At 39.6% G+C, this 115,343-nt stretch carries 98 protein-coding genes and 1 pseudogene (2 of these 99 cut by a window edge); 39 read left to right on the forward strand and 60 right to left on the reverse strand.

Annotation, left to right across the window (positions count from 1 at the left end; genetic code table 11):
- The 5 genes from CWB62_RS02630 to thrS all read right to left on the reverse strand — a co-directional run.
- Positions 1 to 236 carry the 5' portion of a M14 family metallopeptidase gene (locus CWB62_RS02630; protein ID WP_138530138.1) on the reverse strand. 1,582 nt of this gene lie to the left of the window's left edge, so 236 of the gene's 1,818 nt are visible here — the first part of the coding sequence; the start codon lies at positions 234 to 236; the stop codon falls past the left edge of the window.
- Between the two features lie 296 nt (positions 237 to 532).
- Positions 533 to 892, reverse strand: a complete 360-nt coding sequence (gene rplT, locus CWB62_RS02635; protein WP_002960711.1) for a 50S ribosomal protein L20 — start codon at positions 890 to 892, stop codon at positions 533 to 535.
- Between the two features lie 15 nt (positions 893 to 907).
- Positions 908 to 1,108, reverse strand: coding sequence for a 50S ribosomal protein L35 (gene rpmI / locus CWB62_RS02640; protein WP_002960713.1), 201 nt, complete (start codon positions 1,106 to 1,108; stop codon positions 908 to 910).
- A gap of 212 nt (positions 1,109 to 1,320) precedes the next feature.
- Complete coding sequence (infC, locus tag CWB62_RS02645) at positions 1,321 to 1,881, reverse strand: translation initiation factor IF-3 (RefSeq protein WP_006794470.1); 561 nt, start codon at positions 1,879 to 1,881, stop codon at positions 1,321 to 1,323.
- A 59-nt stretch (positions 1,882 to 1,940) separates the two neighbouring features.
- On the reverse strand, positions 1,941 to 3,851 hold the full coding sequence (gene thrS / locus CWB62_RS02650) for a threonine--tRNA ligase (protein WP_138530136.1): 1,911 nt from the start codon (positions 3,849 to 3,851) through the stop codon (positions 1,941 to 1,943).
- A gap of 358 nt (positions 3,852 to 4,209) precedes the next feature.
- On the opposite strand from thrS, the gene CWB62_RS02655 reads away from it, so the two are divergent.
- Positions 4,210 to 4,656 (forward strand): DUF3010 family protein, encoded by a 447-nt coding sequence (locus tag CWB62_RS02655; protein WP_058403926.1) that lies wholly within the window; start codon positions 4,210 to 4,212, stop codon positions 4,654 to 4,656.
- A 76-nt stretch (positions 4,657 to 4,732) separates the two neighbouring features.
- Here the strand turns inward: CWB62_RS02655 and CWB62_RS02660 are convergent, their stop codons facing one another.
- The 5 genes from CWB62_RS02660 to CWB62_RS02680 form a co-directional block, all read right to left on the reverse strand.
- Positions 4,733 to 5,662: an alpha-E domain-containing protein gene (locus tag CWB62_RS02660; RefSeq protein WP_058403925.1), complete on the reverse strand. Its 930-nt coding sequence runs from the start codon at positions 5,660 to 5,662 to the stop codon at positions 4,733 to 4,735.
- 1 nt (position 5,663) lies between these two features.
- Positions 5,664 to 7,118, reverse strand: coding sequence for a circularly permuted type 2 ATP-grasp protein (locus tag CWB62_RS02665; RefSeq protein ID WP_058403924.1), 1,455 nt, complete (start codon positions 7,116 to 7,118; stop codon positions 5,664 to 5,666).
- Between the two features lie 42 nt (positions 7,119 to 7,160).
- Positions 7,161 to 8,039 carry a transglutaminase family protein gene (locus CWB62_RS02670; RefSeq protein ID WP_058403923.1) on the reverse strand — a complete coding sequence of 293 codons (879 nt, stop codon included), beginning with the start codon at positions 8,037 to 8,039 and terminating at the stop codon, positions 7,161 to 7,163.
- Positions 8,036 to 10,555 carry a circularly permuted type 2 ATP-grasp protein gene (locus CWB62_RS02675; RefSeq protein WP_138530134.1) on the reverse strand — a complete coding sequence of 840 codons (2,520 nt, stop codon included), beginning with the start codon at positions 10,553 to 10,555 and terminating at the stop codon, positions 8,036 to 8,038. Before CWB62_RS02675 ends, CWB62_RS02670 begins: the two co-directional genes overlap by 4 nt.
- A 118-nt stretch (positions 10,556 to 10,673) precedes the next feature.
- Positions 10,674 to 13,985, reverse strand: coding sequence for a transglutaminase family protein (locus CWB62_RS02680; RefSeq protein WP_138530132.1), 3,312 nt, complete (start codon positions 13,983 to 13,985; stop codon positions 10,674 to 10,676).
- Positions 13,986 to 14,580: 595 nt separating this feature from the next.
- On the opposite strand from CWB62_RS02680, the gene CWB62_RS02685 reads away from it, so the two are divergent.
- The 3 genes from CWB62_RS02685 to CWB62_RS02695 all read left to right on the forward strand — a co-directional run bounded on the left by CWB62_RS02685 (position 14,581) and on the right by CWB62_RS02695 (position 18,560).
- Positions 14,581 to 15,399, forward strand: a complete 819-nt coding sequence (locus tag CWB62_RS02685; protein ID WP_138530130.1) for an SHOCT domain-containing protein — start codon at positions 14,581 to 14,583, stop codon at positions 15,397 to 15,399.
- A 75-nt stretch (positions 15,400 to 15,474) separates the two neighbouring features.
- Positions 15,475 to 16,647 (forward strand): zinc-binding metallopeptidase family protein, encoded by a 1,173-nt coding sequence (locus CWB62_RS02690; RefSeq protein ID WP_138530128.1) that lies wholly within the window; start codon positions 15,475 to 15,477, stop codon positions 16,645 to 16,647.
- A 179-nt stretch (positions 16,648 to 16,826) separates the two neighbouring features.
- A complete protein-coding gene (locus tag CWB62_RS02695; RefSeq protein WP_138530126.1) occupies positions 16,827 to 18,560 on the forward strand; it encodes an AMP-binding protein in 1,734 nt (577 codons plus the stop codon).
- Between the two features lie 43 nt (positions 18,561 to 18,603).
- On the opposite strand, the gene CWB62_RS02700 is transcribed toward CWB62_RS02695, so the two are convergent.
- The 6 genes from CWB62_RS02700 to CWB62_RS02725 all read right to left on the reverse strand — a co-directional run bounded on the left by CWB62_RS02700 (position 18,604) and on the right by CWB62_RS02725 (position 24,638).
- Positions 18,604 to 19,689: a GGDEF domain-containing protein gene (locus CWB62_RS02700; RefSeq protein ID WP_138530124.1), complete on the reverse strand. Its 1,086-nt coding sequence runs from the start codon at positions 19,687 to 19,689 to the stop codon at positions 18,604 to 18,606.
- Between the two features lie 228 nt (positions 19,690 to 19,917).
- Positions 19,918 to 20,379: a YehS family protein gene (locus tag CWB62_RS02705; RefSeq protein WP_058551885.1), complete on the reverse strand. Its 462-nt coding sequence runs from the start codon at positions 20,377 to 20,379 to the stop codon at positions 19,918 to 19,920.
- A gap of 106 nt (positions 20,380 to 20,485) precedes the next feature.
- Positions 20,486 to 21,730, reverse strand: coding sequence for a lipoprotein-releasing ABC transporter permease subunit (locus tag CWB62_RS02710; RefSeq protein ID WP_058403918.1), 1,245 nt, complete (start codon positions 21,728 to 21,730; stop codon positions 20,486 to 20,488).
- Complete coding sequence (gene lolD / locus CWB62_RS02715; RefSeq protein WP_058403917.1) at positions 21,720 to 22,418, reverse strand: lipoprotein-releasing ABC transporter ATP-binding protein LolD; 699 nt, start codon at positions 22,416 to 22,418, stop codon at positions 21,720 to 21,722. Before lolD ends, CWB62_RS02710 begins: the two co-directional genes overlap by 11 nt.
- A complete protein-coding gene (locus CWB62_RS02720; RefSeq protein WP_058403916.1) occupies positions 22,411 to 23,628 on the reverse strand; it encodes a lipoprotein-releasing ABC transporter permease subunit in 1,218 nt (405 codons plus the stop codon). The genes lolD and CWB62_RS02720 overlap by 8 nt, the downstream gene beginning before the upstream one ends.
- A gap of 137 nt (positions 23,629 to 23,765) precedes the next feature.
- Complete coding sequence (locus CWB62_RS02725; RefSeq protein ID WP_171034616.1) at positions 23,766 to 24,638, reverse strand: LysR family transcriptional regulator; 873 nt, start codon at positions 24,636 to 24,638, stop codon at positions 23,766 to 23,768.
- A 131-nt stretch (positions 24,639 to 24,769) separates the two neighbouring features.
- On the opposite strand from CWB62_RS02725, the gene CWB62_RS02730 reads away from it, so the two are divergent.
- On the forward strand, positions 24,770 to 25,891 hold the full coding sequence (locus CWB62_RS02730; protein WP_138530120.1) for an S-(hydroxymethyl)glutathione dehydrogenase/class III alcohol dehydrogenase: 1,122 nt from the start codon (positions 24,770 to 24,772) through the stop codon (positions 25,889 to 25,891).
- Between the two features lie 68 nt (positions 25,892 to 25,959).
- Positions 25,960 to 26,802, forward strand: coding sequence for an S-formylglutathione hydrolase (fghA, locus tag CWB62_RS02735; protein ID WP_138530118.1), 843 nt, complete (start codon positions 25,960 to 25,962; stop codon positions 26,800 to 26,802).
- Here the strand turns inward: fghA and CWB62_RS02740 are convergent.
- Positions 26,756 to 27,133 carry a hypothetical protein gene (locus tag CWB62_RS02740; protein ID WP_138530116.1) on the reverse strand — a complete coding sequence of 126 codons (378 nt, stop codon included), beginning with the start codon at positions 27,131 to 27,133 and terminating at the stop codon, positions 26,756 to 26,758. The genes fghA and CWB62_RS02740 overlap by 47 nt on opposite strands.
- A 244-nt stretch (positions 27,134 to 27,377) precedes the next feature.
- On the opposite strand from CWB62_RS02740, the gene CWB62_RS02745 reads away from it, so the two are divergent.
- Positions 27,378 to 27,794 (forward strand): MgtC/SapB family protein, encoded by a 417-nt coding sequence (locus CWB62_RS02745; protein ID WP_006794759.1) that lies wholly within the window; start codon positions 27,378 to 27,380, stop codon positions 27,792 to 27,794.
- Positions 27,795 to 27,857: 63 nt separating this feature from the next.
- On the opposite strand, the gene CWB62_RS02750 is transcribed toward CWB62_RS02745, so the two are convergent.
- From CWB62_RS02750 to CWB62_RS02755, 3 genes are all read right to left on the reverse strand, one after another.
- Positions 27,858 to 28,715 carry an energy transducer TonB gene (locus CWB62_RS02750; protein WP_249310788.1) on the reverse strand — a complete coding sequence of 286 codons (858 nt, stop codon included), beginning with the start codon at positions 28,713 to 28,715 and terminating at the stop codon, positions 27,858 to 27,860.
- Positions 28,716 to 28,732: 17 nt separating this feature from the next.
- Positions 28,733 to 28,876 (reverse strand): hypothetical protein, encoded by a 144-nt coding sequence (locus tag CWB62_RS18820; RefSeq protein WP_235591416.1) that lies wholly within the window; start codon positions 28,874 to 28,876, stop codon positions 28,733 to 28,735.
- A 163-nt stretch (positions 28,877 to 29,039) separates the two neighbouring features.
- Complete coding sequence (locus CWB62_RS02755; protein ID WP_138530114.1) at positions 29,040 to 30,947, reverse strand: beta-ketoacyl synthase; 1,908 nt, start codon at positions 30,945 to 30,947, stop codon at positions 29,040 to 29,042.
- Positions 30,948 to 31,071: 124 nt separating this feature from the next.
- On the opposite strand from CWB62_RS02755, the gene CWB62_RS02760 reads away from it, so the two are divergent.
- Complete coding sequence (locus CWB62_RS02760) at positions 31,072 to 32,082, forward strand: GlxA family transcriptional regulator (protein ID WP_138530112.1); 1,011 nt, start codon at positions 31,072 to 31,074, stop codon at positions 32,080 to 32,082.
- An 18-nt stretch (positions 32,083 to 32,100) separates the two neighbouring features.
- Here the strand turns inward: CWB62_RS02760 and CWB62_RS02765 are convergent, their stop codons facing one another.
- Genes CWB62_RS02765 through CWB62_RS02775 form a run of 3 tightly spaced genes read right to left on the reverse strand, consistent with a single transcriptional unit; the run spans position 32,101 to position 35,139 of the window.
- A complete protein-coding gene (locus CWB62_RS02765; protein ID WP_058403909.1) occupies positions 32,101 to 32,613 on the reverse strand; it encodes an MgtC/SapB family protein in 513 nt (170 codons plus the stop codon).
- A gap of 17 nt (positions 32,614 to 32,630) precedes the next feature.
- The gene (locus tag CWB62_RS02770) at positions 32,631 to 33,740 is read right to left on the reverse strand and encodes a GNAT family N-acetyltransferase/peptidase C39 family protein (protein ID WP_058403969.1); all 1,110 of its coding nucleotides are present in this window, start codon (positions 33,738 to 33,740) and stop codon (positions 32,631 to 32,633) included.
- Between the two features lie 4 nt (positions 33,741 to 33,744).
- Positions 33,745 to 35,139: a RimK family ATP-grasp domain-containing protein gene (locus CWB62_RS02775; protein ID WP_058403908.1), complete on the reverse strand. Its 1,395-nt coding sequence runs from the start codon at positions 35,137 to 35,139 to the stop codon at positions 33,745 to 33,747.
- Positions 35,140 to 35,456: 317 nt separating this feature from the next.
- On the opposite strand from CWB62_RS02775, the gene CWB62_RS02780 reads away from it, so the two are divergent.
- Complete coding sequence (locus CWB62_RS02780; RefSeq protein WP_138530110.1) at positions 35,457 to 35,795, forward strand: zinc ribbon domain-containing protein YjdM; 339 nt, start codon at positions 35,457 to 35,459, stop codon at positions 35,793 to 35,795.
- Between the two features lie 67 nt (positions 35,796 to 35,862).
- Here CWB62_RS02780 and CWB62_RS02785 read toward each other — a convergent pair whose 3' ends face one another.
- The 6 genes from CWB62_RS02785 to CWB62_RS02815 form a co-directional block, all read right to left on the reverse strand.
- Positions 35,863 to 36,303 (reverse strand): hypothetical protein, encoded by a 441-nt coding sequence (locus CWB62_RS02785; protein WP_058403968.1) that lies wholly within the window; start codon positions 36,301 to 36,303, stop codon positions 35,863 to 35,865.
- A 195-nt stretch (positions 36,304 to 36,498) separates the two neighbouring features.
- On the reverse strand, positions 36,499 to 36,774 hold the full coding sequence (locus tag CWB62_RS02790) for a hypothetical protein (RefSeq protein WP_138530108.1): 276 nt from the start codon (positions 36,772 to 36,774) through the stop codon (positions 36,499 to 36,501).
- A 233-nt stretch (positions 36,775 to 37,007) separates the two neighbouring features.
- Positions 37,008 to 37,484, reverse strand: a complete 477-nt coding sequence (locus tag CWB62_RS02800; RefSeq protein WP_138530106.1) for a GreA/GreB family elongation factor — start codon at positions 37,482 to 37,484, stop codon at positions 37,008 to 37,010.
- Between the two features lie 114 nt (positions 37,485 to 37,598).
- Positions 37,599 to 38,531, reverse strand: a complete 933-nt coding sequence (secF, locus tag CWB62_RS02805; RefSeq protein WP_138530104.1) for a protein translocase subunit SecF — start codon at positions 38,529 to 38,531, stop codon at positions 37,599 to 37,601.
- Positions 38,524 to 40,362: a protein translocase subunit SecD gene (secD, locus tag CWB62_RS02810; RefSeq protein ID WP_138530102.1), complete on the reverse strand. Its 1,839-nt coding sequence runs from the start codon at positions 40,360 to 40,362 to the stop codon at positions 38,524 to 38,526. Before secD ends, secF begins: the two co-directional genes overlap by 8 nt.
- Positions 40,363 to 40,472: 110 nt before the next feature.
- The gene (locus CWB62_RS02815; RefSeq protein WP_138530100.1) at positions 40,473 to 40,934 is read right to left on the reverse strand and encodes a hypothetical protein; all 462 of its coding nucleotides are present in this window, start codon (positions 40,932 to 40,934) and stop codon (positions 40,473 to 40,475) included.
- 94 nt (positions 40,935 to 41,028) lie between these two features.
- Between CWB62_RS02815 and CWB62_RS02820 the strand changes: the two genes are divergently transcribed.
- The 4 genes from CWB62_RS02820 (at position 41,029) to CWB62_RS02835 (ending at position 47,337) form a co-directional block, all read left to right on the forward strand.
- Positions 41,029 to 42,807 carry an ABCB family ABC transporter ATP-binding protein/permease gene (locus CWB62_RS02820; protein ID WP_138530098.1) on the forward strand — a complete coding sequence of 593 codons (1,779 nt, stop codon included), beginning with the start codon at positions 41,029 to 41,031 and terminating at the stop codon, positions 42,805 to 42,807.
- A gap of 174 nt (positions 42,808 to 42,981) precedes the next feature.
- On the forward strand, positions 42,982 to 45,060 hold the full coding sequence (locus CWB62_RS02825; protein ID WP_138530096.1) for a M13 family metallopeptidase: 2,079 nt from the start codon (positions 42,982 to 42,984) through the stop codon (positions 45,058 to 45,060).
- 198 nt (positions 45,061 to 45,258) lie between these two features.
- Entirely contained in the window at positions 45,259 to 45,972 is a 714-nt protein-coding gene (locus tag CWB62_RS02830; RefSeq protein ID WP_058404460.1) for a YebC/PmpR family DNA-binding transcriptional regulator, read from the forward strand.
- Positions 45,973 to 46,005: 33 nt separating this feature from the next.
- A complete protein-coding gene (locus CWB62_RS02835) occupies positions 46,006 to 47,337 on the forward strand; it encodes a leucine-rich repeat domain-containing protein (RefSeq protein ID WP_138530094.1) in 1,332 nt (443 codons plus the stop codon).
- 70 nt (positions 47,338 to 47,407) lie between these two features.
- Here CWB62_RS02835 and gap read toward each other — a convergent pair whose 3' ends face one another.
- The 5 genes from gap to glk form a co-directional block, all read right to left on the reverse strand.
- Positions 47,408 to 48,412, reverse strand: a complete 1,005-nt coding sequence (gap, locus tag CWB62_RS02840; protein ID WP_138530092.1) for a type I glyceraldehyde-3-phosphate dehydrogenase — start codon at positions 48,410 to 48,412, stop codon at positions 47,408 to 47,410.
- A 9-nt stretch (positions 48,413 to 48,421) separates the two neighbouring features.
- Positions 48,422 to 49,042, reverse strand: a complete 621-nt coding sequence (eda, locus tag CWB62_RS02845; RefSeq protein ID WP_058404458.1) for a bifunctional 4-hydroxy-2-oxoglutarate aldolase/2-dehydro-3-deoxy-phosphogluconate aldolase — start codon at positions 49,040 to 49,042, stop codon at positions 48,422 to 48,424.
- Between the two features lie 33 nt (positions 49,043 to 49,075).
- Entirely contained in the window at positions 49,076 to 50,926 is a 1,851-nt protein-coding gene (gene edd / locus CWB62_RS02850; RefSeq protein WP_058404457.1) for a phosphogluconate dehydratase, read from the reverse strand.
- A 328-nt stretch (positions 50,927 to 51,254) separates the two neighbouring features.
- A complete protein-coding gene (locus CWB62_RS02855) occupies positions 51,255 to 52,271 on the reverse strand; it encodes a LacI family DNA-binding transcriptional regulator (protein WP_058404456.1) in 1,017 nt (338 codons plus the stop codon).
- A gap of 31 nt (positions 52,272 to 52,302) precedes the next feature.
- Positions 52,303 to 53,295 (reverse strand): glucokinase, encoded by a 993-nt coding sequence (gene glk, locus CWB62_RS02860; protein ID WP_058404455.1) that lies wholly within the window; start codon positions 53,293 to 53,295, stop codon positions 52,303 to 52,305.
- A gap of 292 nt (positions 53,296 to 53,587) precedes the next feature.
- Here glk and CWB62_RS02865 point away from each other — a divergent pair, with 292 nt between their 5' ends.
- Positions 53,588 to 54,604, forward strand: coding sequence for a LacI family DNA-binding transcriptional regulator (locus tag CWB62_RS02865; RefSeq protein ID WP_138530090.1), 1,017 nt, complete (start codon positions 53,588 to 53,590; stop codon positions 54,602 to 54,604).
- 296 nt (positions 54,605 to 54,900) lie between these two features.
- On the opposite strand, the gene CWB62_RS02870 is transcribed toward CWB62_RS02865, so the two are convergent.
- The 6 genes from CWB62_RS02870 to CWB62_RS02895 form a co-directional block, all read right to left on the reverse strand.
- Positions 54,901 to 57,312, reverse strand: coding sequence for a glycoside hydrolase family 15 protein (locus tag CWB62_RS02870; RefSeq protein WP_138530088.1), 2,412 nt, complete (start codon positions 57,310 to 57,312; stop codon positions 54,901 to 54,903).
- 9 nt (positions 57,313 to 57,321) lie between these two features.
- Complete coding sequence (locus tag CWB62_RS02875; protein WP_138530086.1) at positions 57,322 to 58,821, reverse strand: MFS transporter; 1,500 nt, start codon at positions 58,819 to 58,821, stop codon at positions 57,322 to 57,324.
- Positions 58,814 to 60,673 (reverse strand): alpha-amylase family glycosyl hydrolase, encoded by a 1,860-nt coding sequence (locus CWB62_RS02880; protein ID WP_138530084.1) that lies wholly within the window; start codon positions 60,671 to 60,673, stop codon positions 58,814 to 58,816. Before CWB62_RS02880 ends, CWB62_RS02875 begins: the two co-directional genes overlap by 8 nt.
- Positions 60,674 to 60,757: 84 nt before the next feature.
- A complete protein-coding gene (locus tag CWB62_RS02885; protein WP_502704950.1) occupies positions 60,758 to 62,611 on the reverse strand; it encodes a glycoside hydrolase family 13 protein in 1,854 nt (617 codons plus the stop codon).
- Positions 62,612 to 62,613: 2 nt separating this feature from the next.
- Positions 62,614 to 64,107: a tryptophan halogenase family protein gene (locus CWB62_RS02890; protein ID WP_138530080.1), complete on the reverse strand. Its 1,494-nt coding sequence runs from the start codon at positions 64,105 to 64,107 to the stop codon at positions 62,614 to 62,616.
- A gap of 144 nt (positions 64,108 to 64,251) precedes the next feature.
- On the reverse strand, positions 64,252 to 67,044 hold the full coding sequence (locus CWB62_RS02895; RefSeq protein WP_058404449.1) for a TonB-dependent receptor: 2,793 nt from the start codon (positions 67,042 to 67,044) through the stop codon (positions 64,252 to 64,254).
- 660 nt (positions 67,045 to 67,704) lie between these two features.
- Between CWB62_RS02895 and CWB62_RS02900 the strand changes: the two genes are divergently transcribed.
- Positions 67,705 to 69,327: an alpha-glucosidase family protein gene (locus CWB62_RS02900; RefSeq protein ID WP_058404448.1), complete on the forward strand. Its 1,623-nt coding sequence runs from the start codon at positions 67,705 to 67,707 to the stop codon at positions 69,325 to 69,327.
- A 68-nt stretch (positions 69,328 to 69,395) separates the two neighbouring features.
- Here CWB62_RS02900 and CWB62_RS02905 read toward each other — a convergent pair whose 3' ends face one another.
- Positions 69,396 to 69,950, reverse strand: a complete 555-nt coding sequence (locus tag CWB62_RS02905) for a TIGR00645 family protein (RefSeq protein WP_058404447.1) — start codon at positions 69,948 to 69,950, stop codon at positions 69,396 to 69,398.
- A gap of 228 nt (positions 69,951 to 70,178) precedes the next feature.
- Between CWB62_RS02905 and CWB62_RS02910 the strand changes: the two genes are divergently transcribed.
- The gene (locus CWB62_RS02910) at positions 70,179 to 70,421 is read left to right on the forward strand and encodes a hypothetical protein (RefSeq protein ID WP_138530078.1); all 243 of its coding nucleotides are present in this window, start codon (positions 70,179 to 70,181) and stop codon (positions 70,419 to 70,421) included.
- A gap of 158 nt (positions 70,422 to 70,579) precedes the next feature.
- Here CWB62_RS02910 and topA read toward each other — a convergent pair whose 3' ends face one another.
- A complete protein-coding gene (gene topA / locus CWB62_RS02915; protein ID WP_138530076.1) occupies positions 70,580 to 73,282 on the reverse strand; it encodes a type I DNA topoisomerase in 2,703 nt (900 codons plus the stop codon).
- A 245-nt stretch (positions 73,283 to 73,527) separates the two neighbouring features.
- Positions 73,528 to 76,878 (reverse strand): autotransporter outer membrane beta-barrel domain-containing protein, encoded by a 3,351-nt coding sequence (locus tag CWB62_RS02920; RefSeq protein ID WP_138530074.1) that lies wholly within the window; start codon positions 76,876 to 76,878, stop codon positions 73,528 to 73,530.
- 192 nt (positions 76,879 to 77,070) lie between these two features.
- On the opposite strand from CWB62_RS02920, the gene CWB62_RS02925 reads away from it, so the two are divergent.
- Positions 77,071 to 78,402: a dicarboxylate/amino acid:cation symporter gene (locus tag CWB62_RS02925; protein ID WP_010557477.1), complete on the forward strand. Its 1,332-nt coding sequence runs from the start codon at positions 77,071 to 77,073 to the stop codon at positions 78,400 to 78,402.
- Positions 78,403 to 78,479: 77 nt separating this feature from the next.
- On the opposite strand, the gene sohB is transcribed toward CWB62_RS02925, so the two are convergent.
- Complete coding sequence (gene sohB / locus CWB62_RS02930) at positions 78,480 to 79,496, reverse strand: protease SohB (RefSeq protein WP_138530072.1); 1,017 nt, start codon at positions 79,494 to 79,496, stop codon at positions 78,480 to 78,482.
- A gap of 102 nt (positions 79,497 to 79,598) precedes the next feature.
- A complete protein-coding gene (locus tag CWB62_RS02935; RefSeq protein WP_058404442.1) occupies positions 79,599 to 82,028 on the reverse strand; it encodes a VolA/Pla-1 family phospholipase in 2,430 nt (809 codons plus the stop codon).
- A gap of 206 nt (positions 82,029 to 82,234) precedes the next feature.
- Here CWB62_RS02935 and CWB62_RS02940 point away from each other — a divergent pair, with 206 nt between their 5' ends.
- Positions 82,235 to 82,975 carry a YciK family oxidoreductase gene (locus CWB62_RS02940; RefSeq protein ID WP_138530070.1) on the forward strand — a complete coding sequence of 247 codons (741 nt, stop codon included), beginning with the start codon at positions 82,235 to 82,237 and terminating at the stop codon, positions 82,973 to 82,975.
- Positions 82,976 to 83,052: 77 nt separating this feature from the next.
- Here CWB62_RS02940 and rluB read toward each other — a convergent pair whose 3' ends face one another.
- The 4 genes from rluB to CWB62_RS02960 all read right to left on the reverse strand — a co-directional run bounded on the left by rluB (position 83,053) and on the right by CWB62_RS02960 (position 86,032).
- A complete protein-coding gene (gene rluB / locus CWB62_RS02945) occupies positions 83,053 to 83,922 on the reverse strand; it encodes a 23S rRNA pseudouridine(2605) synthase RluB (RefSeq protein WP_138530068.1) in 870 nt (289 codons plus the stop codon).
- Entirely contained in the window at positions 83,919 to 84,509 is a 591-nt protein-coding gene (scpB, locus tag CWB62_RS02950) for an SMC-Scp complex subunit ScpB (RefSeq protein ID WP_138530066.1), read from the reverse strand. Before scpB ends, rluB begins: the two co-directional genes overlap by 4 nt.
- Positions 84,510 to 84,859: 350 nt before the next feature.
- Positions 84,860 to 85,381, reverse strand: coding sequence for an EF-hand domain-containing protein (locus tag CWB62_RS02955; RefSeq protein ID WP_138530064.1), 522 nt, complete (start codon positions 85,379 to 85,381; stop codon positions 84,860 to 84,862).
- A gap of 219 nt (positions 85,382 to 85,600) precedes the next feature.
- Positions 85,601 to 86,032 (reverse strand): hypothetical protein, encoded by a 432-nt coding sequence (locus tag CWB62_RS02960; protein WP_058404437.1) that lies wholly within the window; start codon positions 86,030 to 86,032, stop codon positions 85,601 to 85,603.
- 240 nt (positions 86,033 to 86,272) lie between these two features.
- Between CWB62_RS02960 and xthA the strand changes: the two genes are divergently transcribed.
- Genes xthA through CWB62_RS02975 form a run of 3 tightly spaced genes read left to right on the forward strand, consistent with a single transcriptional unit; the run spans position 86,273 to position 88,526 of the window.
- Positions 86,273 to 87,079 carry an exodeoxyribonuclease III gene (xthA, locus tag CWB62_RS02965; RefSeq protein ID WP_058404436.1) on the forward strand — a complete coding sequence of 269 codons (807 nt, stop codon included), beginning with the start codon at positions 86,273 to 86,275 and terminating at the stop codon, positions 87,077 to 87,079.
- Between the two features lie 5 nt (positions 87,080 to 87,084).
- Positions 87,085 to 87,732, forward strand: a complete 648-nt coding sequence (locus tag CWB62_RS02970) for an energy-coupling factor ABC transporter permease (RefSeq protein WP_058404435.1) — start codon at positions 87,085 to 87,087, stop codon at positions 87,730 to 87,732.
- Positions 87,729 to 88,526 carry a putative RNA methyltransferase gene (locus CWB62_RS02975; RefSeq protein ID WP_058404434.1) on the forward strand — a complete coding sequence of 266 codons (798 nt, stop codon included), beginning with the start codon at positions 87,729 to 87,731 and terminating at the stop codon, positions 88,524 to 88,526. The genes CWB62_RS02970 and CWB62_RS02975 overlap by 4 nt, the downstream gene beginning before the upstream one ends.
- A gap of 16 nt (positions 88,527 to 88,542) precedes the next feature.
- Here CWB62_RS02975 and yfbV read toward each other — a convergent pair whose 3' ends face one another.
- Positions 88,543 to 88,989, reverse strand: coding sequence for a terminus macrodomain insulation protein YfbV (yfbV, locus tag CWB62_RS02980; RefSeq protein WP_058404433.1), 447 nt, complete (start codon positions 88,987 to 88,989; stop codon positions 88,543 to 88,545).
- A gap of 283 nt (positions 88,990 to 89,272) precedes the next feature.
- Between yfbV and CWB62_RS02985 the strand changes: the two genes are divergently transcribed.
- From CWB62_RS02985 to CWB62_RS03015, 7 genes are all read left to right on the forward strand, one after another.
- Positions 89,273 to 90,487 carry an acetate kinase gene (locus CWB62_RS02985; protein ID WP_138530062.1) on the forward strand — a complete coding sequence of 405 codons (1,215 nt, stop codon included), beginning with the start codon at positions 89,273 to 89,275 and terminating at the stop codon, positions 90,485 to 90,487.
- Position 90,488: 1 nt separating this feature from the next.
- Positions 90,489 to 92,642, forward strand: coding sequence for a phosphate acetyltransferase (pta, locus tag CWB62_RS02990; protein WP_006792172.1), 2,154 nt, complete (start codon positions 90,489 to 90,491; stop codon positions 92,640 to 92,642).
- A gap of 212 nt (positions 92,643 to 92,854) precedes the next feature.
- The gene (locus tag CWB62_RS02995; protein ID WP_138530060.1) at positions 92,855 to 93,241 is read left to right on the forward strand and encodes an ACT domain-containing protein; all 387 of its coding nucleotides are present in this window, start codon (positions 92,855 to 92,857) and stop codon (positions 93,239 to 93,241) included.
- 3 nt (positions 93,242 to 93,244) lie between these two features.
- Positions 93,245 to 93,742, forward strand: coding sequence for a PTS glucose transporter subunit IIA (locus CWB62_RS03000; protein WP_138530058.1), 498 nt, complete (start codon positions 93,245 to 93,247; stop codon positions 93,740 to 93,742).
- Positions 93,743 to 93,745: 3 nt separating this feature from the next.
- A complete protein-coding gene (locus CWB62_RS03005) occupies positions 93,746 to 94,090 on the forward strand; it encodes an ArsC family reductase (protein WP_138530056.1) in 345 nt (114 codons plus the stop codon).
- Positions 94,090 to 95,217, forward strand: coding sequence for a succinyl-diaminopimelate desuccinylase (gene dapE, locus CWB62_RS03010; RefSeq protein ID WP_257903529.1), 1,128 nt, complete (start codon positions 94,090 to 94,092; stop codon positions 95,215 to 95,217). Before CWB62_RS03005 ends, dapE begins: the two co-directional genes overlap by 1 nt.
- Complete coding sequence (locus tag CWB62_RS03015; protein ID WP_138530052.1) at positions 95,217 to 95,903, forward strand: M15 family metallopeptidase; 687 nt, start codon at positions 95,217 to 95,219, stop codon at positions 95,901 to 95,903. Before dapE ends, CWB62_RS03015 begins: the two co-directional genes overlap by 1 nt.
- 10 nt (positions 95,904 to 95,913) lie before the next feature.
- Here the strand turns inward: CWB62_RS03015 and CWB62_RS03020 are convergent, their stop codons facing one another.
- Positions 95,914 to 96,783: a DMT family transporter gene (locus CWB62_RS03020; RefSeq protein WP_138530050.1), complete on the reverse strand. Its 870-nt coding sequence runs from the start codon at positions 96,781 to 96,783 to the stop codon at positions 95,914 to 95,916.
- Between the two features lie 309 nt (positions 96,784 to 97,092).
- Here CWB62_RS03020 and CWB62_RS03025 point away from each other — a divergent pair, with 309 nt between their 5' ends.
- The 4 genes from CWB62_RS03025 to CWB62_RS03040 are packed head-to-tail and all read left to right on the forward strand — an operon-like array spanning position 97,093 to position 100,002.
- Positions 97,093 to 98,457, forward strand: a complete 1,365-nt coding sequence (locus CWB62_RS03025) for a COG3014 family protein (protein WP_138530048.1) — start codon at positions 97,093 to 97,095, stop codon at positions 98,455 to 98,457.
- Between the two features lie 8 nt (positions 98,458 to 98,465).
- Entirely contained in the window at positions 98,466 to 98,891 is a 426-nt protein-coding gene (locus CWB62_RS03030; protein ID WP_058551836.1) for a YcfL family putative periplasmic lipoprotein, read from the forward strand.
- 11 nt (positions 98,892 to 98,902) lie between these two features.
- Positions 98,903 to 99,517 (forward strand): penicillin-binding protein activator LpoB, encoded by a 615-nt coding sequence (lpoB, locus tag CWB62_RS03035; RefSeq protein ID WP_010557495.1) that lies wholly within the window; start codon positions 98,903 to 98,905, stop codon positions 99,515 to 99,517.
- Between the two features lie 17 nt (positions 99,518 to 99,534).
- On the forward strand, positions 99,535 to 100,002 hold the full coding sequence (locus tag CWB62_RS03040) for an outer membrane lipoprotein (protein WP_006792183.1): 468 nt from the start codon (positions 99,535 to 99,537) through the stop codon (positions 100,000 to 100,002).
- A 54-nt stretch (positions 100,003 to 100,056) separates the two neighbouring features.
- On the opposite strand, the gene CWB62_RS03045 is transcribed toward CWB62_RS03040, so the two are convergent.
- Together CWB62_RS03045 and CWB62_RS03050 are read right to left on the reverse strand one after the other, a co-directional pair.
- Complete coding sequence (locus CWB62_RS03045; protein ID WP_138530046.1) at positions 100,057 to 101,274, reverse strand: pyridoxal phosphate-dependent aminotransferase; 1,218 nt, start codon at positions 101,272 to 101,274, stop codon at positions 100,057 to 100,059.
- Between the two features lie 166 nt (positions 101,275 to 101,440).
- On the reverse strand, positions 101,441 to 101,785 hold the full coding sequence (locus tag CWB62_RS03050; protein WP_058404420.1) for an Hpt domain-containing protein: 345 nt from the start codon (positions 101,783 to 101,785) through the stop codon (positions 101,441 to 101,443).
- 134 nt (positions 101,786 to 101,919) lie between these two features.
- Here CWB62_RS03050 and CWB62_RS03055 point away from each other — a divergent pair, with 134 nt between their 5' ends.
- Positions 101,920 to 102,513 (forward strand): tRNA-uridine aminocarboxypropyltransferase, encoded by a 594-nt coding sequence (locus tag CWB62_RS03055; protein ID WP_058404478.1) that lies wholly within the window; start codon positions 101,920 to 101,922, stop codon positions 102,511 to 102,513.
- Between the two features lie 21 nt (positions 102,514 to 102,534).
- Positions 102,535 to 103,320 carry a CLCA_X family protein gene (locus CWB62_RS03060; protein WP_138530044.1) on the forward strand — a complete coding sequence of 262 codons (786 nt, stop codon included), beginning with the start codon at positions 102,535 to 102,537 and terminating at the stop codon, positions 103,318 to 103,320.
- 2 nt (positions 103,321 to 103,322) lie between these two features.
- Here CWB62_RS03060 and dcd read toward each other — a convergent pair whose 3' ends face one another.
- Both dcd and apbC read right to left on the reverse strand, forming a co-directional pair.
- The gene (gene dcd, locus CWB62_RS03065) at positions 103,323 to 103,910 is read right to left on the reverse strand and encodes a dCTP deaminase (RefSeq protein ID WP_058404418.1); all 588 of its coding nucleotides are present in this window, start codon (positions 103,908 to 103,910) and stop codon (positions 103,323 to 103,325) included.
- Positions 103,911 to 103,915: 5 nt separating this feature from the next.
- Complete coding sequence (apbC, locus tag CWB62_RS03070; protein ID WP_138530042.1) at positions 103,916 to 104,992, reverse strand: iron-sulfur cluster carrier protein ApbC; 1,077 nt, start codon at positions 104,990 to 104,992, stop codon at positions 103,916 to 103,918.
- Positions 104,993 to 105,179: 187 nt separating this feature from the next.
- On the opposite strand from apbC, the gene metG reads away from it, so the two are divergent.
- The gene (gene metG, locus CWB62_RS03075; RefSeq protein ID WP_138530040.1) at positions 105,180 to 107,201 is read left to right on the forward strand and encodes a methionine--tRNA ligase; all 2,022 of its coding nucleotides are present in this window, start codon (positions 105,180 to 105,182) and stop codon (positions 107,199 to 107,201) included.
- Between the two features lie 123 nt (positions 107,202 to 107,324).
- Positions 107,325 to 107,975, forward strand: a pseudogene (locus tag CWB62_RS03080) (bifunctional 4-hydroxy-2-oxoglutarate aldolase/2-dehydro-3-deoxy-phosphogluconate aldolase).
- 92 nt (positions 107,976 to 108,067) lie between these two features.
- On the opposite strand, the gene lepB reads toward CWB62_RS03080, so the two are convergent.
- On the reverse strand, positions 108,068 to 108,718 hold the full coding sequence (gene lepB, locus CWB62_RS03085; protein WP_138530038.1) for a signal peptidase I: 651 nt from the start codon (positions 108,716 to 108,718) through the stop codon (positions 108,068 to 108,070).
- Positions 108,719 to 108,887: 169 nt separating this feature from the next.
- Between lepB and CWB62_RS03090 the strand changes: the two genes are divergently transcribed.
- Positions 108,888 to 109,385, forward strand: coding sequence for a fasciclin domain-containing protein (locus CWB62_RS03090; RefSeq protein WP_138530036.1), 498 nt, complete (start codon positions 108,888 to 108,890; stop codon positions 109,383 to 109,385).
- A 71-nt stretch (positions 109,386 to 109,456) separates the two neighbouring features.
- Here the strand turns inward: CWB62_RS03090 and CWB62_RS03095 are convergent, their stop codons facing one another.
- The 3 genes from CWB62_RS03095 to aceK form a co-directional block, all read right to left on the reverse strand.
- The gene (locus CWB62_RS03095; RefSeq protein ID WP_138530034.1) at positions 109,457 to 109,711 is read right to left on the reverse strand and encodes a DUF2999 family protein; all 255 of its coding nucleotides are present in this window, start codon (positions 109,709 to 109,711) and stop codon (positions 109,457 to 109,459) included.
- Between the two features lie 69 nt (positions 109,712 to 109,780).
- Positions 109,781 to 110,743, reverse strand: a complete 963-nt coding sequence (locus tag CWB62_RS03100; RefSeq protein ID WP_138530032.1) for a zinc-binding dehydrogenase — start codon at positions 110,741 to 110,743, stop codon at positions 109,781 to 109,783.
- A 47-nt stretch (positions 110,744 to 110,790) separates the two neighbouring features.
- Positions 110,791 to 112,572, reverse strand: coding sequence for a bifunctional isocitrate dehydrogenase kinase/phosphatase (gene aceK, locus CWB62_RS03105; RefSeq protein WP_138530030.1), 1,782 nt, complete (start codon positions 112,570 to 112,572; stop codon positions 110,791 to 110,793).
- 117 nt (positions 112,573 to 112,689) lie between these two features.
- On the opposite strand from aceK, the gene CWB62_RS03110 reads away from it, so the two are divergent.
- Together CWB62_RS03110 and CWB62_RS03115 are read left to right on the forward strand one after the other, a co-directional pair.
- Positions 112,690 to 113,637, forward strand: coding sequence for a LysR family transcriptional regulator (locus CWB62_RS03110; RefSeq protein ID WP_138530028.1), 948 nt, complete (start codon positions 112,690 to 112,692; stop codon positions 113,635 to 113,637).
- A 586-nt stretch (positions 113,638 to 114,223) separates the two neighbouring features.
- The gene (locus CWB62_RS03115) at positions 114,224 to 114,661 is read left to right on the forward strand and encodes a hypothetical protein (protein WP_058404408.1); all 438 of its coding nucleotides are present in this window, start codon (positions 114,224 to 114,226) and stop codon (positions 114,659 to 114,661) included.
- A 12-nt stretch (positions 114,662 to 114,673) separates the two neighbouring features.
- On the opposite strand, the gene icd is transcribed toward CWB62_RS03115, so the two are convergent.
- Positions 114,674 to 115,343: the 3' portion of an NADP-dependent isocitrate dehydrogenase gene (gene icd, locus CWB62_RS03120; protein ID WP_138530027.1), read on the reverse strand. Its footprint extends 599 nt past the window's final position; only the last 670 of its 1,269 coding nucleotides appear in the window; its start codon lies off the right edge, out of view — the gene reads right to left on this strand; its stop codon occupies positions 114,674 to 114,676.

Consider the following 115,343-nt stretch of genomic DNA (forward strand, 5'->3'; position numbering starts at 1 on the left):
CTAAAACCTATTATTTGCGATTTAAATTGAGTCGGATTTGCAGCAACTAAACGCTCTACAAAAGCCATTGTGTTGTTGTAATCAGGAGATATATAACCATCTGAAAGCTCAAAATCCGTTGTCAGAGGCCCCGCCTGTTGTATCAGCGATAAACTTTCGCCTTCCCAAGGTAGCAAAGGGGGTAAATGGCTATCGTAAGTCATACTTGCAGTTAAAAAGAGTAAGCTGGCTAACATATTATTCTCAAAAAACGCTTTAATACCCAAATTATAACAACTTAACTGATCGTTACGAAAAAACTGCGGTAGTTCAACAAAAAACACAGCCTAAGGTAAGCTAATAATGTATCAGGAATGTTTTATTGAGAATAAAGCATAATTAGCATCCAATTAAATACAGCTGAGCCTTTAAATTAATAACGGATTATTTTGCTTGGGAAGTTAGAATAGCTCTTGTATGTTGGGGTTTTATGTCAAATTTTAGGCACAAAAAAAGGAGCCAATGGGCTCCTTTTCAGTTCTTATAAAAAAGCTTAAGCGGCTAGGCCTTCTTTAGCTTTTTCTACAAGCGCTGCGAATGCAACTTGGTCGTAAACAGCGATATCTGCAAGGATCTTACGATCGATTTCTACAGACGTCTTTTTAAGACCATTGATAAAACGGCTGTAAGACAGACCATTTTGACGTGAAGCAGCATTGATACGTGCAATCCATAATTGACGGAAAGTACGTTTCTTCGCACGACGGTCACGGTAAGCGTATTGACCCGCTTTAGTAACAGCCTGGAAAGCTACGCGGTAAACACGTGAACGTGCTCCGTAGTAACCTTTTGCTTGTTTTAAAACTTTTTTGTGACGTGCACGTGCGACAACGCCGCGTTTAACTCTTGCCATTTCTAAAAACCCCTATTAAGCGAACGGTAACATACGTGAAACTAGACCATGGTCATTTTTATGAACCATCATCTTAGGACGTAGGTGTAACTTACGCTTAGAAGTTTTCTTAGTCAGAATATGACGAAGATGCGCTTGTTTACGCTTGAAACCGCCAGAAGCAGTCTTTTTGAAACGCTTAGCAGCGCCACTGTGACTTTTTAGCTTATAAGCCATTGCAATAACTCCAATTGTATTGCTTTTAAATTAGTAAGCAGGCGTGAGATATATTTCTATAGCTCCACTTTTAGGCCTAACTTACTGCCATGTTCCGGTGAAAACCCAACATCAAATGCTGCAGCTTTACTTTAAAACCGGTTAACTCAGGTGAATATTTGCATATTGCTTGCAGACCTGAGCTAAATTCGGTGCGCATTATTACTTAAAAATTACTTTTTAGCAATAGGTGCCATCATCATAACCATTTGACGGCCTTCAACGCGATTTGGGAAAGACTCTACTACTGCTAAGTCTTCTAAATCGCCTTTAACGCGGTTTAATAGTTCGATACCAATTTCTTGGTGAGCCATTTCACGGCCACGGAAGCGGATGGTAATTTTAGCTTTATCGCCAGCTTCTAAGAACTTACGTAAGTTGCGAAGCTTAACCTGATAGTCACCTTCATCCGTACCAGGACGGAATTTGATTTCTTTAATCTGGATTTGCTTTTGCTTCTTCTTCTGCTCTTTCAGTTCTTTGCTTTTTTCAAAGATGAACTTACCGTAGTCCATAACCTTACAAACAGGCGGCTCAGCGTTAGGGCTAATCTCTACAAGATCAACACCCGCTGCATCAGCCATAGCTTGTGCGTCTTTTAATGACTGAATGCCAGCTTGTTCGCCGTCGATGTCGATTAAACGAACTTCTTGAGCTGTAATTTCTTCGTTAATACGATTTTTTTGAGCTGTTTGTTGCCCTTTCTTGCCGCCTCTAATGGTACGTTCCTCCAAGAATATCAATAATATAAGCGTGTAGATGGCTTTTAGTAATAGCCCTACACGCTCGATTTTTACTGTCGATTTTTAATCTCTTCGCTTATTTTAGCTACAAAGTCATCGACATTAAATTTACCCAGGTCTTCACCTGTTCGCGTACGAACCGCTACTTCTTGTTGTTCAACTTCTTTATCGCCAACAACTAGTAAGTAAGGTATACGCTTTAATGTATGTTCACGGATTTTAAAGCCAATCTTCTCATTTCTCAAGTCAGCAGCGGCTCTAATTCCAAGTTTATTTAATTTTTGTACAATTTCCTGCACATAATGTGCTTGTTTATCAGTGATATTCATAATCACTACTTGCTTTGGTGCAAGCCACGTAGGGAATAAACCAGCATACTCTTCAGTCAAAATTCCGATAAAGCGCTCAATTGAGCCCAAAATAGCACGATGTATCATAACGGGTGTGCGTCGTTCGTTATTTTCTGCTACATAAGTAGCACCTAAACGACCCGGTAATGCAAAATCTAGTTGCACTGTACCACACTGCCACGCTCTGTCTAAACAATCGTGCAAAGTAAATTCAATTTTAGGGCCATAAAACGCCCCTTCACCAGGAAGGTAATCAAATTCGATGTCGTTTGCTTTAAGTGCATCGGCTAATGCAACTTCAGCTTTGTCCCAAATTTCATCGTCGCCAATACGTTGTTCCGGGCGAGTTGAAAGCTTAACCACAATCTTTTCAAAACCGAATGTCTCATAAGTATCATAAACCATCTTAATACACGCTGACACTTCGTCCATTACCTGCTCTTCTGTACAGAAAACGTGAGCATCATCTTGTGTAAAGCCACGTACACGCATTAGTCCGTGTAAAGCACCTGATGGCTCATTTCGGTGACAACAGCCAAACTCGGCCATACGTAATGGTAAGTCGCGGTACGATTTTAAACCTTGGTTAAAAATTTGTACGTGACCTGGGCAGTTCATTGGCTTAATTGCATATTCACGCTTTTCAGATTCCGTAGTAAACATGGCGTCTGAATATTTTTCCCAGTGACCTGATTTTTCCCATAACGAACGGTCCATCATCATCGGACCTTTTACTTCTTCGTATTGGTACTCACGTAATTTTTCACGCACAAACTCTTCAAGCTCGCGGTAAATGCTCCAACCATCGTTATGCCAAAATACCATACCTGGCGCTTCTTCTTGCCAGTGCCATAAATCAAGTGCTTTACCAATACGACGGTGATCGCGCTTTTCAGCTTCTTCTAAACGCTTTAAATACGCTTTAAGTTGCTTTTTATCACCCCACGCTGTGCCGTAGATACGCTGTAACATTTTGTTTTCAGAGTCACCACGCCAGTATGCACCTGCTACTTTCATTATTTTGAAGTTTTGGCAGAATTTCATGTTTGGTACGTGAGGACCACGACACATGTCTACATATTCTTCGTGATGGTATAATCCTGGACGATCATCTTTTGCAATGTTCTCATCCAAAATTTCAATTTTGTATGTTTCGCCACGCGCTTCAAACGTATCGCGAGCTTCTTGCCAGCTTACTGTTTTTTTCACTACGTCGTAGTTTGTTTTTGCAAGTTGTAGCATACGCTTTTCAATGGCATCTAAGTCATCTTGTGACAAAGAATGTTCCATATCGATATCGTAGTAAAAACCGTTATCAATAGTTGGACCAATAGCCATTTTAGCTTCAGGGAAAAGTTGCTTAACTGCATGTCCAATCAAGTGAGCACAAGAGTGGCGAATAATTTCTAGGCCGTCGTCATCTTTAGCAGTAATGATTTCAAGGCGAGAATCATCACTAATTAGGTCACACGCATCAACACGATCACCATTAACACGACCTGCTATGGTTGCCTTAGCAAGACCAGGGCCAATATCATTTGCTACATCAAGAGTACTTACAGGGTTTTCGAAACTACGCTGACTGCCGTCAGGAAGAGTAATAACTGGCATTATAAATCCTTACATACAGTGGTGACACCTACAATGTATCACGTGTATTTTTAAATAAAATTAAATGAGAATGACTCGACAACGCTCTTACGAATAAGCATTGACTATTTTTCGCCAAACAGGCTGATGTAGATGCTGAGTCTGCTCAACTACAAAAATATATTGTCGCGTGAGCGAGAAACAATTACAAGTTTAAAGGCTCTGTTAAAGGTGTTATTTTACTTAAGTTTGTAAATTTAGATAAAAACAATGACAATTTTGAGAAATGCGTAATAAAATTTCGTCTTATTGCTTATTCTCGCAATTTAATAGATGTTGCGTATAATACACAACAATTAAGTTTTATTAGAGAACAGCAATGAGAACATGTGGTGTAGAAATTACCGGTAGTGACGTACTACTTTGTATTTTAAGTAAAGATAACGACGTTTTTGACATTCGCGATGTGCGCCAAACACGTTTTACCTTAGGTAATGGTAACGACACTGAAGTAATGCGCAAATTTCAATTTGATTTTGCAAAACTAATGCAAGATTACCAAATTGACTCTGTGGCTATTCGCGAACGCCAACCTAAAGGTAAATTTGCAGGCAGCGCTAAAGGTTTCAAAATGGAAACCGCTATTCAGTTAATTGAAAACCTAGATGTTCGCGTGTTCTCAACAACTGAAATTAAAGAACAAGTGAAACGTAACCCTATCCCTATTGCTTTTGAAGAAACCGGCCTTAAAAAATATCAAGAAAATGCGTTTGTTAATGCCTACGTATACATAATGAAAAAAACGTACCGTAGCGACGAAATGTAATTTAACAAGCTTTAAAGTAAAAACGCGCCTAAATGGCGCGTTTTTTATGCATAAAACCGAATGATTTTAATTGTAGTTACTCAGCTGGCTTTAAAAAATAAGTGTGTGCAAATTCATTATGAATACCCGCTAATTCAATTTGTATTTGGTCAATATATTTATGCAAAAAACCATTTTTTAATTGCCTTACTTCTTCTGATTTTAACTCTTTAATTGCAATCTCAATTAAATCGATAATACCTTTTGAATTCGGTAAAACACTTACCTGCTTTTTTAACTCCATTAAACAAAACATTATAGAGCGAGGAAACACTTTACTGTGCATTATAAATTCAAGCACATCTGAGCGCTGCACGCGTACACCCATCTCTTGTCGGTACATTTGGTACGCACTGAGTGAACGTAATAAACTTATCCATTGAATATTTTCAAATGGTTTTGCTTCATCGCTAGTAATAAGTGTTTCTGAGCGAATATCTAAAATTCGCGAGGTCATATCTGCGCGCTCTATTAATGAGCCAAAGCGTATAAAAGTAAATCCATGATCGTGGTTAATTGTCGCATCTAACGCACCAAAAATTAAATGAGCTGACTCAATGATTTGTTTTAAATAAGCAAATCGACCGCGCTTTGTTAACCCTTCTTTTTGGTTATCTTTTACATAATAATATAAAGAGTTAATTTCTTCCCATACATCACGCGGGATCACGTCACGAATGGTACGTGCGCTTTCGCGAGCACTAATAATCGAATTTAATATCGAGGAGTTATTATCACTACCTACCAATAAATAACACAGCGCTTTTTGCTCGCTATAGTCGGTATGGTTTTCTTGGTATGCTTTTCGCGCGCCAATAATATCTATTAACGGCTCCCACCCAGTACAAACACCTTTTGGTAAGTCCATCATTAGCATATTATTTACGTTGATTAAACGAGCCACATTTTCAGCACGTTCAACATAGCGAGCAACCCAATATAAAGTTTCACCTACTCTTGATAACATATTATTTAGCCTCCTCGTCCACAATCCATGTATCTTTGCTGCCACCGCCTTGTGATGAATTAACGACTAAAGAGCCTTTAACCATCGCAACTCGCGTTAAACCGCCTGTCGTTATTTGTGTGTCCTTACCTGATGATAAAATAAACGGCCTTAAATCAGCGTGGCGCCCATCTACCTGCGTTCCATCAAGCGTGGGGACAGTTGATAAATCAAGTGTTGGCTGTGCTACCCAGTTGCGCGGATCCGCTTTGATTTGAGCAATCGTTTCTTGTTGTTCTTTTTTAGTCGATTTAGGGCCAATTAATAATCCATAACCGCCAGACTCGTTAGCTGGCTTCACAACAAGCTTATCAATGTTTTGAATGACATGGTCACACTCTTTAGGATCGAGGCATTTAAAGGTCGGTACGTTTTCAAGCTTAGCTTCTTCACCCAAATAATACTTTATTATTTCAGGTACATATGCATAAACAACTTTATCATCGGCAACACCTGCACCAGGTGCATTCACAAGGGCTACGTTCCCTTTAGACCATGCACGCATCAAACCAGGGACACCTAATTGGGACTCAGGTAAAAATGCTTCTGGGTCTAAAAATAAGTCATCTATTCGACGGTAAATTACATCAACTCGTTGTAATCCAGTTATGGTTCGCATGTATACACAGTCGTCTTTTTCGACGACTAAATCTCTACCTTCCACCAGCTCACACCCCATCTCTTGAGCAAGGTAACAATGCTCGAAATATGCCGAGTTAAATACGCCAGGTGTTAGTACAACCACTTCGGGTTTATCTTGCTTACGTGGAGACATAGCCGCTAACATATCAAATAATTGCGATGGATAATCATCAACAGGTAAAATAGTAGTTTGTTCAAATAGTTCAGGAAAAACCCGCTTCATTACAGAGCGGTTTTCAAGCATGTAGGATACGCCAGAAGGCACACGCAGGTTATCCTCAAGTACATACATAGTGCCGTTGCCATCGCGCACTAAATCAGAGCCACAAATGTGTGCCCATATTTTATTAGGTGGGTTAATGCCTACACACTGAGACCTAAAGTTAACGGACTTTTCTAGGAGTCCTTTTGGGAAAATCCCATCTTTTATAATTTTTTGATCGTGATATAAATCATCAATAAATAAATTTAAAGCCTCAACGCGCTGTTTTAAACCAACCTCTACACTTTGCCATTCTTTTTTACCAATAGTGCGTGGGATAATATCAAACGGCCACGCTCTATCGATCATGTTACCTTCGTTGTAAACCGTAAAGGTAATACCCATTTCCTTAATCGCTAAATCAGCAACCGCTCTAGCTTTTATGAGTTCTTCTTCAGATAAACCAGCAAAAAATTGCGCAAGCTGTTTGCCATGCGATCGAATATTACCTTGTGCGTCTATTAATTCATCAAAAAAGCCATTCGTTTGGTACGTTTTCCAATCAATTTTCATACACCCTTCCGTCTTATCCATAATAACTATGAAGTTGTTAATTTATTCTAATCGAATCATATCTACAGCTACGTCAAGTAGTTGAGAACCCCCACCAAATACAACACCTTTAAGCGGTGTTACATCAGAAAAATCACGCCCTACTGCAAGTGTTATATGTTGCCCACTTGGTAAAATATTATTTGTTGGATCAAAGTCTACCCAACCAAAGTCAGGAACAAACAGTGCAAACCATGCATGGGTTGCATCTGCGCCTTCAAGCTTTTCTTCACCTTCAGGTGGTAGTGTTTCTATATAGCCGCTAACATACCTAGCAGCTAAGCCAATGCTGCGTAAACACGCGAGTGCAAAGTGTGCAAAGTCTTGGCAGACGCCCCTTTTTTGTGCAAAAACAACACTTAAAGGTGTGCTTATAGTTGTAAAACCGGGATCATAGTGAAACTCATGAAATATTCGTGCCATTAAATCCTTACAGGCATCTATCAAATTAGCATTAGGTAAGAACGACACTAACGCATAATCCTTATAGGCTTCTTCAATGGGTGTAAGCTGAGAGGGCAAAATAAATTCAGATATTTTTAATAATTGTGCTGTATTTGGTCTTGCTAAAAAATTACGCGCTTCTTCCCAGCTAATGACAGCAGTATTTAAGTTTTTATTTGCAGTCGTAATTAGTTCAACTTCACTTATCATAGTCACTGTTAGTTTTTTATGTTGCGTTACTATTTCAAACGTAGTGACTTTATTATCAAAGTAATCTATGAATTCTTGAACATAGTTAGCAATAGGCTCTATCTCTATGCGGCTACTATGACAAATTTGCCCACGATTAGTTTTAGGTGTTAAACGTGCTTGGTTTTGGCACAAACTTACAAAATCAGTATAGTTATAGGTTGTCGAGTGCTTAATTTTATATTTCACGATTGAGCTTGCTCAATATTGGTCCAATTCAATTTATTAGCCGTTTGTGTGTGAGAAAAATACTGCATTAATAATACATCACAAAAAGTATCTAGGTTTACTCTTATGTTATGGTTAAATTCAATTAAATGTTTGCGCTGTCCGCTTTCTGTTGTTTGTAGATAATCTTTTTCGGTTACATAACAACTCGTTTTGGAGAGTAAAATAGCTTTTTCATGAGCTGCAATTACGCCTTGCCTGCGTTTATTGGGTAAATGTTGGCAAAGCTGATTTATTTGCTCAAGTTGAAATAATAGTGAGCGAGGATACTCTGCATCTAATAATAGTAACTCAAGCCCCGTACCTATTGTTTGATACATTCTATAGCGGCGTTTATGAGTTACTAAACTCACTTGGCAGCTTAGTACGGCCTCTAATAAACCTAGCTCTTCAGGTTCATCTAGCTTTTGGGTGAGTAATGTATTTCCCAAAGAGATTATTTGAAGACTGCGCTCGATGCGCCTACCTATCTCAAGTAAAAACCAACCATTACTGTTTGGCATACAATCTGCCAGAGAGCCGTTAAAAGCCATAATAAGGCCAATCACTTTATCTAAAATACTTTGAATGGTGCGCGTAGATATATTGATATTAACGTGCTTAAGTATTTTTATTTGCTCGTTCATTTCATCAATAATACGACGACTATCATGTGATAACAGCTCTTGTACTTGTACCGATGCATTAGCTAAATATTTAAGCGTATTAATAATACTGCCAGCACATTGCTCATCTGCAAGTAACACAAAAGCACTTTGCTTAGCATCGCGGGTTTCAAATTCCTCATTTGTAATACTTTGCTCAATATACGGGTATACAATATGTTGCGACTTAATAGCAGTGAGTAACCTAGTAACAATATTACGCCTTATTAAATCGGGATATATAGCAAGTTCTGTATAGCGGTCGATAAAAATACGTAGGATCCTAATCGTATTTTCACAGCGTTCTAAGTAACGTCCAAGCCAAAATAAATGCTCAGCGGTCCTACTTGAAATAATTCCTTCTAGTAGGGTAACGTCCATTCTTTTACGAATAGGTACCGGTGCATTTTGTTCTTCTAATTCAATATTATCGACCGTGTTTACCCATGTATCTTTGAGGCCCCCTGATTTACCAGCTGAATTTCGTGCCTGTGTAGATAAACACAACGCCGAAGGCAGAACCTCTATACCTTGCTCTGTTGTTAACGCATAGCATCTAAAAATAACAGGTTTGGCTATTAGCTTACCGTCTTGCCAAAAGGGGGCACTACTAAATACAGGCTTTTCTTGAAAGTAGTACGCATCTGGATTTTGTTGAATATGTTGTTTAATTTTTTTTTCGTCTAATACACCATCGAGCTTAAAATCGGGGTTTTTGAAGCTTGTGAATTCAAGTGTGCTCCAATCTAAGTCATCAGCTTCAGTGGCTTTATAATACTTAGCCCCTGGAATTAATAATGGCTCACCTAAAAGCTGCTCACATAGCTTATTTAAGTTAAATTGAATAGCTGCAGATGACAATACACCACTACCAAACGGATTTAAAACTTTAACGGTGCCCTCGCGTACAGCTTGTAATAACCCTGCAATACCGTGTAATGAATATTCAGTTTGTTCCAATGAGTCAATACTATTGTCGGGGATCCAACGCAAAATCACGTTGATTTTTCCAAGCCCCTGCAATGACTTTAGCCACACTTCGCCGTTTCTTACCGTTAAGTCGGCGCTTTGTACTAAAGTATAGCCAAAGTAGGTTGATAAAAACGCATGCTCATTATAGTTTGGATCGTCTATACCTTGGGTTAAAATAACAATTCGAGGGTCATCCATATAATGAATATATTCATTAATACCCTCTTGAAATAGGTTTAAAAAGTCTTTTATTTGCTGCACATTGCATTCGGCAAATTCTTCAGCCATTACACGGCGCGCAATAATCCTACTTTTTAGTAATAACCCAAGCCCAAGTGGGCATTGGCAGTGATCTTTTAATACTTTAAATTCGCCAGAAGGCGTTCGATACACATCAAGTGCCGTAAAAAATAGTTTAAGCTCGTCTTTAGGTAAACTAAAGCCCTCACGCATAAAGTGACTGTCTTGATACAGGTTTTCGGCACTAATGTGCCCATTTAAAAGTAGCTTTTGCTCAGAATAAATATCATTTTGAACTTTGTTAAGTAGTGAGGTGCGTTGCTTGATCCCTTTTTCAAGGGCTTTCCAATCATTGCCGGAGAACATAAATGGCAGTGGATCTAAGTCCCATTGTTGATTGTTTTCACTTTTAATATTGCCATTTTGCAGAAGCTGACGAATTTCAATTGCTCGGCTGCTTAAGTCTTCGCTCGTTAAGGTTGATAAACGATTAAATAATGTATCCCAATGCTCAGGCCTCAAACCACTGTGATTTGCTAACTCGTCATGCCCGTGGCCTTTTTCAAGATACACAGACAACCACTGTGGTAACTCAGGCATTGCGTTATTATTTATATACAAATTAAAGTGCTCCATCTTAAAGTTATATCGTTAACTTTAAAGCTAGGATTGAATATAGGTTATCCCACTTTAATTAATTTAAAAGTGGAATAACATCATTATTAAGCTTATTTATGCTTTATTTGAATCGTGGTTGACGTCTTAAATCAAGCGTATTTGGGTAATCCATATTAACGTTTTCTTCATCAGGTACAATAAAGTCACTCACCGTTTCTGCGCTCGTAAACGTACGCGTTGCCGCTGAAGGGCTCCAACTTGGTTGATCGGATGCTAACAACGATGGCGTATGACCGTGTTCCCAAAAACGTGCAACTCTGCGCCCTTCAGCTTCAAATGCATTAACAGGTAAAGTTTCAGGGTTGCGTCCTCCAGCATGGCTTACATGATAAACAAATCCGCCTAGTGAGCGCCCTTCCCACGTATCAATTAAATCAAAGACTAAGGGGGCATGTACGCCAATAGTAGGATGTAGTGCTGTAGGTGGCTGCCAAGCTCGGTAGCGAATCCCCGCCACAAGTTCATCATGCCCTTTTCCTTTAACCCCTTTTAACGGCACTCTACGGCTATTACAAGTAACAATGTATCTATCGCTTATAGCGCCTTTTACTTTTATTTGTACACGCTCAAGGGATGAATCTACATAACGTGCAGTACCTGATGCACTAGCCTCTTCACCTAGAACATGCCAAGGCTCTATTGCGGTTCTTAATTCTAGGGTTACGTTATCGAGTTCGCGTGTGCCACAAACCGGAAACCTAAATTCAAAAAATGGATTAAGCCAGCTTAATTGAAACGCAAAACCTGCTTCTTGTAAGTCACGCGTTACTTCAGCTAAGTCGTCTTCGACATACTGAGGCAGTAAAAACTTATCATGAAGCTCTGTACCCCACCGTACCAATGGTTTGTGGTAAGGTTTTTTCCAAAACCAAGCAAGTAAGGTACGCAGTAATAACATTTGCACCAGGCTCATTCGCGAGTGCGGCGGCATTTCAAAACCTCTAAACTCGACAATACCTAAGCGCCCCGTTGGCGAATCAGGTGAATACAGTTTATCAATACAAAACTCTGCTCTGTGCGTATTACCTGTTAAATCGACCAATAGATTGCGTAGTAGTCGGTCCACTAGCCATGGCTCAGGCACTTCGCCCTCAGGCATATGCGAAAAGGCAATTTCAAGTTCATAAAGCAGCTCATCACGCGCTTCATCTACACGGGGTGCTTGGCTTGTAGGGCCTATAAATAAACCTGAAAATAAATAAGATAACCCCGGATGATGCTGCCAATAGGTAATAAAGCTTCTTAATATATCTGGACGGCGTAAAAATGGGCTTTGATCAGGCGTTTCGCCTCCAAGTGTTACATGATTACCACCACCAGTACCTGTATGGCGACCATCTGCCATAAACTTATCGGTACCTAAGCGCGTTTGTTTAGCAAGCTCATACAGTGTTGTTGTTCTATCAACTAGCTGCTTCCATGAGGTTGAAGGATGTATATTTACTTCAATAACACCTGGGTCAGGTGTGACTGCATATTTTTCTATACGGCTGTCTTTAGGTGGGCTGTAGCCTTCTATAACAACGGGTATTGAAAGCGCTTTAGCCGTGCTTTCTATTGCATTTAATAATGCGATGTAATGTTCAAAATGACTCGTTGGCGGCATAAAAATATATAAACGCCCTTCTCGCACTTCAAGTGCCATAGCCGTTTTGATCATTTCGCTACCAATAAAGCCTTTTTTAAGTTTTTTAGTTTTCTCAAAACTTGTTGGTATATCAAATGGGTCACGGTCAATTATATTGACGCTCCACTGTAAACTATCAAGTGGTAGTCGATAGCCCAGCGGTGATTCACCGGGTAGTAAAAAGCAGTGTTCACGTTTAAATTCCCACAGGCAGGATTGCCAGCAGTGTCTACCTTCATTAAATTGTAATGGCAGCACATAACCTACAGGGTTTTCTATTCCTTTTTCCATTTTTGCTAAAAAGCCTTTTCGGCTCATGGCATTTAACAACTCAGGTTCTTTTGGGCCGACCTCTTTAGGTAACGAAGCCTCTTGCCATAAATGATATAAAATATCCTCATAGGCAGTTGTAATTGCTTTTGTTTCTAAGCCTATTTGCTCGCAGAGCTTTTCGGTAAAGCGCTTAGTGTCTGTGTGATCTAATTTATAGTTTTTATTAGGATCAGCGAGTAAGTTTGTATCTTTCCAAAGCGCTTGTCCGTCTTTGCGCCAGTAACATGCATATTGCCAACGAGGTAATGGTTCGCCTGGGTACCACTTGCCTTGTCCGTAATGTGTAAAGCCGCCTTTTGTATATACCTTATTCATAGCAACAAATAAGTTTTGGGCAAGTACGCGCTTTTCTTTGCCGTCTGCTTCTGTATTCCATTGCGGGTGCTCCATATCGTCTATTGAAATAAACGTAGGTTCACCGCCCATTGTTAAATGGATCCCTTCTTGATTGTAAATATCATCAACTTGTAAACCTAAACGGTTTATAGCGCTCCACTGTGTTTCAGAGTATGGCTTAGTTACACGCGGGTCTTCATGAACACGCGTCACTTTATTATAAAAACTAAATTCAGATTCACATTCATCAATACCACCCGATACCGGTGCAGCAGAGCTTGGCTCAGGCGTGCACGCAAGCGGGATATGCCCTTCGCCTGCAAATAAGCCTGACGTTGGATCAAGCCCTATCCAACCAGCACCAGGAATGTAAACCTCGGTCCATGCGTGTAAGTCGGTAAAATCCTCTTCAGGGCCGCTTGGACCATCTAATGATTTTTGATCTGACGTTAGTTGAATTAAATAACCAGAAACAAAGCGAGCAGCTAAGCCTAAATGGCGAAAAAGTTGCACTAATAACCATGCAGAATCTCTACACGAACCAGTACCTTTAGTTAGTGTTTCATTTGCCGTTTGAACGCCAGGCTCTAAACGAATGCCATACCCTACCAAGTTATAAATAGCTTGGTTAACCGCTACTAAAAAATCAACACTTCTAATAGGCTTTTCAGGGCGTAAAGACTCAATTAAATCGACGAATTTAGGGCTTGGCTTTCGCTTTTTTAAATAAGGATTAAGCTCTGCTTTTGACGCTTTATCGTATTCAAAAGGGAACTCTTCTGCGTATTCTTCTAAAAAGAAATCAAAAGGGTTAATTACGGTCATTTCAGCAACAAGGTCGACCGTAAAGCTAAACTCCGTTGTAGGCTTATTAAACACAACCCTTGCTTGATAATTGCCAAAAGGGTCTTGTTGCCAATTTATATAGTGATCTTCAGGGACTATTTTAATCGAGTAGCTTTTTATTTTTGTGCGGCTATGCGGAGCAGGACGTAAACGAAAGATATGTGGCCCCATGTTTACCGCTCGGTCGTACTTGTATTGAGTATGGTGCGCTATACCAACAGTAATTGTCATTGATTAATTCCCCTTTAATAATGTATAGCCAGTTAGGTATCACAAAATATGACTTATCCTAAGCAATATTGTGCAATTTATATTCCATAAAATTTTTACTTATACGAGGCCTTAAAACTGCTAAAAAACACACATTGGCCATTCACATAGATATTAGTTTTCACAAATTTACGTAATTAAAAAAATTTTGCCTTTGTTTTGGTGCAAACGCTGCACCAAAAAAGACTAAAATTTAGTCTTTATTAAATTACAACAATTTAAAATATTGAATATTAACAAAGAAAAATATCCATTAATGTTTTACTAACTGTATTCTATAAAACCATTAATGGCTAAATAAAAAACAACTGATTTAAATTATTTCACTTTAAATAAGCACGCCGAGCATTAAAAAATAGTTCATACTAAATACTGCTATTTAAATTTATAAAGCTGTTATAGTGGAGCGATTTTTAACCATTTATGTTTTAAGAATTAGTCAAACTCAGATTAAAGCAAAACGATTAAAGTAATATTAATCTTCACGCTTTTATTATCATCAAATGCACCATGGAAATGTGCAAATGACACACCCTTAATTAAAGGACACCTATTTATGCAAACGCTAACTGATACTGGCGATAATTTAGTAAAAGATATATCTGCGCGTTATGGCCTTAGCTACGATGCCGTAGTGCATATGCTAATAGCAGTAAATCATGGTGGCGGCTCAATGGCTCAGTTTAATTGCCCTGAGCTTGGTGGTTCGGGTCAATGGATGCGAGGTGGTATGACCATGGTTGGTGATATGTTTAATAACGGGTTAAAAAATACCGTCGATAACTTATGTAATGAACTAGCTAACCTTTTAAGTGCTAATCAGGTATTTCCTGTAATACCAGCAGGTACACCAGGTAACGATCAATGGTGGCCAACTGATTTGGGAAGCCCTTTTAGTAGTGGCGGGCAAAATAATATCCGTTATGCGGTATTCCAAAACAGGTTAGCCATTGAGCTAAATGGCCAAATAACTATTTACGATACGCTTGATCACCAAATTATTGGTGTAAGCCAGCAACAAGGTAGCGATACTTCTCTTACGTTTAACAGCCAGTGGGGAAACATTAGCGTAAATAGTTTGCCATTAATTTCACAACCAACAAATACTATTATTCAACCTGAGCAACAAAATTTTGCACAAGCAACACAAGTCCCTATTGAGCAACCTGTAAATAACCCAGCAAGTGATCAACAAGCTCAGCAAACGCAACAAAAAGCGGTAAATAATATAATAAATTCACAAGGGAATGTTTTGCCATTTTCGGTAACTGAAACTCTCGAAATAATCGAAAAGCTTGCGCATTTAAAAGAGTTAGGTGCGCTAAGTGAAAGTGAGTTTAATACTAAAAAGACTGAATTATTACAACGCATATAATGCGTAACTTTGCGACTGTTCACGTGCATAACCCATTTTGTTGTTTATACCCTTTTTTGCTAGTTCGGTAAAAATATGAAAACCTTTAAATGTAACTGTAAAGATAACCACACCATTTTTTTTGAAAGTAGTCATTGTTTAGCCTGTGGTCGTACTTTAGGAATTGACGACAATTTTAACCTTGTTGAACCCTACGAATTTAACGAGAAAACAGGGTTATATTTCAAGACAGAGCAACCCACTGTGCCTTATCAAAAATGCGATAACAACGCACACTTTGGCACATGTAATGGCATGGTTAATTTAAATACGTTTGCCCCCCCCGTAGATAAAGACGAAACGCTCTGTTTTGCGTGTCGCTTTAATGAAACAGTTCCCGATTTAACTATAGACAAACATATTCCGCTTTGGCGCAATATGGAAACGGCTAAGCGCCGTGCTTTATATACTTTAAAGGCACTTTGTGTTCCGCTTAATAACTTAAACCAAGACCCTGTAAATGGTTTAAGTTTTGACTTTATAACAGACAGAAACGTAAACGATCACTTTGTTACAAAGCTCGCTGGTCATGAGGATGTTTTTACCGGACATAATTGTGGGCATATCACTATAAATTTAGCCGAAGCAGATGATATAGCGCGCTCACATACAAAACATGCAATGGGTGAGCGCTACCGTACGTTACTTGGTCATTTTCGACATGAATTAGGCCATTATTATTTTGATCAACTCATAGCCAACTCACCAGAAAAACACGCTTTATGTAAGCAATACTTTGGCGATGATGCGCTTGATTATCAAGCAGCGCTCGACTTACATTATAAAAATGGTGCACCCGCTAATTGGCATGAAAACTTTATTAGCGAGTATGCCACTATGCACCCATTTGAAGACTGGGCTGAAACATGGGCTCACTACATGCATATTATTGACACACTAGAGACTGCAAAAAACTTTTCAATTACAGGCTCTATTACCGGTAGTGAATACGAGATAGATGAAGCCAATGAGTTAAGACTGCCACAAAATACACACTATTTTTATGGGCAAACTTCAATAACATCAATTTTAGATAGTTGGATGGAGTTTTCGATTATATTAAATTCTCTTAACCGCAGCATGGGTTTAGCCGATGCCTATCCGTTTGTGTTAACGCAAGCAGTAAGAACAAAGCTTGAATTTATTCATCATGCAATTCATAACAGACTTAACTTAATGCCCAATTTAGTTAACACATCTACTGACTAACTTAGCGTATTTGGCATAAGGTTTTAAGAAACTTATGCCTCGCTTTAGATGCAGCCCTTATATACTACCTCACAATTATGACTAATACATTAGTCTAACCACCCTTCTCTTTGTCGACAATATATGTTTATTTAAACTTTAGTTTATGTACGTCACACACATCGACACGGAGAAAACAAATGCACACACAACATAAAGCGGTTAAAGAAGTAGAACTTATAAACACATTACCGTTGTCACAAAGCTATTTTAAAGGCTCACAAAATACACCTTTAACCAATAAAACCATTGGTGCCTACTTTGATTTTATTGTCGACAAAAAACCCAATTCGCTCGCGGTAGTAGTCAATCATCAAAACATCCGTTTAACCTATAGAGAGTTTCAAAAAGAAGTAAATCAACTCGCGATGGGGCTATTAGCCATAGGCGTTAAACCAGGTGAACGGGTAGGAATTTGGTCACCGAATAACATTCAGTGGTGCCTAACTCAAATTGCTACCGCAAAAATTGGTGCCATTATGGTATGTATAAACCCTGCATATCGCCCGAGCGAACTGACTTATGCGCTAAATAGCGTAGAATGTTCCACTTTAATTACTGCAAACAGTTTTAAAGGCAGTAATTATATAGAGATGCTAACTAGTTTAGCGCCAGAGTTTAACCAATCCGACCCAGGTAAGCTTGAGTCAAAAGTACTACCGAGCCTTAAAAACGTTATTAGTATTGGTGATGATCCCATCCCTGGTATGTTTTCGTTTTCACATATTATGCAGTTAGCTACACCCGCCCATCAGCTCGAATTACACGCTATAGCGGCTAATTTAAACGCCGATCAGGACATAAATATACAATTTACATCAGGCACAACGGGCAACCCCAAAGGCGCTACACTGACTCATAAAAATATTTTAAATAATGCGCTTTTTGTTGCCGACTCTATGCGGTTTACACATAAAGACAAACTTTGCATTCCTGTTCCTCTTTATCATTGCTTTGGTATGGTTTTGGGGAGCCTCTTGTGCATTACCAAAGGTGCTGCAGCTATTTATCCAAGTGATTCATTTGATGCAAAAACAACTCTTGATGTAGTTGAACAAGAAGGCTGTACAGCACTACACGGTGTTCCCACTATGTTTATTAGCCAACTTGAGCTCAGTAGTTTTAATAAATATGACTTAAGGTCACTTAGAACCGGTGTTATGGCAGGCTCTACTTGTCCTGAACAAGTCATGCGTAAAGTTCAAACCCAAATGAATATGCATCAGGTTTTAATTGCCTATGGGCAAACTGAATGTAGCCCTATAAATAATATTACTGAAACTGACTCATCAATAGAGCGTCAAGTAACCACTGTTGGGCGCGCCCTTGCTCATACTGAGGTTAAAATTATTGATGAACTGGGTAATATTCAAAAAATAGGTTTACCTGGTGAAGTATGTTCAAAAGGTGCAGGCATAATGCGCTGCTATTGGAATGACGAAGAAAAAACAAAAGCCACAATAGATAGTGACGGCTGGCTTCATTCAGGCGATTTAGGTGTTATGGATAGCGAAGGGTTTGTAAGTATTGTTGGGCGAATTAAAGACATGATTATTCGTGGTGGTGAAAACGTTTACCCTCGAGAAATTGAAGAGGTGCTTTATACATACCCCGGCGTACAAGACGCTGCTGTATTTGGTATTAGCGATGAAAAATATGGTGAAGAAGTGTGTGCGTGGATTCAGCCAAAAGAAAATACAACACTCGATGAACAGGCAATTCGTGCATTTTTAAAAGACAAGTTAGCTTACTTTAAAATGCCTCGGTATGTTCGTTTTGTAGAGAGTTACCCAATGACAGTCACAGGCAAACTACAAAAATTTAAAATGCGCGAGCAAATGCACGAAATATTATTAGGTAAATCATTTTCATAACATATACTTGCCCAACACCACGAAATACAGATGTTGGGCAACGCTATGATATATAATCTTTAATTACCTTATTCTTCCCTGTATTTTTTGCTGCGTACATCGCTTTGTCGGCAGATGCTAGTAATACTTTCATATCCGGACGAAGGGAGCAAAAATCAGCTACAACCACGCCAGCAGAAACTGTTATACGTTTAAATGTTGAGTATTCGTGGCTTATCGGACTTGAGGCAAAGCGAATAGGTAAGTCGTCAAGCCAGTCTAATTTGTTTTGGCCTAAAATTTTAACTAAGATGAACTCCTCGCCGCCAAACCTGACAACGATATCTGCCTCGCAATTTTGCAATCTGCTTGCAACATCAATAAGTATTTTATCTCCATCTAAATGACCGTAATTATCGTTGTACTTTTTAAAATCATCGATATCGATCATAGCAAGCGCTAGCGATTGCGATGGCTTAATTTGATTCATTAAGCGTTTACATTCTGAGTCAAAACTGTGTCTATTATGCAACCCTGTTAGCTGATCTATATTCGCTTTTTGTGTTTCCACGAGCTCTGCTTCATATTGTTTACGTAAAAGTATATCAAGTTGATATTGAATACACGCCATCACAATTACAATACTAATGTAAAAGTAAAGACTCCATATTATTGGCGTGGATGAAAACAAATGAACACTTAAAAGGCTTAGCCCCGTAATTGTCCATAAAATAAGTTTATGGCCTAAATGAAGCATGGGTATTGCAGAAAAGGAAGCCACTACAAGCATAGGCCCTCCCTCGTTTAAATAACCATATAACCCAACAAAGGACCAAAATAAATACCCAAATAAAACACAAAATAAAATACCATAAGCAAAACAACGATAATGTAAGTATTTTGCCTTTAATTTATTGTTTACATAAACCAATACAAACGACAAACAAACCATCGAAAGTCTAAGAATATTAATAACAGAGGATATAGATTGTTCATCGTTTAACCACGAAAGAATAACCAAAATCGTTAAAAATAAAGCAGCTAAATACAAGGCTATATTAGCAAAGTGAACGGTGCTTTTATTAAGTTGATGCTGGAAGTCTTTTTCTTTGTCAGGCGGAAAATAAAATGTTGCGGGTATTAATTGCATTTTAAATTCCTTTTATACTTTCGTTGGCTTGAAATAATGTGCTTAAAAGCCGCTATTTTTGTATTTATGTAAAGGTTGCTTTTTAAGCTATTTAAATTGGTCTAGTAAAGTTCGCCTTTAAATATTATCGCTATGTTTGATTAATTACAATATTAGTAAACACTTAACGATGACTGTCTAAAAAACGTTGGTTATTACAACGTTTTTGGACAAAATATTTATTAGTAATTACTCAGGGCGGTATTGCTGCTGAACGCCTGTTAAGAATAAACGCAGTATTTGATCGTTACACACTCGGTAATGCTTGTTGTCTACTTTACGAGAAAACGCACTTAATTCGTGTTTGCTTAAATCAAAATCAACCAATGCAAGCGTGGCTATTACATCTTCTGCCTTCATGTTTAAAGCAATGCGTAACTTCATAAAGATAATATTGTTATTTAACTTACTCTCTGGTATTGGTTGTTCGCCGTCACGCTTACCACGTTTAGTGTTGATAAAACCGTTTAAAAACGATGCAAACTCAGTGTCTGAAATTTCAACAAACCCTTGCTCGCCCTCTTTTATTAACCATGCAATGACTTGATCTGTGGTTACTGTGGCCTCTGCTGCAGCAAAAATATCAACCATGGCAGTATCTGTTAAATTAAAAGTGTAGCGAAGGCGGCGTAAAATATCGTTATTTGTCAAAGTAATTTCCTGAGTAAGGGATTGTAAAGCTAAGCAATAGCGCTCAACATTATATAAACGCGTAGTTTAGCAGCTTTACAAACCCGACCCTATTATTTTAATGAGGTTAATTACCAAGCACCTTTGCGGGATCGACTCGTGTAGCTTGCCAGGCAGGGTAAATAGTCGCAAAAACTGCGAGTATAAAGGTCGCTATTACTGTAATTCCTATGTCCTCGAGTACAAGTTTACTAGGTAAAAACTCAATAAAGTAAACGCCCTCAAGAGGATTAGCCCCCATTAACTGGCTTAGCCAAGCAAATAATTCACTTATATTTAATGCCAATACAACACCTATAAAAGTACCGAGCAATACCCCTACAAACGCTTGCGTTAACCCTTGCATTACGAAGGTGGCTAAAATAGTGCTGTCTTTCGCGCCCATGGTTTTTAAAATGGCGATATTGCCTTCTTTTTCACGCACTTCCATGACTAGCGACGACACAATATTAAAACTCGCAACAGCAATTATTAAAAACACAACAATATACACAATGGTACGAACCATTTGTATATCTTGGTATAAACTGCCTTGTGTTCTAAACCAACTAGAGATATACACATAATCGCTAATAGTTTGCCCTACATTAAGCGCTATCTGGTGCGCCGAGAACACGTCATCAACACTTAATCTTAAACCTGTTACTTGGGTTTCGTCGTAGCCAAGTGTTTGCTGTGCTTTTGTTAAATGTATAAACGCAGCCGTGCTATCAATGGGGCCACCCATTTCAATAACACCAGCAAGGCTCAATGTAACGCGTTTAGGTGCTAATAACTGCCCTCCCGTTTGCCCAACTTGAGGTATTAGCAAAGTAATATTATCACCCACTTTAGCATTAAGTTGCTTTACTATTTGCTGGCCTAAAATAACCTCTTCAGTGGATAGTTGGCTCACCAATTTGCCTGTTACAAACTGATTCACTGCAGAAACCTTACCCTCAAACAAAGGGCTAACACCCCGTATTTCAACCGCTTTTAATTGGCTTTTATACTGTGCCATACCATTCACCGCTATAAATGGAGCAGCCCCAGTGACATGCGGCTGACTTTCTAAATTAGCTATTTTTTGTTGCCAGTTAGCAATAGGACGGCTTGGCGCTACATATTCAACCTGTGGTACTACGCTTAATAAACGATGGACTAATTGTTGCTCAAAGCCATTAATTACTGAAAGTGCAACAATTAATACAGCTACCCCCAATAAAATACCGATAGTAGAAGCCTTAGCAATAAAACTAACAAAGCCGTTTTTTTCGTCTTTATGGCCAGAGTAAGCTCTAAACCGTTTACTTAAAAATGCACTAAGCAACATGGCTAGACTCTTTTACTGCTAATTTACCGTCATCTAAATACGCAATTTTACCTAGCTTATCAGCAAGCTCTAAGTCGTGAGTTACCACTACAAAACTGGTGTTTAAACTTTGGTTTAGCTCGTTTATTAAATCATAAATTTTAATTGCGTTTTGCTTGTCTAAATTACCGGTTGGCTCATCAGCAAGAACCAACGCAGGTTTGGTTACCAAAGCACGGGCAATAGCAACACGTTGGCGCTCTCCTCCTGAAAGTGCTGAAGGTTTATGCGCACTTCTATGCGCAAGGCCAACTTTTTCGAGCATGTCGAGCGCCTGTAATTTGGCTTCTTTTGCAGTTAAACCTTTTATTAATAGTGGCATTGCTACATTTTCAACAGCACTAAACTCCATCAATAAATGGTGAAACTGATAAATAAACCCTAGGTTGTTATTTCTAAATGCTGCTTGTTCAGTGCGAGATAACTTAGCCACTTCTTGATTTTTGATTTTAGCAATACCTGCAGTGGCAGTATCAAGTGTACCGAGTACATGCAAAAGCGTACTTTTGCCCGAGCCAGAGCTACCTACAATAGCCAGCATTTCACCTTGTTGAAGTGATAAGTCAACGCCTTTTAACACTTCTACTGGGTTATTACCGTCTTGGTATACTTTGCTTAAATTTTCACAACTAATTACTAAATCATTCATAACGCAACACCTCTGCTGGTTTAACTTTTGCGGCTTTGCGCGCAGGATATAAGGTAGCTAAAAAGCTCATAGCAATACTGGCAAACGCAATTATTGCTAAACTAATCACATCAAATTTCACAGGTAATTCAATGCCAGCAAGTAGATTCAAGCCAACTAATTCAAGTAGTTCATTAATGTATAAACTCAGTAGTACACCCACAAAAGCCCCAATTAATGTGCCAATAACTCCGTTATAAAGCCCTTGAACCATAAATACTTTTTGTACTTGCGATGGGGTAAGGCCAAGAGTTTGCAGTATCGCAACTTCCCCTTGTTTTTCACTCACCATCATTGTTAAGGCTGATACAATATTAAATACAGCCACCAGCACAATAAGTGCAAGTAGCATAGACATAATCCGCTTTTCCATTGCTACTGCGGCAAATAAAGTACCTTGGGTGCTTCGCCAGTCTGAATAGTTGTAACCCTTTAAAATAAGTTTGCTCGCGTCTGTAAATTCATCTAATTCGAAAGGTTCATAAAGTGACACGCTTAAATTTGGGGCAACATTTTTATTTAACTTTAAAACACGCTGAAGCGATGCCCCACTTGTAAAGGCAAGTGCCATGTCTATTTCAGAGCCTGTTTCGTATATTGCTGCAACTTTAAATAAACGCTGGCTAGGCACACGCCCCAAAGGCGTGTAAGTAGATGCATTTGGCATGATCACACGGAGTTTATCACCTAAACCAATGCCCAGTTTTCGACTTAAATAGCGGCTTATAGCAATGTTATAGTTTGTACTTAGTACTGTTTGCCAATTACCTTGCACTATTTTGTCAGTCACTTTGTATAACGCACCGTTATTGTCATATAAGCCTTGCAGCAATACGCCGTGAAGATCTTTATTGGTTTGTAAAATAGCTTCGCCATGGCGATATAAATTAACGTGTTCCACGTAAGGAGATTTAGCTAGATTTGATTTAAGAGCCGACATTTCATCTGGTTTATGCTTTCCAGATTCAACTTCAATATGAGGAATGAGGCCTAACATATTGGTTTTTAAACTGTGCTCAAAGCCGTTCATTACACTGCTTACAGTAAATAAAGCCATTAAACCAATAGCAATACCGGCAATAGAAAAAAAAGAAATAAACGATATAAACGCGTTCCCTTTAGAGGAGCGGCTGTATCTAAGTCCTATAAATAGGCTAACCGGTTGAAACATATTATTTAAAACATTTGTGTTAAAAGTGTTCGGCTATAGTAGCACGAAGTTAGCGCAATTGAATATGACCATAAATGTAAGAAATAATTTATAAATCTGAGACTTGGCTGATTTTTCAGCAATCTATTTAGCGCAATTTACGCTTTGAGGTCAGCAACTAAATAATCTAGCAATACACGTACATTAGTGGCTACAAACTGACGCGGCGGATAAACACCCCACACACCCTCTTGCTTAGGTTGGTATGACGTTAAAATAGGCACAAGCTCACCACTGTTAACCTCGCCTCCTATGTAGTAGTCAGGCAGTTGTACAATTCCTAAGCCTTTTTTAGCAGCATCAACAAGTGCCCACCCACTATTGCACTGTAGCCTACCAGCAATTTTAATGTGTTTTTCACGCTCATTTTCGTTTACACGCCAATAACTGCTATTACCTATTAAGCACTGGTGATTATTTAATTCACCCAAGGTATGCGGCTCACCAAAGCGCCTTAAATATGAAGGCGATGCACACATTATAAAGCGCCGAGCACTTAACCTTCGAGCTTTTAAACTTGAATCTTTTAAATGCCCTAACCGTATTGCTAAATCAAACCCTCCATCTAATAAATCTTCTTGTTCGTTACTTAAGGTGGCAATAACTTCTACTTCAGGGTGATCGTACATAAAATTGTGCACAATAGGCATAATAAATGTCTCCCCATACATGACAGGGGCCGTTAACTTAATTTTTCCTTTAGGCGTAGTTTGATGTGTTGCAAGGCCTTGCGTAGCATCGTCCATTGCATGCTGTAAGTGCTTTATTTGATGTAAAAAAATCTCACCCTCTTTGGTAAGAACCACTTTGCGGGTAGTACGCGTTAAAAGCTGGGTATTTAAACGTTGCTCAAGGGTGGTTACATGCCGGCTAATATGCGCAACCGAAAGCCCTAACGTTTTTGCCGCAGCAGTAAAGCTCCCCTCTTCACCGACTGCTATAAATTCATCAATCCCGTCCCAACGTGCCATTATTACCATACTGTAAAAGTGTTTTAATAAATCAGAGATTATCATTATATGAGAAACAAATACAATAGTCGCATCACCCAAACAAATTGGGTCTACAATTGATATTTAATACCACTACAAAGGATAAACACATGTCTGAATTTATTAAATCAAAAGCGGCGATTGCTTGGGGCCCAAACCAACCTTTAAGCGTTGAAGAAGTTGATGTGATGATGCCTAAAAAAGGCGAAGTAATGGTAAAAATTACTGCTACTGGTGTTTGTCATACCGATGCATTTACCTTATCAGGTGAAGATCCTGAAGGCATATTCCCAGCTATTTTAGGCCACGAAGGCGCAGGCGTTGTATACGCAGTTGGCGAAGGCGTAACAAGTGTTGAAGTGGGCGATCATGTTATTCCTTTATACACAGCGGAATGTGGCGTTTGTAAAATGTGTACATCTGGCAAAACTAACTTGTGTTCAGCAGTACGTGAAACCCAAGGAAAAGGCTTAATGCCAGACGGCACAACACGCTTTTTTAAAGACGGCCAGCCAATTTACCACTACATGGGTACGTCTACGTTTTCTGAGTACACAGTACTTCCAGAAATCTCATTAGCCAAAGTAAACAAAGAAGCTTCTTTAGAAGAAATTTGTTTATTAGGGTGTGGTGTAACAACCGGAATGGGTGCGGTAACTAACACAGCCAAAGTTAAAGAAGGCGATACCGTTGCTATATTTGGCCTGGGTGGTATTGGTTTATCTGCAATTATTGGTGCAAAAATGGCAGGCGCGAGTCGTATTATTGGTGTAGACATTAACACCAGTAAATTTGACCTTGCCACTAAACTTGGCGCAACTGATTTAATAAACCCTAAAGACTTCGACAAACCAATTCAAGAAGTAATTGTTGAAATGACTGACGGTGGTGTTGACTACTCGTTTGAATGTATTGGTAATGTTGATGTAATGCGCTCTGCACTTGAGTGTTGTCATAAAGGTTGGGGGGAATCTGTAATTATTGGTGTAGCCGGTGCTGGCCAAGAAATTTCTACACGTCCTTTCCAACTGGTAACTGGCCGAGTATGGCGTGGTAGCGCATTTGGTGGTGTTAAAGGCCGCTCGCAACTTCCTGAAATTGTTGAGCGCTACATGGCGGGTGAATTTGCGTTAAACGACTTTATTACCCACACAATGAGCCTTGAGGAAATTAACGACGCGTTTGATTTAATGCACGAAGGTAAAAGTATTCGTACCGTAATTCATTACTAATAAGCACTTAGTAAACGACTTAATAAAAAGCCATAAAACCAAAAAGTTTACGGCTTTTAAGGATTATTATGTTAGAGAATATATCAAGTACAAAAGTAGCCGGTGGTTGGCATAAGCAATATACCCATGCTGCAACAAGTACCCATTGCACTATGCGTTTTGCAGTATTTTTACCACCTGATGCAAGTGAAAAAAACAAAGTACCTGTGCTTTATTGGCTATCGGGTTTAACCTGCACCGACGAAAATTTTATGCAAAAAGCAGGCGCTTTTAAAAAAGCCGCCGAGCTGGGTTTTGCAATAGTGGCACCCGATACGAGTCCGCGTGGCGATAATGTACCCAACGATGATAATTACGACTTTGGGCAAGGTGCTGGCTTTTATGTTAATGCAACGCAAGCACCTTACAACACACATTTTAATATGTACGACTACGTGGTTAATGAGCTACCTGCGCTTATTGAACAGCATTTCCCAGTAACCAGCACAAAAGCCATTAGTGGTCATTCTATGGGTGGGCACGGTGCTTTAATGCTTGCACTTAAAAATCCAACAGCCTATGTAAGTGCCTCTGCGTTTAGCCCAATAGTTAACCCAATAAATTGCCCTTGGGGGATAAAAGCATTTACTGGTTATTTAGGTGACAATAAATCACTTTGGGAGCAATACGATACCTGCGAACTTATGAAACTAGCAACGCAAGCGGATTACCTACCTATGCTGGTATCTCAAGGGGGTGCCGATGGTTTTTTAGAAGAGCAACTCAAACCACAAAACCTAGTGGCAGTTGCTCACGATAAGGGTTACCCGTTAACGCTTGAAATGCAAGAAGGTTACGACCATAGTTACTTTTTCATCAGTAGCTTTATTGACCAACACTTATTATTTCATAGTCAGTTTTTAACTGCGTAGCCTCGTTAGTGTGTAGTTCTGGATTCTCTAGTTCTACGCACTCTTTTAAACTTTTACCTACCTTTCTACACACTTTGCGCTGTTGATTATTCTCCACACTGACAAAGTCGACTAATGCAGAATCAATTTTTAAACCTAGTTTTGTAAAAGAAAACCCTTCTCTATCTTTTGTAATGGGTTTAAAGGGATCTTTGTAAGGATCTGAACGAGCAGTGCTATTCATATTTTGATTTAATTTTTCGTTATTTTGGGCATGCCCATCTATTAAAACTCCTGCCACCGTGCAACCACTTAAAAACACACTTATTAAAATAGTTACTAATAATTTCATAATCCCCTCCTCTAAAATATTTATAAATACTAAACGATTATAAAATTAAGACTGTAAAAAGTTGTAAAACCAATTTAAATACACCTATAAACACATGAGGTAAAAGTGATAAACCAATGTGTACATTTTACTAAATATGCTCTCAACTAACCTGGCGTGAAAAGCAACTCATTGATTTTTAATGTTTTTATATTTGGCGCGGCACTTGCTTTTGTAACTTAAATTTATTTAATTGAGAATAGCAATGGAATTTGATTTACAGTGGAACGAAATCTTAGATAACTTAATTCACTTAGGCATTGCCTACGCTCTCGCATTGCCAATGGCATACGACAGAGAGCGAAGTAAAGATGGGGCTGGGCTAAGAACATTTCCTTTAGTCGCGGTTGCATCGTGCGGGTACGCACTTATAGCTATGTCGGTGTTAGACTCATCTGAAGCACAATCTAAAATGCTACAAGGAATTATAACCGGCATCGGATTTATTGGTGGTGGCGCAATTTTGAAGAATAACCAGTCAACATCAGGTACTGCAACCGCAGCGAGCATATGGAACATGGGTTTAATTGGTATTGCTGTGGCAAATAACCGATATGAAGTAGCCATTTTGCTGGCTATAATTAACTTTATAACGCTCAGGTATGTAAAAAAATTAAAGTAATATAGCTTAAGCATAAAAAACCCCAATTATTGGGGTTTTTATTAAGACTATTTTGTTAGCTATTTACAAAAAAGCATAACCACTTTGTTTTAAAGTGACCGTTTGTGCTTGCGCACTTTTAATTAATAGTCCACAGCGTAAATCGTCTTTAGAAATAGTAATTTTATCAATAGCGCTTGTGTTGTAATTTACCACTTTATTTTCACAGCGCAGTTGAACCTTGCTAAGTGGCATTGTTGATTCAAGCACAACTTCACTTTTAGACAATAAAGGCATAACGGCTTGTTCTGTTTCAATCATTATCTGCTGGTTTATATCGCCTGAGTTTTTATAAATATCATTAACTTGAGTTAACAACTGTTGTTTATTTTCATCTGTAAAAACAAAGGCTTTAATATTTCCTAGGGCATCAATTGCATCATAGGCACGCACATAGTCCTGTTTAGAAATAAACCATTGCAAAGCATTTTTTACCACTCGCACTTTTATCTGATCTGGTAAATTATCTCTGAACAAAAATGCATTGTTAATGTGTTTATCAAAGCCGTTCCAATCTTTCGTAAAATAGCTATGCTGACTTTTTAACCATGAAAGTAATACTATTTCAACTGTATTTTTAGCATGATCGCGTTCTAGCTCTATTATTTTACTTTGCGCTTCGTCTAGTTTTTTTTCATTAATTAAATTACTTGCCGCTTCATAATCATTAAAAAAGCCATGTGTTGCTTTGTCATTAGTGTACCCCAAGTGTAAATTTTGAGACATTACAGTAATAAGCTTTGCACTTGGCACTGATTTACCATCGACCTGAGCACTTTTGTAATTTAGTTTTGACACATACTCTACAACTTCTCTTTTGTATTTGCCTTGCCCGATAGATGCAACAATTTCAATATCACTAACTTGACCACTTTCATTCACAACATAACTACTTAAATTTAAGCCTTCAAAGCGTGACACACGAGAAGATGTATTTGTTTATTGTAGTTATCTTTAACAACTTCAGCTGGCACAAAATCTGCCATTACTGGCACACAAGTTAATGCAGGTATTATAGAAAGAGCTATAGAGAGTTTTTTCATTTGATTATCCATCCTAGAACGCAAAGTAGCTATTATAGAAACAAACATTATAAAAAGATGCAAGCTTATATTTATAACTAACCAAAATTTAACTATAGACTAATAAACTCATAAATATAAAAAAGGCGCTTAATAAAGCGCCTTGGGTTTCAAGTATGTGTGCTTAAAACATATCTTGATAGGAGTGGGTTGTACTAAACGAGATGGCTTTATCAAAACCTGGTAGTTCAATACCGTCTTCTCCAATTACAATGTCGTTATCGTCAATGGCGCCATCACCAAAACGATATACTAATTCGTACTTACCAAGGTCAGCTTGCGCTTTATAGGTATTTTGCGCAGCAACAACAGATGTATTTTTATCAGCGTAATCACTCATCGCTTTTTCACCATGGCGCTTAGCAAGCATTTGCATTGTTACTTTTGCGCTAAGTACAGTCGCTGTGGCGTTATTACCGCCAAAGCCTTTTGAGTTTATAAAGGCTATGTCCATATCGCCGCAATCGTAATGACTGTTTCGTATATCTAAGTGATCTGCATAAACATCGTCAGCAACTTTATCTATGGTAGTAATACCCGGCATAATATTATGGCTAAATACACCCAGCGCAATCGCTAACTGATCGCCACTGGCAGGAGCAATTGTATGCCCTACATAAGCTTTTGGCGCCGTTACTTTCCAGTTATCAATAGCAAAGGTTTGCGCTACTTTGTGATAAATAAGTGACTCAGTTACTCTGTTTTGCGGCGTACTTGAACCGTGCGCTAAAATAAAGCTGCGGTTTTGTAGCGCGTCTTTACCTAATAAGCTTGTTGCCAATGCCGCAGATTTAGCCATGGTAATGTAATTACCCGGGCCCGGTGAGGTGATTGATTTTTTAATACCATCGGCATTTACAAATACATCAGGTACTGAGCCCATAATGTCTGCACCAAGCTCTAGTGCTAATGCATCATCCATTAAAATAGTGACTTGTGCGCCTTCACCTAATGTAAAACCACAGTTTTCGCCAAATGGGCGGCTACTTTTACGGTAATCGGGCTCTTGTTCACTACTTAAGTTATCTAAACGGCGCAGGCCTTCAACATTTGCAAGGGCGCTCATATTACCAAACCCTTCAACTACTTCTGGCGTAATAGCGCATTCAACACTTGCAACAACCGCAACACGGGTGCGCCCAGCTTGAATATCGTTTACTGCAGCGCGTAAGTTATATAAAAAAGTGGCACATGCCCCCGAGGTAGAAAACGTAGTACCTACATTACCGGTAACGTATGCGTTTATGAAATCAGTCGACATTGTGTTTAAACCTAGTGCTAATTGCTTAGTACTAACGCGATCGCCCTGCTGACGCGCTTTAACTAAACCACCTAACCCTTTGTCGTCCATTTGGCCAATAACAGAGGCTGAATAGGTACCAATTTTATCTGGCTCTACGCTATTCATTATGCGTTGCCAGTCAAGGCCTGTTGATTTAATCGCGTCGTTTGCAGCAAAAATGGTGGCTTGCAAACCGCGAGGCTGATAACGGCTGTTATACATAATTGATGGGTCAAACCCAGTAGGAAGCTGCCCTGCCGATTTAATTGGGTTGTCACGGGTAGAATCAAGCTTTACGTCTAAGTCTGCGGCTATGGTTACTTTTACTTTTTTGCCGTCAAGCTCTTGCACATTCCAGCTTGCAGGCACAGGGGTTGGTAAATCACGTGCGCGAGTTTCAAATACAATTGCGTTTTCATCAGATGTCTTTAAGGTCATTTTTTGCTGCCAAGGCGTGGCATCTGCATCAAAATGTTCTTTTTCAATTTTACGAATAAGTGTGCCAGCAATAATTTGCTCACCAAAGCGTGCTTCTATGTCGCTTTGCTCAACATTATTACCATTTGAATCTTGAAGGTTACCATCAACAACGCTTACCAAGTTCATTAATGTGGCGAGGCCTAAAAATGTTTCACTACGATCTTGTGCGTTTAATGCATCTAATACGATACGGCGGTAACCTTGATGAAAAGAAGTTCGGCCTGCGGCGTTTATACCGCCCATGCCTACTATTACGGGTAATGCTGTCATTATTAACCTTTAATGCGTGTTATTGGAGAAGCAAACAGTTTAATTGGATTAATAACAACTCTTTATGCTTTAATAGCCAAATATTCTGCATAAAAGGCCAAAAAGTACTGGTCGGAGCATTGAAATGAATAAAAAATCGCTTAACCCCGCGCTAAACATTGCAATCACTGTGTACCCACACCTACTTATTACCAGTTTAACGCTCCCCATTGAAATGCTGAGAGCGGGCGAAGCCTATGCAAAAGGCCACTTAAACCCAGCTGACTTTAGACCACTTAGTATAAATTTAATTGCTAAAAATAATGAGCCAATACAAACCCGTACAGGCCTTGCTATAGTTCCCGACTTCACGACTGCCAACGCACCATATAACGATTTAATTATAGTCCCCGGCATTTGGCGAAACCCTCGCCCTGTCGTTCGTACTAATTTAGAAATTGTTGAATGGCTACAAGAAAGCTTTGAAACTGGCAGCCATATAATTGGTGTGGGCACTGGTAACTGCTTAATTGCAGAGGCAGGGTTACTTGATGGGCACCCTGCAACAACCCACTGGCATTATGCAAAACAATTTAGCCACGACTACCCATTAGTAAGCCTAAAACCTGACTTTTTTATAACCCAATCTGAGCGCATGTATACGGTGGCAAGCTTAAATGCCCTTGCCGATGTGATCGTACATATTATTAGCCAATATTACGGCAAAGCCGCTGCGCAGCACGTAGAACGTAACTTTTCGCACGAAGTACGTAAACCGTACGAAGATCAGCGCTACCTTGAAGGCGCGGTTGACCGCCACCCAGATGAACTCATAGCGCAAATTCAGTTTTGGCTTAAAACTAATTTAGCAAGCGAGTTAAACCTGCAAGAAGTAGCTACACAATTTAGTTTAAGCTACCGTACCTTCACACGGCGTTTTAAGCTTGCAACTAATCAAAGCCCTATAGAATATTGGCAGCAATTACGGGTTGAAGGTGCTAAAGAATTATTAGCGTCGTCTAATTTAACTATTCAAGAAGTGGCGCTTGAGGTTGGTTATAACGACCAAGGGCATTTAACTCGCGTGTTTAAAAAAGTGCTAAGCCAAACGCCAAGCGAGTACAGAAGAGTAGTAAGAAGAAAATTATTTGGCTAATGCAAAAACGCCACTAAATTAGTGGCGTTCTATGTCGTTAAAGTCTTTTCGGTAGTAACGCTTTTGATAGTTTTTTACTTTAGCGTGTACGCCTTTACTTAAACTTTTAAATTTAGCCTCAAGTACATCTACACCATATAAAATACCAACCACCAGCACTGAAAGTTTAATAGCAGCGCCTAAATTGTCGGTGGCTATCATTACGCCAATTGAGGCAAGCACCCAAATGGTTGCAGCTGAAGTAACCCCTACTACGGCGCCGTCTTTTGCAAGCATGACCCCAGCGCCTAAAAAGCCTATGCCTGTAATTATTTGCCCCACTACACGAGAATGATCAATCACATCGCCTTGTAAGTTAAACGCGGTCGATAAAAACAAATACGTGCCCAGCGTTATTAACGCTGAGGTACGAATACCCACAGGTTTACCTCGTAACTGGCGCTCTATACCAATTATGGCACCGCAAAAAGCGGCGGTGCCAATGGCTGCCCACGAATAAGGGGCTACATCAATTAAATCTAAAAAAGTCACTCTTTAATAAATACCTATTAATTATTAGCAATGGCCACTGCGGTTCTTAGCCGTTGGCCACCAAATGCTGACATTTTACTAAAATCACTGCGCGCTATAGGCACGTACTGGCAATCTATTGCGAGTTGTTTGTCGCTTCCTGGCTCGCAAAATGGGTCGTGAACATACACGCAGTGCTCATCAAGGTGGGTAACGCACACCCAATGCGGTGATTTTTTACCATCAAAACTGTATGTACTAATCAATAACAGTACGCTAAAGCCTTGGCTTAACCACTGTTCAATATGCTCAAGCTCTACATCTTTATGCATCAGCGGTATATTTGCCTGTGCAATGCCATCAACAAATTGTTCATGAACAGTAGCTAGTACCAATTTTTTGTTCTCATTGCGTACGCCATCTAAAAACAAAGGCTCTGTGGTATTAACCATTACTTCGCTTTTAAAGCCGCGTTTGTTAGCGGCAAGTGCTAGACCAAACGGATGGCAACCACCATGCCCTGAGGTCATAAAAATGGTGGTGCCTTCACGCCACAGTGCCAGCTCGTGTGATTGGCTAAGCTCCGTTGTTGGCTTAAGTGCCCCCATTGCCATTAATAACGCCGCAGGCCCACAGGTAAACTCGGTAGTTTGCTGATACCATGGCGTTAATCGCGCTACTTTTAGCTCACTCGTTTGGCGAATATTTTTTTGCATTCGCAGCGCATCACTGTGATCGTCATAATAATCGCTATATTGACCAAAGACTCTGTAACCCAAACTTTTATAAAGCCCAATTGCACTGTCGTTATTTACGGCCACTTCTAATCTCAAGTAAATACGCCCACGCTCACAGGTTTGTTTTTCAAGCGCAGCTAATAGCATTTTGGCAATGCCTTTACCTTGCATTGTGGGTTTTACAGCTAGCGAATATAAACGCGCTAAACGTGTACCTTTATGGCACCACACAAGCCCATAGCCGCATACTTGCTCGCCATTTTCTGCAATTAGCAAAATACCGTGTTTAGCACTTAACCAGCGCTTTAAACTGCGCGGGCTCAATTTATCGTTATTAAAGCACGCATTTTCAACGTCAATCAATGCGTTTAAATCTCTGCTAAGTGCTTTACGAATAACAAGGTTACTCATGTTGTTAACCACGGCCTCGGGCTTCTAAACGTTGTTTAAATTCGTCCATAATGATCATGTATAGCTCGTCGCCTAAATAGCCGTCTTCTACTTTGTGATCAATACTTGGATTGTCATTTACTTCAAGCACGTATGCTTTGCCTTGTTGCTCTTTAACATCTACGCCATATAATCCTTTACCCACTGTTTTACATGCTTTTAATGCGGCATCTAATACGGCTTTTGGTAACTCAAAGGTAGGTAGCGTTTCAAAGCCACCCGAGAAAAACCGCTTAGCGTCATGGTTATAAATTTGCCAATGGTTGCGCGCCATTAAATAGCGACACGCATATATAGCGCGGCCATTTAATACCCCTACTCGCCAATCGTATTCTGTATACATATATTCTTGCGCAAGTACCAATGCGCTATATTCAAACAGCTCAGTTAATTTAGCTTCAAGCTCACTGCGGTTTGCAACTTTAAACACCCCTTTTGAGAAAGACCCTTCAGGCATTTTTAACACAAGCGGATAGGTAAACGCCTCTTCTAATTGCTCAAGCGTTTGCGCTGATTGATCAGCCACTACAACCGTTTTTAAACTGGGCACTTTTTGATAATTAAACGCATCGTGTAAATACACTTTATTACAACAACGTAAAATAGACTCGGCGTCATCAATAACCACTAAACCTAGGCTTTGCGCTTTGCTTGCAAGGCGATACGTTGGGTGGTCAATCGCTGTAGTTTGGCGAATAAATAACGCATCAAACTGGGCAATGTTGTCAATTTCATCAAAACTGAGTGCTTGCGCATTAATACCATGTTTAGCTGCTGCTTTTATAAAACGGGCAATGGCGTCTTTATCACTCGGTGGTACTTTTTCGTTATGATCAACCAGTATTGCCATATCCCATCTAAAACGGCGCTGCACATTACCAATACGCCATTGAGTTTGGGTAAACATATTTAATTTAGCTACAAAATTGCTGTATTGCTCCTCGTTTAAAGAGCTAAGCGAACCTTGCTGTAACAAACCTTGCTCATCGACATATAAAATAGGCGCTGGGTATTGTTTAAATACCGATTTAGCCGCTTTACTTTGTAATTCGTTTAGCGCATTACCAAAGTAAATTTCACCATCAATTTGCCCCACATTTAACATAGGTGCTTGGCCACTTCGAAGCGCGTTTATTGTTTTTACACTTGGTAATACTTGGTGTTTGCGCGCCTCAGCAAGCAATGAGCAATAGTAACCCTTACTCAAGTATTGGCTTGAGTCGCATAAATTAATAATGCGGGTTTTAGGTTCATTATGTTTTGGGTAATCACGCAAGTAACTATTAAACGTAATTACATTTTCGAAATATTGAGCAAGTGTTTGCTCGTTGTTATCAACCACTATTAAGGTTTTAAACACGACTTTTCCTAGTTATACCAATCGGTAGTAAGCCAAATATAAATGCGTGCGATCTTTAAATTATCGCACTATAAATAGAAACACCCATCGTACTAAGTGTGCATTGCGCGTATCACTTAATCCGATGGGTGCTTTAACAAATACCTACTGTAAGTGTTAGCGCTTAAATTGCTTAAGCGACATCTGCTTTATATGCCCTTTTTAAAAACCACACAAACGAGATATTTTTAGCGTGAAGATAAAAAATATTGATTAACTATATTTTCCTATTAATGCAGATTAAAATACGCAAAATTACTATTTTATGAGCGTTATAAATGTCACATCCTGCCTGCCCACAGTGCCAATCTGAATATGTTTACGAAGACCAACAAATGCTTATTTGCCCTGAATGCGCCTATGAATGGAACCCAAATAGTACAAGCGATGAAGACGCAATTTCAGTTAAAGATGCCAACGGCACCCAACTTAATGATGGCGATAAAGTAACCGTAGCCAAAGATTTAAAAATAAAAGGCAGCTCGCAAGTTATTAAAATTGGCACCAAAGCGGTCGTAAGGCGTGTGCTTGATAAAAAAGATCACGAGCTAGATTGTAAAGTAGATGGCATTGGCGAAATGATGGTAACAGCGAAGTTTGTGAAAAAGGCTAACTAGTTGGGTAGGTCGGATAAGTGGCGAAGCCATCCTGCATGTCTCGCCCAAACACTCCAAATGATTAAGTTTATTGAGCTAAAGGTGAACATTCATTAACAACCGCTAAACCCAAGTCTATGTGAGCGACAATATAGCCATATTCCTTCTTTGACAGTTTGCCAGTTTTATACAGCTCTTTTGCCGACTTATGGTTCCAAGATTGACCACATTTTGGCTCTGGAATTTGAAGATCTAGGTTAAGTAGATATTCCTTTTCTTTATCTATGGAATACCCTTTTTTAACAGAGCTTTTTGCGCAAAGGCTTAGTGCATATTCAACCGCAAACTTGTCTACACTTGGTAAACCAACAAACTCCACATCACACCCTAAAACACGTTCGCCAGAAGCCTTCGTGTAATAAAGCTTTCCTGTTGTGCAAGCTGATAATAAAAAGAGCACTGCGAATATTGATAAAAATCTATAAATCAAAATACTTCCTTGTTTACTGCTGCCTAGCTCAGCGGGCATTTGAAACTTAGTGAAAATTGGTCCGAACAAACTATTTATTAGACTGACATCCATCTTAATTTCAAAATTTAGGTAGGTGTATAATTAGTTATTATCAGTTTCCAACCTGACTCCTAACGCCCTAATAATGGGCTAAAAATAGTTTGCTAAAATGTTGAGGAACGAAAACAGCAAACTGTTTTAAGTCCTTATTTATTAGCTTGTTATATGCACTTTAACCTTGTTTTTAATAATGTAAAGAGCATGCATAAACAACAGTGTAAGTGCCGCAACAATTACTGATTTAAATAATACACCAAATATAAAGATTGCATCTAGATCAGGTTGTTTAGCGGTGAACTCTGAGACAAATTCAATAACCAGCCACAGTACACCATTAGCAATAGAAAAGAGGCTCAAGTATTTCTTACTCCAGAAAAGCGGAGCAACAATTGAAATGCTAATTATTAATATAAGTATCGCAATCATCATGTGCATATAACAACTTATTGAACACCATTTTGGTGGTTTATAACACCCCAAAACGGCGTATATTACATAGCTCAATAATTCCACCAAACAACTCTAATGTAAACAATAAATTACGTATGTTATAAAATCTCTGTTGGTAAAATACACCAAAACGACTTTTGATAATGTTGTGAGATACATTAGCTTTGTCGGATGGCGCTTCGCTTATCCGACCTACATCTAAAACCAATGTTTTATAGAATTTCTACCACTTCATATTCATGGCTTTTGCCTGCAATAGTTAAACTTACTTCATCATCAAGCTGCTTGCCTAACAGTTGTTTGCCCAGCGGGGCTTCGGGTGTAACAACTTGAATAGTTTGCCCTTTTACTTCAACCGTTAAACCGCCTGCGGCTGAGCCTAAATAAAACCATTTTTGTGCGGTGTTTTCATCTTCCAAACAAACGAGTGAGCTTATAATCACTTTATGGTGAGCAGGCTCTTTAAAAATAGATTCAAATTGTTTAATGCTTTTGTAGCATTCGTTTACACGCTCGGCTTGGCCTTGTGCTAAATAAGCGGCTTCGAGCCCTAAGGTATCGTATTGCGTTTCTGCTACGCTTTCTTCGTGAGTTGCGGCGTCGTGCGCGGCTTTGGCAGCTTGTTTTGCGCTGTTTAATTGTGCTTCTAGTGCAAATTTAAGGTGTTCAATTACGTGGGTTTTGTTCATGAGGGAGCGCTAATAACCAATGCTGTAAACTATGTGGTTAATTTTAGCGTTATAAGGCGCTTAAAACCATTATTTTAAGCGCTGATATGTTTACTTAATTATGTAAACCCGCATTTATGGCATATCCATCAATGCTTGGGTTTTTACATCTAGTTTTTCTTCGTAGTTTTTAGCACTTAACCCTAAAAGCTCTGGCAAAGTGGCTGCAATACAAATAGACGAGAACGTCCCCACTACAATGCCGGTAAATAATGCAATAGCAAAGCCTTGCAGTGGTGCGCCTGCGAGTAACCAAACGCTGGCAACTGTCGCAAGTGTGGTACCCGATGTAATAAGTGTGCGTGTTAAAGTACTTTTTATCGCGCTATTTATAATACTTGCAGGGCTAAGTGTATTATTAGATTTAACACGTAAAAGCTCGCGTACTCTATCACCCACTATTATAGAGTCGTTAAGTGAGTAACCTATAATGGCGAGTAAACTGGCAAGCACGGTTAAATTAAACTCAATATTTAATAGCGAAAATAGCCCCAGTACGAGTAGTAAATCATGTACTAGCGCAACCACTGAGCCTACAGCTAAACGCCACTCAAACCGCACCGCTAAATAAAGCATTACTGCAACCATGGCTGAAAATAGCGCTAAACAACCTTGCTCAAATAATTCATCACCCACTTGTGAGCCAATATACGCTGACGATAATACCTCAGCGTTTATATCTGCGTTTTGAGTAATGGCAGATTGCCAATCGTTACTATTTGCTGTTGAATCGCCAGGCGCTTCGCGGAGTTGAAAATGGCTATTGCCTTGCGCTGTTAGCTCGAACTCGCCATTGTGATTTTTAGTAATAAATGATTGAAGCTCTTTTAACTCAACACCTTGGCTGGTAGTAAATTCTGTTAGGTAGCCACCGGTAAAGTCTAGGCCAAAATTAAGCCCTTTTTGACTAAGCGTAAACACCGATAGCAGCACAAGTATGGCGCTCAAAAGCATGCCTGAAAAACGCAGACGCGTGCCCGCCTCGCCCTTTAAAAAAGTGTTAAGCATGTGCATTTACTCCTGCTTTTTTAGCCAATTTTAAATATAACGTTTGGCTTAGTACTTTTGATACGTACACGCCAGTAAATACTGAAGTAATTAATCCAAGTGCCAATGTTATGGCAAAGCCTTTAACTGGCCCGTAACCTATGCCGTATAAAATAAGCGCGGTGATCATAGTGGTTATATTGGCATCAAATATTGTTTTGGCCGCCTGTTTATACCCTTCTTGAATTGCTTGGTATGGCGTACGCCCTTTACGGCGCTCTTCTTTAATTCGCTCAAATATAATAACGTTGGTATCTACCGCCATACCAATGGTGAGTACCAACCCGGCAATACCCGGAAGTGTTAATACAACCCCTGGTAATAAAGACATGAGGCCAACAAGCGACGTTAAATTTAATAACAGCGCTACGTTTGCAATAAGCCCTAAACGGCGATACCACAGCGCCATAAAGGCAAGTGTAATACCCATGCCCAGCATGAGTGCAGCTAAACCCTTACTAATGTTCTCGCTGCCAAGGCTTGGCCCTATTGTTTGTTCATGCACTATAGTTACAGGCGCGGTTAGTGAGCCTGCGCGTAATAACAGGGCTAAATCGGCCGCTGCTTGCTGGCTTTTCATATTGGTAATGCTAAAACGTGAGCTTAAATGCTGCGCAATATTAGCCACGTTTATAACTTCACTTTTTTTAACGGTTTCACCGCTTGCGTTTTGAGAGTACTCAGAGTAAACCGTGGCCATAGGCTTACCAATATTAGCTTTTGAAAACGCCGACATGGCATCGCCGCCTTGCCCATCAAGGCTAAGTTGCACAAGGGGTTTACCCCAATCGTCGCGGCCAATGTTGGCATTATTAATGTGATCGCCTGTAAAAATTGGCACAGGGTCAAGATTAACTGTTCCACCAGACTGCATATTAAATGTTTGGCCACCCACTTCTTTTAACTGATAAAACCCAAGTGATGCAGTCGCGCCAATAATGCGCTTTGCCTCGGTTGGGTCTTGCACACCAGGCAGCTCAATACGTATACGCTGCTTTCCTTGGCGCTGTGTTACGGCTTCGGTAATACCTAATTCTTCTATGCGCGAGCGAAGCGTAGTAAGCGTTTGGCTCATTACTTCTTTATCAAAGTCGCTGCGCCCTTGCTCTGAGTAGCTAAACTTGGCGTTTTTAACATTGCCATTATTGGTTGTTGTAACCGCTAAATTAGCAAAGCGACTTTGTAGCTCATCTATCACTGATGTAAGTTTTTGCACCGCGTTAGGCAATGCATTAATTTCAAAGCCATGCTTAGTTTGCTGCGCTTTAAGGCCGTGCGCTTTTTGCTTTATAATGATTGATTTAGCTTGTTGATACGCACTCACTAACTGCTCATCAACAGCTTTATCTAAATCTACGTCGAGTACAAATAGCACGCCGCCATTTAAATCAAGGCCAAGCTTTATTGGTGATAAACCAAAATTTTGTAACCATGGTGGGCTGGTTGCATGCTCTACAATTTTAACTTGCGTGTTTGGGTACTGCGCCTTTATAGCCGCTTGCGCTTGGGCGCTTTTAGTTGGCTCGTTTAATAAAATATTTATAGTGGATTGCTTATCAAGGCCTTGCTCGACTTTTAAGCCTTGGTTATTTAAAAAAGTAACGAGTGCTTTAGTGCTTGGCACGACTTGGATTTCGCTATGTGGCGCGCTATTTACATGCAACCACGATTTATTAGGGTATAAGTTAGGTAATGCACTAATAGCTAATAAAATCAGCACAATAAGCATGGCTATATAGCTTAATTTAAATTTAGCCATAAATGGCTTTTGATCTTTTTTTACACTTAACATGGTTTTTCCTTATCACCAGTAAATTACTGGCAACGTACTTATTAAAAGTACAATTAATCTCAAGGCTTAAACGAAAAACGTTAAAACCTAATAAAAATTAAATAAGAAAATTAAGCGTGGTAGGTAGTGACAGCGGTATAGAGTAAGTTTGCGTCTTTCCAGCCGCTGAGCCGCGACTTCTTGCTATGCGTTACAAGCGTATACCAAGGCTGAATAGCATTTACAGCTTGGGGGCGTAAAAATATTTGCCTTACAAGGTGCTGCGCAAAAAACTCAAAAACAACATCGTATTCTGGCTCACTTTGAACTGTGTGCAAAAAAAGTGACGCATTACTTGCTGTAAGCCTTGGCTGATGTGAGTCAAAATCGGTGTGTTGTGTTTTTTTATGCGCAGGGGCGTCTGCAGACTTTGTAGTAGGCTTTGTTTTAGTTATATCAATAGTGTCTGTAAATAAAAGCTGTGAATTGACAGCTGGATTTAAATGTTGTGTTACCTGCACAGCATTGCTCTGCACACTAAAAAGTGCAGCGAGTAGCAAAAAAGCAGTTATAAAAACACGAAATTTAAACATACTTAAATCAAACCAAAATAAAGGATGCCTAGTATATTAGGGCAACTATTTAAAATACAATGCTTAATAATTAAGTATTTAATCGAGAAAAATAATGCGCTCCAGACAAAACGTTGAAAAACGTGCAGACGCCATGAATTTAAAACAAAGCGTTAAAACATTGTGGCCTTACATTACAAAATTTAAAGGGCGTGTTTTAATTGCGCTTTTAGCGCTTATTGGTGCCAAAGGCGCCACTCTTTTAATGCCTTGGGCACTTAAAGAAATTATCGACTCGGTTGATAAGTCAATAAACCCAATATTGGTCGTTCCCGCCTTATTGTTACTTATGTACGGCAGCTTACGTTTCGCTAGCGTGTTTTTAGGCGAGGTACGCGATGCGGTGTTCTCGCGTGTAACAGAACATGCCATGCGCAATATTGGCTTAAAAGTATTTAAACATTTACATAGCCTAGAGCTTGCCTTTCACCTAGACAGACAAACTGGTGGAATAAGCCGTGACATAGAACGTGGCACCAGTGGGCTCAGCTTTTTAATGCGCTTTTTAATGTTTAACATTGTACCCACCCTTTTTGAAATACTCACCGTCGCGATTATTTTTGGGACGCTATTTTCTGTCTGGTTTGCTTTAATTACGCTCCTTGCTGTAGGTGTGTATATATTTTTCACTGTCACGGTCACTCAGTGGCGTAACCGTTTTATTCGTGAATCAAACGCGGCTGACAACCTCAGTAACACGCGCGCAATTGACAGCCTTCTAAACTACGAGACTGTAAAGTACTTTAACAACGAAGAGTTTGAAGCCAACACATACGACTCCTTTTTAGCAAATTGGGAAACCGCGCGCTTAAAAAATAGAATGTCTCTTTTAGCGCTAAACTCTGGGCAAGCGTTAATTATTGCCAGTGCCATTACCGCTTTAATGTGGTTAGGCTCAAGTGAGGTAGTGACAGGATCACTTAGCATTGGTGAATTAGTAATGATAAACGCATACATGATCCAACTATTCTTACCACTTAACTTTTTGGGGTTTGTGTACCGTGAAATACGTCGCGCCCTTACCGATTTAGAAAATATGCTGGGCTTACTTAATAAAAAACCACAGGTAACTAATTCTCCGCAGGCAAATACCCTTAATGTAAAAAAGGGGGAAATTGGCTTTAATAACGTCAGTTTTAGCTACAATGCAAACCGCCCTATTCTTGATAATATTAGCTTTAAGGTTAAAGCGGGTAGTAAAGTGGCGATTGTGGGCGCAAGTGGTGCCGGCAAAAGTTCATTAGCGCGCCTGCTCTATCGTTTTTACGATGTAACTTCGGGCAGTATTACCATTGATAACCAAGCAATTAGCTCTGTTACGCTGGACAGCCTTCGTAAAGCCATTGCTATCGTTCCGCAAGATACCGTTTTATTTAATACAACAATTCGTGAAAATATTGCCTATGGCCACCCTTCTGCAAGCGACAACGATATTGATAAAGCGATTGAAATGGCCCATCTAAAAGGTTTTATTAACACGTTGGCTGATGGCGATAAAACGCGAGTTGGCGAACGCGGTTTAAAAGTATCCGGTGGCGAAAAACAGCGCATTGCAATTGCGCGCGCAATTTTAAAACAATCCCCTATTTTAATATTTGACGAGGCCACATCGGCACTCGACTCTCAGGCCGAACAAGCAATATTAAAGGCCATGCATGAGGTAGCCAGCGAGCACACCAGTATTGTAATTGCGCATCGCTTATCAACCATTACCGATGCACACTCTATCATTGTGCTTAAATCAGGCCAAATTGTTGAACAAGGCAAACATAATGAGTTACTGGCCTTGGGCGGTGAATATGCAAATATGTGGGCATTACAACAACAAGATTAACCTGTTTATTAATTTATATTGGTCGCTTATTGCTTGCTGTTGTTTATTGGCTTTTATCGGGTCAGGCTGTGATTCACCTCAAAAGAATTGTGTGCCTGTCTTTTATACATAACAATCAAAAATGATATTTTTTATAACAAAAATTAACAAATTCATTATCCAGGGGGATAAACAATGAAAAAGAGTTTAATTGCAGCGGCTTTAGCTGCCACTTTTATAACGGGCTGTTCAGAGCCACAAACTACAAGCAGTGAAGTTCAAACTGCAAGCGCTGAAAGTACAGCCATTAACAATAAAGCTGAATTAGGTAGCTTTGGTGTAGATTTATCAGCGCGTAACGAAGCCGTTAAGCCTGGTGATGATTTTTTCATGTACGCCAGTGGCACATGGTACGACAACTACAATATGCCAGCTGACAAAACGCGTTATGGTGCGTTTTCAGCATTAGCAGAACGCAGTGAAGACCGTGTTAAAAAAATTATCGAAGACATAGCTGCACGTAAAGAGCTAAACGCTGAAGAGCAATTGGTTGCTGATTTTTATAATTCATACATGGATACAGACACACTTAATGAGCTGGGTGTTAAACCTATTCAACCGCTGTTAAATCAAATTAGTAATATGGAATCAACCGACGACTTAGCTTATGTATTTGGGCAATCGTGGTTATCGGGCCTTCGTACTCCTATTGGTGGTGGTATGTGGTTTAACCGTTTAGATCCAAATAAATACGAAATGTCTTTAGGCGCTGGTGGTTTAGGCTTACCTGACCGTTCTTACTATTTAGAAGATGCTGAGCGTTTTGTTAAAACTCGCGAAGCTTACGTGGCTCATATTGCCGACATGCTAAAATTTGCCAATGTTGATAACACAACAGAACGCGCAAAAGCCATACTAGAGCTTGAAACTAAAATAGCACAAGGGCATTGGCCACGCGAAAAACGACGTAACCGCGACCTGTCGTTAAATCAAATTAAACGTGAAGATTTAGCCGCTACTTACCCTGGTTTTAACTGGGATGTGTATTTTGAGCAAACAGGGTACAAAGTACCTCAGCTTAACGTATCTCAGCCTGAACCGGTTAAAGCCATGATTGAGCTTATTAATAATGAAGATATGGCGGTTTGGAAAGATTACCTAACTTACCATGCAATTAGCGGTAATGCGGGTTTACTTTCTGAAGATATTTTTAATACGCGTTTTGCATTTTATGGCAAAGAGCTAAACGGCCAACAAGAGCCGCGTCCTCGTTGGAAACGCGCTATTAACGAAATGTCGGGCACAAGCTCGCTAGGCTTTGCGATTGGTAAAATTTACGTTGACCAATACTTTCCTGAATCATCTAAACAACAAATGTCTGAACTGGTTGAAAACCTGCGTTCAGCGTTAGGTGAGCGTATTGATAACTTAGACTGGATGGGCGCTGAAACCAAAGTAAACGCACGTGCTAAGTTAGCTGCATTTGTTCCAAAAATTGGTTACCCGGATGTATGGCAGTCTTATGATGGTTTAACTATTAGCCAAAACGATTTAGTGGGTAACGTTAAAAACATGCGTGAGTTTTTCCGCGCTGAAAGCGTAGAAAAAGAACTACAAAAAACGGATCGCAACCGCTGGGGCATGACACCACAACGTGTAAATGCCTACTACAATAGCTCGTTTAACGAAATTGTGTTTCCTGCCGCCATATTACAACCTCCGTTTTTTGATCCAAACGCCGATCCAGCAGTTAACTATGGCGGCATTGGCGCTGTAATTGGTCACGAAATGGGCCATGGTTTTGATGATCAGGGTTCAAAATCTGATGCTAACGGTATTCAACGCAACTGGTGGACAGACGAAGACCTCGCTGCATTTGATGCAAAAGCAGACCAACTTGCCGCACAGTACAGTAAATACGAACCTATTGAAGGTAACTTTGTAAACGGCCGTAACAGCCTAGGTGAGAACATTGGTGATGTGGGTGGCTTAGCCATGGCTTACCACGCGTATAAACTAAGCCTAAATGGTAAAGAAGCGCCTGTAATAGATGGCGTAACAGGCGATCAACGTTTCTTTTTAGCTTGGGCACAAGTATGGAAAGAAAAACGTACTGAGCAAAGCATGTTAAACCAGTTACGCGGTGGAACACATGCTCCAGGTCGCTTTAGAGCGCAAGCACCACGTAACCACGATGCTTGGTACAAAGCGTTTGACGTAAAACCAGGTGATGCCTTGTATTTACCAGAAGAAGAACGCGTTCGTATTTGGTAATTGCCTTATAATATGTAAATGAATACTAAACAGCCCGCAATAGCGGGTTGTTTTATTTAGAACGTATTTTATTTATATGGCTATATTGGCTTTTTAACTGTTAATGTTCCCCAATCCGTACTAGCCCTTAATGTCATTTACCTTTAGAATACGGTCTATTATTTTTTCAGTTATTCATAAAATTAAGGCGAAACGCAGATGGGAAGAGCTTACCAAAACAAAAAAGATTCAATGGCTAAAACTGCGGGTGCTAAAACTAAAGTTTACTCTAAGTACGGTAAAGAAATTTATATTTGTGCTAAAAATGGCGGTGTAGATACAGATGGTAATTTATCATTGCGCCGCTTAATTGAACGTGCAAAAAAAGACCAGGTACCAGCACACGTAATTGACCGCGCAATTGAAAAGGCAAAAGGCGGCGGTGGTGAAGACTACGCTGCAACACGTTACGAAGGCTACGGCCCAGGTAACTGTATGATTATTGTTGACTGCTTAACCGATAACAACAAACGTACATTTGCAGACGTACGTGTTTGTTTTACTAAAGCGAATGCTAAAATTGGCGCTCAAAACTCGGTTTCACATTTATTTGATCACCTCGCTATTTTTGTTTTTGATGGCGACGATGATGAAGCGGTTCTTGAAGCACTTATGATGGCTGACGTTGATGTAACCGATGTCGAAGTTGATAACGGTAAAGTAACCGTATTTGCTCCGCATACAGAGTACAACAACACTCGTACAGCACTTGAAGAAATGGGCATTACTGAGTTTGACGAAGACTTAATTGCGTTTGTACCACAAGTAGAAGCGCCAATTGAAGGCGAAGACGTTGAAGTAATGGAGCGCTTTTTAGCCATGCTAGAAGATTGTGACGACGTTCAAAACGTTTATCATAACGCGCAATTCTAAACCTTATTCACATATTAATTAAAGCCAACAGCCATGTTGGCTTTTTTATTTACAGGGCTTTATAAATTAATGAATACCCTTGCAGAGCTTAATACTGGTAAGTTAGCCGGTGCGAAGCACTTACAGCTGGTTGAGCAATTATCTGAGTTTCCAGCAGACATTTTTAAGCTTGCCGATACACTCGAAGTACTTGATCTTTCAAATAACAATTTAAGTGATTTACCAGACGAATTTGCTTGTTTACACCGCCTTAAGCGTGTGTTTTTATCGTTTAATCAGTTTAAGCATGTACCCAAAGTTTTGGCCAAATGCCCTGCTTTAATTATGGTGGCATTTAAAGGTAACCAAATTTCAAAGTTTGCACCTAACAGCCTGCCAAAAAAAATTGAGTGGCTTATTCTCACCGATAATAACTTACACGAGTTACCCGAAGATTTTGGTAATTACACCCAGCTTAAAAAGCTTGCACTTGCGGGTAATAAGTTAAAACATTTACCGACAAGTATGGCTAACTGTACTAATTTAGAGCTCGTAAGGCTCTCTGCAAACAACCTACCAAAACTCGATGATTGGCTAATAGAATTGCCCAAACTTGCTTGGCTTGCTTTTGCAGGTAACGACTTTAATAAAGCGCAGTGCTTAACTAAAAGTACGTTGAAAAATACCCCGCTTGAAAGTTTTCAACTTAAAAAAGTAATAGGCCAAGGCGCATCGGGGGTTATACACCTAGCAAAAGCTGAGCAAACTAGTGTTGCAGTAAAGCTGTTTAAAGGTGCAATCACCAGCGATGGTTACCCTCTTGATGAAGTAAATTGCTGCCTTCAAGCAGGTAATCACACTCACTTAATTAATGTACTGAGTTACATAGAGCAAAGTGAACAACTTGGCTTGGTAATGGAATTAATAGATACCAATTATACAAATTTAGGGTTACCACCAAGTTTACAAACATGTACACGCGACACGTTTAATGTCGGTTTTAACTACCCTATTGAAGCTGTTTATAAAATAGCAAAACAGATGGTAAATACGCTAACTCACTTACATGACAATTACGTAAGCCATGGTGATATTTACGCACACAACACCATGATAAACGAACAATATGATATGTTGTTTGGTGATTTTGGCGCAGCTACAAACTTAGCTATGCTCAGCGTATATCAGCAGCAGCGAATACAGTTAATAGAAGTGCGTGCTTTTGGGTATTTAATTGAGGATTTACTAAGTACTGTTAGCTCAGCAGATAAACAAAACGACCTCTTTGATAAAATGTCCGATATAGCCGCGCGTGCTATAAATACCGCTATTGCATCGCGCCCTAGTTTTAAAGCGCTAAACGCTTTATTAAACGACTTGGTATAAATTAATCAAAAACAAAAAAGCCTGCATAATGCAGGCTTGGTTGGATAAAGCTAAACTTTTACAGGGTCAATTATAAGTACTGACCTAATGCTTTAACTTGGTCTAACATACGGTTCGAGAAACCCCATTCGTTATCGTACCAAGCCATTACTTTAACTAGTTTGCCATCAGCTTTTGTTTGCGTTGCATCAAAAATTGATGACGCAGGGTTGTGATTAAAATCGATAGAAACAAGCGGAAGCTCGTTGTACTCTAAGATTTCTTTCATTGAGCCCGTTGCTGCGGCTTTCATTACTTCGTTAATTTCTTCAGCCGTTGTGTCGCGTTTAGTAATAAACGTAAAATCAACTAAAGAAACATTGATAGTAGGTACACGTACCGACATACCATCTAATTTACCCGCAAGCTCAGGAAGTACTAAGCCAACAGCTGCAGCGGCACCTGTTTTAGTTGGGATCATAGACTGTGTTGCACTACGCGCACGGTATAGGTCTGGGTGGTAAACGTCAGATAAGTTTTGATCGTTTGTGTAAGCATGAATGGTAGTCATGCTACCTTGTTCAATACCAACTGTGTCGTTAATTGCTTTTGCAATAGGTGCTAAACAGTTAGTAGTACAAGAAGCATTTGAAATGATGTTGCTATCAGCATTAATTACATCACTGTTAACACCGTGCACTACAGTTGCATCTAAGTCTTTACCAGGGGCAGATACAATTACTTTTTTAGCGCCTGCTGTAATGTGCTTAGCTGCGTCGTCACGTTTAGTGAAAAAGCCTGTACATTCTAAAACGATATCTACGCTTAGCTCTTTCCACGGTAAGTTTGCAGGGTCACGTTCTTGAGTAAGTGTAATTACGTCATCACCAATTAACATGGTGTTATCTGCAAGTGTTACTTTTTTAGAAAATTGACCATGAACTGAGTCAAACTGAGTTAAATGTGCATTTACGTTAGCAGGTGCTAAATCGTTGATTGCTACAATTTTAATTTCACTGTTTTGCTCTGACTCATAAAGTGCACGTAATACATTGCGACCGATACGACCATAACCGTTAATTGCTACATTAATCATTTTAGACTCCTATTTAAGTTCACTTGCTTGGCGAGCAAGCGCTTCAATGGCTTGCCAGTCTTTATTTTCAATAAGTTGTTTATCTAACATCCACGTACCACCAACACAAATAACATTGTTAAGTGCTAAATAGTTAGGTGCAGTTGCTAGGCTAATGCCGCCAGTTGGGCAAAAAGTAACGTGCGGTAATGGGCCACCAATCGACTTAAGCATTGCCGTTCCACCAGCAGCTTCAGCTGGAAAGAATTTTAAAAACTTGAAACCATGACTTGCTAACTGCATTACTTCGCTCGCAGTTGCAGCGCCTGGTAAAAATGGGATATCAGACTCTTTTGCAAGTGCTAATAACTCAGTGCTGACACCTGGGCTCACCATAAAGTCAGCACCTGCCGCCACTGAGGCTTCAAAACTTGCTTTATCCACTACAGTACCTGTACCTACAAAAGCTTCTGGCACTTCAGCTTTCATTAACTTTACAGCTTCTGCTGCAACTGGTGTACGCAGTGTAATTTCAAGTGCTTTTAAGCCACCGTTGTATAACGCTCTAGCAAGTGGTGCAGCATCTTCTAATTTTTCGATTACAACCACTGGCACAACAGGTGCCGATGCTAAGATTTTTTCAATACTCATTACTTGTTCCTCATTACCCAGTTCGGCTAATTATTATTCAAGTCCAAAAGCACTCGCGCCTAAATCGGCACTGCTTACTATATTTCTAAATCCTGTAAATAATTCACGTCCAGTACCAAATGTTAAACTTGGTTGGCTAATTTCAAGCTCACGTTTAGCAAGCTCGTCATCACTAACATGTACTTTTAAAATTCCGTTAGGCGCGTCAAGGGTTACTAAGTCACCTTCTTGAATTTTTGCAATAATGCCACCTTCTACAGCTTCTGGGGCTAGGTGGATTGCAGCAGGAACTTTACCAGATGCACCCGACATACGGCCGTCGGTTACAATGGCAACTTTAAAACCTTCGTCTTGAAGAGTTGCCATAACCGGCGTTAATTTATGAAGCTCTGGCATCCCTTTCGCTTTAGGGCCCTGCTCTTTAAGTACGGCAATAAAGTCTTGGTTTAACTCACCGCGGCTATACGCATCTTGAAGTGCTCCTTGCGAGCTAAATACTTTAGCCGGTGCAGTAACCACTTGATGCTCTTGTGCAACAGCAGATACTTTGATTACCGCTTTACCTAAATTACCAGTAAGCAGTTGTAGGCCACCTTGTTTACTAAATGGATTACTTACAGGACGAAGTACTTCTTCATCAAGTGAATTTGCAGGGCAATCAACCCATTTAACTTTGCTTGGGCCATTTGAATCGCTCATGATCAGGCTTTCGTCTTTATCTAAACGCGGCTCTGTCATGTAAGGTGCTAGGCCATCACCAAGCATTGTTTTAACATCAGTATGCAAATAACCTGCGCTTGCTAGTTCGCGCATTAAGAAACCCATACCGCCTGCGGCTTGGAAATGGTTTACATCTGCTGAACCGTTAGGGTAAATACGCGTAAGTAGTGGTACAACTTCTGATAAATCAGACATGTCTTTCCACGTCACTTGAATACCTGCAGCCTTTGCAATTGCAACAATATGAATAGCGTGGTTTGTAGAGCCACCTGTAGATAGCAAGCCAACTAAACCATTAATAATGGTTTTTTCGCTAATTACCTCTGCTAAACACGGGCTTTCTTTATCATCTGTAAGCTGCTTAAGCATGGTTTCTACAGCATTACCTGTTAGTCCATCGCGAAGCTCTGTGTATGGGTTGATAAATGAGCTACCCGGAAGGTGCAAGCCCATTATTTCCATTAACATTTGGTTTGAGTTAGCAGTACCGTAAAACGTACAAGTACCCGCACTGTGGTAAGATGCGCTTTCAGCTTCTAGTAGGTCTTCACGGCTAACTAAGCCTTGTGCAAACTTTTGGCGAATACGTGCTTTTTCTTTATTTGGGATACCAGATTGCATTGGACCCGCTGGTAAAAAGAACACAGGCAAATGGCCAAACGATAGTGCGCCAATTAATAAACCTGGGACAATTTTGTCACACACGCCTAAACAAAAAACGCCGTCAAATACATCATGCGATAATGAAACAGCGGTAGACATTGCTATAACGTCACGAGAAAACAGTGATAGTTCCATGCCATCACGCCCCTGCGTAACGCCATCACACATTGCAGGAACGCCACCCGCTACCTGAGCGGTTGCGTCGAACTTAGTTGCGATGCTTTTGATTACGTCTGGGTAATCTTTGTAAGGTACATGCGCAGATAACATGTCGTTGTATGAATTGATAATGGCTAGGTTTGGCACTTCATCTGCTTTTAAGCGAGCTTTATCGTCGCTGCTGCAGGCAGCCATTACGTGGGCAATATTGCCACAACCTAATCCCGCACGAACTCTTGTTTGTTTTTTTGCATGCGAAATACGATCTAAATAATCTTGACGGGTGTTTTTACTGCGTTCAATAACGCGTTGGGTAACTTCTTGAATTCGAGGATGTAACATAATTAACTCATCTCTATTAGTTAGAGGATAAAGGCTCAGTAGCAATTACAGACTCCACGTAAATAACTGTACTGAGCATCTTTGATTGACCCGTTCAAAGGTACGATATCAGGGAGCCTCTCACAACAAACCTGACACCGGTGTCACTGTATTAACTCACAGCTATGACACCGGTGTCAACCCTGACCACTAAATTTAATTTAACTTTTTATCATGACCAATTAATGAACACTTAAATTCTTGTGTACATACACACTTTTATCAAGCTGCGGGCAAAAAAAAGCCTGAATAAGCGTCACTCATATTCAGGCTACTGTGAAAAAGTATTTTATGGATTTACGCGTGCTGTTGATTCACGCGTTATTAAACGTGATTCAAGCGTGATTTGAAAGGGTTGCTCTTGAGGCTCTGTAATGTGGTTAATTAATTGGGTAACCGCAAGCTTTGTCATTTCTTCTACTGGTTGGGCTATGGTTGTTAACCCTGGCCAAATATGACGTGCAATAGGTGCATTATCAAAACCGGCTATAGAAATATCGTCAGGTACACGCAATTGCCTTTGTGTTGCGAGTTTAAGTACAGCCGCGGCCATGTAATCGTTTGATGCAAATACAGCGGTGGGACGAGGTGACAAATCTAAAATGCTGCGCGCGCTGTCTACGCCCGAGTGGTAACTAAAGTTACCTTCTTCAACTAATCGCTCGTCAAACTCAATATTGTGATTTGCTAAAGCGCGCCTGTACCCTTTAAAGCGTTGCTGTGTTGCACTATGATCAGGATGACCTTTAATAAATGCAATTGACTTATGCCCAAGGCTGATTAAATGTTCTGTGATTTCAAATGCGCCCTGCTCGTCGTTGCTACGAACAGAAATAGATTCATCTTGTAGAATTGCGGAAGCAACTCTAGCAAACGGAATTTTTTTAGCTGTTAAAAACTCGACCAACTCAGGAAAATCACCAAAAGGTGGCGTAAGTACAATGCCATCTAGACGAGATGTTTGAAGCAACTGCTCAACATTACTAATTAAAGCTTCGCCTCTGTATTCGCATGGATGAATTAGTAAGTTGTAATTGTTTTCTTGGCAAGCGGCTAATGCACCAGTTTGAACACGCGTGATATAACTTTTACTGGGATTGTCGTATAAGCAGCCAATAATAAAGCTTCTGTTTTGTGCTAAACCACGCGCAATAGGATTTGGCGTGTAATCTAGTTCTTTGAACACAGCGAGTACTTTTTCACGTGTGGCTGCACTTACGTTAGGCTCATTATTTAGAACCCGCGACACTGTTTTTTTAGACACACCAGCATGACTTGCTACACTGTTGATTGTTACTTTTTTCATCACTCTATTTTCCACATGCAATCAACAAAAACTACTTGGCGTTGTGCAAACACGCCGCTGCGCCAATTAAAGGTATGTTGTCTTGTGTTACTAATGTAACAGGTATTTGACCTGTGTATTGCGACATAATCCCTTTTTGCGAAAAGCGTTCAACAAAGCGACTTTCGAGCAAGCGGGCTTGCATACGCGGTAGTATTCCACCACCAATAAATAAACCACCTAACGCGCCGTAAGCTAACGATAAATCACCTGCTACACTGCCTATCCAATCACAAAACTGGTTTAATGTTGCATCGCACACATCACACTCGCCACTATTTGCTAAACTGCTAATTTGAGCAGCATCAAGGTTTTTAGGCGACTGCCCTTTAACGGCAGCCATTGCTTTATACAAATGGGTAATGCCTGGGCCAGAAAAAACGGTTTCAACAGAAACGTGTTGATGCTCTTTTTTTAGTTCTTGAATTAATAAAGCGTCGAGCTCTGTCACCGCTGCAAGTGATATGTGTCCGCCTTCGGAGCTTAAAACAGAAGTAGAATGAGATGTTCTAACTAGGCAAGCCGCACCAAAGCCCGTTCCAGGCCCCATAACGCCAATATTTGCGTTATCGTCTGCCTGACCGGCTTTTATAACAACATTTTGCGATGGGTTTAAATAAGGTGCAGCGTACGCAAAAGCAGCAAAATCATTAATAACATCAAGCTCATTCAATTCAAAATGGACTTTAAAATCGTTAACACTAAAGTGCCAGCCTAAATTTGTTAAGTGAACCTGGCCTGCCTTTATTGGGCCTGCTACCGCCAAACACGCACGTTTTGGTGTAATGTGTGGTACGGTTGTTAGGTAATGCTCCAGTGCTTTTTCAAGTGAGCCAAAGTTAGCACTAGGGAATGTATTATTGTGCTCAATAGTAAATTGATTTGTTGTATCATCAAACGATGTAATTAAAGCAAAGCGCGCGTTAGTGCCACCAATATCGGCAACTAAGATAGGATCAAATTGGGTAGAAGAGTTTAGGCTCATGGTGTTATCTCTTTTGTTTAAGCAATCAGTGCTTTTTTGTTCTACAATAGTAAACCATTGGTGTAATTACTTTAGGCTATCACCCTAAAGCGGCTATCAGAGAAAAAATGCTGCCTGTAGCGATTACAAACAGCCAATTCGTTTTGACAACAAAATGATAAAACATAAATATTATGACACCGGTGTCACAGTCAAATCAATAAATAATTTGCTTTAAACACAAAAAGCTTGAAATATTTAATTAATAAACGAAAATGGCACTATTGTGTATTACATTAACTAAGTTGTGATAATGAAAGGTAAAGCTACATCATTTGATATTGCCCACTATGCAGGGGTATCTCAATCAACTGTATCTCGTGCTTTACGAAATAGCCCGCTTGTAAATGAAGAAACACGCAAGCGTGTTCACGACATAGCAAAAAAGCTCAATTACAAGGTCGACAAAAACGCGAGTAACCTGCGTACTCAGCAAAGCAGCACGCTAGCCTTATTATTATTTGAAGACCCGACTTCTGACGAATCACAAATAAACCCATTCTTTTTATCTATGCTGGGCAGCATTACCCGCGCGTGCGCAAAAGAAGGTTACGATTTATTAGTGTCGTTTCAATCAGCCAGTGCAGATTGGCAAGCCGATTACGAGGATAGCCACAGAGCCGATGGCATTATTTTACTCGGTTACGGTGATTACATAGACTTTCAGCCAAAGTTTAAAACCCTGCTTGATCAAAACACTAAATTTGTATGTTGGGGTGCAACGGTAGACAATAGACCCGATCTAACCGTGTGCTGCGACAATTACGGCGGTGGTAAACAGGCGGCGGCTCATTTTATAGCCCACAACAGGCAAGACTGTGCATTTATTGGCGATGCTTCTGACCACAGCCCAGAATTTTTTGCTCGTTTTCAGGGGTTTAAAGACGAACTAGAAGCTAACAATATTGCTATAAACGAACGTAAAATGGCTAACGCTATTTCAACGGAAGAATCAGGCTATCATGCAACTCGCTCACTCATTGCCAACAATATTAAATTTAACGCGTTATTTGCAGCAAGCGACTTAATCGCAATTGGTGCTATTCGAGCACTCAAAGAAGCAAATATTAACGTCCCTAAAGATGTTGCAGTCGTCGGGTTTGATAACATAGCTATAGCCAGCTTTGTAAACCCACCACTGACAACCATAGAGCAAAACACCACCGTTGCAGGTCAAATGCTCGTTGAAAATTTACTAAAATTAATTCGTGAAGAAGAAGTACAAAGCACCCTTTTACCCCCCGTGTTAATTGCTCGCGGATCGAGTTAAATATTTAACCTGAACTGTGGATAATATATCTATTTAAAGCAGCTATTCTTAGCACTAACTGCGTTAAATTTATTTGCAATAGGCTCGCTATTGACGCGTAAATTCGCCTTGTTTTCACTTAAAAATTCTTGCTAGAGAAAAACAGAATTAAATTTAGTTAAAATTTAGTTGGTTAATAAATCTCTTAACCAAAGTTCAAGTTATTCAATACACAGCACCCTGCTTCAAATATAACTTTACCTTAAATATAAAAAACCACGCTATAAGCGTGGTTTTTCTTTACTTAGTAGACAAGTTTACTTTAGTGCTTTTTCTACCACTGGGTAATAATCCCATACTTGTTTATCGCTTAATGAGCGAACTAGCTTTACGTACTCAGCATGTGTCCACGCTAATGGTGTTGCTGAGTTAGTACCTTCGCCCAACTCATAACCGGCTTTATTAACACCTACGCCATCCCAAACTTGTTCAGGCAACATCATGCCTTCATTCGCAAACTGTTCTAGACCTTTTACGTAACTATTTCTAATATCAGCCTGCTTAGCATCATTAAGTGTTTTGCTAGCGTTAGCTGCAGCAATTTCGTAATGGCCGCGTTCACCGGTGAAAAATGGCCATACACGACCACGTTGCCCAGGAGTGTTAGCGCCGCCCTCTGCGTAATTTGTGCCTGTTACTTCATCTTCGCCGTAACCGTCGTTACCATAGCGGCGGTAGCCTGCAAATGTGCCGGTGCCATCTTCAAAACTAAAGCTATATTTTACCTGTAGGTTATCATCAAGCGTTTCATCGTCATATTCAGGCAATGTTTTAACAATGCTTTCGTCGTTAGCGCCACGCACACCGTAGCGTACAAGTTCTAAAAACCCACCATCTAAAATTTGCTTTTTATTAAACCCTTCACGGCCATTATTCGCATTAATTTTGGTGTCTGAATTAGCATCAGTATCCTGACCGATTCGAATAAAGTACTCACCATCGGTATTTTCGCTTTTTAAATTACCCTTTGTAGTAAACATTTGCGATTCTATATCGCTGTTATACTTCTTAGCCGTTTCTAAATAACGCTTAGCGTTTTTGTCGTCACCGCTAAGTGTTGCTATATCGCTGGCTGTTATCAAGCCCGCAACAATTGCAGCCGTCGTAGAAGGCGAGTAACCTTCTTGCTCTTCCCAGCGCTCCTGCTGTGTTGCCGGTGGAGTAATTTGCGTGTCGTTCCATAAAATTTTAGCAAGGCCACCATCAACTAAAAAATCGGCAGCCGGTTTTAGCATTTTACCGTACCAACTTTTTAGTTCATCGTCGCTAAGTACATTGGCTTTATGTAACTTCCAGGCAAGCATAATAGGCATAGCGGTTTGATCTAACTGTACACCTACCCATTCAAGCTCACCATCTACATGTGTTTTTTGTAAAAACCAGCCAGTATCGCCATTATTGCCGGGCGTATTGCTGTTAACTTGTACTTTTTCAAGGTACTCAAATGCTGTTTTAGCAGTGGCTGTATCGCCGAGCGCCATAAATGCCATTGCTACTTGGTAAAAGTCGCGCACCCATACCGCTTTATAACCGGTAGAACCTTCTTTTGCAGATACAGTTTCACCCCATGGGTTTGACAGTGATGCAATAAGTGCACCCGCGTGTGTTTTATCTTCTTGTGCTTTTAAAACCATGGCACTGGTATATAAAAGCTTGCCGTTATCGGCAGTTTGCTCAACCATGCTTGCTAGTGGCTCAAGACTTTGTATGTAGTCTTGCCAACCTAGCTCGTCGCCTTTACCGTTGTAGTGATCAAGTACCGCTTTATAGCCCTTTGCCAAGCTTTGCTCACCGTGCTGCATACTTTGCTGCTGCGTGTTACCAAAGCTTAAAGCTAAATCAAATGTGGTGTTGTTACTGATATCACCGAGTTCTGCAAGCATGTTTACATTACCTGAAGCATCACCGGTATTCGTATACTGATTATTAATTGCTTGTGTTGTTTTAAGTGAACTTATGCCATCACTTTCACCTGTAAAGCCAACGGATTGCGCTTTAAAAGGTGAACTTGATTGTAATGTTAAATAGTTATCGCCTTCCCAAGCTACAAGCCCTTGCTCTGTTGTTTTAGCAAAGTCACCTAATCCGTTATTATTAATGTACGGGTTAACGTTAACGTAGGCTTTTAATCCCTCTAATTGAGTATTAAATACACTTCTTACAAATAATGTTTGGGTATCTGGGTCGGTAAATATGTGTTTTTCTAAACTAAAGCGACCTTGCTTGTCGGTACTTGTTACTTTATAAGCTAGTGAAAGTGGTCTGCCTTGCTCATCTTTGTATAAGTAATCAATGGTTACGTCTAAGTCATCAGCCTCGGTTACCGTAAAGTCTTTACCGGTAACAATAAATTGCATGTCTTTTATTTGTGCTTGGTGAATAAGCCCAAACATAGTTTCTGTGATCACCCCTTTAGCAATAGAAAACCACACTTTAGATACACTGCCTGTTGCAGCTGAGTCACTGTACTGACCGTTTTTATATTCTTCAAACGATGTGCCGATACCTGTTTTACCTGAATACGCCCAAAATGGCTCTGCGCCTGGCGCGCCAGGTGCCGATTTAACCTGTGCAGCGATATTTTCATTATCTGTGCTTATGTTTTGTGCACCGCAGGCAGTTAAACCCAATGTTAAAAGTGAGGCAGTTATAAGGTTATATTTTTTCATTGTGTGTCCTTAATTAGAATTTTTAACGCGCATTACGGCTACAGCGGCAACGACAAATGAGGCTGCGCCAATTAGTAATGCGTAAATAGGCTGATTTGAAAATGCGTGACGTAAAATAAGCCCTAAAATACTGGCTGCTAGCAATTGCGGGATAACAATAAAGAAGTTAAAAATGCCCATGTAAACGCCCATTTTATTACTTGGTAAGGCGTTACTTAACATGGCATATGGTAGCGATAGAATAGAGGCCCACGCAAAGCCCACACCAATCATAGGTATAAGTAACATTTTAGGATCTTGAATAAACATAAAGCTGCCAAGGCCTAATGCGCCCAGTAATAAATTAAAACAATGCGCGCCTTTTAGACCCATTTTTTTAACTAAAAACGGAATACACATAGCGGCAATAGCAGCAAAACCATTGTAAGCGGCAAATAAAATACCCACCCAATCTGCACCATCGTTAAATGCTTTAGAAGTTGCATCGCTACTACCATAGTGAAAGCTAGTCACCGCGGCAGTGGTGTAAATCCACATGGCAAATAACGTAAACCAGCTAAAAAACTGCACCCATGCAAGCTGCTTCATAGCCTCTGGCATTGTAAATACATCTTGCACTACTTGGTAAAAACCACCTTGGGTTTTATTAGCACTTTTAAGCGCTGCTGCAATCCACTGCACAACCCCAAACGCTAGTAAACCACCAGCAAGTAGGTAAAGCTCTTTTTCAAGCGATAACCCCATTACTAATGCAAGAGTTGCTAAACCTAACACCACAAAAATAATGGCGCCTTTGTTGAAGTTAATATCAGCAATAATTGCAGTGGTAGACTTCGCTGTTTGCTTTTCAAATTCAGCAAGTTGTTCTGGGCTATATTCCTTGGTGCGTGCCACAGTCCATAGAACAGCAACTAATAAAACCACCCCGCCCCAGTAAAATGAATATTTGACTGACTCGGGAATTTGCCCTGCTGCTGCAGTATTACTAACATCAAACCAGTTGGTCATCATCCACGGTAATGCTGAGGCTAATACCGCTCCAATGCCAATAAAAAAGCTTTGAAAACCATAGCCTGTTGCACGTTGTTTTTCTGGTAGGTTATCACCAACCAGCGCTCTGAAAGGTTCCATGGTCACGTTAATCGACGCATCCATGATCCATAACATACCTGCAGCAATCCAAAGTGTTGGCGAGTGCGGCATGATAAACAACGAAAGCGTTGTTAACACAGCCCCTACAAAAAAGAACGGACGACGGCGGCCAAATCGGCCCCAAGTTTTATCGCTCCAATAACCAATAATTGGCTGTACAATTAAACCGGTAAGCGGTGCTGCAACCCATAAAATGGGTATATCATCTACTTGGGCGCCTAATGTTTGAAATATACGGCTCACGTTACCGTTTTGCAGGGCAAAACCAAACTGTATGCCCAAAAAGCCAAAGCACATATTCCATATTTGCCAAAAGCTTAAATTTGGCTTGTCACTATTATTATTTTGATTATTCATTATTAGCCTTATTTGTTAATACTGCGCTGCTAAATGCTTCAAGTGTCAGGTTAAATGTGGCGCCTTGCGAGTTTGTTTTAAGTGCCACTTGGTGTTGCTCAAGTAAATCAACAAGTAGTGAGCTTTCACCCAGTTTTGTTACTTGCTCCCTAGATAGATCAACAGAGATACTCTGTGTTTGCTCACTAAAGTTACTGAGTACCAAAATTGTTTGCTGCCCAAGCGCTCGGCTAAACCCAACAATACGATCGCTGCCTGTAATAGTAAGCTCTTGCATATCGCCGCCCACAACAGCAGGTAAAGTATTTAAAGCCATAATTGCTTTGTAGTATTCACGCAATGCAGCTTGTTCGTTAGTAAGTTTTGCACCATCAAACTGACCCTTATTCATCCATGCTTGATGAGCTGGAACACCTATATAATCAAAAATACTGGTGCGCGTTGGCGAACCAAATCCAGCATTTTCAGAACCATCTTCACCCACATCTTGGCCAAAATATAATAAGCTTGGCGCGCGACTAACTAAGTTAGATACCACCATAGCGGGTTTACCCCACGCTGCATTTCCTGCAAAGTCTGGGCTGGCAATGCGTTGCTCGTCATGGTTTTCTAAAAAATGCAGCATGTGTTGCTCTATATCGGCAACGGTTTTATGCGCATCAAAAATAGTGTTTGCTGGCTGCTTGACTTGCATAATGGCCTTTAACGTATCGTAAAAGCCGACTTTATCGTAAAGGAAATCCATTTTACCTTGATGAATATAAGCACGATACATTTTCGGGTTGTATACTTCAGCCAATAAAAAGGCGTCTGGCTTTTGCATTTTTATTGATGAATTTAAAAAGCTCCAAAATTCAACCGGTACCATTTCGGCCATGTCGTATCTAAAGCCATCAACGCCTTTGTCGAGCCAAAAAAGTGCAATGTCTCTAAATTTATACCAGCTGTTAGGAAGCTCTTTATCTTGCCAAAATTCATAATGAGCACGATAATCTTGCGTCGCTATAGTTTTTGGTAATGTTGGAAAGTCGTAACTGCCATTTGGTTTAACACCGTAATTAACTTTTACGGTTTCGTACCAATCATTTATGTCGGGTTTTGGCGCTCTTGCACCATTACCTGTCCATTTTGCTGGGTTTTCTTCAAAAAAGCCGTCCGCAAGTGGATGAGCATTGCCACCTAGAACTTGGTAATTAACATCTGTAGGTACTTGAAAAGACTTTCCTGGTACATAGTAAAAATTATTATTTTTATCGTACTCTTTGCTGGTGTCATCTTCTTCACCGAAGTCTTTAACACCTTTTGGCTTACCCAGCGATTCGTAGTTACGCGCCACATGGTTAGGTACTATATCAATAATGACCTTCATTCCATGATTATGTGTGCGTTCAATAAGCTCACTAAATTCGCCCATTCGGTTAGTGACGTTAATCGCTAAATCGGGGGTTACGTCGTAGTAGTCTTTAATTGCATAAGGTGAGCCAGCGCGCCCTTTTACAACATCAGGATCGTCTTTAGAAATGCCGAACTGCGTATAATCACCCACTAATGCGTGATGCAATACACCCGTATACCAAACGTGCGTGGTACCTAGTTCTTTAATACCCTTAAGCGCAGCGTTGTTAAAGTCGGCAAATTTGCCCACGCCGTTTTGCTCTTTGCTGCCCCATGGCACATTGGCGGTTTGCGTATTACCAAATAAACGAGTGAAAACTTGATATACAACAGGCTTAGCTAGCTCATTAGCTTTACTCTGTGTGACTTGGGGTTGCTCATCTTTATTACTTTCTGAGCAGCTACTAATTAAAAGTGCGCTACATAAAATTGCAGGTGCATAAACTGATTTTTTCATTGTGTGTCTTTTGTCAGTGCGTATCACTTAATACTAATGATTAGTGCAGCAACCATACAGTTGCTGCATACGTATTCAGGCAAACTATTGTGGTACATTTATTACTAAAACGGTGGCACTCATTGCCGGTAAAGCCACTGTATCACCTAGTAATTGTGTTTTGTTGGTGAATAAGTTATGCGCTTTAGTATTTTTTGGTATTACTTCCTGCATATACTCAATATTCTTAACGAGCTCTTTTGTGTTTTTATTCAAAAATACCAACACAGTTTGCTCGTCGCTAATACGCGCATAACTATACACACCTTGTTGTGGCGTAAAGTGCACTAACTTGCCTTTATCTAGCGCAGTGCTGCTTTTTCTAAAGTTAAGCAGGGTGCTAATTGTTTTGTGCATGTCTTTTTGCTGCGAGGTAAGCCCTTTACCTGTAAATGCATTACTCGTTTGGCCTTTAAACCCACCCGGGAAATCTATTCTAATATCACCATGATCTTTACTTGGGGTGTTATCTAGTAAAACCTCCGTACCGTAATACATTTGTGCAATACCGCGCGTGGTTAAAAATAGCGTCATGGCCATTTTAGTTTTTGCAACATCTTGTCCAAGCTCGGTGTATACACGGCTCATATCGTGGTTATCAGCAAACACCATAATGTTATTGGTATCAGGGTATAAAAAGTCATTCGCCAACGACTCATAGACTTTAACCCAGCCCGTGTTCCAGCTTTCATCTTCATTGAGCGCTTGAATTACCGACTCTTGCAACGAAAAGTCCATCACGCTTGGTAGGCTTGATGTATACCCATCTTGATTATTTTTACCACGTTGCCAATAAGAGGCAATTGCAGGGTTAGAGGTCCACTCCTCTCCTACAATATTAAAATCTGGGTATTCTTGTATAATGGCTTTTGTCCAATCGCTCAAAAATGCTTTATCTGAGTAAGAGTAGGTATCAACTCGAATACCGCTTAAATCCGCGTATTCAATCCACCAAATAGCGTTTTGAATTAAATATTCACTTAACAGTGGTTGGCGCTGATTTAAATCAGGCATGGTTTCTACAAACCAGCCATCGTTAAACTGGCGCTTGTCGTACTCACTGGCGTGTGGGTCTTGTATAGTTTGGCGTGCATGGCTTGTGGCGTTTTTACCATTGTTAAATTCACCATTAAAGTTAATCCAATCTTTGGTAGGCTTATCTTTAACCCAGGTATGCTCTGAGCCAAAATGGTTGAGTACCATATCCATTACAAGGCCTATGCCTTGCTCTTTTGCTTTTGCAGATAGCGTTTTATATAACTGATTTGAGCCCATACGCGGGTCAACTTTATAAAAGTCAGTAATTGCATAACCATGGTAAGAATAATCTGGCATGTTGTTTTCAAGTACTGGCGTTAACCAAAGCTGAGTAACACCTAAATCGTTTAAATACGGTAATGCGTTTATAACACCTTGTATATCCCCCCCGTGGCGTCCGCCCTTGGTACTAGGATTTGCGGCTTCTAACATGCTAGGAACAGTATCGTTTTGCTCATCACCATTAGCAAAGCGATCTGGGTTGATTAAATAAAGGGTATCGTTAGACGTAAAGCCTTGGCGCTTTACACTGTTTTTATCACGTGCAAGTAGTGGAAATTCGAAACTTTGGCTCGCTTCGCAGCTATTAAATTGAAGCGTTCCCGGTTGAGCTTCATCGGTAATGCTAATATTTAGAAATACATAATTTGGGTTATCTGTGCGCGTTACTTTATTTAATTTAACACCATTATATTTAGCTAACTTAATTTGCTCGTTTGCAATGTTTTGCTCATGAACCATGATGGTAATCGTGTTTTTATTCATGCCTACCCACCAATTAGTAGGTTCAACGTCAAGTGCATAGGTTGAGCATGAAAAAGCACACGCTGTTGTAAGAAATAGTGTACTTAAAAATCGCATCATTAAACCCTTTTTATATTGGCTAAAAATTCTTTATGGGTGGGTAATTGTTCTACCGTTGAATTAATCAGTGTTTTTAATGTAGAGAATAAATCGTTTAGTTGTTCACTACTTAGTGAGTCAACAATGCTGTTGTAATCATCGGGAATAAGGCCTTGCCCAATGCATACCTGCTGCCAAGCCACTTCTGCAAATAGCTCGTCGCTTTCTCGAACCACCTTGCCTGTTTGCCTAAATAAATCCATTTTATGAGCTAACGATTGAGGAATATCCATTTGCTTACACTGGCGCCAAAATGGAGTATCTTCTCGTTCGGTTAACTTGTAGTGCAAAATAATGAAGTCGCGAATATGCTCTATTTCAGTCACACTTTGCTTATTAAATTCAGTAACAAGCGCATCACTAACGCCATTGTGAGGAAATAACTTAATTAAACGTATAACCGCACTTTGAATTAAATGAATACTAGTGGACTCCAGCGGTTCTAAAAAACCACTAGAAAGGCCCACTGCTACGACGTTTTTATGCCATTGCTTTAAACGTCGTCCAGTTTTAAATTTTATTAAACGAGGGGATGTAGTCGGTTCACCCGGTAAGTTGTTGAGTAAAAGCGCGATAGCTGACTCGTCAGATAAATAGCGGCTGCAATAAACCAACCCATTACCTGTTCTATTTTGCAAAGGTATTTGCCACTGCCAACCTGCGTTATGTGCAATAGAACGTGTATAAGGCCTTAATTCATCACTTCCTGTTGATTGCACTGCTACGGCGCTATCGCATGGTAAATAATGCGACCAATCAACAAAGCCTGTATTAAGTGTTTGCTCAATTAAAAGTGCACGTTGCCCCGTACAATCTATAAATAAATCACCCTCAATTTGGCTATTATTATCAAGCGTTAGACTGTTAATTTGGCCTGTGTTAGGGCATTGCGTAATATGGTCAATTTTTGCATCAATGTGTTTTACACCGCGTGATGACGCCAATTTTTTTAAGTACTCAGCATATAGAGTCGCATCAAAATGAAAAGCGTAGCTAAGCCTAGGCAGTTGTGTATTTGGAATAGATTTAAGTGGTGCAAATTTGTGCTTTTTAGCGGCTTGGTAATTAAGTGAAAAATCCCATAACGAATCTTCACTGCCACTTATTTGCCCTTTTACCCAAAAGTTATAAAAATCACAAAAGGGAAAATCTTTACCAAACGAGCCAAATGCATGCATGTAACTGTGAGATGGTGTTTTCCAGTTTTCGAACTCGATGCCAAGTTTTATAGAAGCATTGGTGGCGTTTATAAAGTCTTGTTCATTAATACCCAACGCATTGTTAAGCTGAATAATAGGCGGAATGGTCGCTTCACCGACGCCTATTGTGCCAATGCTACTGGACTCTATAAGCGTGATGTTAATTACTTTACCTAACACTTTATTAAGTAGCGCTGCGGCTATCCAACCAGCGGTTCCACCACCCGCAATAACAACGTTTTTTATTGGTTTCATAGTATTGCCCACGTGTTAATACCAACTCAACATAGCACTTAATGGTTTGATTGGTATAAATCATATTTTGATAAAATTTAGATAAAGTAGCTATAAAAAAGCCCTTGTAAAACAAATTACAAGGGCTCCTACACACAACCTTAATTATAGCTTGTAGCTAAAGCCTAACAAGTAAGTACGACCGTAATCTTGGTAATCGCGAACTTGTAGCGCGTTATCGCCAGAAAGCGATGTAAACGGCTCTTCTGTTAAGTTTTGCACTTGGAACTGAATTGATAAACCCTCAAGACTTTCAACACCGGCTTCAGAGAAGTCATACCCAGCTTGTACATCCCAAATTGTTTCGCCGATAATATTCACTTGCTCTGTATTAAAGCCTAAACCGTATACATCACCTTTGAAGTCACTTCGCTTACGCATGCTGGTACGCAATTGAATACCATGCATCTCGTAGTAAACCGTTAAACTTTGAATTTTATCTGAAAGACCCGGAAGTTCGTACTCATTGCCATTTCCATCTTCAATATCAGATTCAATACCTGTATGGCTTGCAATTAAACCAAAGCCTTCAAGTGACGGGTGGAAGATTTTAAATGGTAGCGCTAGTGATAACTCGTAACCGTATAGGTCACCGCCGCCGCCATTGACTTTACCACTACCTGTGCCCTCTGAAGTTGCAGGAATTTCTCCATTAGATGGATCTGCAACACCCGACATATCAATTGCGTAAGTACCGTCAAAAATCCACTGTGTTAAATCTTTATAAAAGAATGCAGCAGAGAAGTAACCTTCATCACTGAAGTAGTTTTCATAAGATAAATCGTAACCGGTTGCCTCTTTTGGCTCTAAATTAGGGTTACCACCCGATACAGACCAAAAGTTACCGTTTTCATCCGGTGTATCATTATATGATGCATTAACAGAGGCGTTCATTACATCGATGCGCGCCCGTGAGATTGTTTTAGCTGCGCCAAAACGTACTGTTTGTTGCTCATCAATCGCAAGTGATAAATTTAAGCTTGGTAAAACGTGAGAATAATCGTGACCAATATCTGTAGGTGAAGTAATGACTAAGCCAGTATTATTATCCACACCAAAAGCATTACCTTGAGACGATTGATCTGTATGAACGTAACGTACACCCACATTACCCGTTAATGGAAGACCATTTACTTCTGCATTGATATTAGCTTGTACAAATGCTGATGTGATTTCTTCTTTTACTGTCCATGATTTAGTAGCATGACTAGAGCTAGTTAAGCTTTCATCAAGTGTTTCATAGTAACCATCGTTAACTAAGCCATTTACATCGTAGGCAATCATGTCGCCCAGCCCAATAAAGTCTAAACCAACACTGCCTAAACGGTATTGCTCAGGCACACTAACCATACCTGGATTTTCAAGAGAAAAATCAGTCAAGGTTAAAAAGTAACCTTGCGAAAATTTAGACTTTTCACGTTCTTTATAACCTAAGCCAAATTCAATTGAGCTAAAATATTCGTTTTCTAATACTTTAGAGGCTGCTAGTTTAAGAGTTACAAGTTCATCTTCAATGGTAGGTGCGTTGATAAATCCATCTTGCGCTTGGTTTTCATACTCAGTACCCGTTAATCCATATGCATCGTTTAGTGCAGAGCTTGCGCCCCACGAAAGCGGACCACCTAATTGGATTAAATCATAATCGCTGTAATCTAAGTCATGTGAAAAAGTAGCGCCAGTATTGCCGCCATTAAAGGCATAGCCTAGGTTATCTGCAACACCGCGAGAATCACCACGCCCTGTACCTGAGTAGCTTTCTATACTCCAAATTTTACGGTCAACTTGCGAGTAACTTGCGTCAAACTCTACTGACCAAGAATCGTCAATATCGTATTTAGTATTAAAACCAAATGCAGTTAATTCAGCATCACGCTCTTGGTAATCATTACGTACTACTACTCGTTGGCCTTGTGTTACAGCACTTGTTATAAATCCACTTTCTGCATCTACTGTAGCACTGCTTGCATCAATACTACCTTGCCCCCAAGCGAAAGGAACTTCAATACCGCGTAAAATTTGCTCATCTGTAAAATCTACATACAACGCATCAAACGTCATATTTAGTTTATCCGTAGGAGCCGCTTCTAATACAAGCATAGCTGAGTCACGCTCAAGCGTTGAAGAACGTACGTAAGGCTTAGCGCCACCTAAAATAGAATATGACTGACCATCTTCAGCAGTAAACTCTGGGTAGCCCCATGAGTTCCAGCGCTTTTCTTGGTTTGGTGAACTCATTGTGTTTAGAGCAAACGCAACACCAATCGTGTCATCTGCAAATTGGTCAATGTATGAGAATGTACCACGGTAACCTTGATCATCACCGTCTGGATTAAGTTTACCAAAACCAGTTTGCTCAAGTTGGCCGTTAAACATGATTACACGTTGGCCTTTACTCAAAGGTCGAACTGTTTGCATGTTAATAACACCCGCAATACCATCAGCATCTAAACTAGCACTGGGTGTTTTATATACGGTTACACCGCTCATTATTTCTGATGGGTAAAGGTCAAACTCTACGCCACGGTTATCGCTAATAGATACCTGTTCACGGCCGTTAAATGTAGTACCACTTTCGTTTTCACCAAAACCACGAATTGATACTCTGCTTGCGCGACCGTCTAAACGCTGCGCTGTTAAACCAGGTAAACGTGCAATAGATTCAGCAATTGATGAGTCAGGTAGTTTACCTATATCTTCTGCAGAGATAGATTCTACAACCTGTGTAGAAAAGCGTTTTGTGTTGATAGATTCAACAACACTGCCACGAAAACCTTTAACTTCGATAACTTCCACGTCATCATTGTTTAATTGTTTTTCTTCAGCTGCAGTTGCTGCAAAACTAGTGATGCCAGCAGCAGCTAACGCCAGAGTTAATATACTTGGTTTGAACATAGACATGATGTTTTCCCGTTACCCATATTGTGATACCCGCTCAATTGTTTAGTGATAGTAAACCGAGGCGAGCTTATTTTGTTGTCAGGATGGATATTAACGCTTGGTTTATTTTATTAACAAGTTTATGCATACGTATTCAAGCCTTATAAAACCATTATAAATTAACATAAACTTCACATAACACTTGGTAACACACTGTTTTAAATGGTATTTATTGGTGCAACCAATTCCATCCAAATATTACAATTATGCAAAATAGCCTAATGATTTTAACGTGCTTTAACAGCCTGTAATTATTAAGAAATAAATTTTAACCATGCACCATAAGCTAAATTTAATTAATAGATATGAATGTGAAATTGGTAAGACCATTACATACAATCACTATTATAGTGCAATCCAGTAAAAATATGCACTGGCGAGGTGCTATGCCATGTTTCTTTTTTATTAAACGCAATTGGTAAACAGGTTTAATTTAGTTATAACGCTTAATTGACACTAAATATCTATTTTTTGAAGTAACTCAAACATGCTTATTTTTGTGCATACGTATGCAGTCTTTTTACAGTATCTCGGCCTTCACGTATGCTTTTTGAAAATAACGTGATTCATCATAATCACATATAAGAATTTAAAAAACTGTTTGGAATGACGGAGAAAAGCATGGCCCAAAAGCAGTGGTATAAAGGTGCGGTTATTTATCAAGTTTACCCGCGTAGCTTTCAAGATAGCAACAACGACGGTATTGGTGATTTAAGAGGAATAATTAATCGTATTGATTATATTAAGAGCTTAGGTGTTGATGCAATTTGGATTTCGCCATTTTTTAAATCTCCTATGAAAGATTTTGGTTACGATATTAGTGACTACCGTGATATTGATCCTTTATTTGGCAATTTAAACGACTTCGACGAGCTTATTGAGCAAGCACACGACCGCGATATTAAAATTATTATCGATCAGGTTTTAAGCCACACGTCAGATCAACATCAATGGTTTTTAGACAGCCGTGAAAACCAAAATAACGATAAAGCCGATTGGTATGTGTGGGCTGACTCTAAAGAAGACGGCACAGCACCAAATAACTGGTTGTCAATTTTTGGCGGCGGTGCGTGGCAATGGGAACCACGCAGAGGGCAATACTACCTTCATAACTTTTTAACTGAACAACCCGATTTAAATTTTCATAACCCAGATGTTAGAAAAGCAGTGCTAGATAACGTTGAGTTTTGGCTTAAAAAAGGTGTTGATGGTTTTAGACTCGATGCCATTAACTTTTGTTATCATGATGCGCAGCTTCGTGATAACCCTGCTAAACCAAAAGAAAAACGCCAAGGCCGTGGTTTCAGTGAAGACAACCCTTACGCATTTCAATACCACTACTACAATAATACCCAACCTGAAAATATTGAGTTTATGCAAGATATTCGTGCGTTACTTAATAAATACCCTGGCACTGTATCACTAGGTGAAATTTCGTCAGAGGACTCTTTAGCCACGATGGCAGAGTACACACAAGGCGGTGATAAGCTGCATATGGGTTATAGCTTTGAACTTTTAACTAACGATTATTCAAGTGAGTATATAAGAACAACGGTGCAAACCCTTGAAAAAGGGATGACAGAAGGCTGGCCATGTTGGGCATTTAGTAATCACGATGTTGAACGTGTAGCAAGCCGTTGGAGCCAAAATGGCGAAATTAATTCACAGCAATGTAAAATGCTCACCGCCCTACTCGCATCTTTACGCGGTAGTGTGTGTATGTACCAGGGTGAAGAATTAGGCTTAGGCGAAGCAAGCGTAGCCTTTGAAGATCTGCAAGACCCTTATGGAATAACCTTTTGGCCTAACTTTAAAGGCCGTGATGGTTGTAGAACGCCTATGCCATGGGATAATGCAAGTTTACAACATGCAGGCTTTAGCGAAACTAAGCCATGGCTGCCAGTAGACGAGCAGCATAAGCAGCAATCAGTAAAACAGCAAACTCTTGATAGTAATTCTATTTTAAATGCTTATCGTGAGTTTATGGCATGGCGAAAAACAAAGCCCGTGTTACTTGAAGGTGATATTGAATTTATTAACACACATGAGCCTGTTCTTGCTTTTTACAGAACATTCGAAAATGAAAAGATGTTATGTGTTTTTAATTTAAGTGGCGCTGAAGCAGCCTTATCGCTGCCAACTGTTATCTCTACAGAGTTTGGTGAGCTTAGTCATCACAAAGGCCACATAGAGAACGAGCAATTACTATTAGCGCCGTATGCATGCTATTACGCAACGTGCTAATTGATACTAACCACTAATTAGTGAAAACAAAAAGCCCATGTAATGACATGGGCTTTTTTGTAGGTAAATTAATGATTGTGGGTTTTACTATTAAGGTAGTCAGTAAATGCAAACAACACGCCCGACATCACAAAAGTAACGTGGATTATTACTTTCCAGAGTAGCTCGTCGTTTGAATGTGCCTCTGAATTTATAAACACTTTTAAGAGTTCAACAGCTGATATTGCAACAATTGCGCTGATCAGCTTCATTTTAAGCCCTGAAAACCCTACTTTGCCCATCCAAGATGGCTTATCTTCGTGATTATCTATGCCCAGCTTAGATACAAAATTTTCGTATCCACTGAAAATAATAATCAACAAAAGGCCTGCGAGTAACGCTGTATCAACTAGCGTCAATATACCTACCAGTAAATCTTGGTTTGATGCTGTAAAAGTAGCAATCCCCATTAAATACAGTTGCTTAAAAAATTTAATCAATAACAAAATAACCGCAAACAAAAGTCCAACAAAAAAAGGCGCTAGCAACCAACGTCCTTTAAAAATAAACGACTCCAATGCATGCTCTATTTTATTGGTTGATTGAATGCTTTTTTTAGGTGTATCGGGCGTGTTAGGTGTCATTTGTTATTCTATATATTAAAAAAGGCGACATTAACGTATTAATTAAGCTTATACAAATAATTATAAAAAACGGCCTATAAATAAACTTATCTTTACGATAAATATTTTTCGTTATCTTTTATTTAAAATTCGATTAAATTCAGCATACCAACAGAAGCGTTCTGCTTGGGCACGTTTGTTTTATAGCGACAATAACCGTTATGAAACCATTTTTTTAGGAATAAACGAATGAAAAAAGCATTACTTGCATCACTTACAGCGTCACTATTTGCAGTATATGCAACATACTCAGTAGCAGACGACACACCAGTACCATCAGCACAAATGGTAAAAGAGTACACTGAGATGTGCGTTAACTGGGCTAAAGACGACGATGTAATGAATGAAGACCTTTACGCGTATGTTTTAAATTGTGTAAATGATGAGCTTGAATCTGAAGGCTATCAAAAAGTAACGTCTGTAAAGATTTAACGCTGACTCAAAACTGTAATTTAAGATTAGCTATGCTTAGTTGATTGAACAGCCAAAAAGCCGTTGCGAACACAATTACTGAGCATAAAAAAACCGGAATAGACACAGGCTGTGCATTCCGGTTTTTTTATCGATAAAGTGTTACTACTTAGCTTTAGTTACTCTTCATCTTTTTTTGCTTTAGATTTTGCTTTAGCTGGAGCTTTTTTAGCAGCTGCTTTCTTTTTAGGTGCCGCTTTTTTCTTAGCTTCCTCTACCCATTTACCTGCTTCATAATGAGCGGTCCAACCAGTTGCTTTACCGTCAATTTCAGTCATAACATACTGCGCTTTGTTTTTACGGCTGTAGCGTACAACAGCAAGATTACCATCAGGATCTTTGGCTGGCGCGTCAGCTAAATAGTAAAATTTAGGGGATATACGGTCTCTAAAACGTTTTAACTCTTCAACCTTAGGGGCTCGAGTTTCACGCGATTTAGGGAATGTATTCGCAGCTAAAAATATACCCGCCGCACCATCACGTAATACAAAATAAGCTTCAGATTTTTCACATTCTAATTCAGGAATATGAACTGGATCTTCTTTAGGCGGAGCAGCTTCACCATTTTTTAGTAACTTACGTGTATTTTTACACTCTTCGTTATTACAGCCAAAGTACTTACCAAAACGTCCAGATTTAAGTTCCATGTCTGAGCCACATTTATCACACTCAATAATTGGACCGTCATAACCTTTAATCTTAAACGTGCCTTGCTCAACAATATGCCCTTTACATGCCGGATTGTTACCACATACATGTAACTTGCGGGTCTCATCAATTAAATACGAATCCATCGCTGTTTCACAAACGGGACAGCGCTTCATTTGCATTAATTTTTCTGTTTCTTCGTCTTCAACGTCAGCGGCTACCGCTTCATCGCCCGACACTAAATTCATAGTAGTTGTGCAACGTTCTTTAGGTGGTAGGTTATAACCCGTACACCCTAAAAACACCCCCGTTGATGCTGTTCGAATACCCATTTTACGGCTACATGTAGGGCACTCTATATCAGTTTCAACCATTTCATTAAGACGCATGCCACCTTGTTCTGGTTCGTCTTTTGCAATGGTTAATTGTGTTGAAAAGTCAGCGTAAAACTTATCAAGGACTTGCGTCCAAACACGTTCACCTTCAGCTATGTCATCTAAACGGCCTTCCATTTTTGCCGTGAAGTCGAAGTTCATTAAGTCGGTAAAATTTTCAACTAGACGGTCAGTAACAATCTCCCCCATTTTTTCAGCAAAGAAACGACGGTTTTCTACGCGTACATAGCCACGGTCTTGGATTGTAGAAATAATTGAGGCATATGTAGAAGGACGACCTATTCCTCGTTTTTCTAGCTCTTTAACTAAACTTGCTTCGCTAAAGCGCGCTGGCGGTTTAGTAAAGTGTTGCTTAGGAACAAGTTCGACAAGTGTCAATGTTTCGCCCATAGTAACAGCAGGAAGTGATTGATCTTCTTCGTTCTTTTTACGAACAGCGGGTTGTACTTTAGTCCAACCATCAAAACGAAGTACACGCCCTTTAGCTTTAAGTTGAAAATCATTAGCCGCAACAGTTAAGGTTGTTAAATCGTACTCTGCAGGCACCATTTGACACGCTACAAATTGACGCCATATTAACTCGTAAAGTTTTTTAGCATCGGCATCTACACCCTCTAGGTGTCCAGACAACACGGTAACGCTTGAAGGACGAATAGCTTCATGCGCTTCTTGGGCGTTTCCTTTTGAGCTGTAGTTAATTGGCTCTTTTGGTAAATACTTTGCACCAAATTGTTCTGTCACGTATTCACGACACATTTCAACCGCATCTTTCGATAAGTTAGTTGAATCGGTACGCATATAAGTAATATAACCACCTTCATACAATCGCTGGGCTAGCATCATGGTCTTTTTAACACCATAACCTAAACGTGTACTGGCGGCTTGTTGCATTGTTGATGTGATTAAAGGTGCACTTGGGCGACTTTTGCTTGGTTTTTCTTCAACGTTAACAACTTTGTATTCGGCATTCTCAAGGCTTTTTACTGCCTCTTTGATTTGTGCTTCGTTTACAGGCTTAAACGGCTTGTCTGCTTGTTTAGTGACTTCTAAACGTAATGCTGACTCAGTATTTGTAACATCTGCATGAATATCCCAAAACTCTTCTGGGATAAACGCTTTAATTTCACGCTCTCGTTCTACGAGTAATCGCACTGCAACTGACTGCACTCGCCCTGCCGATAATCCACGCGCTACTTTAGCCCATAAAAGCGGCGATACCATAAAGCCAACAACACGGTCTAAAAAACGACGTGTTTGCTGAGCAAATACCATGTCAGTATTTAGCTCACCTGGTGTTTCAAACGCTTGTTGGATGGCATTTTTAGTAATTTCGTTAAAAACAACGCGTTTGTATTTTTCTGGCTCACCACCGATGATTTCTTGAAGGTGCCAAGCAATTGCTTCCCCTTCTCTATCCAAATCCGTTGCGAGGTATATTTGGTCTGCTTTTTCTGCCAGCTTTTGTAATTCTTGAACAACCTTTTCTTTACCCGGTAAGATTTCGTAATGAGGCTGCCAGCCTTTTTCAGGATCAATCCCCATACGTGCAACTAAGTTAGTGTAATCTCGTTGCTGTTTATACGCTGCTTTCTCATCCGGTGGCATTTTACGCACTTCTGCTGGCGTTTTAGTTGCCGGCACTTTTGCTTTGCTCGAACCTGAGGTAGGTAAGTCTCGTACATGCCCAATACTGGACTTTACGATAAAGTCATTACCTAAGTATTTATTAATTGTTTTAGCCTTAGCAGGTGACTCTACAATTACTAGCGATTTGCCCATAGTTGCCTATTTCTAACCAAATATTGAAAATGTGTTTACCGCATTAGCGGTGCGAATATTTATAGGTATATCTACAAACACTAGTTGTTACAAGCTTTTAATACAAACTTTTCAGTATTTACTGAATAAACGAACAATTTTTGTTGCTAATTTAGACAAACTGGTGTTTTTAGAATAATTGCTGTGGAATATATAGAACACAAAGAAAAATGCCAACCTAAAGGTTGGCATTTTTTTTCAATAACTTAAACATCATCAAAAATAGTGATGCCTGTCGAAACGGTTTTACTAGCCCCTAATTGGTTTTCAAATTCAAACGTGATGGTTAAAACACCGCTTGTTTGGTCGTTACCGTCTGTCTCTCGCGAAATTAATACGTCCGAGTACATAGGCTTATCTGTATTGGTATTCGGTATTGTTTCACTATGACGAATGATAGAAAGATCGCCATTACTCGTCGTTAAAGATACCACTGTGTTTGCAGGTAATGGATTACCAAATTCATCTGTATAGTGAATACGCACAGCCATTGAAGTTAAACCAATGTCTACAGTGAGTGTTTCAGGGTCTGTTTCGTCAGGATCATTAGGATCGAAATCAGGATTAGCGATTTCGACATTATTAACTGATAAGTCGATAGCACCAACATCACAACGCTCAGATACATCCGACTCTTCTAATTCTACAAATGTTCTGTTACCAGAGACTGAACTTGAACAATCAGCGGGCACAAACACTTCAAATGGCGCTGGTAATGCATCCGTTTTAACAACAGAGAAACGTACGTAGGGTTCATCACCTGACATAACTAATTCAATGTTTTTACGAACCTCAACCAACTCGCGCGAACATTCACCGGCTGCATTTGCAGCTTCACTACATAATAAACCATTGTAAAGGCCGTCAGCGGCATCGTAAATTCCGTCATTGTCTAAATCACGCCACGTTTCGTTATGACCACCACGCGAGTTTAACTCTGAACAAGCATCTGTTACTGGATCGTAATCATCGCCGCGAGCATCGCTACAATCCGCTTTATCAAAGCTATTGTTTTCATTGTGGTCAATAAAGGCTTCAGGTAAATCATAACTTGCGTAGTATTCACCTATATCGAATAAGCCATTCGTGCGTTTTACGCCATCAGATGATTGTTCATCTACAAAGTTCTCTTGGCCTTTGGTAACTGCAAGCACACTTACACGCCCGCCCATTACTACGCCGTTTTCGTCATTTTTAGCGCGTGTAATACCATTAATACACGGTGCAGCTGCACCAAAGTATGGGTCACAGTTAATTTGGCCTGTTTTAGGGTTAATACCTTCAGTTGTCGACGCATTGCCATCAATTTCACCGATTCTGTTACCCCATTTGTAATCTTCAAATGGGCGGTCGCCTTGTGAGCGCCACGTGACGACACAAGTAGCGTCATTTGTTTTACATGTCTCTTCGTTACTTGACGAACCAACTACCCCAGCCTCTGAAAGAACCGTTGCCTCTACACCATCGCCGTTGTAATTATTAAACTGATCACCAAAAAATACAGTTAAATCAGTGATAATACCGTTGTAGTAAAGTGAATTAGTATTAAATGTAGTTGGGCTTAAATCAAAGCTGTTTTGATCAGTCACACCTGAAGCAAGCGTAAGCTGTGCAGAAACAGAGCTAATTTGTTCAGAAAGTGGGATTAAATTTAATGTACCTTCAGGGCAAATTTCATTGCCAGGATCAGTTTGACACAATTCAAAGTCATCAACCCAACACGTTAAATCATCACCTTCGGGCAGTGCTTTAACATCGTCTTTAGATACATAACACGCTTTAACAACTAAAGGCCCCGGTACAATGCCTGAGGTTACAGTCGTTTGAACTAGCCCTTCATTATCGGTATTGCCACTGGTAAGCGTTAAATTTGCAGCGCCCACTGAATCAGTTAATTTAAAATCTATTCGTTGCTGAGAAGACGCTATATTATCAGCGTCAACTAATTTAAACGTAACGATTGATTGCGTTGGTAAACCACCTTCACCCGGTGGTAATGCTATAAATGTCTCGCTTACATCTACAAATTGAATAGATTGTACTGCAGAGCTTTCTACTGGAATAACCGTTGATTCAGTAAAGTTTTGTCCGCCTGTTTCAACAGTAATTGTTACATCATCGTCAATGTTACAACCTGTTGCTCTGTAAGTTGCTGTAGCAATACCATTTGACGATTTTACGCTGTCATCAATAACAGACTCACCGGCAACTGCACAGGTAGAGCTAAATTCAACGTCAGTAGCCGTTAAATATAAGTTTCCGTTTTCGTCTGTAAGCGTTACTTCAATTACAGTACTACCACCTGCTTTAAGTGGTATTACACTCCCGTCATCATTGGTATTCAATCCGTTATCAACGCTAAGCGTTAAGTTTGCAATACCTACTGCAAAATTTAAAGATGCACTTTCATCTAGAGCTGTTGCCGTAACGGTTCCTGCCCCACCGGTATTACCTGGCTGAAGTTTTAACAGTGCAATACCAAAGTTATCAGTTAAAGCAGTACCCGAAGATGGCAGGATTGTACCCAAATTAGTTTCAATATTTACAAGCGCGTTTTTACTGCCTTCGCCACTTTGCTCGTTAGTGACCTCAACAAATAATTCACCCAATTCAGAAGATGAAATGCTGTTGGTTACAGTACAACCAGACGCTACAGATAACGGATCTAATTTAACATTGCTGCGGTTATCATCCCAATCCGCATTACAACCTGTAAGTAGTTTTATGGAAACTGAAAATTGCGCTTCATCTTGCGCAGCCCCATCACCCGATGAGTAAAAAACAGCTGTATTACTTACGTTTGTACCACTTGCAGGAGCATAACTAGCTACAACTTGGCCTGCACCTGTTGCTACACCACTACCTAATGTTACGCGTGCTTCACCCGAATCATCTGTGATTGCAGTGCCAAGCTCAGGCGTTATAACACCTGTAAAATTAGTGCCAAAGGAAATAAGCTTATCTGCAACTGCTACACCATCTGATTTTAGCGTTGCAACAACAACACCGGTGTTATCTGCCGTGACTGGGTTTGCACTGGTGAATTTTTCACCATTTTGATCAACAATTTTGACTTCTAATGTTGTTGAACCACTCACGCCAGTGTCGTCACCTTGACCACCCGTTGACTGAAATGCAAATGTGGCTGTATAAGTTTCATCATCGCCATTATATGTGGCAGTAACTTCACCAGCCCCCGCCTCTGAGCCTGCACTTAATTCGATTGTTGCTATACCATCATTTTGCGTCAGCGCTGAATCAGGGTTTAAGCCCCCAATATCATCGGCCAACGTGAACGTGATACGTTTGCCAGCAACAACAGCGCCATCATTGTCTTTTAGGGTTGCACGTAAATCTAACGACGCAGTATTTGTGACAGTATTTGATTGCGTTGCGTCTGCTTGAGAGAACCCTTGAAGCGTTAATGTATAGGTTGTTGTATCTGTGTCTGTATCAGTGCCACCAACTGTACCGCTTTTTTCAATTGATCCACCGCCACCACAGGCTGTGAGTAATAAACTGAGCAATGAAATGCCAAGTAGTCGCATTAAAGGCATGAACCTCTCCCTAGCGTTGTTATTATTAACAATATGTTGTTTACCTCATATTAACCTATAACTTAGTCTAAAATCACAGTTTTTTTATTACTTTTTTGTACAAAAATATTTCGTGTAAATACTAATTTTTTCTGTAGTAAATAATTTCTTACTGGTAGTCTATGGCAAATTTATAAAAAGTAGATTCGGTGTATGTCAAAAATCGGTACGTTAAGTTTAACTACTCGCATCATGATTGGTATGGTGCTCGGTGTTACAGTTGGTTTTATATTTCAAGCAATCTTAGCTGGTCAAGACGATTATCTAATCCCTCTTGGGTTATTCTCTTTGCCAATTAAAGCATTTTTTGTTGACGGTATTTTTCATGTCGGCGGTCAAATATTTATTGCTAGCCTTAAAATGCTCGTTGTTCCTCTTGTTTTTGTGTCGTTGGTATGTGGAACCTGCAGCTTAAGCGACCCAAAAAAATTAGGCCGTTTAGGTGGTAAATCAATTGGGCTGTATTTGATTACAACAGCGATAGCCATAACCGTGGCTATGACTCTTGCCTTATTATTTAACCCAGGTGAAGGCATTGGCTTGCCATCTCAGGCAAGTTACGATGCAAAAGAAGCCCCAACCCTTGCGCGCGTTATTATTGATATGTTTCCTACTAATCCTTTTGAAGCGATGGCAAAAGGTAACATGTTGCAAGTAATTGTGTTTGCATTGCTATTTGGTATTGCTATGGCTTTAAGTGGCTCAGCAGGTAAACGTGTTGCAGCTGTTTTTGAAGATTTGAACACCGTTATCTTAAAGTTAGTAACGTTACTAATGAACATTGCCCCTTACGGTGTGTTCTTTTTAATGGCCAAACTATTTACTACCATTGAACTTAATTTGATTGTAAGTTTAGCTAAATACTTTGGTGTTGTTGTATTAGCGCTATTGTTTCATGCCTTTGTAAACTACACCTTGTTATTAAAACTCCTTACCGGCTTAAACCCTGCTACTTTCTTAGCAAAAATGAAACACACGTGTTTATTTGCCTTTAGTACATCAAGCTCTAGCGCAACCATGCCAATAACACTTGAAACAGCAACTAAAAAGTTAGGTGCCAGTAATTCTGTAGCTTCATTTACTATTCCGCTAGGTGCAACCATTAATATGGACGGCACTGCAATCATGCAGGGTGTGGCTACGGTATTTATTGCACAAGTTTTTGCCGTTGATTTAACGGTGTCTGATTACTTAATGGTAATTTTAACAGCCACACTTGCGTCCGTCGGTACGGCAGGTGTACCTGGGGTTGGTTTAATAATGCTTGCGATGGTGCTTAATCAAGTGGGCTTGCCGGTAGAGGGCATTGCCATAATTATTGGTGTAGATAGACTGTTAGATATGACTCGCACCGCTGTCAATGTTACAGGCGATTGTATGGTTACCTGTGCAGTTGCTAAAAGCGAAGGTGAGTTAGATGAAACTATATTTAACGACCCTAATGCCGCAAAAGATTTAGAAGATTACCATAAGTCAATTGACTAATTACCATGCATTTTATGGTGTAAAAAAACCCTGATAATTATCAGGGTTTTTTATGCTTAACATTTTTGTACGAACATCTACGGATTTAGCGATTTAAACTTGGATATTAAGTTTAACCCTATCTTATTTACGCCACTACTTAGCCCAAGCGCAAATTTATCGCTTAGTCCTTTTTTTACTTTGTACTTAACCTTATAAATTTGACGTTCGTATTGCTGTTCAAGTAATGCATCGTCACTTGTTTTAATAACGTCAACTAGGCCTTTGTCTATTGCTTGTGTTGCAAACCAATGCTCACCCGTTGCAACTTGGTCTATATCTAAACTCGGACGCTGTGAACTAACAAAGGTTTTAAATAAGTCATGCGTTTGTTCTATTTCATCACGAAACTTTTCACGTGCTTTGTCTGTGTTCTCACCAAAAAGAGTTAAAGTTCGTTTAAACTCACCTGCAGTAATTTGTTCAAACTCAACATCATTTTTTTTCAAAATTTTATTAAAATTTGGAATTTGCGCTATTACGCCAATAGACCCAACTATAGCAAAAGGCGCTGCTAGTATTTCATCAGCAACACAAGCCATCATGTAACCACCACTTGCTGCTACTTTATCGATAGACACACTCAGCGGTATTCCTGCCGATTTAATGCGCTGCAATTGCGATGCAGCAAGCCCATAACCATGTACTACCCCGCCGCCACTTTCCAAGCGAATTAGGACTTTATCTTTCTTAGGTTCTGCAATTGAAATGATTGCTGTAATTTCTTCTCTTAAACTCTCAACTTCATGAGCATCCATACTCCCAATAAAATCAATAATATAAAGGCGAGGTTTTACACCTTCTTTTTCTGACTTTTTGTCGAGCGCTTTACGCTCTTTATCGTGCACTTTAAGTTCTTTTTTACTTAATGTATTTTGTAAAAAATCTTCTTTAAGCTCACTCAGCTGAGCCGATACATCATCAATTTGTATTTCACCCTTTTTTGCTTTTGGCTTTACAGCAGCGCCAACAAGCATCATTAAAATAAGTCCTACCGCGATAACAAAGGTAACTGTTTTGGCAAAAAACAAACCGTATTCGTATAAAAATTCCAACTGATTTCTCCGATTTTAAATTTACGCTAATTTATCATGCTTTTAAGCAAAAAAAAGCCACTTTAAAGTGGCTTTGTATTAGATATATTTTAGAGCGTATGTTTAGTCAGTAACAACATCACTGTTTGTTACTAATAACGTACGACCGCGAGTAGCTAAATAAACAGCAACTTGCATTTGCATTTCAGCATTTGCAGCAGCACTACCCTCTGCAGTAGATGACTGAGCAGCATCTTGTGCAGGTGTCAAAATAGAACCATGATGACCCTTAGAAAATTTAACTAAGTAGCTAGATGGTGTTTCTGTCATTGCCTGCGTTGTGCTTACTGTTTCTAATCCCATAAAATTAGCAAGTGGAATTGTGCCAGAAATAGGATTGTTAGCAGCCATTGGTGGAATAACTTGATCCGGCTTGTTTTCACCGCCGTCACCCACTACTACATTAGTATAAACAGGTGTACCCAACGCTTGTACCGCTGCTGCGTAATTAGTTGGGTCACCACTGTCTAATGCTGTTTGAGAAGCAAACGCAAACTGCGTAAACACGCCTTGAATATTTGTAAGCTTAGCTGTTTCGCCTGCCGTTGTAATAGACGCAATGTATTCGTTATAACCACACGTTAAGTATGCTTCCATATCGGGTAGTGTAGCGCCACAGTTAGAAACTGCATCACCTTGCAAGAAGGCATTAAACTCATCAGCTTCAGTTGTACCAGCTTGAGAAAGTACAGAGCCTTGAATAAACGGGCCAAATGCTGCTGATTCTAATAAGAAGCTAGCAATACCACCACCGCCACTTGCAAGAGCCACTGTGTTTACATTAAATAATGGGTCAACAGTCGGCGCTAATGGATTGTTAGCCTGTGCAATAAACGCAGGAGCAACAATAGAGCCTAGTGAATGTCCAATGTAAGTAACATCTTGGCTGTTAATAGTTGCATCTTGCAAAAAGTTTAAACCTAAACGTAAACCTAATAAATCTGCAGCAGATTGGCGCAAACTATCACGTGCAACTAATAAAGAACTTAAATTCATGTAACTAAGTACTGAACCGGTTGTTGCATTAAAGTCGTCGTTACCATCACCGTCAACATCTACACCTCGTTCACCATGGCGAGGATGATCAATTGCAACCGTTGCAAAACCTTGAATAGAAAGCTGAGCAGTTAATGCAAGCATACTTTCTTTGTTGGTTGTAATACCATGTTGCATCATAACAACAGGCCAACCACCTTCAGGCATTTCAATTGCAGGTAACTGTAGCTGCGCGCGCACACCGTTAATAATTGGTAAAATTGGCTTAGTCATTTGTACTGGCACGTTAGCCATGCTTTGTACTTTAGGAATTGAGTTATATTTTGTTAAATGACGTGTACTATCGATACCTAAATCACGTAACTGTCCGCCACTCAGTGCCGAACATAACCCATCGTTTTCACTGATAGGATCAGTTGGAAATGCATCACCTGCAACTGCTTTGTAACCCTGAAGAGCTACAGCGTTATCACACATACCTTGCCAATATGTGTCGTTTAAATCGCTAATATCTGTGCCTGTTGGCGTACCAAGGTACATAGGTAACATAATGCTACCTTTTTGATATTGAACGCCTGAAAACGCAGCCGATACCGTTACACCCTGAGATGCAAACACTTGTTGCACATTAACCATTGGTTGTTCAGGAACTTGAAGTGCAGGTGTAGGCAAAGCGTCGTTCTGTAAACTTGCAGCCAATAGATTTTTTATTGTGCCAAGTACCGGACCCGCTGACTGAATTGTCATTGCGCCGGAGAAAATAATATCTTCTTTTGAAATATCACCAGAGCTTACAACTACATTCTCGTAACTATTTACAGCACCTTGCAATGCCAGTTGAGATTCGGTAATTAATGGCGCTTCTTGTTTCACTAAACCATAAGTAGACGACGGTGCAATAGAGCGACCCATTGAATCTTTAAGACCCGTAGTTAGAACGTTAATGTACGAACTACCTGCCTTAAAAGGCTTAAGAGGAATAATCGCAACGGCATTTCCAGAAGCTTGAGTAACAAAATCAACACCAAATGTTAATTCACCTACTAGCTTACAAGCAGCGCCTGCTGGAGCAACAGAACATTCTGCATCTGTTAAGCTTGCACCCATTATTACTTCAAAAATTCTTACGCTGCCTGGTGTTCCAGCTGACGCTTCGTCAAGTGATACAGTGGGTGGAAATGTCAAATCAACTTTATAAGGAACCTGAGACGACCAGCCGTCAAGTGCACCTAGCGCAAGCTGAGGGTCAGCATAAGCTGCTCTTGGGATAGATACATTATCGTCATCTAGCTCACCCGGGATGTTTAAAGTACCATCTTGGGTGCCGCTCATTAATAAATCGTTGGGAACAGAAATTACACCGTTGGCGGGGTCAAAGCTAACCGTGGCCATGGGTACTACTGTAGCGGTTTCATTCTTAACATCTTCTAACGTTTCTCCGCCGCCACAACCTGCTAAAGCAGCAGTGACAGAGAGTGAAAGTAGCATTTTCTTCATATTGGTGACTCCGAACATATTTTATTTTTATAGTGTGTTTAATCAGTGTATCAAGTTAAAACAATGTAATCAGATTATTAATGAGACATTAGACCAGTTAAACTTAACGTAAAGTTTCTTTTTTCGCCACCTAATTTTTCAATAAATTCGATTACTTGTCGATTTGCTATGTTAAAATCAAAAAAAATCTATCAATTGGTACTTTTATGCACACTTATCAAGCAGCTGAAAATGCATTAAACGATAAAGTTATTTTAATCACCGGCGCGGGCGATGGTATTGGCCGAGTAGCGGCTATTACTTATGCCAAACATGGTGCTACAGTCATTTTATTAGGTAAAACAACAAATAAACTTGAATGCGTATACGATGAAATTGTGAATGCCGGATATCCTAAACCTGCAATTGTACCAATGGACTTAAAGGGCGCGACAAAACAAAATTATCGTGATCTTGCTGCGACTATTGAAAATCAGTTTGGCCGTTTAGACGGGCTTCTAAATAATGCAGGCATACTTGGCTCTCTTGGGCCACTAGAGCATTTTTGTTCATCTACGTTTGAGAACATCATGAAAGTTAATGTGACAGCTCAAGCAATGATCACCAAAGCATTATTCCCCGTAATGCGTAAATCAGACAACGCGTCTATTGTTTTCACCTCATCAGGTGTTGGTCGAAAAGGGCGTGAGTTTTGGGGGCCCTATGCCATCTCTAAGTTTGCAGTTGAAGGTATGATGCAAACGTGGGCTTGTGAAGTAGGTAAAACAAACATTCGCGTAAACTGTATTAATCCAGGCGCCACACGTACATCAATGCGCGCATCGGCATACCCGGGTGAAGATAGAGATAAGTTGGCAACGCCTGAAAGCATAATGCCTACTTACTTATATTTAATGAGTGATGATTCAACTGCAGTCAATGGCGAGTCATTAGATGCACAAATATAAAAGTAACAGGTATTAATTTTTAATAGCCTAAATAAAAAAAGCCGCAACAATGCGGCTTTTTTATGAACGTTAAAATGTTACTTACGTTTAGTCGACTTAACACGTTGATTGTGCTTTTTAACCGCTTTTCTAATTTGATTAATTTTAGCGCGTTTGTCTTTACGTTTCTCTGGCATAACTGAAAGTTTAGTTTGCGTTTCACGACCTAACTTGACCGTTTTACGTAAATAGTTAACGGTATCTAAGTCGTATTCAACCCAACCACCTTGTGGAACGCGCTTGTCGAGCTCTAACTTACCGTAACGAATACGGATAAGACGCGACACTTCAACATCTTGAGATTGCCACAAACGACGAACTTCGCGGTTACGCCCTTCATTTAACGTTACATTAAACCAACGGTTAATTCCTTCACCACCTAGTGGTTTAATATTCGTAAACTTTGCAGGACCATCTTCAAGTTCTACGCCGCGCATCAAGTTTTTAAGTGTTTCGTTTGTTACTTCACCAAACACACGCGAAGAATACTCACGCTCAACTTCATAACTTGGGTGCATTAAACGATTTGCTAATTCACCATCATTAGTAAACAACATTAAACCAGATGTATTTACATCGAGTCGGCCTACAGCTATCCAACGATCGCCATCAATACGAGGTAGTCTGTCAAATACAGTACGACGACCTTCAGGGTCTTTGCGTGTACTCAATTCTCCCTCTGGTTTGTTGTACATTATCACACGACAAATTCTGTCTGCTTTATCTTCAATTTTTACGGTATGACCGTCTACTCGAATTAAATCGGTTTCTTCAACGCGGTCACCGAGTTTAGCGACTTTGCCGTTAACACTAACACGATTTGCGTCAATGTATTTTTCCATTTCACGGCGCGAGCCTACACCAGCTCTGGCTAGGACTTTTTGTAACTTTTCACCTTGTACATTCATTCGGATGGTTCTCTCACAGAAGGATCACTTAATAACTGGTCTATTTTACTTTCTTGTTGCGCAGGTAACGCAGGTAAGTTTTCTAAACCCGTTAATGAAAAATAATCTAAAAATTGTTTAGTCGTGGCGTATAAAGCGGGTTTACCCGGTACCTCTTTATGCCCTACTACTTTAACCCACTCTCTTTCGAGTAAAGTTTTAATTATATTCGAACCCGTTGTTACCCCTCTTACTTGCTCAATTTCGCCACGTGTAATGGGTTGACGATAGGCAATAAGTGATAGTGTTTCCAATATAGCACGTGAGTATTTAGGCGCTCGTTCTTGCCAAAGGTTACTCAACCAAGGAGTTAAACTGCTACATGCTTGAAATCGATAACCACTGCCCACTTCAACAAGGCGGATACCACGGGTTTGAAAATGTGTTTGTATCGTTTCTATGGCATGGTTTATTCGTGACATAGAAATTGCAATATCCATTAAAACAGTGTCTTTAATATGGCGTTTACTTATGGGTTTGTCTGCAACAAAAATTGCAGCTTCAATGATTTCAACTAACTGCTCATCACTAATTCGCCGCCCAGCCATATACACTCTTAATAAATAAAAATACACAGCCATCTATTATGACAGAATAAGCACTAACTAGGAAAATATATCTGGTAATTTTATTAGGTCTGTTATCTTTACAAATGAAGATGAGTTTAAACTAAAGGCTGTTTAATCTCGGCGCAAAGTTTGTAACTTGGTGGGCTCGATAACGGCTCCTGCGTCATAGCAAATTTATAGGGGATAACCACACTAAGCAGGCTCTATTTTGCCTAAATACCAAACAGATTGTTGTAATTTCAACCTGGAAAGATAAGCGCTTACTGAGCTTTACCCATAAAAAAAGCCAGTTACTATAACTGGCTTGCTGTTTTAAAACTAAATCACAGTTAGCTGTGTTTAATTACTTTTAATGCATCATCTTCAGCTACGGCTTTACCATATTTCTTTATGTAACCCGTAAACTCGTTTTTACTAATTCGTTTATCTTTGTTTTTGTCCATGTAACCAAAGTGGTTAGAAATATCGTCGTCGTTACCTTCAACAACTGATATGTAACCATTACTGTCGTTATCTAAACTTGCAAAGCTACTTTCGATTTTATCAAACTTAGCAATATTTGCTTTAAAAGCTGATTCGCTCACATCACTGTCAGTAGCAACTTTACCAGTATTTAATTGCATGTAGGCATTAAATTCCTTACGACTAATTTCTTCATCCATATTAGTGTCGATATTAGAAAAATGCCCCCAAATATTATCATCGTCAGCTTCAACTTTTGAAATAAAACCATCACTATCGTTGTCTAGACTTGCAAAGTCGCTATCTATTTTATCAAGACCTTGATTAGACGCACAGGCCGCTAAACTTAATGATGCTAGGATAGTTGTTGCTAATGTTAACTTTTTCATAAGACGTGTCCTTCGTTGTTAGTAAATGTCACAACAACTAATACAAGTCTAATGCCAAAATGAAATAAATATAAATTTCAATAACTTGCAAGTTGACCGCATGTTTTTCATTCTATTTCAATACGTTAGCCTTGAAACCTTTTCAATCAACCTTGTAAATTTTGCAAAAAAAAAGCCCAGCTTTAAAAGCTGGGCTCTCGTTAATTCTTGTTGTACTAATTAAATTGCAGCATTTTGGTAACGCTTAACAAAATCAGTAACTTTTTGACCATTACATTTTAGCGAGTTTAAGTTACCGATTTTTTGGCGTACTGGCGCTAAACCCTGCTTTAGTGCAGTCATACATAGTTGAGTTTCTTGTTGAGCGTCTTTAGCAAACACTTCTACTTTGTTTTCAATTATGTTGTTTGTTGAATCTTTTTTTGCAATATCGCGAATATCTTGACCGTTACACATAATGCTTTGTGAAAAGCGCGATAAGTAAACGTTGTGCTTAGCTGCTAATTTACGTGCCGCAGAAAAACCTTCGTTTGCGCTTAATACACACAATTTAGACTCAATTGAGTTGTCTTGACTAAAGTAAGTGTTACTTTGAGCTGAAACAGAAGAAGATACTAATAATGTTGCCGCTAAAAATAATTGTGCTTTCATGAGAGATCCTATGTGAACGAGTTTGCCAATGAATTTGCGCGCATTATATAGCCAATATTGTGCAGATCAATTGAATTTTTTATTTATTTTATAAATTAATACAACATTAACAATGTTTAAACTTTCACCAGCATTTGATCAACATTTGCGCAGCTATTTTGTCATTTCAGACATGTTATATAAGCTAAATTACTGATACAATTTACCATTAAAATAAGCACTAATTTAAAGGTAAATCGAATGAAAGTGATTTCTTTCAATATCAATGGTCTGCGTGCTCGTCTTCACCAATTACAAGCTGTTATTGATAAGCATCAACCAGACGTAATTGGCTTACAAGAAATTAAAGTTCATGATGAAGCGTTTCCATTAGACGATGTTCAAAAAATGGGTTACCACGTCTACTTTCATGGTCAAAAAGCACATTACGGCGTAGCTATGTTATGCAAAAAAGAGCCAAAATCGGTCTTAAAAGGGTTTGCTACCGACACTGAGGAGTCGCAAAAGCGTATGATCAGTGTCACTATTGAACAAGATAGCGGCCGCGACATTACAGTTATGAATGGTTATTTCCCGCAAGGCGATAACATTAGCCACGAAACTAAATTCCCGTATAAACGTCAATTTTATAAAGATTTGATGACCCACTTAAATACACACCTTTCTCCCGAACAAGATGTGGTTGTTATGGGTGACATAAATATATCCCCTACAGACCTGGACATAGGTATTGGCGAGGTAAACGCTAAACGCTGGTTAAAAACAGGTAAGTGCTCTTTCCAACCAGAAGAACGTCAATGGCTAGCAACACTTCTAGATTGGGGGTTCAAAGATACATTCAGAGAACTCTACCCCGAGGTGAACGATCAATATTCATGGTTTGATTACCGCTCTAAAGGCTTTTTAGATAATCGCGGCCTGCGAATTGATGTGGTGCTTGCAACCCATTCACTTGCTGAGCGTTGCACTGAGTCTGGAATAGATTATGAGCTTCGCGCGATCGAAAAGCCATCAGATCATGCGCCTATTTGGTCAACGTTTAAGTAGCCATAATGTTAAACACTGAAATACAAGGGCTGTTGTGGGTCCTTGTAGTTACTATTGCGATTTTCAGTTTTGATAAAAACACCTATAAATCGCTTTATAGAACCCCAGCTAGACAGACAGGCGTATTAGCCTGTGCCCTTGTGTTTGCATTACTTTGGCGCATTAAAGCCGGTATTTTAACCGGCCTAGACTTACATATACTGGGTATTACCGCAGCTACATTAATAGTGGGCTGGCGGCTAGCCATTTTGAGTAGCCTACTAGCAAGTGCTTTGTTGTTTTCATTTGGGCAGGTTAGTTTTAACCTTTTACCTGTACAGTTACTTATTGGCGCTTTTATTCCCATATTGCTGAGTTATTTAAGTTTTATTTTATGCTATCACTATTTACCGCGGCATTTTTTTGTATATATATTTGTTTGTGCTTTTATAACTGCAGGGTTTATAGCATGTATCAAAATAAGTTTGGGTGCCCTCTTTTATTTCTTTTTAGGCCAGTACAATTGGCCAGAACTTACAGACAATTACGTTTCTTTAAGTGCTATAATTTGGTTTCCAGAAGCCATGTTAAATGGAATGGCTATCACTATCTTAATCACGTACCGTCCCCATTGGGTTAAAACTTTTTACGACAAGGACTACCTTGACTCATGAGTCTTGAATATCAATGCCCTTTATGTAGCAAATCGCTATCACACTCTTTAAATTCGCTGCGTTGTGAAAACAATCATAGTTTTGACTTTGCGAAAGAAGGCTACGTTAACTTACTCCCTGTTCAAAACAAAAACTCTAAACAGCCCGGTGACTCACTTGAAATGGTACAGGCAAGACGTACTTTTTTAGAGCAAGGCTATTATGCGTTTTTACAACAAGCACTCAGCGATATTGTCAGCCGTTTACAAGGTAATAATATTATTGATTTAGGGTGCGGTGAAGGGTTTTACACTCATGCTATTGCAGATAACACACAAGCAAATATTTATGGTGTAGATATTTCAAAATCAGCTATTAAATATGCCGCAAAGCGATATGCTCATTGCCATTTTAGTGTGGCTTCAATCAGCCAGGCACCGTTTAAAAAAGAGTTTGCTGATATACTGATAAGTGTATTTGCGCCTTTATTTTCTAAAGAGCTTGATAGACTCGCTAAACCAAATGCCACGCTTGTGGTCGCAAGCCCGGGCCCATGGCATCTAAAAGAGTTAAAAGCTTATATTTACCAAACAGTAAACGAGCATACGAAAGTAGATGTACCTGAGGGTTTTACTGAAACGAACCAAGATTTAATCACTGAGCAAGTTACACTGAGTATTAATGATCTTAAAAACCTGATTATGATGACACCGTTTGCGTGGAAATTTAGACCTGAACATTGGCAGGCCCTAGAAGAAAAAGGTGACCACCTAGTGACTTTGTCATTTTATATTACGCAATTTAAGAAAGCATGATTAACGCTAGCGTTTGTTAAAACTGTTCTTTAGTAAACGCTTTATCCATTTTTTCGAACATATCTTTAAGTAAATGCGCTAATTCTAAATAGCGAGGCTTCTTTTCACTTAGTTTGGCTTGATACCCATTAGCGACCATTTTTGTGTGAAGCTCTTTGTACCAGTTTTGCATAACAGGGTCTAGTGGTGTTTGCGCACGTTTCCCTAGCCATAATAAACCTTGTAAAGGTAGTGAGATGAAGAATAATGCACTGGCAATAGCTTGAGGTAAAAAATCAGGCCCCAAATAATTAAGTTGAAAAAACAACGTTAACATAGCAAGTATCGGCATAACCGTGATAGCCAGTTCTGTTGCTTTAATAACTCTGAACTCACTAAACAACGGAGCGAGCTCTTTTCGCATTGGCCATTGTTTTGCGTACTGTCGGCCAATTTGAACTTGTGACATCACACTTTTTTGCATCATGACTCCTCACATTAACTTTATTCAATATATAAATGGGCTTGCGCTCAATAAATTGTAACACAAATTCATATGGTTTCACTTAATCAGTAAAAGTGCTTAATTTTGCTGTTAAATTATGCAAAACACTAAACTAAATACAGCAGATGGTTTAAAATAAAAGCCTAAAGTAGCTTATTGATAGCCTTACTTAATAACCCACTTTAGCCGCTTTATTAATGTATTAGTGTAACAAAATAGCTTAACGTTCACTGACTAAACTTTATTTATGGAAATCAAATCTATGCCAACACCTGCTCCTAAACCACAACATGTTTTAGTACTAAATTGTGGTAGCTCAAGTTTAAAATTTGCCATTATTGATGCAAACACCGGTAATGAAATAATATCTGGTTTAGCAGAACGTTTAGGTGCAGCAACTCCGTCGGTAAAGTATAAATTCAAGGGAGTTAAAACCCTCATTGATTTAACGCCGAATCAAGCTCATGCTGAGGCAATTGATACGTTAGTAACGTTAATAAAAGATCATAAACTAGATGAACAGCTAATCGCTGTGGGTCACCGTGTTGTTCATGGTGGTGAACATTTCACTAAATCAGTATTAATTAACGACAAAGTAATTGAAAGCATCACTCAAGCGGCTACGCTTGCACCGCTTCATGGGCATGCTAACTTACTGGGTATTTCGTCAGCGCAAGCCTCGTTTAAAGGCTTGCCTCAAATTGCCGTATTCGACACAGCTTTTCACCAAACAATGGACAAGGTCGCATACCTCTATGCCCTACCTTACAATTTATATACCGAGTTTGGTGTAAGACGCTATGGCTTTCACGGTACAAGCCATTTTTATGTTGCCGGCCAAACAGCAAAATTACTTAACCAACCTATTGAAAAAAGCAATTTTATAAGTGCTCATTTGGGTAATGGTTGCTCAGTATGTGCGATTAAAAATGGTAATAGTGTTGATACAAGTATGGGCCTAACCCCCCTTGAAGGGTTAGTAATGGGCACTCGCAGTGGCGATATTGACCCTGGCTTATTTAACTTTTTAACGACGCAACTTGATTTTAGTGCGCAGCAAATAGATGACCTACTTAATCAAAAAAGTGGCTTATTAGGCATTAGCGAACTTTCTAACGATTGCCGTACTATTGAAGAAGCCGCTGTAGCAGGAAATGAACAAGCAACTTTAGCCTTAGATATGTTTTGCTATCGTTTATCAAAGCAAATTGCGTCGTACATGGTGCCTTTGCAGCGTCTTGATGCACTTATTTTCACCGGCGGTATTGGAGAAAACTCAGATATCATACGTAAAAAAGTGATCACTCAACTTGGCTTTTTAGGCATAGAATGTGACGCACAAGCAAACTTAGATGCTCGCTTTGGCCAACAAGGTGTGATCAGCACAGAGCACTCTCGTATCAAAAGTGTTGTTATGCCAACAAATGAGGAATGGGTCATCGCCCTAGACTCTGCAAACATTGTTAAGGAGCTTTAATATGGCACACCGTATTATGTTGATACCGATTTCTACGGGAGTTGGGTTAACATCAGTTTCAGTTGGGCTTGTACGTGCATTAGAGCAAAAAGCAGTTAAAGTTAATTTTTTTAAACCTATTGCTCAACCACGTTCTGGCGAAACCGGTCCAGAAAAATCGACACAAATAATAAAACAAGGCTCCCCTATTGACCCACCAACTCCATTTGCACTTGATTACGCAGAGCAAATGATTGGCGATGCAAAAGGCGACGACCTCTTAGAAGAAATTGTCGAACGCTTCGAAAGTAAAATTAACGATGATGAAGTAGCCATTATTGAAGGCATGGTTCCTACTCGTAAACAGCCTTATGCAGGGCGTGTAAACCGTGAAATAGCGCAAACTTTAGGTGCAGATATTGTATTTGTATTAACACCTGGTAACGACAATATTACTCAACTTGAAGATCGCCTTGAAATTGCTGCTGGTAACTATGGTGGAATTGACCACCCTCGTGTATTAGGTTGTATTTTTAATAAAGTAAATGCTCCGCTAGATGAAGAAGGCAGAGCACGCGCCGACTTAGTTGACTCTTACAAACCTGATGAAGTGGATAACGAACTAAACCGCTTAGCATCCCTACCAATTTTTAGAAAAAACCCATTCATGTTGCTTGGTGCAATACCATGGGATTTTGATTTAGTTGCCCCCCGAGTGAAAGATCTAAGTGCGTATTTAAAAGCCACAATTATTAACGAAGGTGACATGCTCCATCGACGCCTACGTCGTATTACATTTTGTGCACGCACAGTGTCTAATATTCTAAACCACTTCACACCTGGTGCATTATTAGTTACCCCAGGCGATCGCTCCGATATTTTAGTTGCTGCATGCTTATCGGCAATGAATGGCACAAAAATTGGTGCGATATTGCTTACCGGTGGGTTTATGCCAGAACAGCGTATTATGGCGCTGTGCGAACAAGCGATGCAAACAGGCCTACCAATATTAGCAACTGAGGCCGATACATGGCGTACATCGTTATTACTTCATAACTTTAATATGGAAGTACCAAGCGATGATGACCAACGTATAGAAAAAGTGAAAAGCCACAATGCTGAATATATTGACTCAGATTGGCTAAACTCACTTGCAAAAAATGTGGGAAAAACACGTAAACTATCACCTCCCGCATTTAGATACTTACTTACAGATAAAGCGCGTAAAGCAGGCAAAACGGTTGTTTTACCTGAAGGCAACGAACCTCGAACCATTAAAGCCGCGGCTATCTGTGGGCAACGCGGTATAGCAAAAACCATTTTATTAGGTGATCGCGAAGAAATAATGCGTATTGCTGAGCAACAAGGTATAGAGCTTAACGAAAATGTAAGTATTGTAGAACCAAGCAGCATCATCAATGATTATGTCGAGCCTATGGTCGAAATCCGAAAAAGCAAAGGTCTCACTGCTGTTGTAGCGCAAGAACAATTACTCGATAATGTTGTACTAGGTACTATGATGCTTGAACAAGGTAAAGTCGACGGACTCGTTTCTGGCGCAGTTAACACTACGGCTAATACAATTCGACCACCACTGCAGCTCATCAAAACAGCGCCAGGTTCGTCGCTTGTGTCGTCGGTATTTTTTATGTTGTTACCTGATCAGGTTCTCGTTTACGGAGACTGTGCAATAAACCCAGATCCAAATGCTGAACAACTCGCTGACATTGCTATTCAATCAGCTGATTCAGCTGCCGCGTTTGGTATAGAGCCACGTGTAGCCATGATTAGCTATAGCACAGGTACTTCAGGTACAGGTGCAGACGTAGAAAAAGTGCGCGAAGCAACTAAAATAGCACAACAAAAACGTCCCGATTTAATTATTGATGGTCCCCTTCAATACGATGCTGCAATTATGGAAAACGTTGCGCTTAAAAAAGCACCTAACAGCCCTGTTGCTGGTAAGGCAACGGTGTTTATTTTTCCTGATTTAAATACCGGTAATACTACATATAAAGCCGTACAAAGAAGTGCAGATCTAATTAGTATTGGTCCAATGCTTCAAGGCATGCGTAAACCAGTGAACGATTTGAGCAGAGGCGCATTAGTTGATGATATTGTGTACACAATTGCATTAACAGCTATTCAAGCAGCACAAGTAGAAGCCCTTAATTAAACGCTTTAATAAACATGTGCTTTTTATAGCCTAGCTAATTTCTAATTATAAATTAGTTAGTTAGGCTATTTATACCTCTCAACCCCCATAGTTATCCACAGAAATTGTGGGTAAGTTTTCTTAGTCTACATTTTGCAACCTAGTTACCGCTTTAATTTAGCTTTAATAATCTATACTATTAATAAATCCTCTTTGCTGTTCGCAGGTTTTTAATGTCAAAACAAACATTACAATTACACAGCACCATTTTATCTATACATAGTTTAGATATAGATGCAGATATTCCTGCGGCTTTGTTAAAACTTCCGTTGTTTTTTATCTCAAAAACTCATGACGAACTATCAATTGTATGCCCCAGCAATTTTGAATTACAAAGTCTAGATACGGAATCTAATTGGCAAGCACTTGAGGTAATTGGCCCTTTGGGGTTTTCCTTAACGGGGATTATGGCAAATATTTCTGGTGTGTTAGCAAAGGCAAAAATATCTATTTTTTCTCTTTCAACTTACGACACTGATTATATTTTAGTGAAAAAACAAACTGCGAAAGAAGCGATTAAAGCACTCCAAAAAGATGGCTATAATGTGGTAACAAACTAATTTATGAAAGCACAACCAATAGAACTAATTGCACAAAATAAAATACCCCGAGACGCCATTAATATCACCAGTCCTTTTACGGGAAAGGTAATAGAATTGAGTAACCACCCAGAGCCTTTGTTCAGTTTTGGTACCCTTGGCCCAGGCGTCATGGTGCAAACAACAAGTCATAAAATATTAGCGCCTTTTGATGGGGTTTTACTACAGGTTAAAAACGCGGGGACTGAGTTTATTTTACAGGCTAAAAACGGGTTGAAGATACTGATTAACCTAACTTTACCGGAATCTGCAGCAATTACACATACCCATATAGCCCAGTTAAATGGCAGCCAAGTATTTAAAGGTCAACGACTAGCATATTTTGACTTAAGAGAATTAGACTCCCCCCTGCTGGGGAGTTTAATTTTACTTAATGGTCACAACCTAGGTACATTTCATCATTCACACCTGCAAGTAAAGGCAGGCGAAGACACTCTATTAACTATCATTAAAAAGAAGTAACTTATGATCACTCTTTACGGAATTAGTAACTGCGACACAATTAAAAAAGCTAAAAAATACCTTACAGATAATAATATTGAGTTTACCTTTCACGATTACCGTAAAGAAGGGGTTAATACACAAATGGTCGCGGAATTTGCTGATAAATTAGATTGGGAACAATTAGTCAATAAACGCGGAACTACATACAGAGCTCTAAGTGACGAGCAAAAGCAAAATTTGACTAAGCAAAATGCTATTCAATTATTAGTTCAGCAGCCCGCCATGATAAAGCGACCAGTATTAGTTAACGGTACTGACTTTTATTTAGGCTTTAAAGTCGCGCAATACGATGAGATTTTTAAATAATGAATGAAGTAATTGCACTTGCACAAGCCTTGATACAGCGTGAATCTGTCACCCCAGAAGATGCCGGCTGTCAACAAATGATGAACGAACGTCTTGAAGCGATAGGCTTTAATATAGAGTCACTATTTTTTACTGATACATTAAATACTTGGGCTCGCAAAGGCGACCAGTCACCGCACTTTTGTTTTGCTGGGCACACAGATGTAGTGCCTACTGGACCCGCAAAAAACTGGCAGCACCCACCATTTTCTGGATTGGTCGAAAATGGTTTATTGCATGGTCGGGGAGCTGCCGACATGAAAGGCTCCCTGGCTGCCATGCTTATTGCTACTGAGCGCTTTGTAACTAAGCACCCCAACCACAAAGGATCAATTTCTTTTTTGATCACCTCTGATGAAGAAGGTCCATTTATAAATGGGACCACCCGAGTTATTGATACACTTGAAGCTCGCGGTGAAAAGATTGATATGTGTTTGGTTGGCGAACCCTCATCTCGGGATGTATTAGGTGATGTAGTTAAAAATGGCCGACGCGGCTCGCTTACCGGGTTTTTAAAAGTTAAAGGTATTCAAGGACACGTTGCCTACCCTCATTTAGCTCAAAATCCGATTCACTTGGCCACTGAAGCATTAACCGAACTTAGCCAAACCCAGTGGGACAATGGAAATGAGTTTTTTCCGGCAACCAGCTTTCAAATATCAAATATTAATGGAGGCACCGGCGCAGGTAATGTGATCCCTGGTGAGCTAGACGTGCAATTTAATTTTAGATTTAGCACCGAAGTCACACATCAACAATTACAACAGCGTGTAATAGACATAGTACAAAAACACAAATTAAACTACGAGTTAAGCTGGATTGTGAATGGCCTTCCATTCATCACTGAACACGGCCCTCTAGTCGATGCAACGGTTAACGCAATTAAGTCTGTAACAGGGTTACCAACCAATCTAGAAACGACGGGAGGTACATCTGATGGGCGCTTTATTGCACAAACGGGTGCTAAAGTTATAGAGCTTGGGCCTCGTAATGCCACCATTCACAAAGTTGATGAATGCGTAAGTACAGATGACTTAATTAAACTCACCGACATTTACGAGCAAATCCTTGAGCAATTGTTAACCTAATGACTGATTTACAATTACCCACAATAGCGTGTATCACAGGCCAAAGTGATGCACATCTAACTAACATCCAAAGCCATCGTTTACATAGCGCTATTATTGAAGATTTTTTCGCGTTACAAAACGCAGCTAAACAAGCCGGGTTTGATTTAACTATTGCATCAAGTTTCAGAGATTTTGAACGCCAGGCGCTAATCTGGAATAACAAATTTTCAGGACAAAAACCTGTTTATAATTCGCAACAAGACGTTGTTGATTTAACGCAATTAAGCGATATTGAAAAATGTATCGCCATTATGCGTTATTCAGCACTGCCTGGCGCAAGTAGGCATCATTTAGGTACTGACTTTGATGTATATGATAAAAGTGCCGTTACTCATGATTATCAACTGCAATTATCACCTCATGAATATGAACAAAGTGGCCCCTTTGCACCGTTAAGTGATTGGCTAAGCTCACACCTCCAAGAATTTGGATTTTATCGGCCTTATCGCGAAGACTTAAACGGAGTAGCGCCTGAACTTTGGCATATTAGTCACATTAAGCAATCGCAATTACTAGTGACCCAACTAACTGAAAGTGCTTTACATGCATGTATTAAAAACAGTGATCTACTTGGTAAAAATGCCTTATTAGCGCACTTACCTGCACTTTATAAGCGCTTTGTGACTAACGTAAGTCCACCATAAAAAGAAGGAGCTACTCCTTCTTTTTATTTAAAATAAATACCAGTACCGCAGTTAAAATAAGTAAACTTGCACTAATAAATTCAAGTGTTAATTGCTCTTGCAAAAAGATAACGCCAGCAACCGCTGCAATTATGGGCACACACAATTGTACAACCGCAGCTTGAGTGCTTTTAAGTAATGGCATTGCAACGTACCAAATACTATAACCAATGCCAGATGCTATTGCGCCAGAGGCGCAAGCAAGTATAACACCTTGTATTGTCAGCAAATTAAAATAACTCATACTAACAAGCAATAAAATGGGGAGCGCTACCAAACTTCTTACAAAGTTAAATCCTGTAGTACGAAGTGGTGAAACACAGACCTTACCACGAATACTATATATGCCCCAAGCTACACCACTTAAAGCCATTAATCCTGCTCCTATCAGAGAAGGCACTGCGGCTGAGGGCAACATTAAATATACAAAACCTGCTACAGCTACAAAAAAAGCAGCCCACTGCACGGCGCTTAATTGTTCTTTTTTATATATACCCCAGCCAATCATCGTAAGTTGCACGGCTGAAAATAAAATCAGAGCGCCTGTGCCGGTATCTAACTCAACGTAGGCCACCGAAAAACTAAGTGCATAAATAAGTAAACTAATGCTACTTCGCCAACTCCCTGTATCACTTAAAATAGCATCATTAAATGACCCATTACGTTTTAGATTATAAGTATAAACGCTCATGATAATACCTAAACATGCAGCACCGCTTAATAAGCGAATGATGGTAAAGTTGTAGGGATCTATATCCCCCTCAGCTAATGCCATTCGGCAAAATAAAGAATTGGCGGCAAATGCTATTAAAGCAATAAATGTATATATAGCTGCTTTCAAAATAATCCTTTTTAACCTAAATCTGGTTGTTAAATAATCTTTTTTTATGGGTGAGTAGTTAAATAACTTAAACTGCTATAAAAGTAAGTTATTTATACAGCATAAGGCAAAGTGTGCAAAAACTTTCAACTCATTAAGACCTTAACTTTTCGCTGTATCTTTCACACATCACTAAATTCACGCCTTATTCATATAAAAAATGCTTATTTACTTTGAGGATTAAATAGCTCTACGTTTTTTTACAATGTTTCACACTCTTGTTTAAAGTGAGTGTGTTAACCTGCTTAAGTAGATTAAAAGGAGTGCTGTGTGCGCAGAAGTATAATTTTAAGCGTTTGTTTTATTTTAAGTGGTTGTAGCTCTATAGGGTTTAACGACCTATTTAACGATTACGCCACACAAATGACGCCAGTGCGAAATGCTATTGAAAATAATAACCCACAACAAGCTAAATCGTTAATTGCTGACAATAGCACTATACACAGTAGTTACTTGCTTAACCAACTTGAGCAAGCGCGTATCAACGACCTTACTAATTCGGCTGATAACGCTCAAAGCAAATTCGAAAACGTATATGTTCAAATGCAAACTAAACGCCAAGCAGCAAAGATTCAACTAAGTGCCGGGCTTGAACAAAGTAATGCATTATTTACGAATGACTCGGCAATTACCTATGTACCGCCTGCTTACGAGATGAGCATGCTTCATAGTTATAAAGCACTTAACTATGTTTATAAAAATGATATTGAAGGCGCATTAGTAGAAGTACGCCGAGCTAATAAAGTACAAGCCGATGCGCTTAGCGAGAATGAAGCAGAAATAGATTCAGAAAATAATGAAGCGCAGCAGCATTATCCAAGTATGAATAATGTGACAAGAGATGTTAAAAACGGCTTTCAAAACGCATACACTTTTTACTTATCGGCTTTGCTTTACCAAAGTGCAAAACAATTTGACGACGCCTACATAGACTACAAAAAAGCGTTAGCTATTCAACCAAATAATAAGTATTTACAGCAAGATGTAATTCGCCTAGCTAAAAAACAAGGGTTTCAGCAAGAATTTGACGAATACACACAACGTTTTGGCGAACTTAGCACTTTAAAGCCTAACCATGGTGAGGTAATCGTATTACTTGAGCAAGGTTTCGTGCCCAAACAAACTGAATTTAAATTAAGACTACCGATTGATACAAGTAGAGGTGATGTTCGTTTTTATAGCCTTGCTATGCCCGTATATAAAGACAGTGCTTACATTAGCCCTATACAAAATGTGAGTATTGCTGGGCAAAACGTCGCATTATCACCGTTAGTATATCTAGAAGCCCTAGCCGCTAAAACTCTTGAACAAGAAATATCAGGCAAAATTACACGCCAAGTATTACGGCTCATAACTAAAGAAAAAGTTCGCGCTGAGCTTGCGCGCAGCGCAGGAGATGTAGGCAACATTTTAGCCAATATATATAATTTAGCGTCAGAGCAAGCCGACACCCGAAGCTGGCTTACATTACCAAATCAAATTGCTGTAGCGCGTCAAAGTCTGACGGCAGGTGAACATATATTAAATATAGGCAATCAACCGCCTATTAGTTTTACCGTTAGTAAGCAAGGGTTAACTTTAATTTACCTAACCTCTATTAATAACTATTTTAACTACCATGTAGTTCAACTCTAGGAGTTACCATGAAATACATAGTGCCAATGTGTGCCGTATTACTGCTAAGTGCTTGTGCAACACAGCCTGTAACATCAGGTATATCGGTTGAACAAACTAAAGGAAATTTTAATGATCAACTTAGAGTGGATAACCCTGACTTAGGTGAAAAACTTGCCATTACCGACGTTAAAACGCGTCAAACAAATCAGTTAACTGATGTGGTGGTTACCCTCTCGAGCCAATATAAAAAATCACAATATTTACAGTATCAATTTAAATGGTTTGATAAAGACGGATTTGTAATTAAGGGAAATCATTCACCCTGGCAACCATTAACTTTATTTGGTTTTGCTAAAACACAATTACCTGGCCTAGCGCCAAGCTCTGATGCAGTGACATTTTCACTAGCAGTCAGAAAAGTATCAACTCAGTCTCAAGAATTTAAAGATTAAAGGAAAGTACTATGAACACCACATTTAAAACAGCATCCACCTACGCATTAGTCGGGCTCAGCGCATTGATATTAAGCGGCTGTGCAAACAAAGCTGTAGTCAGTTATGGTGACGCTCAAGCAGTTGAAACAACGGATATTAATTTTGGTTCTACTGATTTACAAAAAGTTGCCAGCCAAATGACCGACTCACTACTCAGTTCGCCAGTGGTAGGAAGCATGACCCAAAACAACCGTCCGGTTGTATTTGTTGAGCGCATAAAAAACAAAACCAGTGAGCATATTGATACAGAATCAATCACTGATTCTATCTCTACGCAAATGCTACGCAGCGGTAAGTTTCGCTTTGTAGACATGACACGTGTTGAAGCTGTACGTGAACAGCTAACCTTTCAAAACGAAGATGCATTAGTGAACCCAGCAACAGCGGTTGCATTTGGACAACAAATTGGTGCGCAATATATGTTGTATGGCAACTTATCAAGCATTGTTAAAACAAATGCAGATAAATCAGACGTATATTATAAATTCACAATGCGTTTAATGGATATGAAAAGCGGACTTATTGAATGGGCGGACGAAACTGAAATTCGCAAAACCAAAGAAAAATCAACCTTTGGCTGGTAAGCCGATAGGAGTAAGTTATGAAAGCAATTGCTGTAATTATGTGCGCTTTACTTACATTAAGTGCACCCACTTTTGCTAAATACGAGCGAAATAAAGCCGTAGCAGTTCAAAAAGTGTTGTTTGGTGACATTAAATCTGTACGAAACATCACCGAGCAAGAACTAATACAAGACAAAAAGAACGGCTGGAAAACGTTTGGGGGCGCACTTGTTGGTGGTGTTATTGGTAATCAATTTGGTGGCGGCAGCGGTCGTGCGATAGCCACAATTTTAGGCTCAGTTATCGGTGGTAGCGTTGCTAACAATAGTCAGCAAGGTAGCTATTACAAACAAACTCAGTTAGTTGAATTACTAATTCAGGTAGAAAATGGCGACCAATTTATGGTAGTTCAAGACCTAGACCAAGGTATGCGATTTCACAAAGGCGATAATGTGAGGTTAGTTTATTTAGGCGATAACACCGTAAGAGTAGATAAAGCATATTAATAACACGCCTTTAAAAACAAAAACGAGCCAACAGGCTCGTTTTTTTATAAAGTTTTATAACTGGCGATAATCTTTAAAGAAACGCTGCATTTTTTGCATGGCATCAGTTAAGTCATCCTTATTAGGTAAAAATACTAACCTAAAGTGATCAGGCTCTGGCCAATTAAACGCACGCCCATGCACTAATAATATTTTTTCGGCCTTGAGCAAATCAAACATCATTTGCTCATCGTTTGTTACATTAAAGTGTGCAGTATCAACTTTGGCAAACGCATATAAAGCGCCTTTTGGCTTTTTACAGCTAACCCCTTCAATCGCGTTTAAACCGCGCCATGCAATATCACGTTGTTCGTATAATCGCCCGCCCGGGTTAATTAAGTTATCAATTGATTGCACACCACCTAATGCCTGCTGAATTGCATATTGGGCAGGTACATTAGCGCATAAACGCATTGACGAGAGTATATCTAACCCTTTACTTAAGTCGTCCATGGCTGATGTTTTACCACTTAAAACCATCCACCCCATTCTTAGCCCAGCAGCACGGTAAGTTTTAGCTAAACCATTAAAAGTAATCATTGGCACATCATCACACAATGAAGCAATTGAAGTGTGGCTAACTCCATCGTATAAAATCTTTTCGTAAATTTCGTCGCTTAACAACAGTAACTTGTGCTCTCGCGCAATATCTATTAATTGCTTAAGCAGGTCATCACTGTATACCGCACCAGTAGGGTTGTTCGGATTAATTAACACCAAGGCTTTGGTTTTAGAGGTGATTTTACTTTTTATGTCATCTATATCAGGAAACCAATCTTGCTCTTCATCACATAAATAATGAACGGGATTACCGCCCGCTAACTTAACTGACGCAGTCCACAACGGATAATCTGGCGCGGGGATAAGCACTTCATCGTCGTTGTTAAGCAAAGCTTGAGTGATCATTTGGATTAGTTCACTTACCCCATTACCAATATAAATGTTATCAACGTCTAAGTTGTTTAACCCACGTTGTTGATAATGCTGGTAAACAGCTACTCTGGCTGAGTAAAGTCCTTTAGAGTCACAATAACCTTGGGCAGAATACAGGTTACGGATAATATCGCGATGCATATCTTCAGGCATATCAAAACCAAATGCAGCTGGATTACCAATGTTTAATTTTAAGACTTTTTGACCATCGTCTTCCATTTTTTTAGCTTGAGCTAAAACAGGTCCACGAATGTCATAACATACGCCTTCTAATTTATGACTCTTTTTTATATCTGACATTTTACCTCTACTAGCTGGCGCCTGATGACCTTTGTAAGTTGATTTGTTATTAGCAAGGTCTAATTTATCTTAACGATAAAAGCCCCCGGTAACCTGTTAGACTAACCGAGTAAATATAAAACACCAGCAAATTTAACAGCTTAAAACTGAAATTAATTCACGTTTGTTATTGAGCATCTAGCCATTGTTTAAATTCAGATTGAGAACCCTCTACCTGCGGCATTAAGCTTGCACATGCGTCCATTGCTTTGTCTAAATCGTCATCAACTAAACTTAGCTCAATAGTGCGCGAAACCTCAGCAAGACTCGAGGCTCCAAACTGTGCTGCATTTGATTTTAAACTATGAGAATGACGAATCGCGGCTTCTTTATCTTTGCCAATTGTTGCCACAACTTCTGAACCTAAACGCTCAAACTCTGCACAGCAAAAGTCGAGCGTATCAGCAAACTGCTCTCCGAGTAACGATTTCATGTTTTCTAATGCTGATGTGTCTATGGTAATGTCTGCCATAATTTAAGTCCTCAAACTATCCATAAGTATTCTGATTGTAATAACTACTTTATATTGATAAACAAAAAAAACCAACTTAATTGCCCGTACAAATGTATAATTAATGGGTTAATAACGTTATGAAAGTTTTTAAAATGGCACGCACTCTTTGTAATCATTGTAATTTTGCTCTCAACACCTGCGTATGCAGCGCTGTCAAAATCATACCTAATAAAGTTAAAGTTGTTATTCTGCAACACCCTAGCGAAGAAAAAATAGTCAAAAACACCGCAAAACTACTTAAGTTAAGTTTAACTAATTGCTTAATAATAAAAGGTGAAAACAGCCATGACTTTAAGGCTTTAAATAACCTGCCAAAAGAATCAACAGGTCTGCTTTACCCTAACGATGACGCCACCTACTTAGATGAGCCAAGCTTCACAACTAACAACTATATTACCCATTTGATTGTTATCGATGGTACATGGAATAAAGCTTATAAAATTTTGCAGCTCACTCCCATACTTAGCCAGTTTAAAACCATCAGTTTTAAACAAGTACCTAAAAATCGTTACACTATTCGTAAAGCGCCTCGTGCCGACAGCCTTTCAACGCTTGAAGCCGTTGCACATAGCTTAACCCTCATTGAGCAATTAAACCCAGAGCCTTTATTTGCACTACTAGAAGAATTAATAAATAAACAGACCCAACACATGCCCGAGCACGTAAAAGCACGTTACTTAACTTAAATTTAGTTTTTCATAAAACAGATGCGACATTACCCAAATAGATTAAAACGAGGATTTACTCGTCAAGGCCCCGACTATCGCTTTGATGACCAAGTTGATTTTAGCGATATAAGAACCACGTTTGGGTTCAGATCAATGGTGGTTGGTAAATGGGTAACCAAAGAAGAGCGCTATATTAGCGCTAATTTAATTTACGATGCGCTGGCCGACCTAGCGCAAATACTGCATCTACCACCTAAAGCAATTGGTCTGCGCGGAAAGTTAAATTTTGCATTTGGCCACGGTGGTCAAAAAGGTGTGCAAGCGCATTACAATGCAGGCAGTCAAACATTAGCACTTGCTAAAAATGCGGGCGGTGGTGCGCTCGCGCATGAGTGGTTTCATGCATTCGATCACCACATTAGTGAACATTTATTTAAAGTAAAACCACGCTATGGATTTGCTTCAAAGCTTTGGCTTTCTAACACGCCAAATTTATCGCACCCACTTAATGACGCGCTGAACAGTTTTTATAAAGAAGTATTTTTAGATGAAAATGGCGAAAATGCCAATGAGTTTGTGCAAGCATGTATTAAACACGACCAGGCACATAATATGAATTATATGAGTATGCCTGAAGAAATTGCCGCTCGATGTTTTGAAGCCTGTATATCTGCAACCCCCCACATAAAAAATAGTTTTTTAGTGGGCGGCTTACAAACAAGTAATTTAATATACCCACCAACGCATCACATCGCCAAAGCGGGTAAGGCGCTTAACCATTATTTTGAACTATTAGGTTATGCGCTTCATAATACACACGATTAAATTTAGCTGTTATCGTCGCTTATGCGACTCGCTACTGCACTACTTTGATCTTTGTATTTAGCATCTTTACGAATATTGTAAGGGTTTTCACAAGGCCCTGAGAGCATTTCGAAACTCATGGCACCAATTTTCATCATTGGGCGCAATGCTAAAGGGAGCTTTCCTGAGTTGTAAAACTCTAATACAATATTACCACTCCAGCCTGGGTCGATTCTGTGTGCGGTTACATGCACCATTAAACCCAAACGAGCAAGCGATGAACGCCCATCTAACCAACCTACGATGTCAGCAGGTAAGGTTACTTTTTCATGAGTAATGGCCAATGCAAGTTCGCCCGGGTGTAAAAAAAAGGCTTCTCCATCAGCAAGCTCAATCTCTTCACTCATAATTGATTCCATGGCCTTATTTAACTGATCCTTTGGGCCACTCAAATCTACATAAGCCGCATTGTGGGCATTAAACGTTCTAAACTTATTACCAAGGCGCAAATCAGCTGTCACACCCGATATCATCTCACTGCTTGGAGCAGGCTCTATTACAATACGGCCATCTTGTAAGTGTTCTTTTATATGTGTGTCTGAAAGTCTCATGCTTTTTAATCTTCCGAAATCACAATTTCAATACTATTGTGATGCTGTTGATAATATAGCGTGCTGGCTATTAGCCTAGCTGCTGCGCTGTATGTTTTGCTTATTGCTGCATTGTTATCGTTAGCAATAAGTTTTCCCTGCTCAGAGTACTCTCTTATATCTATAGCTAGGGGAATGTGGCTTAAAACGGGAACACCATGCTTATGCGCCAATTTTTGTGCGCCTTCTTTGCCAAATACATGGTTTGCCTCACCGCAATGGCTACAAATGTAATGGCTCATGTTTTCTATTAAACCAAGTACGGGTACGTTCACTTTATTAAACATAGCAATACCCTTTTGCGCATCTGCTAGCGCTAAATCTTGGGGGGTAGTCACAATTACAGTCCCACTGGCAGGCACTTTTTGGCTCATAGTAAGTTGTATATCACCTGTACCAGGAGGCATATCTACAATTAAATAATCAAGCTCTCCCCAGTCAGTTTCGTTCAGTAATTGGCTGAGTGCACCGGATGCCATTGGTCCTCGCCATACTGTTGCATCATCGCTTGGCACTAAAAAGCCAATAGATTGGGCTTTAATGCCATTGGCATCAAACGGTTGTAATTGTTTGTTATCTTTTGTTTTTGGCTCAGCACCAACAAGACCCAATAACATAGGTATAGAAGGACCATAAATATCAGCATCTAAAATACCTACTTTTGCTCCCTCAGCTTTTAATGCACCCGCTAAATTAACAGCTGTAGTCGATTTGCCTACCCCACCTTTACCTGAGGCAATAAGTACAATATGTTTAATCCCTTTAAACTTTGCAGGCTCTTTAATATCGACCTTTGACTTTATCGATACTGCAATATTGAGTGCATCACTCAGATGTAGTTTAACAAGGGGCATTTCTGATTGCGCGGCAAAAGGCAAGCTAAGAGTGATTTGTAGTGATTTATCGTCGTTTTCAGAAATTGAGTCAATAAATTTTTCGTCAATTCCTACGGCAAAAGCCGCACTACGATAAGCCGCTAAAGCGGCAATAATCGGTTGTTTTTGCACCGATTTAGAAGAGAAAAGTTTTGACAGTCCAAACATAGCAATTAAATAGCGTTTCTTTGATGAAAAGTGCCTCGGAATTATGTAACATTCAGGTCATTAACACCAGTCAATTAATAAAAATCCATGAGCAGTGTGCGCGCACAGCCACCTACTTATAGATAAATTAATGATAACAGCCGTTTGAATAGTAAAAACGGTAGCTTATCCTCAATTCGGAATGATTATGGCACAGCGAAAGATCCTGATTACCAGCGCATTACCTTATGCAAATGGCCCAACACATTTAGGTCATTTATTGGAATATATTCAAACTGATATTTGGTCACGTTTTCAAAAACTACAAGGCCATGAAACCTATTACGTTTGCGCAGACGATGCCCACGGCACACCAATAATGCTAAATGCGCAAAAGCAAGGGATCACACCTGAAGAAATGGTAAAAAATGTGAGCATTGAACGCCAGCGCGACTTTGCCGACTTCAACATTAAGTTTGATAATTACCACAGCACGCACAGCCAAGAAAATAAAGAGTTTAGTGAGCTAATTTATAACCGTTTAAATGAGGCGGGCCATATTAAAAAGCACACTATTTCACAACTATTTGATCCAGAAAAAGGGATATTTTTACCCGACCGTTTTGTAACAGGCACTTGCCCCACGTGTAAGTCTGAAAACCAAAATGGCGACAGCTGTGATTCGTGTGGCGCAACTTACAGCCCAACAGAGCTCATTAACCCGCGTTCAGTTATGTCGGGTGCTGAGCCTATTTTAAAAGATTCAGAGCATTACTTTTTTGACCTACCAGCATTCGAAGGCATGCTTAAAGAGTGGTTGCACTCAGGTACTATTCAACAAGAGATGGCTAACAAACTAGATGAATGGTTTACTGACGGTTTACAACAATGGGATATTAGCCGCGACGCACCTTATTTTGGTTTTGAAATTCCAAACGCACCGGGTAAATACTTCTACGTATGGCTAGACGCGCCTATTGGTTACATGGCCAGTTTTAAAAACCTGTGTGACAAAAAAGGTATTGATTTTGACGCATTTTGGGCTGAAGGCTCAGACGCTGAGCTTTACCACTTTATTGGCAAAGATATTATTTATTTCCACAGTTTATTTTGGCCAGCAATGCTAGAAGGCGCTAACTTTAGAAAGCCGACCAACGTATTTGCACACGGTTTTGTTACTGTAAATGGCGAAAAAATGTCTAAGTCTAAGGGTACGTTTATTAAAGCACGTACTTATCTAGATAACCTAAACCCAGAGTATCTTCGTTATTACTACGCAGCTAAGTTAAACAGCGGCATTATTGATCTTGATTTAAACCTAGAAGATTTTGCACAACGTGTAAATTCAGACCTAGTTGGTAAAGTAGTAAACATAGCGAGTCGCTGTGCTGGCTTTATTACTAAAAAGTTTGATGGCAAGCTAAGTAGCACCATTATGCAACCAGAGTTACTTGAAGAGTTTCAGGCAGCGGCACCAAGCATTACTGCTCATTATGAAAACCGTGAATACAGCCGTGCTATTCGTGAAATTATGGCTTTGGCTGACAAAGCGAACCAATTTATTGATGGCGCAGCACCTTGGGTACTCATTAAAGACGAAACTAAGCAACAAGAAGCGCATGATGTATGTTCGCTTGGTCTTAACTTATTCCGTGTTTTAATTACCTACTTAAAGCCAGTACTACCAGCCATGGCCGAAAACGTAGAAGCGTTTTTAAACGATGACTTAGCTTGGAATGCAGTGCAAACACCACTAGTAAACCACTCTATTAATAAATTTAAACCGTTAATGCAACGCGTAGAAATGGACAAAGTAAACAAAATGGTTGAAGAATCAAAAGAAAGCCTAGCGCCACAAACTACAATTGATCCAAATAGTCCACTTGCAAAAGAGCCTATAAGCGAAGAGATTGAATTTGATGACTTTGCAAAAGTAGACTTACGCGTAGCTAAAATTGCAAAGGCAGAGCACGTTGAAGGCGCAGATAAACTACTTAAGCTAACACTTGATTTAGGCGGCGAAACGCGCCAAGTGTTTGCTGGTATTAAATCAGCTTACGCACCTGAAGATATCGAAGGTAAACTAACTGTTATGGTAGCAAACCTTAAGCCTCGTAAAATGCGCTTTGGTATGTCTGAAGGCATGGTATTAGCAGCAGGACCCGGCGGCAAAGAAATCTATATTCTTAACCCTGACGACGGCTCAGAGCCAGGTATGCGTGTAATGTAAACTTACACTTATGAATAAAAAAACCGCTGATTTACAGCGGTTTTTTTGTATTATTGATACTCCGTTTGCGACTCTTATCGATTTTTTGTACCATCTGTCAATTAATAGTAAAAAAGTAACACAATGCCCAGTACGGTCACTCAACAACAAACGGCAATTTGCAGCAAAATTCTAGAGCAAAAAATAGTCGCTATTATCCGCTTAAAACAGCAAGCCGATGTGGCACCACTTTTAGACTCCCTAGTTGAAGCGGGCATAAAGGTGCTTGAAATAACCTCAAATACACCGGGGTTTGAGCAAGAAATAAAGAGTGCGCGTGCGCGTCACCAACATATTTTGGTGGGTGCAGGCACTATTACAAATATTGAACTTGCCAAAAAAGCAATTAATGCCGGCGCACAGTTTATAGTCACCCCAAATACTAATAAGCGTATAGTGTCACTTGCCCACTAACATAATTTGCCCGTTTTAATGGGGGCTTTAACGCCCACAGATATTGCTAACGCGATTGAATATAACGCGGATATTACTAAGGTATTTCCAGCAGGCAGTATGGGAATTGGCTATTTTAAGGCATTAAAAGGGCCATTTGATAGCGCCAATTTAATGCCTGTTGGTGGTATAAATTTAGATAACGTTAATCAGTGGTTCAATGCAGGCGCTTGCGCCGTAGCCATCAGTAGTGACTTTTCAAAAGTAATTAAAAACCAATACGATAAGCACGCTCTTATACAATTAGTTCATGACTATTTAGCTAACATCCCCACTGGGTAAAGGGCTTTGATTCAGCCGTAATTACGCGGTATGGTTTAAACTTAAATTAAAGCAGACACTTAATACTGTGCTAAAACAAAGTCAAAATGAATTTAGTTTAAGGAGAGCATTACACGATCTTTCCTTGGTAAATAATAATTATCATAATCAAGCGACACAATAACCTTATTTGCTTTCCCGAGTAATTCACCACGAGGGATTAAACCAATTACGCGCGAATCTGCGCTATTGTCACGGTTATCCCCCATTGCCAAATAGTAATCATCTGGAATGGTGACCATTTTAAAGTCAGCTAATTGGGATGGTACATTTGCCACCCTAATAGTGTGCTTCTTAGCGTTTAACGTCTCTATTTTATCAACCGAATCGATATTATTTTGTGCATGTTCGTAATTAAGTTTTTTGCCATTAATAATTAATTCGTTATTTACCAAAGAAACGGTATCACCGGGTACACCTATCACACGTTTAATTAATCGATTACCTACTGCTTGTGAGTCGAATACAACAATGTCCCCGGTTTGTGGTTCGTTCAATTTAAGAAGAGAAATATGTGTAAAAGGCACTCGTAAGTCGTATGCCATTTTGTCGGTTAAAATTCTATCTCCTTGCGCAATTGTAGGTTTCATCGAGCTCGTAGGTACTTCGTACCAATCGGCTACAGCGCTTCTAAATACACTCATTAAGGCAATAAATACAATGAGTGAACGATTATTTTTCCAAAATTTATAAAGCACCTTCATAACTACTCCCTTTAACTGATCGAATAACGTTATGACCTAACACCGCTTTAGCAGTTCAAAAAAGGATGTAACAAAAAATGTTTGACCAATAAATGCTTTTTGATCGATTAAATTTACAACAGCGTAGCATCTTAGGAATTTATAAAATATTAACGTAAAGGAAGCTAACATGTTTAAGAAGATAACCACCGCAGTTTTAATCACCGTCGCAAGCATGGGTTTTTCATTTACCGCGCAGGCCAATCATCATGGCATGAAGAAAGACGTGGTTGATGTAGCAGTTGAAAATGGCTCTTTCACAACGCTTGTTGCAGCAGTCAAAGCAGCCGGATTAGTTGATACCCTCAAAGGCAAAGGACCATTTACTATTTTTGCTCCAACCGATGCCGCTTTTTCAAAATTACCTGACGGCACCGTTGAAATGCTACTAAAGCCTGAGAACAAAGACAAACTAACCACAGTGCTAACCTACCATGTCGTCGCTGGTAAAGTAATGGCAAAAGATGTGGTTAATCTAGACAGTGCTAAAACATTGCAGGGCCAGTCAGTAATGGTCAAAACAGACATGGGCGTGATGATAAACAACGCACACGTTGTTATGCCAGATGTTAAGGCAAGTAATGGCGTCATTCATGTCATTGACACGGTACTTCTTCCAAAAGAATAAGCACTAAAGTTTAAATAAAAAAAGAAGCATCAGCAGGTGCTGATGCTTCTTTAACTAAAAATATCACACACTTATTGTTGATTGAGCTTATCTTTTGCTTCTTTTACTTTTTCAAAGTCTAAACCTAATTCTTCAGTCGCTTCTTTAATTAAATGGGGCTGGGTCATAACAACGGCCATCAATTGCTGAAGTTTTTCAGGTGGAATACCTAGCTCTTGTAAAAGTGCCATAGCCATCATTGGGTTTTGTGTAAACGCCTCAAATAACGCTTTCACTTTCTCATCGCTTACATTGTGTTCTTTTAAAATTGCAATTATTGGATTCATTTTTAACCTTGGTTTTATAATAACGTGTGCATGATTAAATTATATGGGCATAACGTGTAAAATAAAGCGTTATTCTACAAGCAATACGACTTTTCCCGCATTTTCGTTGCGCTCTAATATTGCATGCGCCTCTGCAGCCTGTGTCCAGGGCAGAGTTCTGTATACGTTAAAGTTATAGTTTTTAGATGCTATATCGTTGTAAAAGCGTGCAACTAGGTCATCTCTTAGTTGGCGTTTAAACTCAATACTGCGGTTACGAAGGGTTGATGCATGAAACGAAATCCTTTTGCGCAAAAGCGCTGCAAAATCAACCTCAGCAAAACGTCCGTCTAAAAAGGCAAGCATAATTATTTGACAGTCCATGGCTGCAATTGAAGCATTTTTATTTAAATAACGCCCTGCTACAGGATCAACAATTACATTCGCGGTTAAATTATGGCTTTGCATGTAATCTACAAAGTCAGTGGTTTTGTAGTTAATTGTATAATCGGCTCCTAGTGCCTTGGCGTGCTGGCATTTTTCATCTGAACCTGCAGTTATAACAACCGTGGCCCCTGCACTTTTTGCCATTTGAATTGCGGCACCACCTACTCCACTGGCCCCGGCATGGATTAATACCGTTTGCCCGTATTGTAATTTGCCAAGCTCAAATAATGCACCAAACGCAGTTAAATACACTTCGCTTATGGCTGCGCCTTCAACCATAGTAAGGTCTTCAGGTAGCTCCATTAGTTGTTTGGCATCTACGGCAACATATTCGCTATAAGCACCACCTGCACACAGTGTAAAAATGCGTTTATTTAACCATATTTTATCCACTTTGCTACCAACCTCAACAACAGTGCCTGCGCACTCTAACCCTAAAATTGGACTATCACCTTTTGGGGCTGGGTATTTACCTTGGCGTTGCATACAGTCAGCACGATTCACACCAATTGCAGCCACTTTAACAAGTACTTCATGATTTTTTAGCTGCGGTTTACGGGTACCACTAAAGGCAAGGTCTCCACCTTCATGGGAAATATATTTCATTACCACTCCTGTGCTTTAACTAAGTCATACTATAAATATGGGGGTAATTATTCCGGTTTAAACCGCCAACTTTGCTTATACGGGTAAACATCAGGTAAAAAGCCGTTTTGTATTTGCTGTTGACACTGTTGCCAAAAAGCAGTTGTGAATAAATCACTGTGGTGGGTGTTAAAGTACTCAAACGCATGGGTATTTGCGCTAAAAAAAACCTTAAATTGGCTTGGAAATATATCGTTTTCATCAATATCAAAATAAGAATGACTGCTAAGCTCTTCTAGTGCATTTTGTGATTGAGGGACATCTCTAAAATTACACTGAGTTAATGGGCAAATCTCATCAAAGTCGTAAAACACAACGCGTCCCCAACGCGTAACACCGAAGTTTTTCATCAGCATGTCACCTGGAAATATATTCGCCCCGGCTAAATCTTTAATCGCTTTTCCATAATCGAGCATCACTTGCTCTAATGCCATTTCATCGCAGTGGTTAATATATAAATTAAGAGGGGTCATTTTTCGTTCAACATACACATGCTTTAAAATAAGTGCCTTGCCCGATATAACTAAACTGCTGCCGATGTGTGTTTTCATCTGCGTTAATAGTTCTTTGCTAAAACGGCTTAAATCAAACGCCAAATACCTAAATTCGTGGGTGTCTACCAATCGCCCTACCCGGTCGGCTTGTTTAACAAAGTTATATTTTTCTTTTACTTGTGCCTTAGTTGCTGTTTTTGGTGCGCTAAATTTATCTTTTATTACTTTATAGACGTAATCTGAGCCTTCAATGGTAAATACCAGCATAACCATGCCAGGCGTACCGGGTGCATTGACATATTTAAAACTTGTGGGGCTATTTTTGGTGGTATCCACTTTATATCGGTAAAACTCAGTTTTGGCGTGTTTAATAAAGCCAATCGCATTAAATAATTCAAACCGCTTTTTATGTGGCATAAGTACACTGAGGTAATCAACATAACGCGCAGGTTGGTCGGTATCTACCATAAAATAAGTACGGGCAAAGCCAAATAATAAACTTAGTTGATCGGCCCCCATCATTACCGCATCTATTTTTAGGCCTTTTTCGGTGTTTAAAATGGCAATAGCAAACGGCATGTTATCACCATTTTTCGCTATACAACGGCCAATTAAATAACACGCTTTGTTTCTAAAAAATAACGAGTTTGCGTATTCAATAAACCCGTCATTTAAATTTATAAGTTCATACACCTGCTTACGTTGATGTCTAGCACCTTGCATTAGAGTTTGCTGCAAACGCTTTAAATCTGCATTTAATTGGCTAAATGGAACTCTAAACATTTGCTTAGTAATAAGCTGTGAAATTGCAGTATCAAACCCATTTTTAAGTGAGATTCTACTCACTAAACTTTCAAATGAACGAGGCTCACTGCGGTATTTGGCTTTTAATACAAATAAATGCACTGTACGAATTTTTTTATCGTCCCAAATAGCACCGAATGTAGAATTAAAAAATGTATGCGCAATGGGTTTATTCTCATGGCACTCGACCATATCTCCGTAAATATTTTTAGCTAATTGCCATGTTTGCGGGCAGTCTAGTTCATGATAAGCAATCACTTTAACCGCTTCGCTCACGTTTTTTACCTGGCGCTCGTAAACTTGTAGCCGATCACGCATTGCACGTTGTACATCATGGTACTCGCGTTGCTCAAACCGACTTTGTGCGCCAAGTGTAATATTTAAAAACTCAGCAAACATAGCATCAAACCCTGCAAATACAGCACGAGCTAGCTTAGTTGCAATCACCTTTTGAAGAGCATTATTTGAATCATCGATTAATGTATTTGGCATGCTGACAACACTTATATTTTTACCCGTTATGGCGGTTATTTTTTATTAATGGTTTACACCTTAGCAAGCAGGCTTTAATTTAGATAATTAATACAGCAAATAAATAAGATTGATCTAATGAATATACGTAACGTCGATCTCAACCTTCTCGTCTATTTAAACGTGTTAATAGATGAAAAAAGTGTGTCTAAAGCCGCCAATAAATTAGCGTTAACACAACCTGCCATGAGTAATGCACTAAAACGATTGCGTGATTTATTTGAAGATCCGCTCCTTGTTCGCGCCGCCGGCTCGATGACTCCAACAGCTAAAGCACTTTTACTAAAACCTGAAATAGAAGCCCTATTAAAAATGGCTGAGGCAATCACTCAACCAAGTGAGCAATTCAACCCCGCAACGGCTGAAATAACCTTTAGAATAATGGCAAACGACTATTTAGAATCAACGTTAATAGCGCCATTTATTACCGCTCAATTAAATAAAAATCCGGGTATTAATTTTGACGTTTTAAGCCCAAGCGATGTCAACCTGCAAGATATGGAAAAAGGCACTATAGATCTTGCTATTAACCGCTTTAATGGATTACCCCGGTCGTTTCACCAAGCTACTGTATGGCGCGATAACTACTGCTGTTTAACACATCCCAAGAATACTTTTTTACAAAACGCCACACTCGATGATTACCTTCAAAAAGAGCATATTTGGGTAAATCGTGCTGGCTGGGGGCCCGAAGCTGCTGTAACTAACAAGTCAGGTAAACAAAAATTAGGTTGGGTAGATGAAGCGCTCTGGCAATTAGAGCAAACACGTAAAATTAGGGTATTTACCCGCCACTATATGATTGCCAGCTTACTTTGCCAATCAGAACAACTGATGGCTACATTACCGCGTAGGCAAGCTAAGTTATTAACAACACATACTAACTTGGTAATAAGTCCGCCTCCGTTTCAAATAGTACCTATTGAGGTAAAAATGATATGGAGCCCACTGCTTCATCATGCGCCAGCACATCAATGGTTGCGCCGTGAACTACTTGAGTTTGCTAAAACAGTAGCAGATAGATAATAACACTGTATACATACTAGAAATCAAATGAGCCAGTAAATAAATTTCAACCCGTGAAGCCACATTTGTGTGAAATTGCTCTCTACTTACCTAATTACGGGTAGCTACAGCTCATGCAACACTCTGTAAATCTATGCGCTAAAACTGAAAATGACGGAATATTAGGGTAAATTAAAAATACAACGTTTAAAAACTAATTTAGCAATAAATAAAACATCGAGACTCTCTCTTTAATATAGTGAGTGTCTCGATGTTTTGCTTTGGAGTCGTATAAGTCTTAGCAAGGGGAGTAACCTTACTGTTCACCATGTAGCAAAGCTAATACCAAATTTTTTATTTAAATTTAATTCAATAGCTTACTTAAAAACTTTATAGTCCCTCAGTTAACATTCGTACCACTTCTGTGCATTTATTTATTTTTTGCACCAAATTAAATAAAGGAAGAAGCCCTTAAATTTAAGGCGAAAAATAGGTATAACGAGCTTAATATTGATTGAATCAATGTCAGTTATTGAAAACAACAATTTCATTAATAATACACTTAGCGCTAGAGTGAAGTTAAGCCAACAAACTAAGAGTAATTATTATGACAACAGCTTCTTTCACACGCCAAGACGGATTATTTATTGATGCTAACTTACATCAGTTCATTGAAGAGCAGTTATGCTCTAAGGCAACATTACAAACAACAGATGTATACCAAACACTGGCGACATTAGTTGATGAGTTTGGATGTACATGTCGTAAAACTAAACACCAACCAAACGATGTACTTGAAGTACAAACATTGCTAAACGCGTACCAACTGCAAAATCATCCGCATTGTCATGTAGATGCGCAAACAACTGAAGCGGTACTTGATGAGTATTGTTGCCAGGTTCCTGCAATCATTGTTGTTGCTTTAATGGATACGCTTAGTGGTACACAATGCGATGAACCCAATGCACACAACATTTACCACCGTGCCGCACAGTTAACTAATCGCCCATGCGTGCACACTGTTAATACTGCGTCAGCAGCTTAATAATGAATGTGTTTAAAAGTGCTCGATAACCTTATTTGCAAAGTCTGTGCAGCTTAAGGTTGTCGAGTTATGAATTGTTGAAGTATCACTGCCCTGCTGGGCTAGATCAAAAGTAACATGCCCGCTTGCTAACGTTTTTTCTAATGCATTTTCAATAGTTAACGCCGCTTCATCCCACTTCATAAATTTAAGCATAAGTACTGCACTCAAAATACTACTACTTGGATTCGCTTTATTTTGCCCTGCAATGCGTTCAAATGTGCCATGAGTAGGCTCAAAAAAAGCCACATCATTATTCATATTTGCCGCTGGCATAATACCCACACCACCCACTTGAGCACTGAGCATATCGGCTAAAAAGTCCCCATTTTGATTTGTTGTCGCCACTACATCAAACTGCTCAGGGTTCATTAAACATTGTTGTAGCATGTTATCGGCAATGACTTCTTTAATTATTAAGGGTGCTTGACTATCACGAACAATTTTTAGCCATCGGCCATTTTCGTGCTCAATAGCATTAAATTCTTTTTTGGCTAGCGCAAAGCCCCAGCGTTTAAATGCACCATCTGTAAACTTAAGTACATTGCCTTTATGAACAAAAGTTAAAGAGTCTCGATTGTTATTAAGGGCAAAATTAAGAGCAAAACGTGTTAATCGTTCAGAGCCCTCTTTGGATATATTT

Origin of the sequence: Pseudoalteromonas sp. S408, assembly GCF_005886645.1 — a bacterium.
Taxonomy (GTDB): Bacteria; Pseudomonadota; Gammaproteobacteria; order Enterobacterales; family Alteromonadaceae; genus Pseudoalteromonas.

Excerpts from the sequence above, each read along its gene's own strand:
- dapE (WP_257903529.1), top strand. The coding sequence starts at position 94,090 with ATGAATGAAGTAATTGCACTTGCACAAGCCTTGATACAGCGTGAATCT.
- CWB62_RS02880 (WP_138530084.1), bottom strand. The coding sequence starts at position 60,673 with ATGAAAAAATCAGTTTATGCACCTGCAATTTTATGTAGCGCACTTTTA.
- secF (WP_138530104.1), bottom strand. The coding sequence starts at position 38,531 with ATGCTTAACACTTTTTTAAAGGGCGAGGCGGGCACGCGTCTGCGTTTT.
- lepB (WP_138530038.1), bottom strand. The coding sequence starts at position 108,718 with ATGAAGGTGCTTTATAAATTTTGGAAAAATAATCGTTCACTCATTGTA.
- CWB62_RS02690 (WP_138530128.1), top strand. The coding sequence starts at position 15,475 with ATGAAAACCTTTAAATGTAACTGTAAAGATAACCACACCATTTTTTTT.
- CWB62_RS02695 (WP_138530126.1), top strand. The coding sequence starts at position 16,827 with ATGCACACACAACATAAAGCGGTTAAAGAAGTAGAACTTATAAACACA.
- CWB62_RS02855 (WP_058404456.1), bottom strand. The coding sequence starts at position 52,271 with ATGAAAAAAGTAACAATCAACAGTGTAGCAAGTCATGCTGGTGTGTCT.
- CWB62_RS02825 (WP_138530096.1), top strand. The coding sequence starts at position 42,982 with ATGAAAAAGAGTTTAATTGCAGCGGCTTTAGCTGCCACTTTTATAACG.
- topA (WP_138530076.1), bottom strand. The coding sequence starts at position 73,282 with ATGGGCAAATCGCTAGTAATTGTAGAGTCACCTGCTAAGGCTAAAACA.
- CWB62_RS02760 (WP_138530112.1), top strand. The coding sequence starts at position 31,072 with ATGAATAAAAAATCGCTTAACCCCGCGCTAAACATTGCAATCACTGTG.
- CWB62_RS18820 (WP_235591416.1), bottom strand. The coding sequence starts at position 28,876 with ATGAAAAAACTCTCTATAGCTCTTTCTATAATACCTGCATTAACTTGT.
- CWB62_RS02720 (WP_058403916.1), bottom strand. The coding sequence starts at position 23,628 with ATGTTTCAACCGGTTAGCCTATTTATAGGACTTAGATACAGCCGCTCC.
- metG (WP_138530040.1), top strand. The coding sequence starts at position 105,180 with ATGGCACAGCGAAAGATCCTGATTACCAGCGCATTACCTTATGCAAAT.
- CWB62_RS02660 (WP_058403925.1), bottom strand. The coding sequence starts at position 5,662 with ATGTTATCAAGAGTAGGTGAAACTTTATATTGGGTTGCTCGCTATGTT.
- CWB62_RS03050 (WP_058404420.1), bottom strand. The coding sequence starts at position 101,785 with ATGGCAGACATTACCATAGACACATCAGCATTAGAAAACATGAAATCG.
- CWB62_RS03005 (WP_138530056.1), top strand. The coding sequence starts at position 93,746 with ATGATCACTCTTTACGGAATTAGTAACTGCGACACAATTAAAAAAGCT.
- CWB62_RS02685 (WP_138530130.1), top strand. The coding sequence starts at position 14,581 with ATGCAAACGCTAACTGATACTGGCGATAATTTAGTAAAAGATATATCT.
- CWB62_RS02740 (WP_138530116.1), bottom strand. The coding sequence starts at position 27,133 with ATGAAATTATTAGTAACTATTTTAATAAGTGTGTTTTTAAGTGGTTGC.
- rplT (WP_002960711.1), bottom strand. The coding sequence starts at position 892 with ATGGCAAGAGTTAAACGCGGCGTTGTCGCACGTGCACGTCACAAAAAA.
- CWB62_RS02870 (WP_138530088.1), bottom strand. The coding sequence starts at position 57,312 with ATGAAAAAATATAACCTTATAACTGCCTCACTTTTAACATTGGGTTTA.
- CWB62_RS02985 (WP_138530062.1), top strand. The coding sequence starts at position 89,273 with ATGCCAACACCTGCTCCTAAACCACAACATGTTTTAGTACTAAATTGT.
- CWB62_RS03110 (WP_138530028.1), top strand. The coding sequence starts at position 112,690 with ATGAATATACGTAACGTCGATCTCAACCTTCTCGTCTATTTAAACGTG.
- CWB62_RS03090 (WP_138530036.1), top strand. The coding sequence starts at position 108,888 with ATGTTTAAGAAGATAACCACCGCAGTTTTAATCACCGTCGCAAGCATG.
- dcd (WP_058404418.1), bottom strand. The coding sequence starts at position 103,910 with ATGAGACTTTCAGACACACATATAAAAGAACACTTACAAGATGGCCGT.
- CWB62_RS03055 (WP_058404478.1), top strand. The coding sequence starts at position 101,920 with ATGGCACGCACTCTTTGTAATCATTGTAATTTTGCTCTCAACACCTGC.
- CWB62_RS03060 (WP_138530044.1), top strand. The coding sequence starts at position 102,535 with ATGCGACATTACCCAAATAGATTAAAACGAGGATTTACTCGTCAAGGC.
- scpB (WP_138530066.1), bottom strand. The coding sequence starts at position 84,509 with ATGGCTGGGCGGCGAATTAGTGATGAGCAGTTAGTTGAAATCATTGAA.
- CWB62_RS02830 (WP_058404460.1), top strand. The coding sequence starts at position 45,259 with ATGGGAAGAGCTTACCAAAACAAAAAAGATTCAATGGCTAAAACTGCG.
- pta (WP_006792172.1), top strand. The coding sequence starts at position 90,489 with ATGGCACACCGTATTATGTTGATACCGATTTCTACGGGAGTTGGGTTA.
- apbC (WP_138530042.1), bottom strand. The coding sequence starts at position 104,992 with ATGTTTGGACTGTCAAAACTTTTCTCTTCTAAATCGGTGCAAAAACAA.
- aceK (WP_138530030.1), bottom strand. The coding sequence starts at position 112,572 with ATGCCAAATACATTAATCGATGATTCAAATAATGCTCTTCAAAAGGTG.
- CWB62_RS02815 (WP_138530100.1), bottom strand. The coding sequence starts at position 40,934 with ATGTTTAAATTTCGTGTTTTTATAACTGCTTTTTTGCTACTCGCTGCA.
- rpmI (WP_002960713.1), bottom strand. The coding sequence starts at position 1,108 with ATGGCTTATAAGCTAAAAAGTCACAGTGGCGCTGCTAAGCGTTTCAAA.
- eda (WP_058404458.1), bottom strand. The coding sequence starts at position 49,042 with ATGAGTATTGAAAAAATCTTAGCATCGGCACCTGTTGTGCCAGTGGTT.
- yfbV (WP_058404433.1), bottom strand. The coding sequence starts at position 88,989 with ATGCAAAAAAGTGTGATGTCACAAGTTCAAATTGGCCGACAGTACGCA.
- CWB62_RS02975 (WP_058404434.1), top strand. The coding sequence starts at position 87,729 with ATGAGTCTTGAATATCAATGCCCTTTATGTAGCAAATCGCTATCACAC.
- CWB62_RS02875 (WP_138530086.1), bottom strand. The coding sequence starts at position 58,821 with ATGAATAATCAAAATAATAATAGTGACAAGCCAAATTTAAGCTTTTGG.
- CWB62_RS02895 (WP_058404449.1), bottom strand. The coding sequence starts at position 67,044 with ATGTCTATGTTCAAACCAAGTATATTAACTCTGGCGTTAGCTGCTGCT.
- CWB62_RS02700 (WP_138530124.1), bottom strand. The coding sequence starts at position 19,689 with ATGCAATTAATACCCGCAACATTTTATTTTCCGCCTGACAAAGAAAAA.
- CWB62_RS02910 (WP_138530078.1), top strand. The coding sequence starts at position 70,179 with ATGAAAAAAGCATTACTTGCATCACTTACAGCGTCACTATTTGCAGTA.
- CWB62_RS02790 (WP_138530108.1), bottom strand. The coding sequence starts at position 36,774 with ATGATGATTGCGATACTTATATTAATAATTAGCATTTCAATTGTTGCT.
- CWB62_RS02785 (WP_058403968.1), bottom strand. The coding sequence starts at position 36,303 with ATGCCCGCTGAGCTAGGCAGCAGTAAACAAGGAAGTATTTTGATTTAT.
- CWB62_RS02780 (WP_138530110.1), top strand. The coding sequence starts at position 35,457 with ATGTCACATCCTGCCTGCCCACAGTGCCAATCTGAATATGTTTACGAA.
- CWB62_RS02925 (WP_010557477.1), top strand. The coding sequence starts at position 77,071 with ATGTCAAAAATCGGTACGTTAAGTTTAACTACTCGCATCATGATTGGT.
- CWB62_RS03100 (WP_138530032.1), bottom strand. The coding sequence starts at position 110,743 with ATGAAATATATTTCCCATGAAGGTGGAGACCTTGCCTTTAGTGGTACC.
- CWB62_RS03045 (WP_138530046.1), bottom strand. The coding sequence starts at position 101,274 with ATGTCAGATATAAAAAAGAGTCATAAATTAGAAGGCGTATGTTATGAC.
- CWB62_RS02900 (WP_058404448.1), top strand. The coding sequence starts at position 67,705 with ATGGCCCAAAAGCAGTGGTATAAAGGTGCGGTTATTTATCAAGTTTAC.
- CWB62_RS02755 (WP_138530114.1), bottom strand. The coding sequence starts at position 30,947 with ATGACAGCATTACCCGTAATAGTAGGCATGGGCGGTATAAACGCCGCA.
- CWB62_RS02890 (WP_138530080.1), bottom strand. The coding sequence starts at position 64,107 with ATGAAACCAATAAAAAACGTTGTTATTGCGGGTGGTGGAACCGCTGGT.
- CWB62_RS02935 (WP_058404442.1), bottom strand. The coding sequence starts at position 82,028 with ATGAAGAAAATGCTACTTTCACTCTCTGTCACTGCTGCTTTAGCAGGT.
- CWB62_RS02920 (WP_138530074.1), bottom strand. The coding sequence starts at position 76,878 with ATGCCTTTAATGCGACTACTTGGCATTTCATTGCTCAGTTTATTACTC.
- lpoB (WP_010557495.1), top strand. The coding sequence starts at position 98,903 with ATGAACACCACATTTAAAACAGCATCCACCTACGCATTAGTCGGGCTC.
- edd (WP_058404457.1), bottom strand. The coding sequence starts at position 50,926 with ATGTTACATCCTCGAATTCAAGAAGTTACCCAACGCGTTATTGAACGC.
- glk (WP_058404455.1), bottom strand. The coding sequence starts at position 53,295 with ATGAGCCTAAACTCTTCTACCCAATTTGATCCTATCTTAGTTGCCGAT.
- CWB62_RS03040 (WP_006792183.1), top strand. The coding sequence starts at position 99,535 with ATGAAAGCAATTGCTGTAATTATGTGCGCTTTACTTACATTAAGTGCA.
- xthA (WP_058404436.1), top strand. The coding sequence starts at position 86,273 with ATGAAAGTGATTTCTTTCAATATCAATGGTCTGCGTGCTCGTCTTCAC.
- CWB62_RS02680 (WP_138530132.1), bottom strand. The coding sequence starts at position 13,985 with ATGACAATTACTGTTGGTATAGCGCACCATACTCAATACAAGTACGAC.
- CWB62_RS02655 (WP_058403926.1), top strand. The coding sequence starts at position 4,210 with ATGAGAACATGTGGTGTAGAAATTACCGGTAGTGACGTACTACTTTGT.
- CWB62_RS02770 (WP_058403969.1), bottom strand. The coding sequence starts at position 33,740 with ATGAGTAACCTTGTTATTCGTAAAGCACTTAGCAGAGATTTAAACGCA.
- CWB62_RS02995 (WP_138530060.1), top strand. The coding sequence starts at position 92,855 with ATGTCAAAACAAACATTACAATTACACAGCACCATTTTATCTATACAT.
- CWB62_RS02835 (WP_138530094.1), top strand. The coding sequence starts at position 46,006 with ATGTTGGCTTTTTTATTTACAGGGCTTTATAAATTAATGAATACCCTT.
- CWB62_RS02940 (WP_138530070.1), top strand. The coding sequence starts at position 82,235 with ATGCACACTTATCAAGCAGCTGAAAATGCATTAAACGATAAAGTTATT.
- gap (WP_138530092.1), bottom strand. The coding sequence starts at position 48,412 with ATGATTAATGTAGCAATTAACGGTTATGGTCGTATCGGTCGCAATGTA.
- CWB62_RS03115 (WP_058404408.1), top strand. The coding sequence starts at position 114,224 with ATGACAACAGCTTCTTTCACACGCCAAGACGGATTATTTATTGATGCT.
- CWB62_RS02710 (WP_058403918.1), bottom strand. The coding sequence starts at position 21,730 with ATGTTGCTTAGTGCATTTTTAAGTAAACGGTTTAGAGCTTACTCTGGC.
- CWB62_RS02885 (WP_502704950.1), bottom strand. The coding sequence starts at position 62,611 with ATGCGATTTTTAAGTACACTATTTCTTACAACAGCGTGTGCTTTTTCA.
- CWB62_RS02820 (WP_138530098.1), top strand. The coding sequence starts at position 41,029 with ATGCGCTCCAGACAAAACGTTGAAAAACGTGCAGACGCCATGAATTTA.
- CWB62_RS02800 (WP_138530106.1), bottom strand. The coding sequence starts at position 37,484 with ATGAACAAAACCCACGTAATTGAACACCTTAAATTTGCACTAGAAGCA.
- fghA (WP_138530118.1), top strand. The coding sequence starts at position 25,960 with ATGTTAGAGAATATATCAAGTACAAAAGTAGCCGGTGGTTGGCATAAG.
- lolD (WP_058403917.1), bottom strand. The coding sequence starts at position 22,418 with ATGAATGATTTAGTAATTAGTTGTGAAAATTTAAGCAAAGTATACCAA.
- CWB62_RS03015 (WP_138530052.1), top strand. The coding sequence starts at position 95,217 with ATGACTGATTTACAATTACCCACAATAGCGTGTATCACAGGCCAAAGT.
- secD (WP_138530102.1), bottom strand. The coding sequence starts at position 40,362 with ATGTTAAGTGTAAAAAAAGATCAAAAGCCATTTATGGCTAAATTTAAA.
- CWB62_RS03030 (WP_058551836.1), top strand. The coding sequence starts at position 98,466 with ATGAAATACATAGTGCCAATGTGTGCCGTATTACTGCTAAGTGCTTGT.
- CWB62_RS02955 (WP_138530064.1), bottom strand. The coding sequence starts at position 85,381 with ATGAAAAAGTTAACATTAGCAACAACTATCCTAGCATCATTAAGTTTA.
- CWB62_RS02905 (WP_058404447.1), bottom strand. The coding sequence starts at position 69,950 with ATGACACCTAACACGCCCGATACACCTAAAAAAAGCATTCAATCAACC.
- CWB62_RS02745 (WP_006794759.1), top strand. The coding sequence starts at position 27,378 with ATGGAATTTGATTTACAGTGGAACGAAATCTTAGATAACTTAATTCAC.
- CWB62_RS02665 (WP_058403924.1), bottom strand. The coding sequence starts at position 7,118 with ATGAAAATTGATTGGAAAACGTACCAAACGAATGGCTTTTTTGATGAA.
- CWB62_RS02865 (WP_138530090.1), top strand. The coding sequence starts at position 53,588 with ATGAAAGGTAAAGCTACATCATTTGATATTGCCCACTATGCAGGGGTA.
- CWB62_RS02970 (WP_058404435.1), top strand. The coding sequence starts at position 87,085 with ATGTTAAACACTGAAATACAAGGGCTGTTGTGGGTCCTTGTAGTTACT.
- CWB62_RS02730 (WP_138530120.1), top strand. The coding sequence starts at position 24,770 with ATGTCTGAATTTATTAAATCAAAAGCGGCGATTGCTTGGGGCCCAAAC.
- CWB62_RS03000 (WP_138530058.1), top strand. The coding sequence starts at position 93,245 with ATGAAAGCACAACCAATAGAACTAATTGCACAAAATAAAATACCCCGA.
- CWB62_RS02960 (WP_058404437.1), bottom strand. The coding sequence starts at position 86,032 with ATGAAAGCACAATTATTTTTAGCGGCAACATTATTAGTATCTTCTTCT.
- CWB62_RS03095 (WP_138530034.1), bottom strand. The coding sequence starts at position 109,711 with ATGAATCCAATAATTGCAATTTTAAAAGAACACAATGTAAGCGATGAG.
- rluB (WP_138530068.1), bottom strand. The coding sequence starts at position 83,922 with ATGAATGTACAAGGTGAAAAGTTACAAAAAGTCCTAGCCAGAGCTGGT.
- CWB62_RS02725 (WP_171034616.1), bottom strand. The coding sequence starts at position 24,638 with ATGGCACGTTGGGACGGGATTGATGAATTTATAGCAGTCGGTGAAGAG.
- thrS (WP_138530136.1), bottom strand. The coding sequence starts at position 3,851 with ATGCCAGTTATTACTCTTCCTGACGGCAGTCAGCGTAGTTTCGAAAAC.